87 protein-coding genes are annotated in these 90,748 nt (G+C 44.0%); 55 read left to right on the top strand and 32 right to left on the bottom strand.

Annotated features, from left to right (window positions below):
• The 4 genes from ACO1R6_RS13475 to ACO1R6_RS13490 all read left to right on the top strand — a co-directional run.
• On the top strand, positions 1-1,545 hold a 1,545-nt coding region (locus ACO1R6_RS13475), incomplete at its 5' end, for a PVC-type heme-binding CxxCH protein (RefSeq protein WP_486265381.1).
• 747 nt (positions 1,546-2,292) lie between these two features.
• Positions 2,293-2,625, top strand: a complete 333-nt coding sequence (locus tag ACO1R6_RS13480) for a hypothetical protein (protein WP_486265382.1) — start codon at positions 2,293-2,295, stop codon at positions 2,623-2,625.
• A 113-nt stretch (positions 2,626-2,738) separates the two neighbouring features.
• Entirely contained in the window at positions 2,739-3,008 is a 270-nt protein-coding gene (locus ACO1R6_RS13485; RefSeq protein WP_486265383.1) for a hypothetical protein, read from the top strand.
• Between the two features lie 228 nt (positions 3,009-3,236).
• Positions 3,237-4,475: an FG-GAP-like repeat-containing protein gene (locus tag ACO1R6_RS13490; RefSeq protein WP_486265384.1), complete on the top strand. Its 1,239-nt coding sequence runs from the start codon at positions 3,237-3,239 to the stop codon at positions 4,473-4,475.
• 337 nt (positions 4,476-4,812) lie between these two features.
• Here ACO1R6_RS13490 and ACO1R6_RS13495 read toward each other — a convergent pair whose 3' ends face one another.
• From ACO1R6_RS13495 to ACO1R6_RS13510, 4 genes are all read right to left on the bottom strand, one after another.
• The gene (locus ACO1R6_RS13495) at positions 4,813-5,556 is read right to left on the bottom strand and encodes an SDR family NAD(P)-dependent oxidoreductase (RefSeq protein ID WP_486265385.1); all 744 of its coding nucleotides are present in this window, start codon (positions 5,554-5,556) and stop codon (positions 4,813-4,815) included.
• 15 nt (positions 5,557-5,571) lie between these two features.
• A complete protein-coding gene (locus ACO1R6_RS13500) occupies positions 5,572-6,660 on the bottom strand; it encodes a dipeptidase (protein WP_486265386.1) in 1,089 nt (362 codons plus the stop codon).
• A gap of 3 nt (positions 6,661-6,663) precedes the next feature.
• The gene (locus ACO1R6_RS13505) at positions 6,664-7,674 is read right to left on the bottom strand and encodes a 3-hydroxyacyl-CoA dehydrogenase family protein (RefSeq protein ID WP_486265387.1); all 1,011 of its coding nucleotides are present in this window, start codon (positions 7,672-7,674) and stop codon (positions 6,664-6,666) included.
• A 62-nt stretch (positions 7,675-7,736) separates the two neighbouring features.
• Positions 7,737-8,135 carry a RidA family protein gene (locus ACO1R6_RS13510; RefSeq protein WP_486265388.1) on the bottom strand — a complete coding sequence of 133 codons (399 nt, stop codon included), beginning with the start codon at positions 8,133-8,135 and terminating at the stop codon, positions 7,737-7,739.
• Positions 8,136-8,577: 442 nt separating this feature from the next.
• On the opposite strand from ACO1R6_RS13510, the gene ACO1R6_RS13515 reads away from it, so the two are divergent.
• The gene (locus tag ACO1R6_RS13515) at positions 8,578-10,002 is read left to right on the top strand and encodes an APC family permease (protein WP_486265389.1); all 1,425 of its coding nucleotides are present in this window, start codon (positions 8,578-8,580) and stop codon (positions 10,000-10,002) included.
• A gap of 414 nt (positions 10,003-10,416) precedes the next feature.
• Positions 10,417-11,667 (top strand): MFS transporter, encoded by a 1,251-nt coding sequence (locus ACO1R6_RS13520; RefSeq protein ID WP_486265390.1) that lies wholly within the window; start codon positions 10,417-10,419, stop codon positions 11,665-11,667.
• Between the two features lie 115 nt (positions 11,668-11,782).
• On the opposite strand, the gene ACO1R6_RS13525 is transcribed toward ACO1R6_RS13520, so the two are convergent.
• The 3 genes from ACO1R6_RS13525 to ACO1R6_RS13535 all read right to left on the bottom strand — a co-directional run bounded on the left by ACO1R6_RS13525 (position 11,783) and on the right by ACO1R6_RS13535 (position 15,858).
• A complete protein-coding gene (locus tag ACO1R6_RS13525) occupies positions 11,783-12,535 on the bottom strand; it encodes a glucosamine-6-phosphate deaminase (RefSeq protein ID WP_486265391.1) in 753 nt (250 codons plus the stop codon).
• Between the two features lie 73 nt (positions 12,536-12,608).
• The gene (locus ACO1R6_RS13530) at positions 12,609-14,024 is read right to left on the bottom strand and encodes a Gfo/Idh/MocA family protein (protein WP_486265392.1); all 1,416 of its coding nucleotides are present in this window, start codon (positions 14,022-14,024) and stop codon (positions 12,609-12,611) included.
• A 1,141-nt stretch (positions 14,025-15,165) separates the two neighbouring features.
• Positions 15,166-15,858 carry an XRE family transcriptional regulator gene (locus ACO1R6_RS13535; RefSeq protein ID WP_486265393.1) on the bottom strand — a complete coding sequence of 231 codons (693 nt, stop codon included), beginning with the start codon at positions 15,856-15,858 and terminating at the stop codon, positions 15,166-15,168.
• A gap of 86 nt (positions 15,859-15,944) precedes the next feature.
• Between ACO1R6_RS13535 and ACO1R6_RS13540 the strand changes: the two genes are divergently transcribed.
• The 20 genes from ACO1R6_RS13540 to ACO1R6_RS13635 all read left to right on the top strand — a co-directional run bounded on the left by ACO1R6_RS13540 (position 15,945) and on the right by ACO1R6_RS13635 (position 25,423).
• Positions 15,945-16,139: a helix-turn-helix domain-containing protein gene (locus ACO1R6_RS13540; protein WP_486265394.1), complete on the top strand. Its 195-nt coding sequence runs from the start codon at positions 15,945-15,947 to the stop codon at positions 16,137-16,139.
• Between the two features lie 31 nt (positions 16,140-16,170).
• Complete coding sequence (locus ACO1R6_RS13545) at positions 16,171-18,192, top strand: hypothetical protein (RefSeq protein WP_486265395.1); 2,022 nt, start codon at positions 16,171-16,173, stop codon at positions 18,190-18,192.
• An 18-nt stretch (positions 18,193-18,210) separates the two neighbouring features.
• A complete protein-coding gene (locus ACO1R6_RS13550; RefSeq protein WP_486265396.1) occupies positions 18,211-18,486 on the top strand; it encodes a hypothetical protein in 276 nt (91 codons plus the stop codon).
• Between the two features lie 5 nt (positions 18,487-18,491).
• Entirely contained in the window at positions 18,492-18,785 is a 294-nt protein-coding gene (locus ACO1R6_RS13555; RefSeq protein ID WP_486265397.1) for a hypothetical protein, read from the top strand.
• A 3-nt stretch (positions 18,786-18,788) separates the two neighbouring features.
• Positions 18,789-19,013, top strand: coding sequence for a hypothetical protein (locus ACO1R6_RS13560; protein WP_486265398.1), 225 nt, complete (start codon positions 18,789-18,791; stop codon positions 19,011-19,013).
• 56 nt (positions 19,014-19,069) lie between these two features.
• Positions 19,070-19,975, top strand: coding sequence for an AAA family ATPase (locus tag ACO1R6_RS13565; protein ID WP_486265399.1), 906 nt, complete (start codon positions 19,070-19,072; stop codon positions 19,973-19,975).
• A 4-nt stretch (positions 19,976-19,979) separates the two neighbouring features.
• Positions 19,980-20,243: a hypothetical protein gene (locus ACO1R6_RS13570; RefSeq protein ID WP_486265400.1), complete on the top strand. Its 264-nt coding sequence runs from the start codon at positions 19,980-19,982 to the stop codon at positions 20,241-20,243.
• Positions 20,236-20,856, top strand: a complete 621-nt coding sequence (locus ACO1R6_RS13575) for a hypothetical protein (protein WP_486265401.1) — start codon at positions 20,236-20,238, stop codon at positions 20,854-20,856. Before ACO1R6_RS13570 ends, ACO1R6_RS13575 begins: the two co-directional genes overlap by 8 nt.
• Positions 20,840-21,277, top strand: a complete 438-nt coding sequence (locus tag ACO1R6_RS13580; RefSeq protein WP_486265402.1) for a hypothetical protein — start codon at positions 20,840-20,842, stop codon at positions 21,275-21,277. The genes ACO1R6_RS13575 and ACO1R6_RS13580 overlap by 17 nt, the downstream gene beginning before the upstream one ends.
• Positions 21,252-21,557 carry a helix-turn-helix domain-containing protein gene (locus ACO1R6_RS13585; RefSeq protein WP_486265403.1) on the top strand — a complete coding sequence of 102 codons (306 nt, stop codon included), beginning with the start codon at positions 21,252-21,254 and terminating at the stop codon, positions 21,555-21,557. Before ACO1R6_RS13580 ends, ACO1R6_RS13585 begins: the two co-directional genes overlap by 26 nt.
• Positions 21,538-21,915 (top strand): hypothetical protein, encoded by a 378-nt coding sequence (locus ACO1R6_RS13590; protein ID WP_486265405.1) that lies wholly within the window; start codon positions 21,538-21,540, stop codon positions 21,913-21,915. Before ACO1R6_RS13585 ends, ACO1R6_RS13590 begins: the two co-directional genes overlap by 20 nt.
• A 34-nt stretch (positions 21,916-21,949) precedes the next feature.
• Positions 21,950-22,450, top strand: coding sequence for a host-nuclease inhibitor Gam family protein (locus tag ACO1R6_RS13595; protein WP_486265406.1), 501 nt, complete (start codon positions 21,950-21,952; stop codon positions 22,448-22,450).
• Positions 22,451-22,521: 71 nt separating this feature from the next.
• A complete protein-coding gene (locus ACO1R6_RS13600; RefSeq protein WP_486265407.1) occupies positions 22,522-22,671 on the top strand; it encodes a hypothetical protein in 150 nt (49 codons plus the stop codon).
• 2 nt (positions 22,672-22,673) lie between these two features.
• Entirely contained in the window at positions 22,674-22,874 is a 201-nt protein-coding gene (locus tag ACO1R6_RS13605) for a hypothetical protein (protein WP_486265408.1), read from the top strand.
• A gap of 5 nt (positions 22,875-22,879) precedes the next feature.
• Entirely contained in the window at positions 22,880-23,269 is a 390-nt protein-coding gene (locus ACO1R6_RS13610; RefSeq protein WP_486265409.1) for an ASCH domain-containing protein, read from the top strand.
• Between the two features lie 3 nt (positions 23,270-23,272).
• Positions 23,273-23,722 (top strand): hypothetical protein, encoded by a 450-nt coding sequence (locus tag ACO1R6_RS13615; RefSeq protein WP_486265411.1) that lies wholly within the window; start codon positions 23,273-23,275, stop codon positions 23,720-23,722.
• Positions 23,723-23,725: 3 nt separating this feature from the next.
• Positions 23,726-24,199: a hypothetical protein gene (locus tag ACO1R6_RS13620; protein WP_486265413.1), complete on the top strand. Its 474-nt coding sequence runs from the start codon at positions 23,726-23,728 to the stop codon at positions 24,197-24,199.
• Positions 24,200-24,201: 2 nt separating this feature from the next.
• Positions 24,202-24,609, top strand: coding sequence for a hypothetical protein (locus ACO1R6_RS13625; protein ID WP_486265414.1), 408 nt, complete (start codon positions 24,202-24,204; stop codon positions 24,607-24,609).
• 31 nt (positions 24,610-24,640) lie between these two features.
• A complete protein-coding gene (locus ACO1R6_RS13630) occupies positions 24,641-25,009 on the top strand; it encodes a hypothetical protein (RefSeq protein WP_486265416.1) in 369 nt (122 codons plus the stop codon).
• Positions 25,010-25,102: 93 nt separating this feature from the next.
• Complete coding sequence (locus tag ACO1R6_RS13635; RefSeq protein ID WP_486265417.1) at positions 25,103-25,423, top strand: hypothetical protein; 321 nt, start codon at positions 25,103-25,105, stop codon at positions 25,421-25,423.
• On the opposite strand, the gene ACO1R6_RS13640 is transcribed toward ACO1R6_RS13635, so the two are convergent.
• The 8 genes from ACO1R6_RS13640 to ACO1R6_RS13675 all read right to left on the bottom strand — a co-directional run bounded on the left by ACO1R6_RS13640 (position 25,416) and on the right by ACO1R6_RS13675 (position 31,800).
• Positions 25,416-25,934, bottom strand: coding sequence for a hypothetical protein (locus tag ACO1R6_RS13640; RefSeq protein ID WP_486265418.1), 519 nt, complete (start codon positions 25,932-25,934; stop codon positions 25,416-25,418). The two genes, ACO1R6_RS13635 and ACO1R6_RS13640, sit on opposite strands and share 8 nt — an antisense overlap.
• Complete coding sequence (locus ACO1R6_RS13645) at positions 25,934-26,158, bottom strand: hypothetical protein (RefSeq protein ID WP_486265419.1); 225 nt, start codon at positions 26,156-26,158, stop codon at positions 25,934-25,936. The genes ACO1R6_RS13640 and ACO1R6_RS13645 overlap by 1 nt, the downstream gene beginning before the upstream one ends.
• A gap of 5 nt (positions 26,159-26,163) precedes the next feature.
• Positions 26,164-26,724 (bottom strand): phage virion morphogenesis family protein, encoded by a 561-nt coding sequence (locus ACO1R6_RS13650; protein WP_486265420.1) that lies wholly within the window; start codon positions 26,722-26,724, stop codon positions 26,164-26,166.
• A gap of 93 nt (positions 26,725-26,817) precedes the next feature.
• The gene (locus ACO1R6_RS13655) at positions 26,818-28,068 is read right to left on the bottom strand and encodes a PBECR2 nuclease fold domain-containing protein (RefSeq protein ID WP_486265421.1); all 1,251 of its coding nucleotides are present in this window, start codon (positions 28,066-28,068) and stop codon (positions 26,818-26,820) included.
• An 11-nt stretch (positions 28,069-28,079) separates the two neighbouring features.
• A complete protein-coding gene (locus ACO1R6_RS13660) occupies positions 28,080-29,432 on the bottom strand; it encodes a phage portal protein family protein (protein ID WP_486265423.1) in 1,353 nt (450 codons plus the stop codon).
• Positions 29,433-29,438: 6 nt separating this feature from the next.
• Entirely contained in the window at positions 29,439-29,849 is a 411-nt protein-coding gene (locus ACO1R6_RS13665) for a phage protein Gp36 family protein (protein WP_486265425.1), read from the bottom strand.
• A 2-nt stretch (positions 29,850-29,851) separates the two neighbouring features.
• Positions 29,852-31,351 carry a hypothetical protein gene (locus ACO1R6_RS13670; protein ID WP_486265426.1) on the bottom strand — a complete coding sequence of 500 codons (1,500 nt, stop codon included), beginning with the start codon at positions 31,349-31,351 and terminating at the stop codon, positions 29,852-29,854.
• Positions 31,348-31,800, bottom strand: a complete 453-nt coding sequence (locus tag ACO1R6_RS13675; RefSeq protein WP_486265427.1) for a YfeC-like transcriptional regulator — start codon at positions 31,798-31,800, stop codon at positions 31,348-31,350. The genes ACO1R6_RS13670 and ACO1R6_RS13675 overlap by 4 nt, the downstream gene beginning before the upstream one ends.
• A 175-nt stretch (positions 31,801-31,975) precedes the next feature.
• On the opposite strand from ACO1R6_RS13675, the gene ACO1R6_RS13680 reads away from it, so the two are divergent.
• The 24 genes from ACO1R6_RS13680 (at position 31,976) to ACO1R6_RS13795 (ending at position 52,767) form a co-directional block, all read left to right on the top strand.
• On the top strand, positions 31,976-33,007 hold the full coding sequence (locus ACO1R6_RS13680) for a hypothetical protein (RefSeq protein ID WP_486265428.1): 1,032 nt from the start codon (positions 31,976-31,978) through the stop codon (positions 33,005-33,007).
• A gap of 69 nt (positions 33,008-33,076) precedes the next feature.
• Positions 33,077-34,174, top strand: a complete 1,098-nt coding sequence (locus tag ACO1R6_RS13685) for a major capsid protein (protein ID WP_486265430.1) — start codon at positions 33,077-33,079, stop codon at positions 34,172-34,174.
• Between the two features lie 2 nt (positions 34,175-34,176).
• On the top strand, positions 34,177-34,692 hold the full coding sequence (locus ACO1R6_RS13690; RefSeq protein WP_486265431.1) for a phage holin family protein: 516 nt from the start codon (positions 34,177-34,179) through the stop codon (positions 34,690-34,692).
• Entirely contained in the window at positions 34,689-35,618 is a 930-nt protein-coding gene (locus ACO1R6_RS13695; RefSeq protein ID WP_486265432.1) for an N-acetylmuramoyl-L-alanine amidase, read from the top strand. The genes ACO1R6_RS13690 and ACO1R6_RS13695 overlap by 4 nt, the downstream gene beginning before the upstream one ends.
• Positions 35,619-36,017 (top strand): hypothetical protein, encoded by a 399-nt coding sequence (locus ACO1R6_RS13700; RefSeq protein WP_486265433.1) that lies wholly within the window; start codon positions 35,619-35,621, stop codon positions 36,015-36,017. It begins immediately after the preceding gene.
• 5 nt (positions 36,018-36,022) lie between these two features.
• On the top strand, positions 36,023-37,192 hold the full coding sequence (locus tag ACO1R6_RS13705; protein WP_486265434.1) for a DUF2586 family protein: 1,170 nt from the start codon (positions 36,023-36,025) through the stop codon (positions 37,190-37,192).
• Positions 37,193-37,208: 16 nt separating this feature from the next.
• Complete coding sequence (locus ACO1R6_RS13710) at positions 37,209-37,637, top strand: hypothetical protein (protein WP_486265435.1); 429 nt, start codon at positions 37,209-37,211, stop codon at positions 37,635-37,637.
• A gap of 20 nt (positions 37,638-37,657) precedes the next feature.
• Positions 37,658-37,987 (top strand): hypothetical protein, encoded by a 330-nt coding sequence (locus tag ACO1R6_RS13715; protein WP_486265436.1) that lies wholly within the window; start codon positions 37,658-37,660, stop codon positions 37,985-37,987.
• Between the two features lie 156 nt (positions 37,988-38,143).
• Positions 38,144-39,874, top strand: coding sequence for a tape measure protein (locus ACO1R6_RS13720; RefSeq protein WP_486265437.1), 1,731 nt, complete (start codon positions 38,144-38,146; stop codon positions 39,872-39,874).
• A gap of 4 nt (positions 39,875-39,878) precedes the next feature.
• Positions 39,879-40,475: a DUF6046 domain-containing protein gene (locus tag ACO1R6_RS13725; protein WP_486265439.1), complete on the top strand. Its 597-nt coding sequence runs from the start codon at positions 39,879-39,881 to the stop codon at positions 40,473-40,475.
• Positions 40,475-41,458 (top strand): hypothetical protein, encoded by a 984-nt coding sequence (locus ACO1R6_RS13730; RefSeq protein WP_486265440.1) that lies wholly within the window; start codon positions 40,475-40,477, stop codon positions 41,456-41,458. Before ACO1R6_RS13725 ends, ACO1R6_RS13730 begins: the two co-directional genes overlap by 1 nt.
• Positions 41,451-41,915 (top strand): hypothetical protein, encoded by a 465-nt coding sequence (locus ACO1R6_RS13735; protein WP_486265441.1) that lies wholly within the window; start codon positions 41,451-41,453, stop codon positions 41,913-41,915. The genes ACO1R6_RS13730 and ACO1R6_RS13735 overlap by 8 nt, the downstream gene beginning before the upstream one ends.
• Positions 41,915-42,133 (top strand): hypothetical protein, encoded by a 219-nt coding sequence (locus ACO1R6_RS13740; protein WP_486265442.1) that lies wholly within the window; start codon positions 41,915-41,917, stop codon positions 42,131-42,133. Before ACO1R6_RS13735 ends, ACO1R6_RS13740 begins: the two co-directional genes overlap by 1 nt.
• On the top strand, positions 42,130-42,420 hold the full coding sequence (locus ACO1R6_RS13745) for a hypothetical protein (protein WP_486265443.1): 291 nt from the start codon (positions 42,130-42,132) through the stop codon (positions 42,418-42,420). Before ACO1R6_RS13740 ends, ACO1R6_RS13745 begins: the two co-directional genes overlap by 4 nt.
• Positions 42,407-42,910 (top strand): hypothetical protein, encoded by a 504-nt coding sequence (locus ACO1R6_RS13750; RefSeq protein WP_486265444.1) that lies wholly within the window; start codon positions 42,407-42,409, stop codon positions 42,908-42,910. The genes ACO1R6_RS13745 and ACO1R6_RS13750 overlap by 14 nt, the downstream gene beginning before the upstream one ends.
• 1 nt (position 42,911) lies before the next feature.
• On the top strand, positions 42,912-43,739 hold the full coding sequence (locus ACO1R6_RS13755) for a hypothetical protein (RefSeq protein ID WP_486265446.1): 828 nt from the start codon (positions 42,912-42,914) through the stop codon (positions 43,737-43,739).
• The gene (locus ACO1R6_RS13760; RefSeq protein ID WP_486265447.1) at positions 43,732-44,196 is read left to right on the top strand and encodes a hypothetical protein; all 465 of its coding nucleotides are present in this window, start codon (positions 43,732-43,734) and stop codon (positions 44,194-44,196) included. Before ACO1R6_RS13755 ends, ACO1R6_RS13760 begins: the two co-directional genes overlap by 8 nt.
• Positions 44,193-44,996 (top strand): hypothetical protein, encoded by an 804-nt coding sequence (locus ACO1R6_RS13765; protein WP_486265448.1) that lies wholly within the window; start codon positions 44,193-44,195, stop codon positions 44,994-44,996. Before ACO1R6_RS13760 ends, ACO1R6_RS13765 begins: the two co-directional genes overlap by 4 nt.
• A complete protein-coding gene (locus ACO1R6_RS13770) occupies positions 44,996-45,760 on the top strand; it encodes a hypothetical protein (RefSeq protein WP_486265449.1) in 765 nt (254 codons plus the stop codon). Before ACO1R6_RS13765 ends, ACO1R6_RS13770 begins: the two co-directional genes overlap by 1 nt.
• A gap of 4 nt (positions 45,761-45,764) precedes the next feature.
• Complete coding sequence (locus ACO1R6_RS13775) at positions 45,765-48,365, top strand: Ig-like domain-containing protein (RefSeq protein WP_486265450.1); 2,601 nt, start codon at positions 45,765-45,767, stop codon at positions 48,363-48,365.
• Positions 48,366-48,383: 18 nt separating this feature from the next.
• Complete coding sequence (locus ACO1R6_RS13780; protein WP_486265451.1) at positions 48,384-49,121, top strand: SGNH/GDSL hydrolase family protein; 738 nt, start codon at positions 48,384-48,386, stop codon at positions 49,119-49,121.
• Positions 49,122-49,178: 57 nt separating this feature from the next.
• The gene (locus ACO1R6_RS13785; RefSeq protein WP_486265452.1) at positions 49,179-51,998 is read left to right on the top strand and encodes a hypothetical protein; all 2,820 of its coding nucleotides are present in this window, start codon (positions 49,179-49,181) and stop codon (positions 51,996-51,998) included.
• A 132-nt stretch (positions 51,999-52,130) separates the two neighbouring features.
• Entirely contained in the window at positions 52,131-52,331 is a 201-nt protein-coding gene (locus ACO1R6_RS13790; RefSeq protein WP_486265453.1) for a hypothetical protein, read from the top strand.
• 25 nt (positions 52,332-52,356) lie between these two features.
• Entirely contained in the window at positions 52,357-52,767 is a 411-nt protein-coding gene (locus tag ACO1R6_RS13795) for a hypothetical protein (protein WP_486265454.1), read from the top strand.
• Between the two features lie 111 nt (positions 52,768-52,878).
• Here ACO1R6_RS13795 and ACO1R6_RS13800 read toward each other — a convergent pair whose 3' ends face one another.
• The 5 genes from ACO1R6_RS13800 to ACO1R6_RS13820 form a co-directional block, all read right to left on the bottom strand.
• Complete coding sequence (locus ACO1R6_RS13800) at positions 52,879-54,435, bottom strand: FG-GAP repeat domain-containing protein (protein ID WP_486265455.1); 1,557 nt, start codon at positions 54,433-54,435, stop codon at positions 52,879-52,881.
• 219 nt (positions 54,436-54,654) lie between these two features.
• Complete coding sequence (locus tag ACO1R6_RS13805; protein WP_486265456.1) at positions 54,655-55,947, bottom strand: dienelactone hydrolase family protein; 1,293 nt, start codon at positions 55,945-55,947, stop codon at positions 54,655-54,657.
• A 370-nt stretch (positions 55,948-56,317) separates the two neighbouring features.
• Positions 56,318-57,355 carry a Gfo/Idh/MocA family protein gene (locus ACO1R6_RS13810; protein ID WP_486265457.1) on the bottom strand — a complete coding sequence of 346 codons (1,038 nt, stop codon included), beginning with the start codon at positions 57,353-57,355 and terminating at the stop codon, positions 56,318-56,320.
• Between the two features lie 299 nt (positions 57,356-57,654).
• Complete coding sequence (locus ACO1R6_RS13815) at positions 57,655-59,019, bottom strand: dipeptidase (protein ID WP_486265458.1); 1,365 nt, start codon at positions 59,017-59,019, stop codon at positions 57,655-57,657.
• Positions 59,020-59,110: 91 nt separating this feature from the next.
• Positions 59,111-61,201 (bottom strand): alpha/beta hydrolase family protein, encoded by a 2,091-nt coding sequence (locus ACO1R6_RS13820; protein ID WP_486265459.1) that lies wholly within the window; start codon positions 61,199-61,201, stop codon positions 59,111-59,113.
• 905 nt (positions 61,202-62,106) lie between these two features.
• On the opposite strand from ACO1R6_RS13820, the gene ACO1R6_RS13825 reads away from it, so the two are divergent.
• Positions 62,107-63,174 (top strand): LacI family DNA-binding transcriptional regulator, encoded by a 1,068-nt coding sequence (locus tag ACO1R6_RS13825; protein WP_486265460.1) that lies wholly within the window; start codon positions 62,107-62,109, stop codon positions 63,172-63,174.
• A 333-nt stretch (positions 63,175-63,507) separates the two neighbouring features.
• On the opposite strand, the gene ACO1R6_RS13830 is transcribed toward ACO1R6_RS13825, so the two are convergent.
• The 10 genes from ACO1R6_RS13830 to ACO1R6_RS13875 form a co-directional block, all read right to left on the bottom strand.
• Positions 63,508-64,227: a DUF4397 domain-containing protein gene (locus tag ACO1R6_RS13830; RefSeq protein ID WP_486265461.1), complete on the bottom strand. Its 720-nt coding sequence runs from the start codon at positions 64,225-64,227 to the stop codon at positions 63,508-63,510.
• A 252-nt stretch (positions 64,228-64,479) separates the two neighbouring features.
• Complete coding sequence (locus ACO1R6_RS13835; protein WP_486265462.1) at positions 64,480-65,409, bottom strand: sugar phosphate isomerase family; 930 nt, start codon at positions 65,407-65,409, stop codon at positions 64,480-64,482.
• 89 nt (positions 65,410-65,498) lie between these two features.
• Positions 65,499-66,908 carry a neutral/alkaline non-lysosomal ceramidase N-terminal domain-containing protein gene (locus ACO1R6_RS13840; protein WP_486265463.1) on the bottom strand — a complete coding sequence of 470 codons (1,410 nt, stop codon included), beginning with the start codon at positions 66,906-66,908 and terminating at the stop codon, positions 65,499-65,501.
• Between the two features lie 257 nt (positions 66,909-67,165).
• Positions 67,166-68,671, bottom strand: coding sequence for a neutral/alkaline non-lysosomal ceramidase N-terminal domain-containing protein (locus tag ACO1R6_RS13845; protein WP_486265464.1), 1,506 nt, complete (start codon positions 68,669-68,671; stop codon positions 67,166-67,168).
• A 99-nt stretch (positions 68,672-68,770) separates the two neighbouring features.
• Complete coding sequence (locus tag ACO1R6_RS13850) at positions 68,771-71,800, bottom strand: PVC-type heme-binding CxxCH protein (protein WP_486265465.1); 3,030 nt, start codon at positions 71,798-71,800, stop codon at positions 68,771-68,773.
• 102 nt (positions 71,801-71,902) lie between these two features.
• Positions 71,903-72,748 carry a 3-keto-disaccharide hydrolase gene (locus ACO1R6_RS13855; protein ID WP_486265466.1) on the bottom strand — a complete coding sequence of 282 codons (846 nt, stop codon included), beginning with the start codon at positions 72,746-72,748 and terminating at the stop codon, positions 71,903-71,905.
• A 202-nt stretch (positions 72,749-72,950) separates the two neighbouring features.
• On the bottom strand, positions 72,951-73,580 hold the full coding sequence (locus ACO1R6_RS13860) for a 3-keto-disaccharide hydrolase (protein WP_486265467.1): 630 nt from the start codon (positions 73,578-73,580) through the stop codon (positions 72,951-72,953).
• Between the two features lie 77 nt (positions 73,581-73,657).
• Positions 73,658-74,455: a PIG-L deacetylase family protein gene (locus tag ACO1R6_RS13865; protein WP_486265468.1), complete on the bottom strand. Its 798-nt coding sequence runs from the start codon at positions 74,453-74,455 to the stop codon at positions 73,658-73,660.
• 5 nt (positions 74,456-74,460) lie between these two features.
• Positions 74,461-75,546 carry a Gfo/Idh/MocA family protein gene (locus tag ACO1R6_RS13870; RefSeq protein WP_486265469.1) on the bottom strand — a complete coding sequence of 362 codons (1,086 nt, stop codon included), beginning with the start codon at positions 75,544-75,546 and terminating at the stop codon, positions 74,461-74,463.
• A gap of 1,149 nt (positions 75,547-76,695) precedes the next feature.
• Positions 76,696-79,836, bottom strand: a complete 3,141-nt coding sequence (locus tag ACO1R6_RS13875) for a PVC-type heme-binding CxxCH protein (protein WP_486265470.1) — start codon at positions 79,834-79,836, stop codon at positions 76,696-76,698.
• A gap of 446 nt (positions 79,837-80,282) precedes the next feature.
• Between ACO1R6_RS13875 and ACO1R6_RS13880 the strand changes: the two genes are divergently transcribed.
• The gene (locus ACO1R6_RS13880) at positions 80,283-81,023 is read left to right on the top strand and encodes a 3-keto-disaccharide hydrolase (protein ID WP_486265471.1); all 741 of its coding nucleotides are present in this window, start codon (positions 80,283-80,285) and stop codon (positions 81,021-81,023) included.
• Between the two features lie 220 nt (positions 81,024-81,243).
• On the opposite strand, the gene ACO1R6_RS13885 is transcribed toward ACO1R6_RS13880, so the two are convergent.
• Positions 81,244-83,073: a PQQ-dependent sugar dehydrogenase gene (locus tag ACO1R6_RS13885; RefSeq protein ID WP_486265472.1), complete on the bottom strand. Its 1,830-nt coding sequence runs from the start codon at positions 83,071-83,073 to the stop codon at positions 81,244-81,246.
• An 861-nt stretch (positions 83,074-83,934) separates the two neighbouring features.
• Positions 83,935-84,708 (bottom strand): 3-keto-disaccharide hydrolase, encoded by a 774-nt coding sequence (locus ACO1R6_RS13890; protein ID WP_486265473.1) that lies wholly within the window; start codon positions 84,706-84,708, stop codon positions 83,935-83,937.
• Between the two features lie 698 nt (positions 84,709-85,406).
• Here ACO1R6_RS13890 and ACO1R6_RS13895 point away from each other — a divergent pair.
• From ACO1R6_RS13895 to ACO1R6_RS13905, 3 genes are all read left to right on the top strand, one after another.
• On the top strand, positions 85,407-88,496 hold the full coding sequence (locus tag ACO1R6_RS13895) for a SusC/RagA family TonB-linked outer membrane protein (RefSeq protein ID WP_486265474.1): 3,090 nt from the start codon (positions 85,407-85,409) through the stop codon (positions 88,494-88,496).
• Between the two features lie 51 nt (positions 88,497-88,547).
• Positions 88,548-90,062, top strand: a complete 1,515-nt coding sequence (locus tag ACO1R6_RS13900) for a RagB/SusD family nutrient uptake outer membrane protein (protein ID WP_486265475.1) — start codon at positions 88,548-88,550, stop codon at positions 90,060-90,062.
• Positions 90,063-90,306: 244 nt separating this feature from the next.
• Positions 90,307-90,748: DUF4432 family protein (locus ACO1R6_RS13905; RefSeq protein ID WP_486265476.1), on the top strand; the 442-nt coding region annotated here is incomplete at its 3' end.

The following is a 90,748-nucleotide window of genomic DNA, read 5'->3' on the forward strand; positions in this document are numbered from 1 at the left end:
CTTTTATTTATTCCAATAGATAAATCCGGCAATAAACCGGCCGGTCCGGCCCAGGTAGTGCTGGATGGCTGGGGCATTAACGATACCCACGAAATACTGAATAATTTCCGGTGGGGACCCGATGGCTGGCTCTACGGCACGCACGGCGTATTTACGCACTCCAACGTAGGCGCACCGGGCACTCCAGATAACCAACGCACTAAATTAAACGCCGGGGTATGGCGCTACCACCCCACCTCTAAAAAGTTTGAGTTATTCTCCGAAGGTACCAGTAACCCCTGGGGAATTGATTGGAACGACTATGGCCACGCCTTTGTAACGGTTTGCGTTATTCCGCACATGTTTCACATGATTCAGGGCGCGCGCTACCACCGGCAGGCCGGCCAGCATTTTAACCCCTACACCTACAACGATATTAAACAATCCGGCGACCACGTGCATTGGATCGGCGACCGGGGCCCGCACGCCGGCAACAACCGCTCCGATGCCAAAGGCGGCGGCCACGCCCACGCGGGAGCCATGATCTATTTAGGCAACGAAAACTGGCCTCAGGAATACCGCAACCGCATTTACATGAATAATATACACGGCGCGCGGGTAAACGTAGATAAACTCAACCGCAAAGGTTCGGGTTATTCGGTTAGCCACGACCCGGATTTTTTACTTACCAACGATAGCTGGTCGCAGTGGCTGAATTTCCGGTACGATGGCAGCGGCTCGGTGTACGCCATAGATTGGTACGATAAAAACCAGTGCCACAGCTCCAACCCCGATGTGCACCAGAAAACCATGGGCCGCATCTTTAAAATAGGCCACGAAACCGATAAATATACGAAAGTAGATTTATCCAAGGCATCGGATATGGATTTGGTGAAATACCAATTGCATAAAAACGAATGGTATGTACGCACGGCCCGGTTGATTTTACAGGAGCGCGGCCCGAACAAAAAAGTACACAAAGCCCTGAAAAAAATATTAGCCGAAAACCCGGATGTTACCCGCAAGCTGCGAGCTTTATGGGCCTTGCATGTTACTAAAGGACTGAACGAAAAAGAGCTGCTGAATTTATTAAACTATGAAAGCGATTATATCCGGAGTTGGGCTATTCAGTTACTGGCAGAAGACAAAAACCTGTCGGATGCTGCCCTGAAACGTTTTGCCGCGCTGGCGAAAACCGATAACGCGGCGGTGGTACGCTTGTACCTGGCCTCGGCTTTGCAGCGGACGGCCCCGGAAAAACGCTGGGAAACCCTGGAAGCCCTGATGCAGCACAGCGCAGACAAAGACGATCATAATTTGCCTTTAATGCTTTGGTACGCTTATGAGCCAGTCATCCCGACAGATATAAACCGGGCTACCGATTTGGCCCTGAACGCCAAAGTTGCCCCTATCTTAAATTATACCATTAAGCGGCTGGGAGAGATGAAAACGCCGGCAGCGGAGAAAGCTTTGCAAAGCCTGCAACAACGCCTACAAAAAACCGAACACAACCACCAGCATCACGAAGCATCAGCTTTAATTCAAAATTTGCTGGAATCTAAATAGAATATTTTCTGCAGCAGTTAGATTTATATTACCTCTAAATAAAGTTAGTTTGAAAGTATATTTGGCTAACTTTATTTTTGTAGGCTAGAAAGTAATTACGGTTATTAAGTAGTTGGCAGCAATAAGAATGAAAAAACATCTTTTCCTATTTTTAATTATTGCTAGTTTATTAGGTTGTGTTCGGAATAATGCAAGGCCAATATTCGATTCTATAGACCTGTCCTATAGTAATGGCTGGGAATATGGATTCAGCCTAAATATAGACTCGAATAATATTGTAAGGAAATGCGATTATAAAATCATCAACAAAATTGAATCTATAAAATGCTACTGCGATACATTAAGCCACGAATCCACTGATTCTCTAAATTATTTCATAAGTAAACTAAAGGATAACAAACCTGATTCATTATATACAGGAAATTGTCAGGATTGTAGCTGGTATCTGATTAGTGTTAACTTTGATAGCAATAATTTAAAGACGGAAATCGTAGGGAATAAGCATAAAAATGTGATAGCTAGTTTAGGGCAATTTATTTTGAAACGCTCCTACAGCATGAGGAACAAAGTGGATACAACATATTCTTTTAAATACACTGCAAATTTAATCCAGACTCCGCCACCAGATACTTTAAAATAGAACTTACAACTGCCAACACAAACTAAAGCACATTAAAACGTGCACTAGCAGCGGCCCGTTGGCAAAAAAAATCAAAACATAAACATAAGGATTATCTGTTTCGTCCTATGGCTATCAGAAAGAAAAACACCCGCCTTATTGAATGTGCTGGAAGAAAATTTAGATGGAAGATTTCCCCCTATTCCCATTTTATAAAATTTATTGCCGAAAGTGAGGAGAATAGCGGAAGAAAAATAGAAGTATGCGTTCAATCTGACATTAACCGTTTTTGGGTGGAATTTCCTTATGTTTCAGGATTGACTTTGAAAGTTGTCAAGCCAGAAGATGCAGCTTCATTTATTTCACAAGCATTAAGTAACGGTTGGAATCCAGAAGAGAAAGGAAGCACAATCAAATATAGATTAATCGGAGAAGTGCTTAAACGAGAAGAGAAGAATTAATAGTAAAATACTACTTCTGCCACTATTGTGTAGACGGCATCATTGGCCGACGACCTCGCCTCCTTTTATACAAGTACGTTGTACTGTATTGAAGAATAATTTGAAAATTGAAAATGGATAAGTCAATTGAATTTGTTAGTTGGAAGGAGGATGATTCAATTGAAATACAATTGGAACCTGAAGCTTTTGTTTTTATAGTTCAACCAGGAAGTGTTCTGAAATTTGAACCTGTAAATCCATCTGATGATTTTAAATGGGCTTTAAGAATTAATCATAACGAAAAAGGAGTTCAGCTCTTTCCTGACGGAAAAAGTTATGAAGGAATTAATATCTATGAGGATAACAAACTTAGAGAAGATTGGTCAAAATTATACTCATTATAGAAGACAAAAAAGTAAAAAACAATACACCCTACAACAGAACCTAAAAGGTAGCCGGGTATTCACGGATCGATGTTGTATCTTTCCTAAGCTTCTGTCAGGTTAATTTCTGGTGAAAGCACCCAGCAAGTTCAGTGGTTTTAGCCGTTTTATAAATTTCGAAATAGCATTAAAGCATTTGCTGTTTAAAATTCTAAAAGATTATACTTCTATTCACCTCTATCTGATAACATGCTCTACAAACTACCTGCGCTTTTAGATAATCTAGTAAAAAAGCAAGCCTGGCCGGTTCAGGTATTTTTATTCTTGAGTATTGCGGCTGCAGGTTGTGTTTCGTCGGGAAATAATAAGCCCGGTAAAAATGGCGTATCGGGCAGCGAAATAACTTTTACGAAAGAAATCTTAACTGATGTTTTTATAGCCGAAGGCGTAGCCGTGGGCGATGTAAACCGCGACGGCAAAACCGATGTGTTGGCTGGTGCTTATTGGTTTGAAGCGCCCACCTGGAATAAACACGAAATTACCCAACCCCAAACTTTTTACTACGACAAAGGCTACAGCAATGCATTTGTAAGCCACGCCATGGATGTAAACCTGGATGGTTGGGTAGATTTTGTCCGGATTGGTTTTCCGGGCAAAGAGGCCGTTTGGTACGAAAATCCGCAGAAAAAAGGCGGGCACTGGACTGAGCATAAAATACACGATGCAGTTGGCAACGAATCGGCGGGTTTTGCCGATGTAGACGGCGACGGCAAAATGGATTTATTAGGCGGTAATTCGGCGAACGGGCAAATGAACTGGTTTAAGGCCCCGGTATCGCGCGACAATTTAAACTGGCAAAAATTTACCATTAGCCAGGAAAAAAGCCCCGGCTCGGAGCCCTTCTCGCACGGCTTGGGCTTTGGTGATATTAACCGCGACGGTCGCGCCGATGTAATCATTAAAGAAGGTTGGTGGGAAGCCCCGGTTAACCGCTTACAATCCGACTGGACTTTTCATGCGGCAAACCTGGGAGAACCCTGCGCCCAAATGTATACCTACGATTTTGACCAGGACGGCGACCAGGATGTGGTTTCTTCGTCGGCGCACAAATTAGGCATTTGGTGGTACGAGCAAACTCGCAACGAGCAGGGCACGGTGCAGTGGAACCGGCATATTATTTCTGAACAATTTGCTCAAACCCACGGCCTGGAAATGCAGGACATGAACGATGATGGCTACCCCGATTTAATTACTGGTAAAAGATATTTTGGCCACATGGGTAAAGACCCCGGTGAGCTAGAACCGCCGGTGTTGTACTGGTTTGAGTTAAAGCCCGGTAAAAACCCTACCTGGGTGCCGCACGAAATAGACAACGCTTCTGGCGTAGGTGTGCACGTACTGGTACAGGATATTAACCAGGATAAATTAAAGGATATTATAATCGCGAATAAAAAAGGCGTTTTTGTTTTTAAACAACAGCGGAAATAATATTCTGGTAAATATTATAACTAAAAGTCCACTTCAGCTAAGCTAATTTCAATCTGGAAAACAATAATTCACCTACTAAGCGATAGGCAAATTGGTGAATTATTGACCTTTGATTACACCTATACATTAAACCTGTTTCGTAAATCAAGATTGGCAAATAATTTAACTCTGGCCGTAGTGGACTAGGAAAGAAAAAGGCAAAGGCTTATGGATTGGCGGTGATAACACCACCAATGGCAGTGGATTTTTCGCTTTTTCACTTATACTAAACAGCTTCATTATTTAATATATTGATTGCTAATATTGTATTGGCCTTAACTTAATGCTTTACCACAAATTAGTAAGTAGCCCGGCCACCCGATAAGTCGAAGGTAAAGGCGGTCGTAAAGCTGTTCTGCGGCGAAACAATATAGGCCACTAAATTAGCTACTTCTTCGAGGGTGCCGCAGCGTTTAGCCGGAATTTTATCGGTCATGTAGGTTACCTGCTGGTCGGGCATGGCGTCTACCAATGGCGTACGAATTACCGCGGGCGCTAAGGCATTTACCGTAATACCGGTTTCGGCGTACTCTTTGCCTTGTACTTTGGTCATGGCAATAACGGCCGCTTTAGAAGCCGAATAAGCTAACATGCCGGCATTGCCTTCTTTACCCGCAATAGAAGCAATGTGCAACACCCGGCCGTAGTTTTGCGCGAGCATAAAAGGCAAAACGTATTTAGAAGTAAAATAAGAGCCAAAGTAATTTATATCAAAAACCTGCCGGATATTATCAGTCTCGGTTTCGTGGCTTTTAATATTTGTAGCACCCGTAATGCCGGCGCTGTTAACTAAAATATCAATGGTGCCAAAATCAGCAGCAACTTGACTAATGATATTTTTAACCTCCTGCTCGTTGGTAATATTTACCGGGTAAATCTTAGTGGAAGCTGGTAACTGCTTGGCCTCGGCAGTAAGTTTTTCGGCATTCAAATCCAACAAGGCCAATTTAACCCCTTCTTGCGCCAGTTTTTGCGCAATGGCTTTTCCTAAACCAGAAGCGGCGCCGGTTATAACGGCTACTTGGTCTGTATATAATTTCATGAAGCAAATAATTATTTAATTCCAGGCTGTTTGTAAAAAGCGCAGCCAGTTTTTATGAAAAATATTTTCGATGTCTTCGGTGGTGTAACCGCGCCGGGCTAACAAACCAGCTAGGTTTTGCAAATCGGCAATCGTATCTAAATCGTACGGCGATTGTTCGGTGCCATAGCCGCCATCCAGATCGCTGCCAATGGCAATGTGCCGGCTATTACCTGCTAATTGGCAGATATGGTCGTAATGATCAATTAATTTTTCCAGGTTTACGCCTCTTTGTTGGGGCGTATCTACGCCTCTTACCCAATCGTTGGCCAGCATCCAGGTATCTAAAACACCGCCAATAACCGCTCCACGCTGTATTAGTATTTTTATTTGGTCGTCGGTAAGCTGGCGCTGGTTATTTACCAGGCTGCGGCAGTTATGGTGGCTGGCCCAAACGGGTCCTTTAAATAAATCGGTTGCTTCGGTAAAGCCTTCGTCGGTGAGGTGGGTTACATCCAGAATCATGTGGAGGTTGTCCATCTCTTGCAGCAATTCGCGGCCAAAGGGGGTTAAGCCACCGCTTAAACCGGTGCCGGGTGCATAACGGCCGGGACCATAATGGGCGGGGCCGCAGGCACGTAAGCCATAAGCATACGCTTGGTACAAGTAAGAGATATTTACCAGCGAATCGGCGCCTTCCAGGCTTAAAATATACCCAATGGGTTTAGATGTTGCCGGAGCCGCATTGTTCAGCCACAAATCTAAATGAGAATTTAACCCAGTCAGATCAGTTATTTGCACCAGTTCGCCTTGCTCTTCTAAAGCACGGTACCAGGCTAGTTGCGCCTGCGTAATGCCCCAGGCAATTTCCGGCGAATGCCAACCCGGTAAATTATTGGTTTTATCAACGTAGCGCGCAATTTGGGTAGCCACTACCAAACCAATATTGCCCTGGCGCAGCTCGGGTAAAGCTACGGTACCTTTGCCCCGGTCGGGCTTATCGGTTAAACCGGTTTCCCGCTCCCTGATTGCCATAACTGGTTTCCGTAAATCCCGGTTCCATTCAATGGCGTTCATGCTCAAATCCAGGTGGGCATCAAATATAAAAAGAGGCTTATCGGTCATGGGTTAATTTTCGTTTGAATTTTCTTTTTGGGCCGCTAGTTTTTTGTCAACAATATCAACCGGGTATTTTAAAGCCAACCGTCTGATTTCGTAACTAAATTCTTCAAAGGTTTCTTTCCACATTTGGGCTTGTTCGGGCGTATAATCGTAAAAACCCTGCGCATTTAATACCCCTTTGCCTCCGGCTTTTACCACATCGTCGATTAGTTTAGGACCCGTGGTTTGGTTATTTAGCGTTGGAAATAAATCCTGCATTACAGTGTGGTACGCCGGTACACCGGTCAAATCCATCCACCGGAAAACCCCCACCAAGGTCATCCAGTAACCCGGATTATTGCGGCAGGCCCGGTCAATGTCTTCGATGGTGGCATAGCCGTTTTCTACCAGGTAAAAGGCTTCGCGGTACATGGCGTAATTTAGCCGGTTGGTAATAAAACCCCGGATATCCTTCCGGACCAAAGTAGCCTCTTTTCCCCATTTGTGCGATAAAGCGTAGAGCCACTCAGCTAGTGTTAAGTCACTTAAATCGCCGCAAATAATTTCCAAGAACCGGGTAGTGTGCGAGGGTTCGGCCCAATGTAAACCCAAAAAGCGATTAGGTAACTGGGTTTGCTTTTGTAAAATACTAATGGGTATGGCCGAGGTATTGCTGGTAATTATGGTGCCGGCGGGTACCACTGCTTCTATTTTGCCATACACCGTCTTTTTTATTTCTAAATTTTCGATGGTGCATTCAATTACCAGTTGGCAATCTTTTAGTAAAGAATAATCTTGGGTAAGGGTAAGGTTTTTTAAATGATCTTCCGGCGACAAACGGGTTAAACCCTCTTCTTTTGATTTAGTAAGGTGTTCGAGAATGCGCGGTTGGGCCGTTTCTAAGTCTACCGGAATAGGTGCTACGGCAATTACCGGGTGGCCTGCCATTAACAAACAAGTGGTAATACTACAGCCCATCAGCCCCAACCCCACCAGGCCTACGGGCACAGCAGCGGGTTGGATATTTGTTAAATCCATAAGATAAATTTATTTATAACCCAGGTAACAGGCATTGCCTTACCCTTACCTAATAATATTATTTATTTAGCATCCGGAATCCGGACGATGGCATCTATTTCTACTTTAATATTATTACCTAAAACCGATTGTACGGTGGTACGGGCCGGTTTAATGTTCGGGAAATAAGAAGCGTACACCACATTATAGCGGCCAAAATCGTTAATGTCGCTTAAATGAACGGTACATTTCACAACATCATCTAAAGAACAGCCGGCGGCTTCGCAAATCCGTTTTATATTGTGCAGCGTTAAATGGGTTTCTTCTTCAATGGTGCCCAGTACAAATTGGCTGGTTTTAAAATCAACGGGCCCCTGACCACTTACAAATAATAAATTATCTACTACTACTCCGTCCGAAAAGGCACCTGTCGAAAAATTTTGGTCTGCTTTATCCGGATGTTTGATTTGTTTTTTTGCCATAATTATTTGTTTTAATTGGTTTAATCGCTTCTTTTTTTGCGCCTGAATGTATGAATCAGGAATATTCTGGCTCAAAAGTAAAAATATTGTTGAGTTCTTTTGCTTCTATTTTAAAAAAGGCTGGTTCTTCGTTCTTATCTTTTTAAGTTAAAAATTTAATTTAAAGAGTAGCCGACTTTGGCTTAGGGCTCATTGCATTTATAAATAATAACCAGAAAATATTTATAATGAACGGCTTGTAATGGCGGTAAAATAATTTTTTAAGGATATATTACTCGGCACAATCTTAACGCTTCTGTTTTAAATAATTTTCTGTTTTAAACACCTTTTATATTTATTTACTGCCCAAACAATATTTAAGCCTAAACCTTTACCTAAGCAGCCCTCTGTTCCGGCACGGGTTAAGATTGTGGCCGGCAATTAAAGTAGATATTAAAAATTTATGGATAAAAACTTTTACAAACCTACTCTGGGTCTGATAGATGCCACCATGGTAGTAGCCGGCAGCATGATTGGTTCCGGAATATTTATTGTGAGTGCCGATATTATGCGCAATGTGGGCAGTTCGGGGTGGTTGCTGGCAGTTTGGGTAATTACTGGTTTTATGACCTTAACTGCGGCTTTGAGTTACGGCGAATTAAGTGCCATGTTTCCGAAAGCCGGTGGCCAATATGTTTATTTAAAAGAAGCGTACAACCCATTAATAGGTTTTTTGTACGGCTGGAGTTTTTTTACGGTAATCCAAACGGCTACCATTGCCGCCGTAGCCGTAGCCTTTGCCAAATTTACCGCTTACCTATTACCCCAGTTTAGCGAAGATTTAATTTTGCTGGATCTGGGTTTTCTGCGCATTTCCTCGGCCCAATTGCTATCAATAGTGGTTATTGTATTGCTAACCTATATAAATACACGGGGCGTAAAAAGCGGCAAAATTATCCAGACTACTTTTACCATAACCAAGTTATTGAGCTTATTTGGCTTAATTGTTTTTGGTTTACTCGCTTTTAAAACAGCGGTATGGGAAGCTAACTGGCAAAACGCCTGGCAAATGCGGCCTTTGCTAAACCCCGGCAACTTTGGCGACAATTATTTACCGTTAGCTGCCCTGGGCGCCATTGCCGCGGCCATGGTGGGTTCTATCTTTAGCAGCGATGCCTGGAACAACGTTACTTTTATTGCCGGCGAAGTAAAAAACCCGCAGCGCAACATTGGGTTAAGTTTATTTTTAGGTACCCTGATTGTAACCGTTATTTACACCATTACCAATGTGATGTACCTGGCGGTTTTACCACTTTCGGATATTGCTTTTGCCGAGAAAGACCGGGTGGCCGTAGTTGCTTCACACATTATATTTGGCTCCGGTGGCACCATTATTATTGCGCTCATGATCATGATCTCGACGTTTGGCTGCGACAATGGCTTAATATTGGCAGGAGCCCGGGTTTACCATTCCATGGCCCAAGATAAGCTCTTCTTTAAACAAGTAGGTACTTTAAATAAAAATGCAGTTCCGGCGGTGGCTTTGTGGCTGCAGTGCTTGCTGGCGTGTGCCTGGAGTTTAAGTGGCCGGTACGGCGAATTGCTGGATATGATTTCTTTTGTGGTAGTTGGTTTTTACCTGCTAACCATTGTGGGTATTTTTATTCTGCGGTTTAAACGCCCCGATGCGCCTAGGCCATACAAAGCGTTTGGCTACCCGTTTTTACCTTTGGTTTATATATTGCTCGCGTTTGTATTTTGTGTGCTGCTAATTATGTATAAACCCAAGTTTACCTGGCCCGGATTAATTATTGTGCTGCTGGGTATTCCGGTTTATTACTTTACAGTAGCTAGAACCAAAACTACCCGCGACAAATCTTTAGAATAGGGTTGAATTTTAGCTGATATATTATTTATCCATATGAAAGATAATTATGAGTACTTACCGATAAAATTGGCAGGCAATTCAATCTAAAAACGTTGTTCGCTTAGAAAATAATTTGCCAATAATTTTTGAATAAATTAAGTCCTGATTTATTCAGGTTGAAATATTAATCATGCCTTTCAATTTTAATTTAAAGAAAATTTGAATTTATTTTTCAGTATAAATTTATCAGTTGTTTTTTTGCTAATAATACCAAGAAGTTTTACGTCCGATTTTACTCTTTTTATTAAGATAGATTAAGAAGTCTATCTGCTACAATGTTCTGTTAAGATTTAATGTAATTACCACCTGCTACTACCCAAATAGAATTTCAACTTTAACCATATAAATAGAATTACAGCATCTTAAACCTTACTTATGAGCAACCCGATCCTGACCAGTAAACCCACCTCCACCCTTGGTACTTTATTTAGCATACCCGTTATTGTAGCGGCCTTGGGGTATTTTGTAGATATTTATGATCTCTTGCTTTTTGGTATTGTGCGGTTGCCCAGTTTACAATCTTTAGGCCTTTCCGAAGCGCAGATTTCGGAAGTTGGTACCAGCATTCTGAACTGGCAAATGACCGGGTTATTATTGGGCGGCATTTTGTGGGGTGTTTTGGGTGATAAAAAAGGGCGTTTATCGGTGCTGTTTGGGTCTATCTTAACTTACTCGCTGGCCAATATTGCCTGCGGCTTTGTGCAAGACCCAACTATTTATAAGCTTTTACGCTTTATTGCGGGCGTGGGCCTGGCCGGCGAATTAGGTGCCGGTATTACTTTGGTTTCCGAAATATTACCCAAGCATTTGCGTGCCATTGGTACGTCTTTGGTTGCCGGTATTGGTTTACTGGGGGCGGTAGTTGCTTATTTTACCGTTGAGTTTTTTGATTGGCGCACCGCCTATTTTGTAGGTGGTGGTATGGGCATAACCTTGCTTTTACTCCGCATTGGCGTTTTCGAATCCGGCGTTTTTGAAAACGTTAAATCGCAAAAGCATGTGCAACGGGGTAATTTTTTCTCTTTGTTTACAAATAAAAGCCGTTTAGTTCGTTACCTGAAATGCGTAGGTATTGGTTTGCCAACCTGGTTTGTAATTGGTATTCTGGCTACTTTTAGTAATGAATTTGGCGCTGCTATGGGCATTGCTGAGCCCATTAAACCCGGCTTATCTATTATGTGGTGCTATGTTGGCCTATCTATCGGCGATTTAGCCAGCGGGTTTATTAGTCATGCTTTAAAATCCCGGAAAAAAGCAGTTTTGGTTTTAATGGTTTCTACCTTGCTGCTTACAGTAGTTTACTTTTTTGGCGGCGTAAAAACCTCTTTTATGTTCTATGCCTTAATGCTTTTTCTGGGCATAGGTATTGGTTACTGGGCCATGTTTGTTACTATTGGCGCCGAGCAGTTTGGTACCAATTTAAGAGCTACTGCGGCTACCACTATTCCGAACATGGTGCGGGGCACCGTAGTGGGCATGACAACTTTATACTTGTTTTTTAAAGGGTCTTTTTCGGTTATTGAAGCTGGCGCTATGGTGGGGGTTATTTGTTTTATTATTGGTTTATATTCTACGCTTACCATTCCGGAAACCCACAACCGCGATTTAGATTTCTTAGAAGAATAAATTTTAAATTTATGGCTCCTGGCGAGCGATAAAATCTAAAAGAAGAAGGCCACTACTAAAGTGGCCTTCTTCTTTTAGATGCAAAATTAATTTACAAAAATATTTAAGCGCTTGCCTATTTAGCTAAAACTTCTTCTGAAAGCAAAGAGGCCGAAGCTTCGTCTAAATAAAAACTACAATTAGGATGTAATTGTAAAATACTGGCTGGGTATAAGTTACTTACCGGTTGTTCCAAACTGTTTTTAACCGCTTCGGCTTTGCGTTGGTCGGGCACAGAGCAAATAATGTGTTTGGCTTTAAGTATTTGTTTAACCGACATGCTAATGGCTCTTTGGGGTACCTCCTCGATAGAATTGAACCAGCCTTCGTTAAATTGCTGCTGCCGGCATTGTTGGTCCAGGTCTACAATCAGATAAGGTCTTTCGGTGTCAAAATCGGCTGGCGGATCGTTAAAAGCCAAATGGCCGTTTTCGCCAACTCCTACCAGTGCCACATCTATTGGGTTTGAACTAATTAAATCTCCTAAACGCGCACATTCGGCCTCGGGGTCATTTTCGCCGTTTACCAAATAAGCCGCTTTTAAGGTCGGTACTTTATCTAAAAACCGTTCTTTTAAATATTTCCGGAAGCTGGCTTTGGCCGTATCCGGTAAACCAATGTATTCATCCAGGTGGAACATGGTTACTTTTCCCCAATCAATATCCTGCTCAGCTACAAGCTGGTTTAAGGTTTCGAACTGGCTCGTGCCGGTGGCCAATATTACATTGGCATAGCCTTGGTTAGCAATAAATTCCCGTATTAATTCGGCCGCAGCGCTTCCTGCTGATTTACCCAGTTCGCCCGGATTTTTCAGTACGTTTATTTCCATCTTATGAATTATTTTTATTAATGTTATTCTTTACTGTTTACTTGGTTTTACCGGACAGCCTTGCGCCCACCGGCTATATTTTAACTACTTTGGTGTTGCCACCTTTGGCCAATGTAACATCTACCGGCTGATTCGTTTTCCAGGAGCCCGAGGTAAAATCCGGAATATCTACGGAGTTTGACCGGTTTTTTACTGATTTTTCGCTCAAAGGGCCAATTACACTCCAGGAGGCAGCATCGTATACGTCCATATCCAAGGGCAGGCCATTCCGCAAACAATCTATCAGGCGCCAATCCATTAAGAAATCCATGCCACCGTGGCCACCTACCTGCTTCGCCATTTCGCCAATCTTTGCTACAATGGGTGGTTTAAACCGCTCTTCCAAGGCATTAAATTCGGCGTCGGAAAGCCAACCTTCGTGGCTGGTGGCAATCCGGCCCGGTAATGGATACTTTTGGGCAGCTCCTTTGGTACCGCTTAATAAATGAATACGCGAATACGGGCGCGGTGAGGTAACATCGTGCTGCAACATAATGGTGCGGCCTTTACTCGTCCGGATGGTGGTGGTATTCATATTGCCCCGGAAAGACTTATCTGCAAATTCCTGGTAAAATTTATCTTTAGCCGCCAGTTCTTTGGCCAGGGGAGCCATCATAAAATCGTTGCTAGCCACCGACACCAAGTAATCCATTTTATCGCCGCGGTTAATATTCATGGCCTGCGCCACGGGGCCTAACCCGTGCGTAGGATATAAATTGCCATTGCGCATGTTTTGCTTTAAACGCCACATATTAGAATATTTCGTTTTCGAGAAATTGCCTTCTAATAAATCGTGGATATAAGCACCTTCGCCGTGTATAATTTCGCCGAAGAAACCTTGCCGCGCCATGTTTAAGGTGAGGAGTTCAAAAAAATCGTAACAGCAATTTTCCAGAATCATGCAGTGCCGGCGGGTGCTTTCAGAAGTTTCTACCAACTGCCAGCATTCTTCTACGGTTACGGCAACCGGTACTTCTGAGGCGGCGTGCTTGCCGCTTTTCATGGCAAATACCGCCATGGGTGTATGCAGGTGCCAGGGTGTGGCAATATAAATTAAATCAACATCTTTTCGCTCGCATACTTTTTTCCACTCGTTTTCATCCCCGCTGTATAAAGTAGGTTTATGCGGGGTATTTTCCAGCCGTTTACGGGCAGCTTCTACTTTTTCCGGGCGCAAATCGCATAAAGCTACAATCTCCACGCCTTCAATTTTGCTCATGCGGGTAACAGCGGCCGGTCCGCGATTACCTAAACCAATAAAGCCTATCCGGACTTTATCTAAGCGGGGCGCGGCGTAGCCGCACATATTAAACCGTTGCCGGGCGGCTTGTAAATTTTGGGTAGTGGTGCCAGAATTTACGTTGGCTAAAGCCGGAGTAGCGCAGCCAGCTAATATACCCGCACCCGCCAAACCCGATAATTTTAGAAACTCTCTCCGATTATTCTTCATGATGCTTTGCCTTTATAGTTAAAGTAATTGAGCCGATAAAATATTTACTACCAGCACTTTGCTGTATCATTTTACAAAGCCAAGCACCCGTTATACCAAACCTACCGATAATAAGAGACAATTTAGAGTGTTTGGGCTATTAAAAGTGCGAGAACGTTTCCGAGAACGTTTCCGAGTTGCAACCGCTTTATCTTGCCGTTTTTTGCTCCAAAACTTTACCTGTTACTATTATTTTGTGGCTATTGACTTAATATTTAATTAAGCAGCCCGGCAAATTTTAATATCCTGCCGAATTAAATCCAAGCCATAGATAAAGCAAAGAGGTACAAGTTTTATAACTTTAACCGCCGAAAAGAATTACTTAAGAGATGTTTATAGATATAGAAATATCTGCTTCTTGGATAGGCATTGATAATTGGATAGGATTTTTTTTAAGTATAACTAATCAGGCTGGACTTTGATTATAGCGGTAATAGGTTGTAGAAAGGTTAACCCTGTAATTCTAAAATTTATTTTTTAATAAAATAAAAAGCGGTTTAGTAAGGGGGATAAAACGAACTGTCCAATAAACAAGAACAAAAAAAGTGCGAATTTTGTGCGTTTCTGATGCGTATGGTGCATTTTTTGTGTTTTTTGGCCTTGCGTCCTAATGAAAACGATTTGTCCAAAAGTTCGGTTTGCTTCCATTTTGCTTCCATCTTTTACGCCATTTGCTTCCATTGTGGCGCTTTTAATTCTATTGACCGGTACAATGTAACTAAATATTGCTAAAACCCTTGTAAATAGCCTTAATAAAGCTTTTACAAGTTGATTATTCTAATTTTCTATGCCCTGTTTAATGCCGCTAGTGCTGGTTTTAAACAGGGCTTTTTTATGCCTATAAATAGCGTTTAAAAAGTTGGGTATACAGTTGGGTATACAGTTGGGTATACAAATATATGTGAATTAAATACACATACAATAGGGTTTAGTGATTTAAAAACACAATAAAAGAGCAAATAAATTAGGATTGGGTACCCTTTAGGACAATAAGATATTAATTAACTTCTGGTATAAGGCGCTGATTTATATTAGATTAGTTCTAATTGTGAGATAATGCGCTTAAAAAAGTTATGTGTGCAGGAATATTCAGGCTTTTAATTTACTCCAGGCGAATAACGCCTACAACCAAAGCTATACTGGTAATTTCATTCCAGGGAATATCAAAAGGATCGTAATCTTTGTTATCGCTAACGGCAGTAACCAAGTCTTTATCAGGGCCTTTGCGCAGTCTTTTTATTAAAATACCCTGTTCTTTGGTGGCAATTACGTGTACTTTATTCCATTGAATAAATGTGCGCTCTTTTAATATACGGCAGGCTACTACATCGCCACTGTTATATTTAGGGTACATGCTGCTACCCTTTACACGGATCATAAAATCTATATTCTCGAAGTCAGGTACCACGTATCTTTCTTGTATGTCCTTTTCCTCTATACTGAATTTATGATTAGCTAAACCGGCAATTGCTTCTGCGCCTACCAAGGGTACACCATCCTTCTGGATGAATAAAAAAGGGGTAAAAGGCTCTTCTAAAGTAGGATTATCTAGTTTAGGCACTGGGTAATTAGCTGGTTTTGTATCTGTATTCAGTGGAAGTTCCTTATTAACTAAGTCGTCTATACTCACTTTAAAATGGGTAGCAATTCTAACAAGTATACCGATTTTGGGCTCTGCTCCCCGCTCATAAGAAGCAATATTATCCCGGTTTAAACCCAGAAGCTTACCAAGTTCTTCCTGACTAAGCCCGGCCTCGGTTCTCAGATATTTAATATTTGCGCTAATTGCTACCATTGTGTTTTTTATTCACAAATAAATTTTGAAATGTGAATCTAATTCACATTATTTGCGTAAGTATTTACAAATGTAATCAATTACAAATGACAGCACTAGAAACCAAAGTAAAATACGGGGAAAATCTCGTGTGGAGAGGTAGAGTAGCAATGTCCGGGCGATCTGTAACACAATTGGCTAAAGCCATTGGGGTTAGCCGGCAAACCCTAAGTGAAACCATTAACGGGCATTACAAAGGGGCTAATGTTATCCCGAAGCTCGAACAAGAGCTTAATAAGTAACCAAGTATCACTCCCAAATTTCCCAAATCCTATGCCGTACGAGTGGAATAACATACTGGTAGTTACAAAAGAAGAGTTGGTACCCATCTGGTACACCTGGAACAATTTAAAAACAACATTACAACGCTACCACGATAAGCCGTACGGTATGAAACGAGTGCAACTAGGTGGTAATGGCCGGCAGCTTCTTATTTCTTTTGATAGCCTGCCGGCCCACATTCAGAATGCTTTAGGCGATCCGCGCAAAGTGGGCCATATTCTGGAAAAATTTTACCACGTAGATGGGGAGGCTGTACGGTTTTACGCGGCTTACCAGTTTGCGGATGGCACCTACCTGGATGCCGAATACCAGGAACGCTATATAACCAATGCCAGCGTATTAAAAGCCATACTGGAGCTACGCGCTGCCCGCGAAACCGAGCGCCGAACCAAAGGCGGTAGCCTGGTGGGAATAACGGCCACGCTTTGCGCCGATGCTATTAGTTTTAACCGCACTTTAAAGGCAAAACACGGTGTTACCCATACGCTGCCCGAAAGTGATAAGCGGTTTAAAGAAGCTTTAAAAGCTTTTGAAAGCACCGGTTATAGCAGCCTGGTTTCGGCCAAACACAAAAACAGTAATTCGCGAAAAGTTACCGATAATACCCTGGCTTTGTTAAACAGCATGTTTGGCAAAGATAAAACCAAGCCTACCGCCACCGAAGTGCACCGCTCTTATGATGCGTTTTTGGGCGGCTACCTGGAAGTAATAAACAGCGCCACCGGTGAACTGTATAACCCCAAAGAATTTAAAAAGCTAAGTGCGGTTACGGTTACCAATTACATGGCCCAGTGGGGTAACAAAATTGGCACGTATGCGGCCCGCTCTGGCGACCGCCAAAAGCTGATGCAATTATTTAAGCCTTACCACAGCTTAGATAAACCCAAATACGCAGGTAGTATTATTTCGATTGATGATAGGCAGCCGCCTTTCCAAAGTACCGATGGGCGGCGCATTTGGTTTTATAACGGCATAGACCTGGGCAGCGAAGCTTTTACCTGCTGGGTTTATGGCCGCGACAAAGAAGGCTTAATTGTAGAGTTTTACCGCCAATTGGTCCGGAATTACGCGGCCTGGGGTATGAACCTGCCGGCTGAACTGGAGGCCGAAATGAGCTTAAACAGTTCTTTTGTTTCTTCTTTCCTGCGCGAAGGCGCTATGTTCCAGCATGTACGCATCGAGGCCAATAACGCCCGTGGTAAGCGCATAGAAGCTTATTTTAAGCCGCTCCGCTACGGCCTGGAGAAAAAGCGCGAAGGCTGGTTAGCCCGGCCGTTTGCCCGGTCGGAAAGTAACCAGGCCGGCTCCGAAAAAGTACCTACGTTGCCTTATTCCGAAATTGTAGAAGGTTGTTTGCAGGATATAGAAACCTGGAATAACATGCCGCATAGCCAGCACCCGCACCTGAGCCGGTGGGAGGTTTTTTGCGAAATGCAAAACCCCAATTTAAAGCCCACCAATTACCAAAGCTTTTTGCCTTACATCGGTTACAAAACCAGTACCAGTTGCAATGTGGGTATTATACGGTTGCAGCGCAGAGAGTTTTTGTTAGGCGATGCTGGCCAGGTTTGCACCGGCGATAAGCTGATAAACCTAATGAAGCAGGTAGAAGGCCAGGAAATTGATATTTACTGGCTCGACGACAACGAAGGCCAGGTGTTAAAAGCGCTGATTTTCCAGGGTACCCAATACATCTGCGAAGCCGTGGCCAAACCAACCTACAACCGGGCCCGCATTGAGCAAACCTCGCAAGATTTAGCTAACCGCGAAATAATGAGCAAGTACGTGGCCACCATAGAGGGTTATGCCCGCCGCCAAAAAGCCGCCCTGGAGCCGCTTACCCTTATCGAAAACAAACCAGCGGTAAAGAAAACTTTTGTTATGCCGGGGTTACGCCAGGCCGTGGAAGTGGCCAGTGTGCAGGAGCCCGAAATTTTAGAAGAAGCCCCGGAAATAGACAGCTTCGAGCTACCGGCACAAAGCTTTGTACGGTCCATTAAAGACAGATTTTAACCTGAAAAATAAAATACGATGGAAGATTACGACATAAACGATGGTGAATGCCCAAAATGCGGGCACAATGTTATCCATAGTCGCCCCTGTGCAAGTTTTTGCGATGAAGGTTGGTTCGATGAATATGATGATGATCCTATTAATTTTTATCAGGGTGAAGAGGAGGTTCCTTGTTCAGAATGCAAAGGTACAGGGGTAGAAACCTGGTGCCCCAAGTGTGGTGCAAACCTGTCGGGTAAAGATGTAATTTCTGATTGGGAAGATTATTCAAATAACGAACATCTGCAAAATTAAGCCCTATGCTAATAACAAAATACTTAGTCGTAAGCTCTACCGGTGGTACCAAGCTTACTACCAACCCGCCCAGTTTAGAAAGCAACGAGATTGTAATACATCTAAAATTAAATATTCCAAATACGCTTTTTAAACGCCCGCAATTATCGGCAACCATTAATATCGACGAAAACAGGGTACAACAGCAGGAAGTTACCGCCGAGCTTTTAAGCGAATTAGAAGCAATGGCCTCGCAACAATTAGGTATTAGCTTAACCATAGTACCCCCAACCCAACAAACAGAACAAACAAATCAATAGAAAATGGCAAAGCTTTATTTCAAGACAAAAAAGCCCTTACAAGGCTACGTGGATTACTCCGGAGAGGCTGGTTTTCAAACAAAAGTAGGTGAAAGAAATTTCTTAAGCCAAGATAAACAGAGTGAGGTGCTAGACATAATCAATACTGATTTTAGGGTTGTCTTGCTAAAACTTAATGAACTAGGCTTTGATATGACAACTGCTAGATTTTCAATAAACTCAAAATAATCAATAAAAAATGGCTGTAGTTCCCGCTACAGCCACCTAAAATAATCTATTATCCTATGCTACAGATAACAAACGAATTTAAGACAAAAGTGGTTGCCGCCCTAATTGAAGTGCGCAAAAATTTTGATGGCAGCGATAGCGCCTTTGCCAAACAATGGAGCATTAACAATGCTGTTTTTAGCCGGCTGAAAAGCGGCGAATTAGAAGGTTTGCTGCGCGATGCCCAATGGTTGAACCTGGGCCGCGAACTGGGTGTGAGCCTTGCTGAGCGCAAATGGAAAATGGCCCGAACCGATGTTTTTACCACCATCGAAGAAGATATAATTTTCTGCCAACAACATTCTAAAGGCAAAATTTGTGTAGATGATTGCGGCATCGGTAAAACTTACTCTGCCAAATACCTGGCCCGTACCCGAAGAAATTGCTTTTACGTTGATGCCAGCCAGGCCAAAACCAAGCAGCTCTTTATCCGCCTAATTGCTAAAACAATTGGGGTCGATCATAATGGAAAATACGCCGAAGTATTAGCCAACATAAAATACTACTTAGAATTTCTTCATTCGCTGGATAAACCCATTTTAATTATTGATGAAGCCGGCGATTTGGATTATCCCGCTTTTCTGGAACTAAAAGAGCTTTGGAATGCGACTGAAAATATTTGTGGCTGGTACCTGATGGGAGCCGAAGGCTTGCGCGAAAAAATTGATAAGGGCATCCGGAATAAAAAAGTTGGTTACCGCGAAATCTTTAGCCGCTATTCTGAGCGCTATACCACCACTGTTCCCACCGACCGGCAAGAGCGCATAAACTTTTACCGCAAGCTTATTAGCGATGTGCTTACGGTAAACATGCCCGATAAAAGCAAGCTAGATACCATTGTAAAACGCTGCCTTACCCAAGACAGCAGCGGCCAAATTGGGGGGTTACGCCGGGCCGAAAGTTTGTTAATCTTAAATAGCTAAAGCTATGCAGCAGCTAATTATAAATATTAACCAGTTGGCCAAATACCAAAGCCCCGACACTCCCAAAGGCTGGTTTTTTCCGGCTAATTACCGGAAGGCGCATTACTTCTTAGGCATCGAATCTGTTTGCGGCAAGGTGTTGCTTTTTAGGCCAGATTTAGATGATAACAACCACAATAGCACCGACAATTGCGCCAAATGCCGGGAAATACGGCAAAATATTGAAGCAGCCATAGCCTGGCTACAGAAAGGAAAGCAACATGAATAGAACACTGAGTATAAAAAACCTTTACGATAAAAAACATAAAACCTTCGCCTTTAATGGCGAGTGGTTGCCCATAATGGGCGAACCCGAAAAGCACGGGGCCTGGATTATTTGGGGAGCCGAAAAGAATGGTAAAACCTGGTTTGCTTTAAAACTGGCCGATTACTTAAGCAACTTTGAAAAAGTGCTGTATATCTCGGCCGAAGAAGGTACCGGCAAAGCTTTTGTAGATGCTTGTGCCCGTGCCCAAATACAGCCCAATAAAAGAGGCTTAAACTTTTTGGAGTACGAACCCCTGGAAGAATTAAGCGCCTACCTGAGCAAGCGCAAATCGGCTCGCATCGTGTTTGTAGATAACATTACCATTTATGCCGATGAACTTAAAAACGGTGCCTTCCGGGCATTGTTAAAAGCGCACCCCGATTGCCTTTTTATTTTTCTGGCCCACGAAGAACGGGGCGAACCCTATACCGCCACCGCTAAACTTTGCCGCAAACTGGCAAAAATAATTGTACACGTAGAGGGCCTGGCCTGCACCGTAAGTGGCCGCTGCCCCGGAGGTAAAATAATTATAAACGAAGAAAAAGCAGCTTTATACCATGGGCAAAACGAATAAAAAACAGAAGGTGCCGCACGTGCGCGAAGTATCGCTGATGATGCAAACCATGAAAGCGCTCATTTGCGACCGCATTCACTGGACCGAAGAACAGTTTAATTTATTTCAGTTCGAAACCGGGTGCGCTTTTTTAGAAGAAGCTACCCACTTGACGGAACGTGACCGCCAATTGCTTACCCACCACAGCGGTATGTATTGGGGCTGGTGGCGCAACCAGTGGTTTAGCCGCGATGTGCAGGCCTACGATGAAATATTATTAACCGAAGCCATTTACGAGAGGCTGAACGCTCCCGAAAACCTGCTGCAAAACGAGTTGCTGGTTAAAAGCTTCTGGAGCCGCCTGGAGGTAATGCTCATGGATGGCGAATCTGTATTACAAGCCAAAATAATAGAAAATGGAAACGAACCAGATAGAATTTGAGGCTATGCTACGCATTGTAGCCCAAGAATTTAAAATACGCACCTACGATATGTTAGGAGATAATCGCCGCCGCCCTTTTGTAGAGGCCCGCAGTATAGTTTATCAGCTCCTACGAAACCAGGATTATAATTATAGTCAAATAGCACAACTGTTTAACCGCGACCGCAGCACCATAATATACAACCTTAAACAACTGGATGCCTGGCTAAAATACGATAAACCCTTTAAAATAAAATATGAACTGTGTAAACAAAAAGTATATGAACTCGCAAAAATCTAAAGATAAAACTTTAAAGATTACCAAAGCGGGTAATCTCTGTTTAACCTTAACCCGGGTGCAGTTCGAAGATTTATTGCTACTGCTGGATAAAGTACACAAATACGTTGCCGGTTGCATTTACGAAAACCGGCAGCTTAACCTGGTTACCGCCGAGGCCCGCGCCGGCCTGGCCCTGCTCGATACCCTTTACACCAATTTACCCCACCTGGTAATAGATAACCAGTGGCGCTTACAATTTACCCTTACCGAAGCCTACGTTTTCTGGACCATTGTAAAACGTGCCGAGCACGAAGTTAATTTTTCGATGCCGCCCGGCTTAATAGAACCCCTTAACAAGCTTTACCAAAAATTAATTTAAAAACCATTTCTAAACCTTTTAAAACGCTTTTTTTATGACAATTGCAAAATCCAAAGTAGCCAAAGTTACCGCGCTTCAAAAAGCCCAGCAAGACATGTATAATTATGCTGCTTTAGCCGCCCGTAAGGTCGAAATTGAGCAGGATAAAAAAACCAGGATTGCGGCCATACACGAAGAACATGCCCAGGAGCTGGAGGCGCTGGAGCCACAGCTAACCAAGCTGGAGGCGGAGCTTAATATTTTCGCCGAAAATAACACCCACGAATTTAAAGGTAAGAAAACCCTTAAGCTGGAGGCCGGCACCATTGGCTGGCGCTTAGATATGGGTAAACTTATTTTTAAGCCCGAAACCGATTTAGATGCTTTTAAAAAGCTTATTAAAAAACAGCTACCCGATGCCATAGAGGAAAAAGTAGATTCTAAAAAAGTAATAAGTGGTTGCAAGCTTATTGGTAAGCTGCCGGTAGAATTAGAAAAGCTGGGTATTACCGTGGAGCAAAAAGATAATTTTTTTGTAACACCAGCTAAAGCCTAAAAAAAAGCCGGCAGTGGTTGGTACCCGCTGCCGGTTTAATAAATATAAAAAACAGTAAAACAATTACAAAGATGGAAAAATTACATCAAGAATTAATGCGAGTGTTTGATAATATGGTAGCGCCGCTTTCTCAACAAGACTATAAAGAATTTCTGGAAATTGTAATTTCAGATTTAGAAGGGCGGCTGGAGTGTGTGAACGAAGAATTAGAAGGGGAATAGACATGGAAAATATTCAGCAACAAAATAGTTCCCCATTAAGAGAATTAGCCCAAAAAGTGGCTGAAATGCGGGAGGCACAAAATCAATATTACAGTAGCCGGAGTAGTTCGGCTTTAACTATAGCAAATGCCCGCGAAGAAAAAGTAGATAAGCTGGTGGCCGAAGTTTTAGCCGGTTGTAAACAAGTAGAATTATTTCAATAGAAGCTATGGTATTAGGATTTAAACCGCGATTTAAAGAGCCTATTCTGGCCGGTACAAAGAAGTTTTCTATTCGCAGGGGTCAGCGTTGGCGGGCCGGTATGACCATCCACATGGCCACCGGTACCCGCACTAAAAATTACGACCAGTTTAACAAAGGTATGCCTCATTTAAGCAAGTGCATCCGCACTCAAAATATAAATCTACATTTTGAATTTAAAGGCGGTGTGAAAAAATTAGTTGTTTTTGTTGACGGTAAATTTCTTGATTACAATTTATTGGCGACCCTAGCAAAATTAGATGGTTTTAAAGATTTGGCTGATTTTAAAGCCTATTGGGAAGAAGAAGAACCTTTGGAAGGTGGGCAAATTATTCATTGGACAGATTTTTACTTTTAGCCTATGAAAAGATACGTGTTAACTGATGATAGATTTACTGGCAGCATAACTTTGGGGTATTCGGATGAAGGTAATCTAGTGCTTTACGATAACAACACCGACATACCGGAACACGCAGTCGCTTGGATGGTTGAACCAGTTACGCCCGAGCGTTTTCCACGGCATGAAAGCCAAATAGCTCTATTTGCTCAAAAAGCCAAGTGCAAAATAGAAGAACTACCCGAAGATTTAAGCTTTGATGTTTTCTGGAACAAATACAACAAAAAGATAAATAAAAAGCGCTGCGAACCCATGTGGGAGCGCCTGAGCGATGCCAAAAAGCTAAAGGTGCTCAATAGCATTGATGCTTATAAATCTTACCTCCAACGTACCGGTTTTCGTGCCCAGGCAGACCCGGAAAATTACCTGAAAAAAGATTTTTATGATAACGACTGGAGCCGCTTAAACAAGTAATAAATGTATTTCGCTGAGCAATTAACCCCACTAGATATTGTTTTTTCGCCGATTTATCAGAATGTTTTTAAGCATAAGCCTTTAGAATGGTATTTCACGAATGACCCGGATATTTTAGCCTACGATGTTATAGATGAGTTTATGGATTCAAAAGCTTATAATAGTCAGAAGGAAAATGCGGAAAGAATGATTAATGATTTAAGAAGACATTTGGTAAAGCTTATAATAGAAAAGAAGGAAAGAGAAAAGCAGTTAACCCTAATAACGACAGACACTAGTGAGCCATTTAGGGAAAAAGTTTTGCAAGAATTAAAAGATAAATTTCCTCTTGCTTTTAGAAGAAGGTTTAAAAAAACACGAAATAGGTATGGCTTTATTCAGGCAACACTGGACCTTACAAAGTTAAAACCGGTTCGCCCTTTAATAGAAACCATGGATTTCTCAGATTCAGTAAACAATCCTTTAATGTTTATTTAAAAATGAAATACATTTCTTCTAAGCAAGTTGGCCTGGTAAGCACCTTGCTGCACAAAGCCGGTTTAAAAGAAACCCGCCAGGACGTAGCCAAAGTTTATTCTGAGGGCCGCACCGAGCACATTAGCGAATTGTACCAGCCCGAAGCTTTTAAGTTAATTACCTGGTTACAAAAGCAAGCCGGCCAGGAGCCCACCCAAACCAAACGGGGCAACATGATTCGGTTAATCTACAGCAAATGCCGCGAAATGCACTGGGTAAAAGATGGTAATGTAGATATGGCGCATTTAAACAATTTTTGCCTTACGCGCACCAAGTTTAAAAAGCCATTTGCCGAATTTACGGATACCGAATTGCAGGGCCTGGTTACGGTAATTAAAAAAGTAAGTAATGATTTTTTAAAGGGTATTTAATTTATATTTAAAACAAAAACTAAAGATAAAGATGGGACTATTTGATTCATTAAAAACAACTGAGGCCAAAGCGCATAAAGCTTTTGAGGCATTGCTTTTACCAGGTGAAGAAATTCAAGAAATGGCCTGGGGTGCTTCTTCCATAGATTCTATGGTATTAACCAATAAAAGGTTAATAATTAAAGACAACGAATTTGATTGGGGCGATTCGAAAGCCGCCATTTTTAGTGTGGCACCCTCTAAAATTACTTCTATTAGTATAACCTCTGATACTGCCAGGGTAATAAATAAACACCGGGTTGGAATACACGTAGGCGGGCAAATGATTAAGCTTACATACTATAAAAAAGAAGAAGCCGAAGCCGCACACCGAACATTAAGTAACTTGTTATATTCATAAAAAAAGCCCCGCTAACAACGGGGCTTTTTTATTGTATAATTTTTTTGTAATATTTGGAACCTTTAATGTATATTTGGTTGCTATTAATCCTATATGCGCGGCCTGCAAACACTTTACACCAATTTATTACCACAGTCTGTAAAAATAGAATCTACCCGTAAAGGTCAAAGAAATGTACACCTTTCGCGGCGCGATGATGCTTTGGCTTATAGGTATTATTTTCACGCTCAAATATTGCGGCGGCGTTACGATGATTGCCTGGCCAGTTTGGAAGAAGAATTTTTTATTACTTCTTTGGTTATTGTACAACGCCTTAACGACCGCCAACCCTTATTAAAAGAACTGGTAGCTAAAAAAACAGATACCACTACCCTTAAAAAAGCCTTTCCGCAATTTTCCTGGCAATCTAATTAGGCACATCCGTTAATTTCAATTCCAGCTCCGGGCGGGCAACGTTGCTTACCGACACAGCTACGGCGGTAAAATCGGTGAAGCCGGCAGCATACCGCAAGGGCCTTACCCGGAGGGTATCTTCCCGGCGTTCGGTTACCGCTTTTTTCCGGCTCAGGGGCGTAAAGTACTGCGAATCGCACCAGCCGTGTAAAGCATTGTTAATGCGGTGCTCCAGGTTATAAAACTCCAAAGCCAATTCTTTATGGTGCTGCGAAAGCACATGCGAAGCCTGGGTATAAGCCGTTACGGCTAACCGCACTTCCAGTATAAACTCACATAGTTGGATATTTTCGCCGGTATCGCTGTAATCAGCATCGACAAAATCTAAGAGCACGCACGGGAATGATACGGGCGGCTTTCCCTGGTAAAATTCCAATTGGCCCCAATCCTGATCAATCCATCTAATTTCGGGTACCTTGGCGTGGATGCGCTCCTGTACAATTAAGAAAATGTTGGCTAAAATGCTATTCATTAGTGACGGACATTAGTAATGGTTTTTGCCCAGCTTGGTAAATTTTCGCGTTCGCGGTAGCTAAAAGTTTGGCTTTTCTCTTTTTCGCGCATTTCTAAGCAATACTCGCAGTAAAAATAATTAACAATCACGGCTTTGATACCATGGTAGGTAGCTTCTTCGGTATAACTTTCAGATTTATACATTACAAAGCGGTGTTTGCACACATCTGTTATTGAAGACATTAGCTTTAAGTGTTTAAGATTTTTAAAATGTCGCGTTCTAGTTCGCGGGTGATGGCGTTATTCATAACCGGGCTTTCGGAGCCCTCATAAGGGGCAAACTGCCGCTGCGGCATGGTTATATTTAAGCTGCGGGTGTGGGCTCTTACTTTGCTTATGCCGGTTTGGGTTTTAACCCATTTTTCTTTGCGGGCTCCGGGTGCCGATACTTCGTCGCGTATAAAGCGGCGGCGCTCGTGGGCTTTTACCTGTGCGTTGCCGGTAATGGTACCACCCCGGTTATGGATGCCAGCATATTTTAAGTTGCTATAAAACTTAACCGCTCCGGGCCCAGCGTTGGCGTGGTTCATGCTCCGGCGCAAAGCCCCGGTTTTTATTAAAATGGTACCATTACGGTTATTCTTTTTCCAGGCCACAAAGCTAGCACCTTGCCAACCCTGTGCCCGGAAATTCCCATCTATAAACCGGTACACTTTGGCGGTTACCATTACCGGGGCCTGGTTGGTAATGTAGTTGTTTATTTGGCTAACCTGCTTTTGGCTGAGCCGTATAAAATCTTGACTATTCAATTTATTTGAAGTAAATTTGTAAGGAACATAATAAGTAATAAACCGTTGAGCGCTGGGGGGCCTAATCATCCTACCTGGCACCGCTACAACGGTTTATTTTTTGTACTTCAGGATACCCCGCCGCATATTATTTAAAGCTTTTTCATTAAGCTTACCACCCTTTTGTACTTCGTAAAGCGTTACGGCTCTTGTTTCTTCTACTCCTAAAATAATCGGGTAATTCTGGTAATATTTAATGTAAGTAGTTTGTAGTTTGCCTCTTTCCCGATTTGCCCAAACCTCATCCGGATTTTTAACCACTTCCATTAACTGCGGTAAAAAGCGGTGCCGCTTATCCTGGTTTTCTTCCAGAACATGGTTCCGGAACTGATTAGAAAAGTTAATTTCTATACCATCTACACTTTTCAGGTTAAAAGCCGCCCGGTTTTCGCCGGCTATGTTTCGCCACCAGGTATAAGCCGCTTCTTTGTCGGGTAGCGGGGTGTAAACGGGTAAATCTTCCATGTCGTAAATGGTGGCCACCGATTTGAGATTATAGTTTTTAACAGCATCCAGCTCCTTGGGCACTGCCTTAAAATATGGGTGCCCATCGGCGAAAACTACTTTATCAAGGCCGGCATTATTTTTAAAGTAAGGCTTTATATTGGCTGCTTTTACTTTGGCCAGTAGTTGCGCTTGCTCGGTTGGTGCATCGGTGCTGGCACCTGGTACCACGTTGCAACGACAACCAAAATCGAAGGGAGGCCACAGGGTAGATAATATAGTATCGCCTTTTTTAATGATTAACCCATCTAAAGCGGCATGTTCCGGCCTTACGCGATGGTCGCCGGCTGTTCTTATTTCTAAAGTGCCAAAGTTTTTAAGGCTTTCCCATTTCTCCGCCATTTGGGCATTAGCTACCGCGTTCTTTTGCTCTGCCTCCAGGTGTGGTATGCTTTTAATTTCGTGCTTTTCGGCTACGGCTTTTTTAAATTGCTCGAAGCTGCGTAACTCATTTTTTTCGTCGGTCAGCAGGGCGCGGTATTCCTGGAGCGCGGCTAAAGATTTTGCTCCGGAGAAAGCATAAATATTCTGGTCGAGGTAAGCTTTTAAAGTATTGCGGTAGTCGTCGGCGCCAAAGGTGGTACCGTTTAAACCTTCGGCTACGCTTTGGCTTAACTTTTTAGCCACGTAGTTATAATAACCAGCATCAATCTGGCCGGCCACTAAAGCACCCTTGTAAATGGCCTCCAGCATTTGGGTTATTACGCTTTCGGCTTCCGGGTCGGTATTATCAGCCAGGGTTACCAGGTCGGCACAGCCACAGGCGTGATACAGGTTTTCAACTTGTTCCGTTAGCCCCACATTAAGTGGGGCTACCCGAAAAAACCCGTAATACGCTTAATAAAGCTGGCTGATGCTTCTTCTATTTTACTTGCTATTTCTTCGCCATCTGCACTTAGGTTAGCGGGCTTTGCTTTTTTAGGCGCTTTATTGTTGGGCACTGGCGGTGCCGGTTGTTGGGCGGCCAGTTCGGCGGCTTTTTGCTTTTCGGCTTTTTGCTTATCGTAATCGGCCGGTTTGGGCATGTCGTATTCCTTATAAAAGAAGTTATCATCATAAGGGAGGTTTAAATCTCTAACTAAAGAAACGTGCATTTTCAACCGGTTTTCCTTAGGTACTTTTTCTTCGCCTTCGCCTTTAATCTTAAATTTTCCTCCCTGGGTTTTAACACCGTTGGCTTCAAGTTTTTTCAGCCAGTATTTATTTAGAATACGGCGCACAAATTTGCGGTCGGATTTCTGAATATCAGCTTCGGTTTCGGCGTGGGTCTGGCTCTGGGCGTAGCCGGAGCTTTTGCTGCTCTCGGTGGTTTCGGTCTGGCCCAAAATAAGCTTACTTAATTCTTTGTTGCAGGCATCAATCAGGAAATTATATACCCGGCCGTCAGCGTTATTTTTATTTTCCAGAAATTCAATATCGGCCCCCTGCGGGATAACTACGTAACCGGCGCTACCCATATTTTCCAGGGCTTCTTCCAACTTAACGCGCTGGCTTTCGTCAAATCCATCGTATTTGCCTTTCCTAAAGGGCATCCCGAATATTTCGGCAAACTGGGACCAGTCGCCAAAGCCGCCCCGCTTGTAAATAACATATTGTGCAGCCGAAAGCAATAAACCTAAATCTTTTGGTTTTCCTACCTCCATTATGGTGCTCAAATAAAGACCTTCCCGAATGTTAATACCATTGTCGCCGGTTTGTTCAAAAGCCACTATGCCTAAGTGTGGCCGGTAGTGTTTGCGGGGTATTAAATGGCAATTAAACCCATCAGGAGTAAAGCTGGTAAACTCCAGAATTGAGTAACCCCATATTTTAGAATTTAATATTTCAGTTACTGTTTCTTCAAATTCAGGAGTATCTATTAAATCGTTTACCGAATCAATAATTTCACCATCTTTATTTACGAACTGCCATTCAGCATTTGTAACTGCCATTATCCGTTTGGCCACTACTGATTGCAAATGCCCATCCAGCATTAAATCTGTATATAAGTCGTACAACTCCACGAAGCGCGGCACAGTGGCTTCGGCGGCTTGCATGGCCCGCCGCCAGCTGCCAATATCCTGGGTTTTGCGGTTAGTGGGCCGCACGACAATGTTTTGCACCATTACGGTGGGTGCCGTATTGTTTTGATTAGCCGGTTTGGGGGTGGCTTTATGCTTTTTCATAAAATATTAATAATGGCTTTGGCGGCGGGGATTGCTGCCGTACTGGAAATAACTTCTTTTTTCTTCGGGGGCTAAAAGTGGCCACTCGCGGGGTACTGCTTTACCCATCTGGATTTTATTTAACCAGGCAATAGCGGCCTGGTACCGGTCCTTGCGGGATTCGTAATCTATGTTGGGGTTGGCTAAAACAATGAAGTGCCAAACCGCCATATCTTTAATGTACATTAGCAAAATGGCATCCCGGTCGGTTTCCTCTTTCGCAAATAGCACCTCGTAATCGTACCTGGTCAGGTAGCTTTTGGCTTCGGCAATGGCGGCATTTATGGCGGCTTCCACTACGGTATCATCGTTTTCGCTAATGGCATCCATAATAGCGCCGTAAATGTGGGTATTAAGTTCCTCGGGGGTTAAAAACATAATTAAAATCTTTTGGAATGAGGCCGCCGTTTGCCCAATAGCAGGTTAGCGGCGTGGTTTACGATTTTGCTGTTAATGACGAAAACGGCACCTTCCACGGCATCGGGTCCATCATCATGGGCGCGACTGGTGGGCGATAAAGCTTTAAACTGGGCTTCCATAGCTTTCATGTGGGCGCTGTCTTTCAGGGCTTCGTTAAACCATAATTTTTCGAGGCGGTTCAGTGGCTCCAGTGAACTTTCGATGCGGTGAAACTTTTCGGGCTTTACCCGTTCATCGGCTTTTAAAGGGAGCGTTACACCGTGCCGTTTGTTGGCGGCTTGCAGCTCCAGCTTAAACATATCATCAATACTGGGCCACTCTATGTAGCAGTAAAGTGGTACCCGGTTATCAACAAACTTACTTAGCTCATAAAACCAATCCAGCATGTTAGCGGTAGTGGTTTGGGCGCAACGCACCTGTAAGGCGTGGTATTCATCTTTATATTTGCCTATGAGTGGAATGGCTTTAAAGTCGTTCTTTTTACCGGCTTTATAGCTGGGGTCGCAGTAAGCCACCAGAAACTTATAATCTTTAATTGGCTGCATTTTTTTGTAATGCAGTGCCGGAAAAACCTTGCCTTGGGTAATTGGGTTGTTAAAATATTCGCCTTGCTGGGTGGCGTAGCTGATAACGCTTAAAACCCGGTCTATATCGGCTTCTGAGTTTTTAGTAGGCCAGGAAGACTTACCATTTTTATCCCGAATATTTACCACATCATTATGATCGGCCATTTCAATGGCTTTGGTAATGCAGCAATATTCGGCAATGATGTTACCGCAAAAGATAACCAGCAAAGGCTGCGAAATAGAGCGGGTACCAAAGGCAGCGCTTTCGAGCCACTTCCATTTTTTATCTACCGTATCGGGGTTGCGGCAATCTTCATCGGTATCAAAATCATCTACCAAAACCACATCGGGCCGCACTTCTTCTTTGCGGGTACCCCTGGGGCTGGTGCCGTAACCAATCGCCCGGAAAGCAAAGCCCTGGCGGGTGGTAAACTCCCCATCGGCCCAATCGCCGTATTTTTCCTGGGTGCCGTAATCGTTTATAATACGCTGGTTATTTTCCAGTACAATTTTATAGGGAGCCAATAACCGGGCGGCATTTTCCCAGCTATTGCTTATCATAAGCACGTAGCGCTTTTTACCGGTTAAGCCCAGGTACAGCACTTCCAGCATGGTGCGGGTACTTTTGGCTAGCTCCCGGCTCCAGGCCCGTACTTCGTACCACTCCGGGTTATTCAAAACCCGTTTGGTAGCTTTCTTATGAAAATCGGCCGGCTCGGCGTAAGCGTAATTCGGAAAGTAGTAAACAAACCATTCTTCGGGGTGGGCTTCCAGGCGCTTAATACGTTTTTCTTTGGCTACGGCATTTTCTGTAAAATCTACGATGGTAGCTTTTTTTATGGCTTCGGCAAATTCTTCCCATTCGCCTAGCGCTTTCCGGTCTGCTACTTTCACTTAAGCAAAGTTTTAATATAACCGTCTAGCAACTTGGTAATTTCCTGCGCTTTGGGCAGGTCGAGCGCGCGCAACCAGGAAATAAAGCCTTTACCAACCTGGATTACACCGGCCACATTAGTATCCGTTTCGAGCGTACGAATAGCAGCGGTAAGCTTAACTAGGGTATCGGCTTCTTTTGAATCGGCGTAGCGCTGGCCTTTGGGCTTATTCGTAATAGCGGCGTTTAATTCGGCCAGTTGGTCGTAGAGCCGGCCCAGTTCTTCGCCTTTGGTTAGGATTAAGGAAGTTTTGAGTTTTTCCCAGTCTTCTTCTTTAATCCACTTACCAATGGTTTTTTCTGACACGCCTACGCGGCTAGCCAACTCCTTTTGGGTGGTAATATTTTCTTTGGTAAAAAGCAGCTTGGCTAGCTCCTTTTTTTGCTGAATTGTAAGATTTTCTGCCATAACTAAGGCAAAAATGCACCTTTAATATATAGAGGTTTCAGGCACATTTTACAACCTAGCAGTTACTGTTATTATAACATACAAAAGGAGTTAGGTAAAAAAAAGTGCGTTTTCCGGGGCCGTTTGGGTGGGTTATGTTTGTACCGTTACAACCAGAAAAAGTTACAAAAACCAGATGCCCAAGAGCTCTAAACGCTTTATCCTTTCTACCAGCCAACTAAACTGCTACGGCTTCCGCCTCCTTACTGAGGGGGCGGACTTGGCGGACTTTAAGAATAACCCGGTTATGCTCTGGATGCACATGCGGGCTTGGAAAGGTACCAAGGATGAAGTATTACCGCTGGGTTATTGGGATGATCTGAAAATAGAAGGCGACGAAATTAGCGGTGTGCCTTTTTTTGATGATAATGATGCCTTTGCCATGAGCATCTACCATAAGGTAGAAAACGGCACCCTACGCACTTGCAGTTCTGGCGCGGTACCGCTGGCTTTTAGCGAAGAAGAAAAATACCTGGTACCTGGTCAAACTCGCGCCACGGTTACTAAATGGAAAATGAAAGAAGCCAGCATAACCGATATACCGGGTAATCCGGGTGCCTTGGCGGTGGCCCTTTACGACCAGGATAATAACTTAATCAAGCTTTCGGATAACTCCAGCCTTAACAACCTACTCCCTGAAATAAATTTAAATTCTAAAATGAAACAAATTCAATTAAGCGCACCGGCTTTAGCTGCTAAACTGAGCCTGACAGAGAATGCCACCGATGTTGAGTTTTTAACCGCTATTGATAACCTGGTTAAGCTTAATGGTGATTTAGTCACCGAAAAACAAAACCTGACCACCCTTAATGGTGAGTTGACAACTAAGGTAACTGACCTGGAAACGGCGGCTAAAACAAAGGATATTGAAATATATCTAAGCCAGGCAGAAACGGCCCGCAAGATTACCAAAGGGCAAATTCCGCATTATACCGCTTTGGCGCTGGTAAATTTTGAGCACGTTAAAAATTTAATTGATGCTATGCCGGCTACACCAACCGTAACCGCTACCCTGGCCGCCAATACCGGCAAATCCGGCGAAGACCTGGCCGATAAAACCTGGGATGAATTGCACCAGGGAGGTAAGCTGGAGAAACTAAAAGCCGATAACCCTGAAATGTTTAAGCTGAAGTACAAAGAGAAATTCGGCCGCGAACCCAAAAACTAATTTTTAATTTCCTTTTAAACATCTTTTAAAAACCCTGAAAAAGCCTCTTTAAAATTTAACAACCATTTAATGAAAACACTTTTAAAATTCTTTGCCGCCGTTGTCGGTTTGTTTTTAGCCATAGGCCCGGTAAGTACCGTGTTAGCCCAAACCTTAAATATTTCGGCGGGTAGCGCCACTGGCCTAGCGGTAGGTAGCCTGGTAGTATTGGCTTCGCCGGTTTTCCGGATGGCCGTATTGCCCAATGTTTTCCGGGCCGATGTTACCCCTGAAATATGGGTTAGCTACATAATGGAACGGTTCTGGAAAGATAATTTATTTATCAAACATGCCTTTTCGGATGATGATAAAGTAATCGGCGGTAAAATTGTGCATATCCCGCAGCCTGGTGCTTTGCCTACCGTGGTTAAAAACCGTACTTCTTTTCCGGCTGCTACCGTTCGCCGGTCAGATACCGATGTGGTTTACGTTTTAGATGAATATTCTACCGACCCGACCCACATTCAGGATGCCGAAAAAGTAGAATTAAGCTACGACAAAATTGATAGCGTGCTGGGTGACCACCTGGGCGTAATTACCGAAACTGCCGGCGATGATATGATCCTGAAATGGTTAAATAACATTCCGGCCGGTAATATTTTGCGCACCACAGGTGCCGGCGCTGCCGCTACCTTGGTAGGTGCTACCGGTAACCGGAAAGTATTTACCCACGATGATTTGCGCAAGGCCAAATTGGCCATGGATTTGCAAAAAGCCCCTAAAACGGACCGTTACGCTTTGTTAGATTCTAACATGGCCGACCAGCTTTTCCAAAGCTTAAGTAATACCCAGTATCGCGACTTCTCGCAGTATGCCGATGCTACTACCGGTGTAATTGGCAAGCTGTACGGCTTTAACATTATGGACCGTACCAATGTGGCGGCAGCTTCCAGCGCTTTAGCTATTAAGGCTTTGGGTTCGGCTAATGCCACTACTGACCATGCCGTATCTATGTGCTGGCAGAAAAATGCGGTAGCCCGTGCCCTGGGCGAAGTGAAGTTCTTTGAAAAAATTAACGACCCGCAATTCTACGGCGATGTTTATTCTAGCTTACTCCGTGCTGGTGGTCGCCGCCGCCGCGAAGATAACGCGGGCGTGGTAGCCATTGTCCAGGACACTGCTTCCTAGTAATGAAAGATAATTTCCTGAGGCTCCTAAAGAGCTTCGAATACCACAGTACCACCGACTGGCTTTGTAGCCTCGCCCCCAGTGCAAAATACAACTTAACGGTTGTAGGTGCGGGGCTCAGCATAGCCGCCACCATTGTGGACAAGGTATTCGGCCTAAGCGGCGCGGCTTTCTTGGGCTTCCTGGTTATTATGTTCTTTGAATTGTTTAGCGGTATTGCGGCCAGTGTACTGGTTAAAAAGGAAAATTTTACCAGCCGCCGTATTTCCCGCTTTTCATTTAAATGTACTTGTTACCTGGTACTTATTTCGGTGCCTTACGTGTTTTCGCAAAGTTTTAAAGCCCACGACAGCAATATAGCCGGGGCAGTTTGCGAATGGCTCCACATCTTTTTTACGATTCACATTCTGGTAGAAAACCTTACTTCTATCCTGGAAAATATGGCCGTGATTTCCGGCAAAGATAAAACCCACTGGATTAGCAAAATACAAACCAAGCTTAACAGCCTCTTTCCGTGAGAAACATCAAATACATTGTAGTGCATTGCACGGCTACACCGGCCAGTACTACCGTCGAAAGTATCCAAAATTACTGGCGCAACGAACTAGGCTGGAAAAATCCTGGCTACCACAAAATTATTAAGCCCAGCGGCGAAATAATTCAGTTAGCACCCGACGAAAAAGTGTGCAACGGCGTGGCCGGCTATAATTCTGAGGCTTTGCATGTTTCTTACATTGGCGGGGTAGATAAGCAAAAAAAGGCCCTGGATACCCGCACTCCTTTGCAGCATAAAGCTTTACGCCAGGTAGTAAAAAACTGGAAAGAAAAATACCCCGAGGCCCTTGTACTGGGGCACCGCGATTTCCCGAAGGTGAATAAAGATTGCCCTAGTTTTGATGCCCGTAAATGGTGGGCGCTGGTAGGCTTAATGTTGCTTTTTTTAATTACCAGTTGCGCCGCCAGCAAAAGCACTACTAAAACCGAAACCGAAGTAGAAGTAAAAGAAAAGGCAACGGTTAAAGTTAAAACGAAGGAAAACCGCCAAACCGAAACGGTTACTTACGGCGATACTTTAAAAAGCCAAAGTTTTATACCCGCTGCCGGCACCCATCCGGAGCCGGTAATTATGGAAAGTGGCGGCTTAAAAGTTCGAATGTACTTCCGGCCCATTTTCGACGATCGAAGTTTGCTACTGGGTTACCAGGTGCAAACCCAGGCCCTGGCCAAACCCACGGCTAAAACCACAGAAAAATTTAATACCACAACCGATACCAATACCCAGAAAAGCACCCAAACAGAGGCCACGTTGACCGAGAAAAAAAAAGAAACCAAGGGCTCGAAGAAAACCTGGCTTCTATTGGGTGCCGGCCTGGCCCTATTGCTACTCCTGCTTTTGGCGGTGCTTATCTGGTGGTTAAAGAGAAAAGCTAAAATTATATTTTAAATGAAATATTCTGATACCCTAAAAGACCTTTTTGCCACGCACCCCAAAGTAGATAAATTCTATTTTACCAGCGATGGCCAGGCGTTTATAGAAAAGCATCATGCCGATGCCCACGCACCAACGCTGGAAGAAAAGACAGTAACACCCGCCAGTCGGGCAGTTTTTGAGCAAGTAGAAGCCATGCGGGAAAAACTAGCAACTAATGCTGGTACCGGCGAGAACCAAACTACTGTAACCCCACCCGCGCCTAAAGCTGCGGTAAAAAAAGAAAAGGTTAAAAAAGCTAAAGCTGCTCCGGCACCTGCACCCGCTCCTAAGCCTGTAGCGCCGGTGGTACCAGCGGCCGAAGCGCCAGCTCTAACCCAGGAACCCGAAAATAATCCCGAAACGCAACAATAATTAAAGTGAATATACCTGGTGTAACTATTACCCTGGCCAACGGCCAGATTGGCGGCGCTCCTACTACCACCGACCGGGTAGTAGGTTTAATCGGTACCGGCTCCGGCTTAGCGGATGCGGTCGATTTATTAATGCCTTTCCGGATTGTATCGCTGGTCGATGCCATGGCCCAAGGCTTTACCGAAGCCGCGGAACCCTATTTGTACCGGCACTTGAAAGAATTTTACGACATAGCCCCTATAGGCAGTAAGATTTACGTGATGGCGGTGAGCAATGCTACCAGCCTGGCTGCTATCCTGGATAAAACCAATGTAAACGGTGCCGCCGTTAAGCTGCTCAATTTTGCAGCCGGCGAAATAAAAGTATTAGGCGTGGTACGGGAACCGGACGAAGAATACGTGCCAGCCACACCACAATTTATTGATAGTGATGCCATAGCTGCTTTGGTTAACGCCAAAACGCTGGTACAAGAATACTTTAATGGTTTTAAGCCTTTCCGGGTTTTAATCGGGGCGCGGGTACATGATGTAGCCAACAGCACTTTGTACAATCCGGGTGCCCAAAGTAACAACGCCGCCGCCCTTGTGGTGGGTGGTACCTTGCCCGATGGCTCCCCATCGGTGGGCCTGGTGCTGGGTAAAGTATCTTCTACGCCGGTACACCGCAACATTGGCCGGGTAAAAGATGGTGCCTTACCGGTTACCACCATGTACATCGGCAATAAGAAAATAGATGATTATGCGGGTATTGTATCGCTAATCGCTAACCGGTTCTTAACCTTTGTTACTTACCCGCAAAAAGCCGGCTACTTTATCAGTGATGATCCGATGGCCACGACCATGGCCGATGATTACCGCTTTTTGGTGAATTGCCGGGTTATTGATAAAGCTGCGGTTATAGCCTACCATACCTACCTCGAAGAGTTGAAAGATGATGTAGACCTGGACGAAAAAGGAGCCATTGCCGAGGTGAATATTAAGCACCTGGAAGCGGTGGTTATCAATAATCTGATGCTGGCCATGAGCGACAGCATAAGCGGAGAACCGAAAGTTTACATTAACCCGGCGCAAAATTTAGCAGCCGGTAGTAAACTCCAGGTGCAATTACGCCTGGTACCAAAAGGCTATTTGCGCGAAATAAATGTAGAACTAGGATTTTCCAATCCGGCAAACTAATAAGGAGAGCTAAATAATGCAGTTTAACTCACAAGAATGCGCCTGGGCCGATATGTCGGTAAAAGTTTTTGATAGTGTTGTCAGAGGCATCCGGGGTATCCGCTATAAAAAAGAAGTAGAAAAAGAAGCGGTATACGCAGCCGGTAGCGAGCCTATTAGCATTCAGCACGGCAATAAAAAATACGACGGTTCGATGAAGCTGCTTAAAAACCAGCTTGATTTAATGAATGCCGCCGCCAGAAAAGCCGGCTTCGAAGATATTACCGAAGTGCCCGCCCAACTGGTTATCATTACCGTGCACTACAAACCCGCTGTAGGCCGGCCTTCCCAAACCGACATTTTAAAAGGGGTAAGTTTTGGTGCCTTTGAAAAAGGTATGGACCAAAACGCCAAATTCATGGAAATAGATTTACCTATCCTGTTTTTGGGCTTGTCTCAATCCTAAAATCTAAAGCTAAAAATTAAGTGGCAGAAAACACGAAACCCAAAACAGCGGCAGAAATAACGCCCGAAATGATTGCCGCCTGGAAAGCAGCGCAGCCCAAAGGAGTGGTTTTTGAATTGGTGATAGAAGATAAAAAAGGCTATCTGCGCAAACCCAACCGCAACGATATGAAATACGCCTTAACCGCCATGGGTGCGGGGGGCGAACTGGCCATGGTAGAAGCGGTTCTGGAAGAAATCTGGCTGGGTGGCGACGAAGAAATTTTAAACGATGATGATTATTTCTTAGCGGCTACCATGCAAGTAAAGGACTTGCTAAATGTTAAAGACGGCCAATTAAAAAAGTTATAGACGAAGCATCGGGAAACGAAAATGACAACTGGATAGGCTACATCGATACCATGTTTGCCTATTATCTGCCCGGCGTTGATCCTTCGTCTTTGAGCGATGAGCGCTGGGCAGAAATGTATAAACAATTACTGGATATAAGAAAAAAAGAATCTAAGAGTGGCTAGTATAGTAGAGTTTTTGGTAAAAATAAAGGATATGGCTTCCGGCCCGTTCGGCAAAATTGCTGCGGCTGGTAAAAATTCCTTTAGCTCACTAGAACGCAATGTAAACAGCTTTTCGGCCAAATTTAACCGGCTGGGTATGTCTATTCAGGACATAGATAAAAAGCTGGACCAACTACGCCGCACCCGCGAAATAAGCGTGGATAGCCGCCAGGTACGCCGGGCTAACCAGGAAATTTCCGAACTGGAGCGCCGCAAAGCGCGGCTCGAAGGCAACGGCAGCGGTGGCGGTTTTGGCCGGTTAATTGGTACCAGCCTGGCCATGGCAGGTATTGCCGGAGGCTTAGGAATTGCCGGAGGGATAGCGGGAGCTGGCATGCAGCGCGAAGCTACCAACATGCGCTTCGAGGTAATGGCAGGTAAAGAGCAGGGCGGTGCCCTCTCCAAAAACCTGATAAACTTTGCCGAGAAAAGCATATATGGGAACGAAGTTTTCCAGGATGCCCAAACCATGATGGCTTTTGGCATTGGCGCTAAGGATGTAATGCCCAACCTTAAAATGCTGGGCGATGTGGCCATGGGCGATGTAAACCGGCTGAAAATGCTTACGCTGGCTTTTAGCCAGGTAAGAGCAGGCGGAAAACTGACCGGGCAAGATTTACTCCAGTTTGTAAATGCCGGTTTTAATCCGCTCCAGGAAATAGCCGCCAAAACCGGTAAATCATTAGCCACATTAAAGGATGAAGTTTCGGACGGTAAAATTTCTTTCCAAGCAGTAGCCGGCGCTTTTGCCCGCGCTACCGGTGCGGGTGGCCGCTTTTACCAAATGACCGAAAAATTAAATAAAACGGCGTTTGGCCAATGGCAGGCGCTTAAAGGTTCGGTAGAAGGTTTAGCCGCCTCTTTAGGTACCAAACTGCTGCCGGTTATTTCGGAGCTGGTAGGTTGGGGCCAATTCCTGGTTGATAATACCCACTGGGTTTACGGTATGGCTGCCGCCTGGGGAGCTTATGCCCTGAGTGTTAAACTGGCGGCTTTTGCTACATCTGGCCTAACGATAACGCAATGGCTCTTTAACATTGCTGCCGCTGCCAACCCCTGGGGGCTCTTAATTGCCGGCTTGGTTTTGTTGGCTACCTGGTTGCACCACGTCGTACAAAAATATGGCGGCTGGCTGGTGGTTTTAGATGCCTCCTGGCAAACGGTAAAATCATTTGCAGTAAACATTAAAACCGCCTTTTTAGATGCCTTCCAGGAAATAAGTTACTGGGTAGAAATGGGCATTCTGCGGGTTAAGCAGTTTAAGCAGTTTCTTGCTGGCGGTTCTAAAACGGCAACGGTACAAATTACTGCCCTAGAAATAAACCGCGAAAAACAACGCAAACAAAATATGGCCGAAATGGCCGAAGCTTCCCAAAATTCTAGTTACGCCTGGGACCGGGTAATGTGGAATAAAAAAACGGGCAAGTCAGCGGATAAAATTGCTGGTGCAAGCGCTGGAGCTGGGGCCAATGGCCTGGGTGGTGTACCGGCCTCGATGGAAGATACGAACAAAGGTATTACTGGGGGCGGTGTACGCAACCTAACCATTAACCTGGGCAAGTTCCTGGATAATATTACTATCCAAACCACTAACCTGGAGGCTGGCGTTGATGAAATAGAAGAAAAAATCACGGAAATGTTTTTAAGAATTACCAATTCCGGGCAATCCATGGCATCCAACTAATTAAATGAAAGAGGCAGTTATCTACGATTTAAAGGATATTTTTCAGCAGGTCTATGGTTACAAACCCATGGAAGTGCCGGGCTTTCCGAGTGATAGCGCCCCGGAAAATCCCCACCAGATACAAGCTAATACCCAGAAACGATCCACTTTCAACGGCACGGCTATTTACGGCATGGCCGATTTAATTGGCCGGGAAGTTTTTCTGCCGGTTACCATCCAAGCAGCCGGAGTAGATTATGATTTTCCGTTTAGTGTAATTGGTATCCGGGGTAAAAAGACCTTAGTAGAAACCCCTATGGTTGAGCGCCGGGGCTCAGTTAAAGAGCTTATTAGCGTAGATGACTGGCAAATTACCATTAAAGGTTTTTTGATAGATGAGTTTAACCAATTCCCAGATGTGCAGCTATTCCGGCTAAAGCAATTGTTTTTACACAATGAACCGGTGCGGCTAAAGTGCGCCCTGACTGATTTATTCCTGGAAGATAATGACTTTGTAGTAATTAAAGATTTAAATATTCCGGAGCAGGGCAAAGTAATTGGCGTGCGCGATTTTACCATGTCCCTGGTATCGGATAGCATTTTAACCCTTACAGTAGATTAATGTTTCGGCTCCGGAGCTATACGACCATTGGTAAATATTCTTTTCGGGGTGGGCTAAATGAGGTAGTAATCCGCAAAAATGTGCAAACCATAATGGATACCGCTACCCTTAAAATGCCTTCGCTGAGCCGGATATTAAACGATGATAGTACCGTGCCGCAAAGCAGTGTGGAAACGGGTATGTTGTTTCGGGAAGGCGACCCGGTAACGGTAATATTAGGCTATAACAAAAATCTGAATACCGAATTTGTCGGTTTTGTACGGCGGGTAAATTTTGGTACGCCCGTAACCATCGACTTGGAGGGCTACGCCTGGCTGCTCCGGAAAAAAAATGTAGTGGCTAGCTGGAAAAAAGTAAAGCTGCGCCAGGTGCTCGAAAAAGTTACCAACGGCACCGATATAAAGCTTAGCAACTTTATACCAGATGTGAACTTAACCAACCTAACCATTAATAACCAGAATGGTTTGCAAGTGCTGGAGTGGTTAAAGGAAAAGCTGCTTTTAACGGTTTATTTCAACGGTCCGGAATTATACGCTGGCTTAGAAGAAGGCTTACCCAAACCATCGGTTAAGTACCGCTTAGGCTGGAATGTAATTAAAGATGATAATTTAAGATACCGGCTCGCCGATGATAACCTGGTGCGGGTCCGGATTGTGAAAAAGCTTAAAAAAGGCGAGCAAATTTTATTTGAAAGTGGCGATAAAAACGGCGAAGTAATTAAACGCGAAGTGCCAAACTGGCAAGAAACCGATAAGCTGAAAAAAATAGCCGATAAGGTATTGCAAGAAAAAAAGTTTACGGGCTTTGAAGGTAAGATAACCGCTTTTCTGGAACCGTACTGCGAACCCAGCTATAAAGCCATGATAGAAGATACCCGGTACCCAGAGCGGAGCGGCTCTTATTTTGTGGCTAGTACCGAAGTGAAATTTGGCGTACGGGGTGCCCGGCGCTTGGTAGAATTAACCCGGCGTTTAGATGGATAAATTAAGCAAAGCGCGGGCGGCTCTCCTGGCACTGGCCGCTAAAGTGGGGCCGGCATCTTTGCTGGAAGGAACAGTAGTAGAAGTAAACGCCGCCGATTACCTGGCCGATGTGGAGCTGGAGCCTGAGGTAATTCTTTTTGAATGCCGGTTGCGGGCCGTGGTTAGTGGTAACCAAAGCATCGATTTATTACCCAAAGTAGGCAGCAAAGTTGTTTTAGCCCGGCTTGATGATGATGATTACCTGGTGCTGGCCTGCGACGAAATAGAGAATTATAAAATTACCACCGGCCAAACTACCATTGAGGCAGATACAGCCGGCATAAACATTAGCAAGGGTAACGAGAGCCTAAAAGGCATTTTAAGCACCCTGATTGACGAAATTTTAAAGATTTACGCGCCCATGAATGCGCCCGGCTTTGTGGCCATAAAAAACAGACTGGAAACCCTTTTTAAATAATGGCCTTAGCTACCACCGCCTTTAAAAACGATTTAAAAGAAGCTTTTAAAGCTGCTCGTAACCCGGATGATACCGAAGAAGAAGCGCTGGAAAGATTCTGCGATAAAATGGCCACGGCGCTGGAGAAATATATTAAAACGGCCAAAGTTGCTTACACTACCGGTTTGGTGGCGGGTAATGTGCCAGTGACGGGTACCCTAACGCATACTATCCAATGAGAGATATAAAACTAACCGCCGATTTAGACCTGGAGATTAAGGATGGTGATTTTGTAGTGGATGAAAGCACCGGCCAGCACCAGCAAAGTTTATTACTAGCCGAAAAGGGCAGTTTTAAACAATACCCCTTAGTAGGCGTGGGCATAGCTACTTATTTAAAAGATGAAAATACCGGCGACTTACTCCGGGAAATCCGGCTTCAGTTTAGCCGCGATGGTATGCAGGTTAACCAGTTGGGCTTTGTAAATGGAAAGTTAAAAGTTGATGCTGCTTATGCCGGAAATTAAAATACAACGGGGGCAAAACTTATTAGATGTGGCCCTGGCCAGTGCCGGCAGCCTGGAAGATTTATTTAACCTGGCTAACCTAAATAACCTGGTTATTACCGCTGAGCTAAACCCCGGCGAAATAATTTTAATTACCGGCCAGACCAATTACAAAGAAAGCAGCGCCGTGGTAATTCCGGTGCGGGTGAGCCGCCAAGTAACGGTAATGAACGGCCAAACGCTTTTAGATTTGGCTATTCAGGAAACCGGCAGCTTAATGGGCCTATTTGACTTAGCCCTGTTAAATAATTTGCCGGTTACCTACGACCTGACCGAAGGCAACCAACTGAAATACCCCAGCCTGGCAACCGATAGGATTATCCGGAAAGCTTACCAGGACAACGGCTGGAAACCGGCCAGCGCCAAAACCAAGCCAGGGCCAAAATTCCCGCCGCCAAAGTTGGAGGGTATCGATTACTGGATTTTGGAAGAAGATTTTGTAGTGCAATAAAATGGCAAGAACAATAGACGAAATATATCAGCAGATTATTACCGCTAAAAACAGCAAGCCGGAACTGGATAGCTTAAGCAGTACCAGTAAGGTGGCTATTTATAATACGTGGGCCTACATTACCGCCGTGGTAATCTGGACCCTGGAAAACCTGTTTGATTTGCACAAAAAAGAAATTGATGATGCGCTGGCTTTGCTAAAACCCCATAGTCCGCGCTGGTACCGCCAAAAAGCTTTAGCGTTTCAGTTTGGCCAGAACCTGGTACCCGAAACTGACCGCTACGATAATACTGGCCTAACCGAAGAACAAATAGAAGCCCGCAAAATTGTAAAGTATTCGGCGGTAACCGAGATAGAGGGCAAAGTAAGAATTAAAGTGGCTACCGAAGCAGATGGGGAGCCGGCCCCGCTGGAGCCCACGCAGGTAGCAGCCTTTCGGGATTATATTGCCCAACTAAAAGATGCCGGGGTGCGGGTTGTTACCGATAGTTTGCCGCCCGATTCTTTGTACCTGGTAATTGATGTTTGGTATAACCCGCTGGTGCTTTCGGCAGACGGTGCCCGCATAGATGGGGCCGATTTAAGCCCGGTTAAAACGGCTATTAAAAACTATTTAAAAAGCTTGCCTTTTAACGGCGAGTACGCCAATACCCGGTTAGTAGATGCTATCCAGGCTGTAGACGGTGTGGTTTACCCGAATATTAAAACCGCCCAAGCCAAATACGGTTTATTTCCTTTTTCGCAAATAGATGAAAAATACATTCCGGATGCCGGCTACCTGGAGGTTACCGATGCCAATTTAAAAATTACTTACCGGGAGTATGTATAACATCGATTTTGAAAAATTAATCTTGTGGCTTTTGCCCGACTTTTGGCGCAAGCCCCGGCATTATGCCTGGCTGCTGGCGCTGTGTAAGCCGGTTATCTGGTTGCATGAATGTTTTTTAAAGCAGCGTAAAGCCAATTTATATCGGGTAAACCACAGCGGGCAGGTGTTTAGCCTTCAAAAAGTATTAAACGACCGCTTCGACCAGGTAGAGCGCCGCATTTATATAGCCGATGGCTTTTCTTATAACCGGTTGTACATCTACACCCGGCAGGAAGATAAACCCAAATACCTAAAACTGTTTTTACGCAACCGGAGCGACTATGCCGATACCGGCGTGGATTTCCTAGTATGGGTGCCCACTGGGGTTTTTATCTCGCCTTCCGAAACTTACGAAATGCGGGCCTTAATTGATTTTTATAAGCTTGCTGGCAAGCGTTACCGAATTTATAGAATATGAATAGCATTGATTTTACCCAGCCCAATGGCTTCCCGCTCGACCAGGATATTTTAGCATTTATGCAAAACGCTATTTTCCTAAGCGCCGGCACCGCCGCGCTGGGTGGTACTAACTATATTTTGCGGGGTTGTGAGCAATCCGGCCAAAATATTGGCAACGGCCTGGTAGTTATTGCCGGCGAAATATTGCCATTTGTGGGTGGTGCCCTCCAAGAAAAAGTAATAATACTGGAAACCTTCGAGGCCATTACTTACGAAGATGGGCAGACCCTGCCGAGCCTCCGCAGCAAAGTGGCCACTTTTGGCGATGATGGGGTAACCGATTTGCTTTGGACTGCTTTTAAGCGCAATACCGCCGAGGGCGTACTGGCCCGACTAGAGCGACTGGAGCGGATTTCCGCGCCATTTATGCCCGTTACCGACACCCAAACCAATACCCAGCACCGGGGCGGCATGGTGCTCTGGAAAAAGCCGGCTAACCTTATCCCGCCTGGTTGGCAGGAGGTAGTAGACTGGCGCGGCCGGTTGCCGATGGGTTACGATCCTGTAGATTTTAAATTTAACGAAGTGGGTTATAATGGTGGGGCTAAGGAAAAAGTGATTAACCAATCGAATTTACCGACTGTGCTTAATGTAAAAGTTACTCAGTACAACGAAACTGGTAATGGCTTTATGGCCAGTGGTGGTAATGCTTCTGAAGGCGATGCCAACATACAAATTAAGAATGCGGGCGGTGGCCAGGCATTAGATGTTTTAAACCCTTACCGGGTGGTAATTTTTATTGAGTATATCGGCGAATAATGGCATCCCGCAGTCAGCTTAGGCAATGGTTTCAGACCGGCGATAAGCCCACCCAGCAACAGTTTTACGAGTTTTTTGAAAGCTTCTGGCATAAAACAGATGATGAGCTGCCTATTGCGGCCATTAAAAATTTATCTACTGTTTTAAGCCAGAAAGTTAGCAAAGAATATGTAGACCAGCTTTTTGTTGCCTTAGGTCAGCCATACATCAACTGGGATGCCGAAACCAACTTTCAGCCGGGTTTACCCGCTTTTATTAAAGTATACAATGCCCAATTAAAAAGCCATGTATTGTATTTGCGCACGGCGGTACCCTTGCCTGGCATTGCCCCTTATTTGGCTCCGGCTACCGATACGGATCATGTTTATTACGAGCCGGTGGGAGGCTCAGGCAATGGTGGCAGCTCCGGCACCACGCCTACCCAGGAAGAAAAAATAAGTTTTACACCGGCAGACCTTGTAGCCGGAGTACTGACTTTGCCGCACCTAGCAGTAAGTATACCGGTGGTAAATTTTACGTTACCGCTCCGGTCTGGTATTGATTATACCGTAGGCCCTTACCCGACAAATAAAATAACCTTCCATATTACCGATTGGGATTTAGAAGATTCCGGCGAAATAGTTTACTACCGCAACCTGAATGTTCAGGCTCCTGGAGGGGGCTCTATTTTTATACCAGCTAATTGGATGGGTGCTGGAAATCCGGAGTTTACCGATGCCGAAGCTGGTTTAAAATGGCTTTTAGAAAAAACTTTCACCATATAATTAAATGAGACTTTTTAATGCCCCGCTAGTTAACGACCTGTTAATTACAGACTACATTACCATTGGTAGACAAAATGAAAATTATCCAGATGGCAAAATCTTCATGGTTGGCGTACCTGATTTTATTAATGCGTTAGCTCAACTGATGGGAAATGCTAACCAATTCCCAACTGTAAGTTTAAGCCCAAATGATTCCCTGCTTAACACAAACGAAGCCTTAATTTTAACTGCTACTGCTGCCGATGCGGATGGAACAATAAGTAAGGTAGAAATTTATGAAGGGCCAACCTTGTTGTCTACCAAAAATAGCGCACCCTGGACGCATTCCATTGCAAATCCAATAGCTGGCAACCGTTCTTTTACCGCAAAAGCCTACGATAACAACAATGCTGTTACAACCTCCAATATTGTAACCGTTACAGTTACTCAACCTTTGCCGGATTTGGGTATTGCAGAGGTTGTTTTATGGGCTTTCCCCCAAAGCAATGGGTCCGGATTAAGTCCGCGTAATTCTCCTACAGTTTTAAACAATTTCCAATCTGCATATAATACCCTTAACCCACAAGTTAAGACCTATAATCGCTTGACCGGGAAAGTAGAAATATACGAACAGGGGGTAACCGCGAACAGCATAAACGACCGCTTGTGGAATGGTTCTTATATAGTACCTGGGCCAGCGGCCCCGAGTATAGGCAGCGATTATTCCTATGCTGAAAGCTACCTAGCAGACCCCACGAATAACGGAAAAACTCTTTTTATTTTGAAACCCTGGATTGGGTTAGCGCCAGGTGAAACAGCAAACACCAATTCAACCACAACTACGGATTGGATAAATATCTATTACCCAAAACTGAAAGAGGATTGGGATAATATGAAGGCTGAAATTTTAGCAATGGGCTTTTCAGAGGTGATAACCAAAAAAGCCTTTTGTGATTTGGGCGAGGGCAACCATGCCGCTGGAACACAAAATGTCTATAAGGCAGAGCTTCTTCAATTATTTAGCATGGCCGAAGCTGATGGCATGATTCAAGAGGGCACAGAACGATATTTGATGGCTAAACAGCCTGTGCAATACGCTCCTATTCTTGCATTGCAGCATGAAATAGTTACTGAAAACACAAACATTGGATTGTTAGAGGTAGCCAATCCATCGTTCTATGATGGGGTGCATTATGAACAAGCATCTATGCTTAATATTGGTATTCTGCAATACAACACAAACGGAGCGGCTCCACTTTTACAAACAGCTTTTACCCGTGCTGAAAATGAGTATAGTAGCGCGAATCAAATAGTGCTTTCTTTTGACAAATTTATGCGCTTACCACAAATATCAGCATCAGATATTGTTTTAAATCCTGCTAACACATATACAGGCGTAACGGTAAGTGGTAAAGAAATCACGCTTAGTTTTTCCAATCCATTCCCTGTTTCCGATTACCCAATAATTTTAACTATATTAAATAATAAGATTAAGGATTATTCCGGAACGCCCGCTGCTAACCTGGCAAATCTTCAAATTAACAATTGGATAGGCAACTTAATGCCAACCTGGACCATTGTACCCATGCTTCCCAAATGGGATTTGGTAAACCGAAATAATTTCTGGCGTACGGATATTCGGAATGATGTAAATGGGAATGGCGCCATGTTAGGATTTAAATTAGTGGCTGGCGCCGCTGGCGGTTTAGCACAGCATTACGCTAAACCGACCTATGCAGGGTTCGTTGGCTTTAAAACAGTAGATGCTTATCAAAACGGAATAAAATTGCCGGGTAGCAACTTGTGGCCATTTGGCTTTTTTATCGATGGTTTCGGCCGACTAACACAAGTACAACCAGTAGAACCGTACGCTTCTGTTTTGAAAAATGCGGTTCTAGGGAATTATTATCGTGCTTGGATAGATTCTAACGGTGTTTCAACAATTGGCGAATCTTCCGACATGGTTAACTGGGCATTAATTCATACTGGACCTGTTTTGTCTGGTGAAAAATACGGTATCTATGATATGGTTGGGGCTGATTTTGCAGTAATGCAATTTGTTCAGCAAAAAGGATTAACCGCGTACAATGTACCCGTTCAAACCGAGCCACCAGCGGGCAGTGGTGAAACCGCGCCCCTTATTTTTACAACAACGCTGAACCTTCAACAAAACCCGCCCAACACTTGGATAATTCAAAATAACGCTGGCCCTAATTTTAACGTTGCGAAAGGAGTAACCAGTAAAAAGCTAGCTGGCAGCAATGGCCGAATCTATTGTAATGGCACCTCCCGCGAGGTTGTATTAATGCTAAGTAATTCTGCTTTAAATTCCGGTTATACCGCTGCTGTTGGCGCTGGATTTTATTTAAATGGAGTAGGTACTCTAATTTGGTATGATAACCAAGGTTATGGAACAGTTACCGAAACTCATTATAACTACTATAGTTTGGTTTTAGATAATAGAGTTCCCGCTTTAGAGGTTAGCAATGACCTTAACACTTGGACAAGAATATTTGATAATTTTGATTTTATTCAAGAAGAAGGAGAAGAGTTATTTGCACTTTGTGATATTAAGGGCGATGAAACGGGCAAATTAGTTAATCCAATGGGCTTTAATTTTGTATAGGCTTTTTATATTTACCTTATGAAAATACTTAGATTAATCTTATTACTGGTGCTTTTTTCTTGCAACCAAAAGACCAACGAAACCGCAGACCCTAAAGGGAATTTAGCCGCTATGAATCGTGCTAAAATTGTCTCGTTCATTGATACAACTAATAATCTTACAGGTAAAGAATACAAGGTTTTAATTGTAGGGAATAGCCTTACATTGCACTCGATAGCACCAGGGATAGGATGGAACAAACTAAGCGGTATGGCGGCTAGTTCTATGAGTAAAGATTTTGCACATCTTCTATTTGTAAAAATAGAAAGCAAATTGAAGCGGAAGGTTAAATTAAGAATAACTAATTTATCTGAATGGGAGCGCAATTATGAAATGCAACCAAAGCTTGATTCGGCTTTAACTACTTTTGAAGCTGATGTGGCTATATTCCAATTAGGTGAGAATGTGTCGTTGAGCGACCCAGATGTATTTATAAATAAGTATACCGATTTAATTAATCAATTTAAAGGTTCTAAAATTATTTGTTTGCCTTTTTTCCCAGATTCAAAAAAAAATTTAGCTATAAAGCAGGTAGCAGAAAATACCGGGGCTAAGTTGGCAAACTTATCTAAATTCACTGAACCGATTAATCTAGCCAAAAACGATAATCCTGATCCTCTTTGGTCCAACCCTGGCATTGGCATTCATCCTGGTGATGTGGGAATGAGCAATATAGCTAGCGAAATTTTTACTGTCTTAAACCCCTTATTGAAATAGAAATAAGCCCAACCTGGGCTTGTTTTATATAGTTAAGCATACAGTTTTTTCTTAATAATGAGTAACCTTGCACCTCTTCCTACGCTAGCACGTGTTGGCAAAAAACACCTAAAACAAGAGGTCGTTTTTGAAATCGAAAACAACTCCGAAAACCCTAATGACCCTGTTATTCAGCAGGTGGCTACTAATGCCGCCAATGCTGCTACCTCGGCTCAGCAAGCTGCTACTAGCGCTCAAACCGCCCAAACTGCTGCTACTACCTCTGCCAATGCTGCCACCGCTGCTAATACTGCCGCACAGGAGGCCCAAACCGCAGCAACCACCGCAGCTAACCAAGTAACAGCCGCCAATACTGCTGCCCAAAATGCGCAAACCTCTGCCAGTAACAGTGCCGCCAGTGCTGCCACTGCCGCCGAGCAGGCCACTGCTGCCAACACCGCTGCCCAGCAAGCAGCCCAGCAAAGCAGTACCCCGCAGCCTGGCAGTATTACCGAAGACATGTTTGCACCGGATGTAATTCTTAAACTTAATACCGAAGGTCTAGCTGTTAGCACCAACGCAGCGAACACCCTGGGTTATACTTCTTATGCTCAGTTGGAGGCCATACCTAATGCAGAACGTATTGAAAACCGCAATTATCAAATAAATAACGGGCCTTCGGAGTTTCCTTCTTCTTACCGCAACATTAAGCGGCCAGCCTATGCCCGTAACCCGTCATCCGGAACCATACCAACCTATCTGTATAACGCGACCGATGGTAAAAAATATATTCTTACCCAAATTGCCGATGTTAATACGGCAAAGGCCCGGTTTTATGTGGCTACGGCTGACAGCCCTACTGTATATGCTGTAGACCCTACTTCACCGCTATTAAGTGCTGAGCAAATACCTGGGTTAAGTTTCAACAGCAATAATGCCGGCTATTATTTTAAAGCCCTGCCGGCTACATTAGGAAGCCCTACCGATAATTTTTTGTGCTGGAAGAAACTACCTGGGTTTGACCAGCAGCAAGAGCAAACTACCTATTTAAATGTACAGGAATATGGCGTAAAGGCAGGCGAAGGAATAGACAATGCCGAGGCTTTTAAACTTCTTAATGCCCGGATGTTCGGGTACAACAAAGGCAAATTTGTTTTAACCGATTGGCCGAAAGGCATAGTACAGACTTCCTGGAATAATTTAATAGTTGGAGTAGAGCACATAGAATTGATTGGTTATGGTACCTCGCTGCAAAACCTTTCTGGCGAACCGCTGTATCATCCTGGTTTTATTGATTCGGAAGTACAGTACAGCCAGATTCCTGATTACCTTATTAAAACAGTGGCAGCCGGCAGTAAAACAATTGAGTTTAAAAATATCGCTGAAGCTATAAATGTAAAAGCGGGTGATTATTTATTCTTGGAAGGATTCGACCAATTGTTCTATGGCTTCCCGACTACACCCCGGTACCACTCGTTTGCTACAATCGATAAAGTAGATTCAGCTACCAAAGTTGTTACACTTACAGCCCCGATTGAGTTTAGTTTAAACGATGCCTGGCGCGATACACCTGGCAGCTCCGGGAAAACACCATGTGGTAAACCTAGGCTCTACAACATCAGCAACCGGACCATACCAGCACTAAAAACCATAAGAATGGCAGGGTTTACCATGCTCCCGCGCCCGGATGGTACCCAGTCCCAGGGTTATGCAAATACCATATTCTCTTTACGCCCCACGGTATATGGCTTACTGGAAGATATTTACGCGCCTAAAATTACACTCCAGGTTACCATGAGCAATATAGTAGACATTCGACGGTCTACTTTTAAAGACAGTGAACCCGATAAAATGAGCAACCACCTAACCCTCGAAGATTCAGTAATTATCGATGGTATGGGAGGGGCTACCGGTTTTCATAAACTTACGCTTCGTCGTTTAAAAGTTGGCTCTTATGTTAATGTTAGCCCTAAGATTTTAGAAGTAGATGGCTGCCATTTTATTAATGGCACCGGCGATCATAACCTTTATGGTCAGGTAGAAGGTTGTAAAGTGGATTTGGTAACGATTAAAGACACCCAGTTCACCAATACCGCACCGGCCAATATACGCCCTATTGGCCACGTAAATTTTGGAGGTGGACCTAGCTTAACCGTGGGCGCTGTAGGGCCAGGTGGCTCTATACTTATTGCCGATAACACCAACGACGAAAACAGTGCCACGCTCCGTTTATTTAAATCTATTGGTAAGGGTACCCGGTTATTTAAGCGCGATGGTAGTAACGCCGGCGTGATAACGGACATTATCGGCTACACCGATGGAAGTAATGTAAAGTGGTGGCAGATACAGGGCACCTGGTCTACCCCGGCTGTAGGCGAGATATACTATTATTATGTAGCTCAGCAGGTAATTGATTTGGGTGGTAATACGAGCACCTCCGGATTGCCGGTTTTCAACCCCTTAACAGATTTACAATTTAACGCTGTAGATAAAAAGTCTAATGGCCTAAACCGCACGGTTATTACCCTTAAAGATTTGCGCTGGTTTTACCAGGATGGTAGCAGCTCCGGCATTATTAACGGCATGGTGCAGTCCATTACCGTAATGGTTCGCCGCCCTTACAAAGGCACCAGCGCCAACGCTAGACTGGTATTGGAAAAAGACACCAACGGTACCAAAACTACCTTTGCCGATATAAGCCTCAAGAATGCGGGTTACACCCGCTATACCCCCGATACCCACCCTAATATGCAGGGGTATTTCGAGAAAATGTTGGTAAGTGTACTTGGTACTATTCCGGGTAACACGGGGCAATGGATAGGCGCTTTCGGTACCACCGATGCTAATGTTATGCCGCACTTTACTGTAGTTGTTGAGTGGGTCGCAATTGTCGAATAAGATACTATACCAACAAGCAAACTAATATAGCCCAGCCAATCAGCGCCCAAGCAATTACTTTAGGATTAGGGTTTTCTTCCATATTTAAATTTAATCTTTACTCTAAAACTTTCAACCTTAATTAAAAAAATTATGCTAAACAAATTATTAAAAGGAGCGCTGGCAGGCGTTCCAAAATCTATCTGGTGGTTAATGCTAAGCTGGCTTATTGTGGCCTTAGTAGAAAACGGCGGTAATGATGGTCAATTCGAAATGTCCTCTATTGTTATATTTATTTTAGGCGTGCTGGTTGCTGGTTTCGCTATTTTCTGGAATAACCGCAATGCTGTTTAAATTATTCCAATTATGCTTTTCTTTGTTGCCAGTAATACTTTATCCTTTGTTAGCCGCTCGGAAAGATTATTTCCAAATAGAGGCAAACGGCGTATGGGATAGCTTAAAGAAAACATTTCACCAGGTTAATGTTTATATCCGCATTCTGATATTTGGGTGCTTAGGCTTACTCGCCTTTCAGAATGTATATGTTCTGGTGTCTTATTGGTTATTGGCCAGTGCAGCTTTTTGGGTATTATTTGATAGGCGGCTTAATAAATATCGCGGCTTACCTTTAAATTATGTTGGGCAAACCAGCGATTTAGATGTAATTATCAGGAACTTTGGAGCAAAGCATAATAAACAGCCCGAACGAATAGCGGCCAGCTTTAAGCTAATTTGTTTGTTGTTTTCGGTGCTCGTTTTTGTAGCCGCTAACTACTTAAAAGGTATTTAAAACCGTATTAAAAGGGCATAGATAACAATTAAAAATACAAAAAAATAGCTTCACATCAAAGCATTTAAATGGAAAATCTCAGCTAAAAAACTGAGATTTTTTTGATTTTTGTTAAAAAATGGACATTTTGATTTTTAAATCCGGACATCTGGATTTTTTGATATTATTAGGAACATTCATGGCCTTATTGCCCATAAATCCGTGGCCCAAGACAATATCAGGTTTGCCATCGGCATTTAAATCAGCTACATCTAAAGTGGTTGCCTTGGTAAAATTTAGTTTGGCTGGAAGGGCAAAAGGTTCAAAATCTAAGTGGCCATTATTCTCTAAATAAATAAAGCCTTCTTCTGGTTGTTGATTATCCGTAAAAAAGCCAATCGAGGCAATATCTAAATCTCCATCCTGGTCAAAATCGCAAGCCATGGCTTTCATACACCCATTTACCGGGAAAAAATATTTTTGGGTAAATTTATTCTGCCCGTTATTCAGGAAAATATATACTCCCTGATAAGGCTTTAACTGACCAATACCATCACCTCGGTCGCCACAGGTATACAGAATATCCGGGAAACCATCGTGGTTAAAATCTTGTAGTTCGAAGGAAGTAGAGCCGTAAGTGGGCGGGAATTGCAATACCTGCTGCTGGCTAAAGTGGCCGTTTCCGTGGTTAATAAATAAACAAATGGTTTCTTCGCCCTGGGCAAACTGCGCCCAAATATCTGGGCGACCATCGTGGTTAACATCCGTTATTATAGCCTTGGTTGCTCCGGGTATAGCCCGGATATTGTGCCGGATATATTTACCATTGCCTTGATTTTCCATCCAAAGCAAAGAGCCAAACATATTCCCGAATTCGCACACCAGGTAATCTTTTCTGTTATCGCCGTTAATATCTACGCTGGTAATTTGCAGAGGCCGCGCCAGACTGTCGAATAATATATCTGTAGCAGCTTGTAGTTTGCCGCGTTGGTTTATCTGTAGCTGAATGGGCTGGCCCAGTTTAGCATTATTTCCAAAGAGGTCGGTGCCTATTTTACAGGCTACTAAAGTATTCCCGGCGAAATGTATATTTACCAAGGGGCCGTTGGTTTGGAGGGAATCTAAAAGCTGTAATTTATTATTTAAAAGATAAAGCGTGTTGCTGCTGGACCGGTTTACAAACAACCGGTGGGGATTTACAGAAGTATCAATTTTTACGTAAGAAGCTGTGTTGCCTGGCCGGAAAAACATAGGTTGCGGCAACTCAACCGAAAAAAAAGGCAGTGTTCTTTTTATTTTTTTCGGTCTTTTTTGTAGAGGCAAAGCTGCCGGGGCACTTACCGTATAATAATCAATAATGTGCTGCCAATCGGCGTTGCTCATGGCTGGCTCTGCCGGGTAAACACTTTGGTCAACATCGGTAAAGATGGGATAGCCTTTGCCCTGGTAATAATAAATGCCTAAGCGTGGCGCCATCATAGCCAGAGCAGCCGGCCAGTTTTCTTTGTCTAATAAATTAGGATTGGGCAACAAATGACAAGATTGGCAATGTTGAGTGGCCAAAACCCGGCCCCGATCCACACTTAAAGCAAGCTCATTGGTGTAAAGGTTAGTTTTTTCTTCTTGGGCGGAGTGATGTACTTTATTTATAGCGGACGTTTTTAAACACAGGTAAATTATCGTGCACAATAGCAACAATGCTAATCCGCCGAAAATGAATAGTTTGCCTCTTACAAGCTTCGGGTTAGATTTCTTTTTCTGAACAAGAGTCATTAAAAATGTATATGCTATTCCTTTCCTGTGGGGCCCTGCAACCAGATTGTGCTAGCTGCAGATTGATTTTTCACTTACAGCTAAAAGCATGATTAAGCCTGTTAATTTAAGACAGTAAAAAGATTATCTTAAATATTAAGCTTTCAGCCATTTATCGAACCAGGCAAAAGCTTCGGTTTGCATTTTTTGGTCAAATTTATGCAAGCCGGGGTGGTACGAGCATTTAAAACGATCGGAAACGCCCGCTTTTTTGTATACCTCGGCTAATAATTTTTCGGCCTGTTGCATTTCCGGCAGGGTGTATAATTGATCTTCGCTATCGTTTAATACCAAAGTTGGCAGTGGCGCGCGTAAACTAAGTATATCCGGAAAATCCAGTTCATTCGGCAATAAAGGAATGTAGGTCATCCAGGTGTGGGTAAAAGATTTATTCAGCAAAAAGTCTTGCCAGGTGCTCATAAAACCTACATCTACCGCACATTTTATTCTTGGGTCGAGGCCCGCCATGATAACCGTGCGCAACCCGCCGCCCGAAAGACCGCCGCAACCTACCCGGTTGGCATCTACGTCGGGGCGGGCACATAAAATATCCAGGGCTTTCTGGTCTTCGGCGTAAAATACGCCCGGCCAGGTAGTACCGGCGCAAAACAACGATTTAGCCATTACGTGCTCGTGTTCTCCGGCCCATTTATTGTAATCGGCAATACCCGCATGGTTTTCCGGGGCTGCATCGGTTAAGCCATTCCTTTGCCGGGTGGGTACATCCTGCAACATAACCCGCCGGCTGGCAAATGCAAAAGCATCCGAAACCAAAACCACATACCCCTTTTTTGCAACTTCGTTGGCCCAGGCAAAACCGCTATAATAATGTTCCTGGTGATCTTTCATTAACGGGTGCTGTGCTGCCGATGTGCGGGTAATTTTGTGGCAGCCAAAATATTTATTTCCGCCGTGGTCATGAAAGGCCAATATGCCCGGTAGTTTACCCTTGGCGTTCTGCGGCTTTAATAAGATGGCTTCGGTAGGCCGGCCATAAGGCAGTTGCCAGCTAATTTCTTCAATGTGTAAACCATCGTAGGTGTATTGTTTCTTAACCGTAACTTTGGGTAAACCGCCAATGGCCGGAATGCCCAGGCGCTCACTCACCCGCGCTTTAGCCTCCTTTTTCCATTTTTCTAAATCTGTATATTTCGTATTCCGAAACGATAAGGACGGTATTTTATTTGCATTTAAAGCATTTGCCCAGGCACCATACAGCCCGATTATACTTTGTTCGCCGGCATTTACCTGATTATCCGGGATGTTAATTTCTGGAGGAGTATTCTTTCCCATATTTACAGCGGCAAAACTTTTCAAAATTCCGGTTCCGGCTACACTTAACCCGGCCAAGCTACTAAGTTTAAGAAAACTTCTACGATTATTTTTCATTTCTGAAACGGTTTCATTTAGATTTAAATATCAGATCAAACCTCAGTCAGATATTCTGCTTTACATAATTTATAAAATAGCAGAAATATTTCTGTTGGTAACCTGAACGGAATTTAAGATGCTGTATTTAGGAGTTGTATACAAGCGATTCAGGGAATAAAAATGCGAGAACGTTACCGAGACGACTTATATCGGGTAAACGGCTAAAAGATTAATTCCTGTTTGTGCATAAAGCTCCCGAGCTTATAGACAAACAGGAATTTCAGTAACTATTAAATTATATAGAATAAATTCTTCGTTATTAATCTACAGCAATTGACTTCATGAACATAAAGCGCTGAAAGCTTATATTTTATACTTTAATTAATAATTAGTTAAAGAAATATTCTTTTCCATTCTGGGCCGAGGTGTAAATGGCCCGAATTATTTCTACTGCTTTGCGGGCTTCCGCCCCGTTAATCTCAAAAGGCCGATTGGTTTCAATTGCTTCAATGAAAGCCGCAATATTTTTTTGATGGGGTTGATAGGTAATAGCTGCCGGATCCGAAACCCCACCTCCACCTTCAATGGCGCTAAACCGTTTTAAAATAGCAGCATCTTCTTCGGTTTGGTCGGCAAACTGCCAAACTTTAAAACTGTTTTCTTCCAGTATAGCGGTGCCGTTGGTGCCGGTAATTTCTATCCGCCGGAACTGCCCCGGGAAAGAGGCGGTAGTCCCGTAAATACCACCTAAGGCACCGTTTTTAAATTTTACAATAGCCGTGGCGGTATCTTCTACTTCTATGTCATGGCCACGGGTAGCGGTATACCCTTGCAGCGAATGGAATGGCCCCATCATGTACTGCAGCATATCTATCATGTGAATAGATTGGTTCATCAGCGCACCGCCTCCGTCTAGTTTCCAGGTACCCCGCCAACTGTTTTGGTAATATTCATCGGTGCGCCACCAGGGCACGTGCACCGAGGCATAACTAATAGTGCCAAAGCGGCCACTATCTACGGCTTGCTTTAAAGTAGCTACTGCTTCATTAAACCTAAAGTTAAAAATACCGCCCAGGTAAGTTCCGGCTTGGGCGTGGGCCTCGGTCATTTGATCAATACGATCCAGTGTTATTTCTAAAGGCTTTTCGCACAGTACATGCTTGCCGTTTTGGGCTGCTTCAATAGTAGGTTCCATGTGCCGGCCGCTAGGTGTAGCAATGGTAACTATATCAATATCAGGAGAACGCAGCATTTCGCTATAATTGGTAAAAGCCCGGCAATGATATTTTTCGGCGAGTACCTGGGCTTTGGCCGGGTCGGAACTGCAAATTCCTACTAAATTGGCATTCTCTAAATTTTTAATTGCTTTGGCATGAATATCGGCAATCATGCCGGCGCCAATAATTCCAAAATTCCAGTTTTTCATTTATCTTTTAATAAAATACTAAATGCTACGGTAGCCCAATATACTCCTTTAGAAGAATAAATCAGGCGTTTTTGCTCTAGTTTACCCAGTAGCAGGAGCCGTAAAGATATTTATTTTTAGGTATGAACCGGAATTTAAACTGATATGGGAGTGAATAGATTTATAAAATCTATTCAAATTAAAACCAGTTATAAATAAGTACCCATTAAATGAACGAGGCAAATACAAAGAAATAAATCTTAGCGGAGTTTTCCCTGGTAAATCAATTAGAGCTTAAACCGGATATTAAAAGTAAATATTTAATTTAAGGCGGCCCGGGTAACCCGCAGCACATTATCGCCCAGTATTTTCCGGATAACATCATCGGAATAGCCCATTTGTACCATGCCTACTGTAAAAAGCGGCCAATTGGTCCAGGCCAGACTTTGTATCATAGCGGGTGTTTCTTTAAAATCATCTGGCGGCCACAGCGCTTCCCAGCGGTCTCGGCCCCTACGGTAGGCTGGAATTTTTTTGTTTTCTTCGGCGGTAAACTGAGACGTATAAGCCACATCGGTGCCAATGGCCACGTGGTCGCTGCCAAATTTCTTTACCACGTAATCTATATGCTGCATCATGGCGGCAATATCGCCGGTGCTGCCTAAAAACCGCGGAATACAGCAAATACCAATATAACCACCGGTATCGGCAATGGCCCGGATTACATTATCGGGTTTGGCCCGGATGTGTTTATGCAGGGCGGCCACGGTGGTATGGCTGGCTACCATGGGCTTTTCCGAAGCCTGGGCAGCTTCCAGGCTGGTACGCCAGCCCGAATGCGCAATATCTACAATTACCCCTACCCGGTTCATTTCTTTTATAACGGCCCGGCCAAAATCGCTTAACCCTGCATCTGCTGGTTCGGCGCAGCCATCGCCAATGGGGTTGCGGCGGTTGTAAGTTAAGTGCATCATCCGGATACCTAGCTTAAAAAATATTTGAATGTAGCGTAACTCCTCCTCTACCGATACCCACTCCTGGGGCAAAGGCACGCCGTTTCCGGTAAAATACAAGGCGTGGCTATTATGCATTTTGGCGAGTAAAATATCAGCAGGGGTTACGGCTTTGCGCACAAAATTCCGCAGCATATCGGTGGTGTAGGTAAAATGCGACAGCCGCTTGAGCAAACGTTTAATTTCGTTTCCTTCTTCGCCGGCATTCTGAATAACACAGGTAACCCCGGCCGCTTTCCAGGCATTTTTAAACTCTGCTTGTTCCCGCTCATTTGTAACAATGCGGCTCATCCACATATCTTCTTGCAAATCCTGTATTTCCAGAGGCGAGGCTTGTTTATTTATAGCGGCGGTCAGGGCATCACCATCTACGGCAGCGCGGGGCATAAATCCATAACCATCTATCACTACCGACTCCTGGTGTAATTTTAAGCCGCGTTCTAATTGTTTTTTGGTGGGTTTTAAAATGTGTAAAGCCAGGTCATAATCGTTTTTTATTTGCTCGTTCATCCGGAAGGCAGGCTCCGGAGTTGTCGCTAAATTAGTAGATCCCATTCCATTGTCTGGTTTAGTTTCTTGTGCAGCAGCAAAACTTTTGTAAATATTGCCGCTTGCCAGGGTAAGGCCGGCTACACCCGTCAGCTTAAGAAATGCTCTACGCTTTTGTACCATATCATGAGGCTTACTATTAAGTTTAGAATAAAAGATAAGCTGGAGGGCGGCAGGATAATACTTTCTTTCTGTGCTTCACAATTAACTGCAACTAGCTGGTTTTGCCAGCCATGGCCGACCAGGGTTCTAGCTGGCGCAATTTTTTAGCGGCCAGGGCACGGTAGCAATCCGGTAAATCAAAAGTTTTAAGCACGCCCGGCACCAACGTCGACAAAGGCCAATTATATTCTTCATTTTCGGCAATATCGGCATAACTCGTCAGGGCATTTTTAAGGGTAACTTGGGTAATGGGATCGGATAGCAAAGCGGCAAAGGTGGCCGGAATGGCACCCCAACCCTTTGCCACCAGGTGAATATCGGTATGACAAAAAGAGGTAAGCCAGTCGATAACCCGGAGTATATCGAAAGTTTTTTGGCCTGCGTACGGGTAATTAAGCATGAGGCTGTGGGCCGCGTAAAAGTAATCATTGCCGTAAGGAGCCAGAAAATCATCGCCGCAGGTTACCGGCTTGGATTCGCCAATACCTCTCACATCGGCAGCAAATATGGGGGTATCGGGTTCTTCTTTAATCAGTTCGGTTAACAAAGGTTCCTGCCGCAACTCCTGGTCGGCAGAGTGATGCGACAGGTATAATATTGCCCGCTTAGCCCCGGCGGGCGGGCGCGAAAGCAAACTGGCATCGTGCAACCGGTATACCAAAGCAAATATTCCGGGCTCGGTTTGTACAGCGTAAATACCCGCAAATTTACGCGGATATTGCCGATTGGCTACCGGGCGTAAAATGCGGTAATCTGGCGTGCCGGTATGTGCCGGAATTTTAAGGGTTGCTTGTACTTCTTTCTTCAAGTCATCATTCGATAGAGCGGGCCTTTTCTTTTTAAAAGATTGGGAAAGCTGTTTGGTAAAAGAGAAAATATTTTTAGGATTTGTAGCGCCTACTTGTCCGCGCGGGGTACACCACAAATCTGCTTCTTTTTCTAACGTTAAGGCTGGTTCTGTTTGGGCATCAGATTGTTTTGTTACTTTATTAAACCAGCCGTACATGGCCTCCCGATTATGCTGGGAGTAGCCGTGGTATTCCGGACCTAAAAAAAGCTGTATGTTGTCTTCGGCCCCTAATAATTTATACAGCTTTTTTAGCCGGCTATACATTTCTTCAGCACCCCTGGCATCAAAAAAATCTTTCTCCTGCCCCAGCAATATTACTGGTTTGGGCGCCATTGCCGCAATAAAATCGGAATGATCTAAACCCAGGCTAAGTACTCCTGGTGGGCATTGCTCCAGATCAGCGGGAAGCTCGTTGGCCAAGTTACGGCCAAAACCTACTACAAAACAACTGGGGGCAGCCATGGTTAGGCGGGGCTCTACCCCGCAAAGCCAGGTGGCCTGGGTTCCGCCGCCCGAGTTACCCGTTACACCAATATGTTTCGGGTCTACTTCGCGCCGCGATATTAAATAATCAACTCCCCGGATACAGTCCCAGGTAAACCACGAACCTAAAGATTCGCCGGTTAAAAGCATTTGATTGCCGCCGTAATTATGTTCCGGCACCCCAATTCCGTGGCGTGGCTTTAAATCCGGTGAAAGAAACTGCACCCGTTCTCCCTGACCAATGGGATCAATAATTAAAACAACGTAGCCTTGCCGGGCCAGACCTTGCGCAAAAGATTGGTAAACGCCCATGGCTTTACCGGCATCGCCGTGGCCGCAAGTACCCAAAACTGCCGGCAAAGGCAATTTTCGATTTTGAGGTACGTAGAGGTTGGCCGTTACCGGAAATCCTGGTCGGCTTTCATAAATTAATTTTTCTATGTTATAGCCGTCGCGCTTTAAAATACCCGTAACGCGGGCCTTTAAAGGAGTTTTGGGGGGCCAGGGGCCAAAGCTGCGCTGTATTTTTTCTCTTACTTGCTGCACATAAGCTTCTGCATCTGCTTTGGTTTTTAGGGCAGCTCTTTGCTGGTTAGCTGTGTTTTCTATTGCCTGCACCTGGTTTACAAAATGTTCCTGAACCATTCGGGAAAACCGGTTTAAAGGTGCCAGCTCAGGTGCCGGGAAATTATTAACCAGGTTAGTAGAAACAGGATGTAAACCGGCCTGACCGGGTAAAATATTAACTCCGGCTAACCCCATACCGGTAACCCCGGCCAGTTTTAAAAATTCGCGGCGGTTATTTCTCATAATAATACGATGGATGCAGTGATAGGTAGTTAATAAAAGAAAAAGCCAGGTTTGTACCTGACCCTTTCTTAGCCTTAAACTAAATATTTATTATTTTTTATAAACCCGATTATAAAATAAGTTTTAAGATTAGAAGAATGTTTGATAGCTGCGGGACCATTTCCCAGCGGCGTACATTAAACTACCCTTGCGTTTCAAACCTGTTCTCCATCTGCCACAACCAGAATGCTATTATTGCCGTTGGTGCTTCCGCCCCTAATAAATATAGCATCATTATCTTTTTCCGGGCTTGCCCAAAAGGTTAACAGCAATTGGCCCGCAGTTATCCTGGCAAAGCATTGCTCAGGTTTAGCGTAGAAAACTTTTATTAATACCAGCAGCCGTGCTGCTGCTTCTTTTTAGTTTAGCTAAAATAAGAATAAATCGAGATTGAAATTTCTAAACTGCCTAATAAAAGAGCGAGAACGTTATCGAAATATTTCTTAAAGTTTCCATAAGATAGAGCTGATCAATGTTATAGTAATAGATAACACCGCGAAAAACATTACTATTTACCTGGGCCGGCCTCAGCAATATTTAGATGGATTATCCGGATAAGTTATTTTTTGGGATTATCTTAAATATTGAATAAATTCCTTTGGCAGAATCAGCATTAAGGCTTAATCTTGGTTAAATAATTACATGAAAGCTAAATACCCGATTTGTAGGTTGAAACTGAGTAGTTAAATGTTTTAAATAATTTGAACAGCCTTAAAATAAAGTTTATTCATATTCAGTAAATGCACGGTGTATTTACAGCCCAAACTTGAAGGTATACAGGCAACTGTTTAACTGATGTAGGTTAAAATTCTGACATACATTACATTACAAATAAACATTGGTACATATTATTAGCCCTGATTTTTATGAAACATCGTTTTACCACCATTAAAGATATTGCCCGCGAACTAAAAATATCGGTTTCTACGGTATCCAGAGGTTTGCGCGATACTTATGATGTGAGCCAGGAAACGCGGGAAAAAATATTGGCAATGGCAGCCCAGCTAAATTACAAGCCTAATTTAAACGCAATCGGGTTGGTTAATAATAAAACCCACAACATTGGTATTATTTTGCCGGCCATTGCTAATTATTATTTTGCCACCGTTATTACCGGAATTCAGGAAGTGGCTTATAGCAAAGGCTACAATATTGTGTTGTACGTTACCAACGATTGCCCCGAAACAGAACGGGCGGTGATACAAAATTTAACTAACAGCAACCTGGATGGTTTATTGGTTTGTATATCCTCGCAATCCGATTCCTGCGAGCATTTTCAGGAAGTAATAGATTGCGGCACACCCATTGTTTTCTTCGATCGGGTAGCGGGTAAAATTAATACTTCTAAAGTAGTACAAGACGATTACAATGGTGCCTTTGAAGCCGTAGAACACCTGATTCATCAAGGCTACCGGCAAATTGCCCATTTGGCTGGGGCACCGGGTTTATTGTTTACGCAAAACCGCTTGCAAGGCTATTTAGATGCGTTAGCAAAATATCAATTACCTGTGCGGGAAGAATGGATCATTCACGGTGGATTTTCGCAGGAATCGGGCGAAGCCGGGGTTTACCAGTTGCTAAAAGCCGAGCAAAGGCCGGATGCCATTTTTGCGGTAAACGATCGCAAAGCCATTGGTGCCATGCTGACCCTGAAACAATGTAACATTGCCATTGGTACAGAAATGGGAGTAGTTGGGTTTACAAACGATCCTATGGCCAGTATTATTTCGCCGGCTTTAACCACCGTGGCCGAACCAGCCTTAGACATCGGCCGGATTAGTTGCGATTTGCTTTTAAAACACATCAATAAAAAGCATTTTACTCCCAAAGAAGTGGTATTACCGGGTAAGTTAATCGTGCGCGAATCTACTTCAGGAATAAATATACCGCACAATATAGCCCCTTTAACAATTGAAGCCCCGGTATTTACTTAATTAAAAAATAAATATTTATCCTATACCCAATAGTAAAACCGGTAATAAACAGAACGCTGAATTTACCTGTTATGCTTTCCAGGCAGAAGATTCCCGCCGGGAATGACTGGTGGGATGGGAATAATTTGTATTTCCCTTTTGGAGGTATTTTATGCTAATTCGTATTATTGGTCTTCTATTTTAAATAATTTAAGCCAATGCATTTAAATAGGCTATTATTCTTAAAACTTAAAACCCCAAAGTCAGCGAGGTAATTACAAACCTGGCTAACTTTGGGGTTTTACGTGCTGGTTAAACAAAATAATGTTTTACAAGCTCTACAGTTTATGTAGCTTAGAAATTTCTAATAAACTGGGCGCTTAAAATATTGGTATTGCCGGTGGGCGGCGTTACAAAACCCCTCACCAACACCGTATAAGATTTTCCGGCTTCAAACGTCAGGTCGGGTAAAGAAAGTAACACATCGCTGGTGCCCGTCTTTTTTATTTGCAGGGATTGTTTGCCGGTAGTTACATCTGTAAATAAGGTATTTTCTTTAAATTTAAGATTGGAGGCTACCGATTTGCTACCGGTGCCGGTGGTTGCCACATCTATAGCGGGAGCATCCGGCGAAACGTGCACAATTCTTAAACCGGCCATACCCGTACCCAGGGTCATTACGCTGTCTTGAATCACTAATAATTCTATGTCCTGCAACTTGTTTACCACGTACAAAGAGTAAATTTTATTTTCTTTGAAATTTATGGTGGTATCAATAAAGGCATTTACCGCATTATGCGGGGTAAATTTTATTTTTTGGTTACCAACTAAAAATCTTAAATAATCTGAGTAAGAATTATATTTAAACGCCTGCGAATTAATGCTCTGGTTGTTTACGTAAATATTTAAATCAGGCGCATCCGGCGAGCCATGGTAAAAAGTTACGTAAGAGGTAGGGGTTGGCTCCGGAGCTTCTCCTTCGTCGTTATTACAAGAAGTAAAAGAAAACGCTAAAACCGAAAGTAAAAAAAGACTGATTTGCTTTAATGATTTGTTCTTAAAAAAGCTTTTCATTGATTGTTGGTTATTGGTGATACATTCATTTTGTACTTACTTAATTAAACTTTACAGCTTTGGCCGCAAAGTGCAACGCAGTACATACATTAAAACGACCCCCAATTTAAAATATTGGTTGCATGCCCTTTGGATAAAACCAACACATTTGTCTTATACTCTTTAAAGCCAGTAGCTTAATTGGTGATATTTTTTTTCTTCCTGGCACCTTTTTTTAGATAAACCGCTTTGTTCTGAGAATTGAAATGCAGATTAATGCATCTCTACCGCACAAGAACCAATTCCTGGCCGGTAAAAATTAAACTGCACATTGGGGTGATCGGCCAGCAACGACATGGGTACCGCCGTATCCGGGATATTCTGGGAAATCATAAAAGTAGTCAGGCGTTGCCCAAACGGATTATCGTGCTTACCGGCGTGCCAGATAGAAACTTTTTCGGCTTTCCAGGTTTCTACTGGTCCTACGGTTATGGCTTGGGTAGGCACCAGCGTAATATTACCACCGCCGGAAGTACGGGCATTTTGGGCAATAGTAATCGGGTGCAAATCTACTATGCGGGTACCTAGTTGCCGGTATTCTGCGGGTGTAGGCGGGTTGTCTTTATACTGCCCTTCGCGTTTAGGCGGGTCGTTAAAAGCCCAGTGTTTAATATCGCCCTGCCCACCCTGCATTACTGCGCAACGCACACCTTCCCAACTTTTCCGGAAAGTTTCCAGATCGGCTTTTGGAAAATGCAGGTTCTCGTCGGGCATTACCAGTTTTTTATCTATTAGGTTAAAACAAAGTTCCCGGTCGGCTTTCTCAAAGGAAAGCGGGTGATTTGCCGGGGCTTCTTTGCCGTTTATATACCATTCGTCCATACCCCAGAAATGAGCTGATTTTAACGATAATCCTAATTCGTTTACCAGGCGGGCTACCAAAGGCAATTGCTCCGTAGGGCCAATGGGGCCACAAATCCCTACCGGGTTATCCGGCGTAGATTGTTTCCAGGCGGTAATATATTCCAGCGCTTCGGCCAAATAAAATTCTTCTAAAGTATCATAAAATACCACTTTAAACCCAGGCCGCGAAAGTTGCAGCATGTTTTCGGGTGTAAGTTGGGCCACTTCTTTTATAAGAGCACTATCAAGGGTTGTGTAATCCCACCAATCGGGTGCAATAGAACTGATTTTACGGGCCATATTATCTATTTTAGATGAATGATTTTTTAAAGAGGATGTAACCAAAAAGGTTTAATATCTATTAAAAAGCTTGCATTAAACTATTGATATTATTTACCGGAAGCAGCTTGGGCAGCAGGTTGGTCGGCTTTCAGTTTATTTAGCAACTCAAATAAAGTAGTTGTAATTTTAGTTGAAGCATCTACTTCGAGGTAGCTGGAGCGGGCCCGCCAGGTTTCGTAGCCACCCAATTCGTGGTGTGCCGATGTGGGTAAATAACCGTTGTAGCCATTCGCCAACGAAATGGTAAAGGTGTTTTTAAAAGGGCTTTTTTCTTTTAATTCCAAGCCAATCTCCACAAAAACTTCGCAAGGGATAGCATTAATTGCCAAATCGCCTAACCGGAAGGTTTGCAATAATAGTGGCACTTGTTTAGGGTAATCGTTCATTAAAACAGTTTCGCGGGCATATACTTCATCGCGGGTATCCATTACCGGCCCTTTAGCTTTGGCTATAATTTCTTTCGCCCGTTTTACCTCTTCTTTGTTAGGCTTGCGTACGCCCAGGGTAATTTCTTTATGCGCTGCTCCCAACGATACCCAATTCTGATAAGTAATATTTTCCAGCGTTTTAAAAGTTTCGGCGGCTACTGTATTGGCCACCAAACGCATTTGGGTATAAGCGGGCACAGCCGGCCGCGGTGCGCCGCCAAAATTTATATTGTTAATATTGCCGCTGGTACCGTTCGACATAATAGCCACAAAGGGTGGTTCCTGGCGATCGGCCCGCATCATTTCCTGCATACGGTCGGCAAACATGCCGTAATAATCTGCCGAAATTTCGCCTTTACCCGTACCGCCCACGTAATGCAAAGAATAATTGGCGAGTAAAGCAATGGGTTTGCCGGTAAGCGATTTTAAGGCGATAACCGATATTTCCGGATCAGTTGGTCCGGCTGGTTCTACCAGATTAGGATTAGCAATACCGGGATTCATGAGTACTTTGTCTTCGCCGCCAAACGGATTGGTTAATTTGGTGCCGGGTTTCATTTTCCAGCGGCGGTTAAAAACCTGCGTGGGCTCCCGGCCTACTCCCCACCCAATCTGGGCCGGCGCCAGATTATTATTTGCCCGAATCACGGCATCGGCCATGCGCTCGCTCAGGAATTTTTCATACGCCGGGTCGGCTTCACTCTGAAAAATACTGCAGGCCGTACCCGCCGAATGCGTGTGAGTAGCCGACATCATTATATTTTCAATAGGAATATTGGTTTCCTGGTACGCCCGCCGTTTGGCTTCATCCAGAATTTCGCGTGAAACCATGCACAGATCAGCTACCACCATGGCTAAGCGGGTTTGCCCATCGTCCAGCACAATGCCCCGGGCATGCGTTTCGTCGTGAATATTGATCGCTTTGGCATCTTTAAAACTGCCATTGATAGACGAACCAATTTTAGGCGTAATATTGCTGGTAGCCGCCCCAGCCCGGAATAATTTTCCGGTGACGGTGGTTTGCGCCATCAAAAATTGGTTAGAGCAAAATATAAGTAATATAAAACAGCCCACCCGGCGAAAGTAAGTTTCCGGAGAGTTAAAATAACCGGATTGAATGCCCTCTTTTAACTGGCAGCGAAATATTGATATAATACGGGTAGTTTTTTCCATTTTTGACTTTTTTTATAATTCATAGAAGTAGGTTTCAGTACTCCTGATTTTCCGCCTTTTAATATTCTAATTATTACCTCTTGTTATTATTACCTCCTGTTAGGTTGTCGTAATTATTTTAGCTTACCTAATAAGTCTAGTAATGCGTTGGTGATTTTACGGGATGCTTCCACTTCGACGCGGTTGGTGCCCAGCCAGGTTTCGTAACCACCTAATTTGTGCTGTTCGGGCGTAGGCAAATACCCGTAATTGCCATTGGCCAGTTCAATGGTAAAAGTAGGTTTAAAGGGGCTTTTCGCTTTAATATCCAGGCCCGTTTGGGTAAACGCTTCAAAAGGAATGGTGGCAATGCCTACCTCGCCAATGCGGTAAGCCTGCAGAATAACTTTAATATTTTCGGGCCATTCGGCTTTTATTTGGAGTACCCGTTGGGCATAATCTTTTTCGTTTCGGTGCACCGGCTTTTCCGATTCAGGTTTAGCCAATACACTTTTGGCGTAAGCTAATATTTCGGGGCTGGGCTGGCGTACTTTTAAACTTAACTCGGTTTGTGCCGATTGCAAACGTACCCAATCGCGGTGCTGAATGGTTTTGTAAACCCGCATTACTTCCTGAGCCACGTCGTCGGCTACTATCTGCATTTTAGCATAGGGCGGCTGTTTCTCGGCGGGTCCCCGCACATTTACATTGTTTACATCGCCGGAAGTACCATTGGTCATCATGGCAACAAAGGGCGGATCCTGACGGTCGGCTTTTAACAGTTCCTGGATACGATCGGCAAATACAGCAAAATAATCCGCCGAAATATCGTTTTTAGGTACGCCGCCCACATAGTGCAAAGAATAATTGGCGAGCAAAGCCATGGGTTTTCCCTGCACCGATTGTATTGAAATAAACGAAACTTCGGAATCGGTTGGTCCGGCGGGTTCCAGTAAATTAGGATTACTTCCACCGGGGTTCATGAGTACTTTATCCTGGCCGCCAAAAGGATTAATATTAGGGGTGCCGGGTTTCATCAGCCACCGGCGGTTAAATAAATGTTGCGGCACTTTGCCTACTCCCCAGCCAATGCGGGCGGGTTGCAGATTATTTAAAGCGGTGCGTACACCATCGGCAATGCGTTGCGCCACAAACGTCTGGTACTCGTCTAAAGGTTTATCATAATTCCAGCCCCGGCGTTTGGTACCAATGCCGCTGGCACTGGTAGCCGAATGCGTGTGGGTAGACGACATCAGCATCCGTTCCGGCAGAATACCGGTTTTCTCCTGGATCAGCTTTTTGGCCGCATCAAACACTTCCCGGCTAATCCCCACATTATCGACCACCACAAAAACCAGCTTCGTTTCGCCATCGTCGAGCACCAGGCAACGGGCGTGCAATTGATCGTGAATGCGTTCGGCAGGCGGCGGATCGCCAAAATTACCTACAATACCGGCACCTAAGGGTGGGGTAACATTACTGACGGCTGCCCCAGCCTTAAAAATTCTACCGGCAGCTTGGGCGTATAAAGCGCCATTACCCCAGCCAAGCGCCAGTAGCCAACAAAGTACTAAGTACCCTAATGATTTAGCGGCTGATGCCAGATGGCTCCTCTGATTTCCACGAGACCTATTACGCACATTTTTATGTAATAATTTACCCACGTTAGCCACTTAATTATAATTTTTACTGTATTAAAACTGGTAATATTTAATCTTTTATTCCTGATTTATTTGCCTTTAGTCGCCTGATTTTAAAAAGGCAATTAACTGTGCCAGTTCATCTTTCGTCATGGTGCGTTCCAGTCCATCGGGCATTAAAGAGCGGCCCGAGTTTTTAATGGTGGTAATATTGGTGCGCAGAACCGATTCTTCGGTACCAAAGGCGGTGCGTAAAGTAAGGCTGTTTTCCGTTTCGGCCATTATCCAGCCGGAAAGAGACCGCCCGTCGTTGGTTTGTACCGATATGGCCTGGTAAGTAGGATAAACCTCGTAATTGGGCACCAACGTGTGCAATAAAAGCGCATCGGCCGGTTGATTTTTAACGCTGGTCAGGTCAGGGCCTACTTTACCGCCTGCGCCGGCATAAGTATGGCAAGCCGAACAGGTACGCATGAAAATGGCTTTGCCAGCAGCAGCATCGGCCGGTTTGTTTAATATCTGCCGGTAATCCTGGTATATCTGCATACGGCCGCCACCTTCTAACTCTTTAAATAATTTGTTAGACTGGGCGTTTACGGTTGGATTTTTATCTTTCATGAGGCGCTCGCGTTCTACCGATGATATTTCGGCGGCGGCAATAACACCTTTCTCAATGGCCGTAAACAGTACCGGAACAAAAGTTGGTTTAGAAACCAGGGCAGCAATTACGGCAGCCCTTACCCGGGGCGTATAGCCAGCCCAAGTAGTTTTTTGGGTAAGTAAAATGGCTCCGCGCGCATCACCGAGTTTAGCCAGGGCCGTTACGGCACTTAACTGCAATTCGGTTGGTTGCCGCGCATCCAATAGTTTATGCAGAATTGGCTGCGCCTGCTTCAAGTGGGTATAACCCAAGAGGGCGGTGGCAGTGGTTCGTAAACGTAAAGGCAAATTTTCTTGAGTAGCCTGGGCAGCCACCCGCACGATAAAATTATTTAATATTTTTTGGTTGGTAGCAGAACCAGTATTCCCCTGCAATTGGTAAAGTACTCCCTGGTCAGTTCCCTGCATTTCTTTCCGGCTGCTTATGCCCTCGGCTAAGCCCAAAACGGTAGCTATTTGCCATTCGGCGGTGCCTTTAACCGATATAACATCCTGAAGTAACATTTGGCAACTGGTAAGAGAAGCCCCATTACCAAACAATCGGCCCAGATCCTGCATTACGGCAGCAAAAGCAAGGGGGTTTGCGGCACTTTGCGCCCGAAAAGCATTTAAGAATTCGGGCATACGATTTCCTATTCCACTTAATACAGCGGCTCTTACCCAGCGGTCGGCACCATCTTGGGCAGCTACCTGGGCCAGCGCATTTACTACTTCCGGCCCTTCTAAAGAACCTAATACCAGGGCGCTGTTAAAACGTACCCGGTCAGCCGGATCTTGGGCTGCAGCAATTACAACTTTAATTAATGCCGGGTGTTTTTTAATTAAAGTTTCGGCTAATAATATACCCTGCTCCCGCACCGTGGCCGCTTTGTCTTGCAAGGCTATTCCAATATGAGTTGGATCCAAAGCACCTAAACTATGCAGGAGCCACAAGGCTTTGGTACGGCTTTCGGGTAAAGTGGCACCTGCGGCTACTTGTTGTAAAGGCAAAACTGATTTAACATCTTTCCGTTCCAGTAACAAACGGTGGGCAGTCGCCCGTACCCATTCTTCCGGCGATTCCAAGGCATTAACTAACTGATTAGCAGTAGCAGTACTACTTACTTTTGAAGCATTTGCCATCGGGGTGGGTTTAAGATTTTCCCGCACAATCCGATACAAACGGCCATCACTTTTACCACTTTCAAAATCCAGGTTGGCTCTGGCTTCTTCGGGTACGTAAGACGGATGATCAATTACTTTGCGGTGCATATCGGCAATGTAAAGAGCACCTTCGGGACCGGTTTGCACAAAAACCGGCCGGAACCATTCGTCGGTAGAAGCCAGGAAATCGCGGCCTTCGTAAGGCAACTCCGAACGGAAGGTTACCCCGGCGGGTTGCATTACCTGGCGTTGCACTAAGTTCTGGGCCGATTCGCAAATAAATACATTCCCCTGGTGGGCTGGCGTAAGGCCGGTGCCGTTAAACACCATTACCCCCGATGCCGACGTGAATGTACCCGTATGCGAACGACCAATTAGTTTGGGAATAAAATCAGCCGACGTAATGGCTCCGCTAATGGGGTACACCGTAGCTTCGGCCTCTACTTTAGATACATGCTGCACGGTTTCGGTAAAAAGTAAATGCGGGTTGCGCCGAAGGTGCCAGGGCTCCAATACCATCTGTAGCACCGGGTGCCGGTTAGAACAGCCAAAGCGCCGACCAAAAGCATCAAAAGTAAGACCAAACTGACTCTTACCACCCGTCGTTTGGAATTCAAAAGTATCCGGGTGAAACCGGCCATCGGCAGCGGTAAAAACTACCGGCGGCCTTTCGGGATGTTCCGGCGAAGTAACTTTACCCCCGTTCAGGCCGCTGGTTACGTAAATCCAGCCATCGTTCCCCAAGGTAGGCGTACTTACCCGAATCTGGGTAGTTTTGGTGTCGTTAAAGCCGGTTAAAATTACTTTTTTAATATCAGCTACGCCATCGCCGTTGGTATCTTTCAGGTATAAAATATCCGGGGCAACGGTTACAAAAATTCCGCCTTTCCAGGGTAAAACGCCGTTGGGGTAAGTCAGGCCGGTAGCAAATTCAGTGCGGTGGTCGTATCGTCCATCCTGATCGGTATCTTTTAAGAGCGCAATGCGGCCAAGTTGGGTAGGGTTGCCGCCTTCGGCGGGGTCGGGATAACCGCGGTCTTCTACTACGTACAGTTGCTGGTCTTCATCAAAGGCAAACGCTACCGGATCTACGACCAAAGGTTCGGCGGCCACTAATTCAATCCGTAAGCCCGGCTCTAACTTAAAACTGGCTAATGCCTTTTTAAAACGGCTGGAATCTACTTTTACCTCTACTATCGGTTTGGTTTCGGCTGTTGCTGTATTTACCGGTTTTTTACTGCAACCTGCACTTATTACACCTAATATTCCGGTAATCCACAGAAATATATTCCGGTAACTTAAGCAGATAAATTTAATATTTTGCATGGCGGATACATATTGGACAGATTAACTGCTAAACAGATTGAAGCATTTGCTGTCGGACAAGAATGGGAAAGCGATAATCCGAAATGGGCCGGAATTTTAACGCTACATATTAGCCAAAGGCGTTAATTCTACTTTCCGAACAAACATTTCTGCTCCTTCCGATTGTATCTGAATTCTTCCTTTTGCGGGTTTCACCTGCAAGGCCCGGTTTACTAAAACACCGTTTAAATAAGTTGTAATATTATCGCCGGCCGCAATACATTCAATTGTATTCCACTCGCCCACCGGCTTTTCAACATCCTGCGCACCTCTAAAACCCAGCACATCTTTCCAGTTCGGATCGCGGCCGTACCAGTTAATGCGGCCCCCATGAATGGTTACCGGTTGTCCATCTGGTTGAAAAACATACGCGCCACCTTGCTTTTCGGGAGCCACCGGGCTGGTCAGGGCAAATTTATCGCTGCCATCACCTACCACCAGAAAGTCGCCGGTACCCCCTTCTATGATCTGGCACTCAATGGAGTGCATCCAGGTTCCCGAATAGCCGCCATCGGCACCGGTAGAATGCAGCAATATACCGTTGTCGCGGGCTTTGGTGGCCCGGTCGCCGTGGGTAGCGGTACCCCATTTAAACTCTACTACTAATTTATAGTTTTCGTACTCCTGGTTGGTGGTAATACAACCCCACTCCTCCCCAGTTATGCGAATCAGGCCTTTATCAACGGTAAATACTTTTTTAGGATCGTTGTTGCGACCCCGGCCTTTCAGAAATACATACCAACCATCTAAATTGCGGCCATTAAATATTTTTGTGGCTTTAGACTTGGTTTCGGTAACGCTGGAATGAGTAGTTGTTTGGGAGCCTTTGCATTGCAGAAACAGGAAAAAGACGGCTAGCGAAAATGCCTTGAGGCAAACAGTCTTAAAAGAGGTGGGTACAAATTTCATTCTTAGATATTTTACGCTGAAACCTGATAATTAATAACGTATATCACCCAAGCAAAAGAATTATTTTACTTAGTAATCTTACCTGCCACCACCGTCATCTGCAAGCATTTTAATGGCTAACCAATAAGATGCTTGCAGATGGACAGGAGTCCTGCATTTTTTTGCGGACCGGGGTTTTCTCCTGTTTGGAGGATAACCAAACTTAAATATTTACCTCGCGCACTTTCAGGTTTTTCCAACGCACTTTAATGCCGCCGCCACTATGTATTTGCAGGGCAATAGAACCATTGGCCTGACCAATTTTAGCGTCATTAAAATCGACCATTTGTTGGTTATTCAGCCAGGTAGTTACCTGGTCGCCTACTACCCGTATTTTCATGTGGTTCCATTCGCCTTGCTTTAAAATATTTTCTTTTTCGTCGGGAATTTTTACCAACCAGCCCCGGCCATACGATTCGTAAATACCACCGGTATCCATGTTCTTAGGTGCAATTTCTACCTGCCAACCCGATATTTTGGTGCCATCCAGCGAAGACCGGAAAAACACGCCGCTGTTGCCATCGGCTTCTTGTTTAAAATCTAAATCCAATTCAAAGTTTTTGTATGATTTTTCGGTAGCCAAATACCCATACTCTTTATCGGGACCACTTTCACAAATTAATTCGCCACCTTCTACATACCATTTTTCGGTACCGTGTACGCGCCAGCCAGTAAGATCTTTGCCATTAAACAACGATTCGCCTTTTTTAGCGGTTAAACCTTTTTGCGCACAACCGGTGGTCAGCACAAAACCGGTTAATAAGGTGGCTATAAATATTTTAGTTCTTTTCATATCGATTTAAGTTTTACAGATTTAAGAATGCGTACCGGTCAGTTACATTAAATAAACCGGTTGTATATTTTTAATTTTTAAAGGCCATGTAATAAGTTTTGTTCATAAGCTTCATTGATTAAATAATCCTCGCCCAGTTCACCTAAAGGGTCGGCGTCTGGCTGGCAAAAACCATGATGCAAATGGCGGCGCCACCCTTCGGCGTGTATAAACCGGCCCGACATGCGCCCTACTTCCCGGGAATTATCTTCCATGGTTTGCAAATAGGAATTGAGCTTTTGCGTGGCATCGAGCCAACTTTGTTGGCTCTGGTGGGCCTTTAAGGCTTCCATTTTAGTTGCATGCACCGCTGTGGTATTTACATAAGCACCCGGAATAATGCGCCGGCGTAAACCATCGGTCAGGCTATGGGGCAAACTGTGGTAAACCGTACAATCGTAATTTTCAGTTAACTGCGGCGGTGAAGATTCAAAATTGGGTATGGCCCGGGTAAATGCCGCCGATATCGCCAAACGGCAGGTGTTGGTATGGTCTTCCATGTAATCGGTGGGCGAATGCGTTAAAACAATATTGGGTTTTACCGCCCGAATAACCGCCGCTACCTGGCGTAGCGTGGCCAAATCGTACATGATTTCTAAATCGTTGCATAAGGGCGCGTGAAATACCGCGCCCAGAATAGCCGCCGCTTTTTGGGCTTCGGCCAACCGAACGTTGCCCGTTGTAATAGAATCGTATTCAAAACTTCCGCAATTACCCCGCGATAAGTTTAAGTAATGGATTTCGTAGCCGGCTTGTTTTAACAAAAGCAGGGTGCCAGCCATCATTAATTCAATATCATCGGGGTGCGCAGCAATAGCAATAGCAGTTTTAGCCACAATATTTATATGCTTACAGGTTTACCGGTTGCCGCCGACTGATTAGCAGCTTTTACAATTTCGCGGGCTTTTAACTTTACCGGCTGGTTCGTAGCCGCAGATTCATCGGCCGCAAAAATGATGCGGTGGGTTTCCAGGGCATCGCTTAAACTGGTTAAAGGCATTTCGGTACCGGCTTCCAGGGAGGCAAAAAAGCTATCAAATTGCGATTGGTACGGATGATCCGACACATCGCCGGAATCGGCCATTTTCATAGATAAAGTACTCCAGGCATTCTTGTTTGTCCCCAGTTTCATCGAATGAAATTTATTATCGAGCAAACTACCTTCGCTGCCGCACAAATGGGTATGGAAATAATACGGCTGCAAACAGTCTACAATAGCCGAGCATTTGCCAATGCTGCCGTTCTGGAATTTTAATATAGTTACGCTGCTGGTGGTATACTCGTAAGGCTGAAATAATTCGCTTTTAGATTTTGTATCGTAACTGGTAACTTCTGCCACATCGGTACCCATGTATAGCAACAAAGCGTCGAGGGCGTGGCAACCGGCCGTTAACAGCGAACTGCCGCCGGCATCTTTCCGGATATTCCAGCGGTACTGGCCGTACCACGGACCAATACCGTGGAAATAATCTACTTCGCCGTAGTGAATATCGCCAATTAGCCCCTGGTCGATAATAGATTTAGTTACTGTTACTTGGTTGGCGTAACGCAGTTCAAAGCAAACGCAAGTTTTAATACCGGCAGCTTTAACGGCAGCATCCACCTCCAGGCAATCAGACCAGGAAAGCGATACCGGCTTTTCAAGGATTAAATGTTTACCGGCCTTAGCCACGGCAATGGCTTGCTCTTTGTGCTGGTACGGATAACTGCAAATAGAAACAACCTGCAAGTCTCGGTCGGCCAGCATGGCGTCTAAGTTTGTGTAGGTTTTAATGGGTGTTCCCCATTGGGCACTTAACTCTGCCGCGTTTAACTCGCGCGACGAATAAATGGCCGTGACCTGGGCGTGGCCCGTAGCATTAATAGCTGCAATATGCGCCCCCGCTACCCAACTGTAACCAATAATGCCAACGTTGTATTTTTTCATAATTTTATTAGGTTAAGTAGTTCTATTGTTTAAAAATCTGCCGCAATATAAAAAGTGTTCGGGCAAGATTCTCACTTTCCGGCAAGCGCATTCAGGCAATCTTCATTAAGAAAACTAAGCAAATTCTAATGCCGCATCAGCCACAAGTACTTCTCTGCTTATGAGATTTCTTTGGGTAAAAGGCTTTTAAATATTTATAAAACCGGCTTAATATTTCTTGCTGCGCTCAGAAAAATAAAGGTTCTGCGCCTAAATAATTTTAATTACTGCTTCGGCTTACAGGTCTTAAAAGCTAAGTAAATCTTTCGGGCAGATAAAGAGCCGCATTATATCTCCCAAAATGCAGGCATAAACGTGCTGCATCTAAGCCTTCAGAATGAGTGCTCCGGCAAAAAATATTTATGTTCACCAGCAATAAAAATGGCTGTAGGCGCTTTTTAGGGGTTAAAGCGTGCTGCCGGAGCCAAGTTTCATTTATTGGTAAATTGCTAAACAATTGTATATATTTTTATTTTAAAATCAAAGTAAGCACTTAAAAAAACTTATTTAAATGTTATCGTTTACGTAACCGAAAATTAAAGCAATATTTTACCTTTAAATACAGAATCCAATTTTCATGATTAAAAAGAGTAATATTTTTTAGATAAATGCGGCTTTTACAAAGAACCTGTTTAGTATATCAAGATTGATAAATATTTAGCATTTAGTTGTAGTAGCCCAGGAAATAAAAAGCAAAGGCGAATAGATTGGCGGTGATAACACCACTATTGGCGGCTATTTATTCGCTATTTTAATATATACTAGACAGCATATTACAGAATAATAATCAGGTAAGATGGTTTAAAGCAACGTATTTAAAATGGGGTGCTGCGCTTAGATAATGGCGTTCACGTTTAGTTTATCGAAACATATTCTGGTGCTATAAACCTGTAATAGAACCTTTGCTAAGATTAGACTGAAAAATATTCTTTTTAAAGTGCGCTTATTATTTTGTGGTATATAATATCAGATAGTAAAAAGAACTCACCATAAGGTTAAACCCGGCAGGTTTAGTTAACCAAACAGCAGAAGAAAATTTTGATTAAATTTTTGCAAGCTGATTTAATAATCATACCGAAAAGCCACATTTATAGTATATTAAGCACTAACCTATAATTTCTTAATCTGACCTAAGCCATCCGGCAATGATTTTAGATAGGCAATTAAGTCGGCCATTTGGTTTGTGCTTAGTTGTTGGTTAAGGCCGGGAGGCATTAAAGAAACCGTATGAGGCTCAATGGTTTTAATCTCGTTGCGGGTAATCCGCACCCGTACGCCGGGTCCTGTTTCCAGCATAATATATTCGGGCAGTTGTTCTTTAATAATGCCGGTGTAACTAGCGGCCTGGGTCGTAATTTTGGAGGTTTCGTATTCCCGCGCAAAGCTCGCGCTCGGGTAAACAATGGCTTCTAAAATATCGTGTTTAGATCTAATTTCGCCAATATTGGTTAAATCGGGGCCAAATTCGCCGCCCTGGCCTACCACTGCATGGCACGAAGAACAAACGGCTTTGCCGTAGAACAGTTTACGGCCTTCGCCCACGTCGCCGCCCTTTAACGATGCTTCAAGCTTTTGCAAATGGGCCAACCGGGCGGCTTGTTGGGCTTCTAAAGTTTTCAGGAGCGGCTCCGCCGCTGCTTTTACCGGGGCAGGATAATTAGCCAACAAATTTTGAATTACCGGCAACGAAAGATTATCTAAATTTTTGTTATTCTTTTGCAAAGAACCGATGAGCGCCAAACCTACTTTTTCTGATTTATCTCCTTCAAAAATATTTACCAGGCTGGGCAACAGCATTACATCGGCCTGGGGCACTTCTTCCTGCGCAACCTGTTCTAATTGGGTTTCGGTTAGTTCGGCTTGGGCCTGCAGGCGTACACTTGCTTGCCGGATGGCATAAGAATTAGCGGGTTTGGCTAAATCGAGTAGCAACTGAAATTCGGCGCCGGATAGCTTTGGGCGGGATATAATTCTGGCACTTAACGCTTTTAACTTTAGTTCAGCTGGTTTATTCGGGTCCTGGATAATCTGGTCTAATTTAGGGGTTAGTGCCGGTATATTGCGGGTGCTAATTAAATCCAGTACCTCGTTGCGCATTTCAGCTTTATCGTCGGCTAACATGGCTCCGAGCACCTGTACCCAAACGGTTGGATATTCTTTTAAACTAGATTGCCGGATTACATTTAAAAGCAAGCGTTTTTTAGCTACCGGAGTCTGGTTATTGCTTAATTGGGCAGCTATAAATTTTTGTAAACCAACATCGCCGCTAAAGTTTAGCATGAGCGCTGTAAGATTTTTACTGCCTGCTTCGCTAATTTCTTTTTGGGTAATTTGACTTGCTATATACTCGGTTACAACCCCAGACCACTTTGGATGGTGCGCCGCTACCCACACAGCCGTTTTTTGTAATTGCTCATCGGTACTGGTTAAAAACGGTACCAAATCTGCTGAACTGAGCGGTGAATTATCTATTTGATCCAAAGCCACCAAAGCCGCTTGCCGCACTTTAACCGCTGAATTATTTAGTGCCGCCATTAATGGCTGCGGTTGGTTTAAAGTAATCAGGGAATAAATAATGGCGTGCTCCACAAAACGATCGTTGGCCGTGCCGGCTGCTTTTAACAAGGCTGGTATTGCTGCTTTATCACCGATTTGGCCCAAAGCGGTAGCCGCTTGCCGCCGTACCGGGGCTTTATCTTGCTGCACCAAAGTCATTAGGGTAGGCAAGGCTTTTTTCTCTTTGGCTAAGCCTAAGGCCCGGGCGGCGGCCGTTCTTACCAGCGGGTTTTTATCGTTCAGGGCGCTTAGTACACCTGCGGTTGCCTCCGGCCTTTGTAACCGATAAAGCATAAAAACTGCTGCCGTTCTTAACTCCTCGCTTTCCGAAGAATTTAATACTTGTAGTAATGGCTTAACTGCGGGAGCTCCGGCCGCCACTAAATATTCAATGGCATTGTCGCGAACTGCCGGGCGGGCATCTTTTAAATAAGTAATAAGTTGGGCCGGGGAAGCGGCTGCCAGATTTAATTTTATTCCCCACGGGTCGGCAACTTTGGGGGCATTTGCTTTCCGGATGCGGATAATACTTCCTTTAATATCGGTTTTAGCTACTACCGAAAGCGGGCAACCGGCAATAAACCAACCACCGGTATTTACCACCAGTAAACTGCCATTGGCATCTTCCAGCACGTCGGTGGGGTGGCTATCCAAGCTATCGGCCTGCATAAAAACTTCTTCGGTGGTACGGTAAGTGGCACCGTTGGGTGTTACCGTGTGGCGCATAATGCGGCCGGTATTAAACTGGGCACTAAATAAATTTCCTTTATAAGCCTCACCAAAAATATTAGACCGGTAACGCATTAAACCCGAGTGTGAAACCCGGGGCAGTTTGGTCATAACCGGCATCAGCTCGCCGGTTAACTTTAAGCTATCTTGCTGAATAACCGGATAAGGTTTGGGGTACACCCCGCCTTCTACCCAGTGCATCAACGCATCGCGGTAGCCATCGCGCGGGTCGGTGAAGTAGGTCATGGTGCCAATGGTTTCGCCGGAAGGCATAAAAATCATTTCTATGGTATTATCAAAGCCTCCGCCTGCTAAAGATTCCAAACCGGTACCATCGGGCCGGCAGCGCCAGATGCGCGCACCTTTGCCCTGCAAAACGGTGCCTTCCTTAGTTTTAATGTTAAAACCCCGGCGGGCGTCGCACAAATACAACCAGCCATCGGGTCCCACAAAAGGACCACTTAAAGTAGCCGCATTGTGGTTTAAAACCCACCCGCTGAGTATTTCTTCTTTTTTATCGGCCTTACCATCGGCGTTGGTATCGGTAAAGCGTAATAATTGCGGTGGTGCCGCCACATAAAAACTGCCCTGGTAATAAGCTCCGCCCATCGGGTAAGGAATATTATCGGCATACACCTGCTTTTTTTCAAATATGCCATCGGCATCTGCATCGGTTAAAAGCAATATTTTAAAGGTGGGATTTTTCAGGACATCTTCGGTAGAAGTAGTTTTGCCGCTGGATTCTATTACAAAAAGTTGCCCCTGGTTATCGAACGTAGCAAACATGGGGTAATTAACCAACCCTGGAGCTACGGCCGACTCTACTACAAACCCTGGCGGGACTTTAAAGTTAGATAATACCGGCACTGCTGGAGTTGGCTTTTTAAAACCGCCTATAAATAACATGGCTGTTATTACAAGCAAGATTAAGCCGGCGCCGCTCAAACGGAAAGAAAGGTATTTCATGGATATTATTTAAGATAAAAAATCACTTGAAAGCCCCTGGCTGGTGCGGCCCGCTCCAGCTATTGCTATTTGTTTAGCCAACCAGGTTTATGTTCTCCTCAACCAACCCAAATCAATATTTAAACTTTGCGCGCCGTAATATTAATCTAAACAGCCTTTAAGTCAAAACCCATTATTAGTGCTTAAGCTTTAAATTTAAATATTAAGGCTAAAATATTACCTGTATTTATAAAAAATTATGTTTTTACCGGATAATTAGCTTTAAAGCTGCAAACAGGTAAGTTCTTCTTTAAATAACCTAGGTTTGGGGGCTGCTTTTCTGAAAGAACGGATCTTAAATTTTAATTTAATTTTTTACTTTTTGGTATTTATGCGAAAGTTCTACTTTATTTGGCTACCGAAAATTAAAAACCGGTTAAAATCTTAATCTAAACCTACTAAAAAAGATGCAATCAGAATTAAAAAAACTTAGCCTGGTTCTGCTTACGGCCAGTATGTTCGCTTGTAATAACACAGCTAATAAAGAAGCCACCACCAACCAGGAAACAGCCGCAACTGAGGCCAAGCAGAGCGAATGGATTTACTTGTTTGATGGCAAAACCCTGAACGGCTGGCACGGCTTTAATAAACCCGGCGAAGTAAAAAACTGGATAGTAGAAGATAGCGCATTGGTTTGCCTGGGTGCAGCCAAAGGCGATACTGGTGGCGATATTATTCATGAAAAATCTTTTACAAACTTTGAATTAGAATGGGAATGGAAAGTAGATAAAGGTAGCAACAGCGGTGTGATGTACCATGTGGTAGAAGATGCCAAGTACAAAGCCCCTTACGAAACCGGTCCGGAATACCAGATTATTGATGACGTTACTTTCCCGGAAAAGTTAGAAGATTGGCAGCAGGCCGGTGCCGATTACGCCATGAATCCGGCTAATGACAAAAAGAAGTTAAAACCAGTGGGTGAGTGGAATTCGAGCAGAATAATCTTTAACAACGGCCACGTAGAACATTGGCTCAACGGCGAGAAGATTGTAGAATTCCAGGCCTGGACCGATGAATGGAACAAAGAAAAAGCAGAAGGTAAATGGAAGGACTTTCCGGATTATGGTTCGACTAAGACTGGCGGCATTGCTTTACAAGACCACGGCAACAAAGCTTACTTTAAAAATATCAGAATTAAAGAATTATAATTATCCTGCTACCTAATCTGTAGTTATTTATAATTAACTAAAAAGCTTTAAATGCTAAACAAGTATTTAAAGCTTTTTTTATGCCATATACTTATAAATCTCATCACGCCATTGAAGGGCTAATGCAAAATGCGGGACCGGTTTTATTTAAATAAAAATGCCAAAGAACTTTAAATTCTTTGGCATTTTGGCCGGCATAAAGTTTAATATTAATAATATATCATACTTTCTTGTTTAGGGTGCAGCCAACTACCTTATAAACTTTACCGTCGGTTTTGGTAAAGATATAAAGTATTTGTTTGGGCCCTAAGCCAAACCGGAGGTCGGTTTTTTTATGGCCGGTTGTTTCTCTTAAAGTGGTTTCTTTACCGGCAATTTGTAAATCCATTTCCTGAATAGGCGTTTGTTGGCCTAATTTTAACTGACTGTTGGGTACAAAAAACACGCGTCCGCTTACAATATCCCCAAAAATATACTTGTCTTTTAGTTCCGGAATATTGGAGTTGGTATAAACAAAGCCACCCGAAATAGCATTGCCTTCGTCGTGGTCAAACTGCGCTACCGGGTAGGTAAATTTATATTGGGCATCGTCGGTGGGTAAGGCGTAAACCCGGTCCATTTTACCTTTGTAATTTAAAAGAAACGTGCCTTCGCGGGCTGGCCAGCCATAATCTAAGCCAGGTTGGCCAATATTTAGCTCCTCAATATTTGTAAGGCCAATATCCGAAATAAGCATTTTGCCGTCCGGTGACCAGGTAATGCGATTCGGATTGCGGAAACCGCGCACGTAAACTTCTCCTAACGATTTGGCGTCATTATCTTGTGCAAACGGGTTACTTGCCGGAATACCGTATTTACCATTTTTGCTGTTCCGGCCTTTGGGGTCGAGCCGCAGCACCGAACTCCAGGGCGTTTGGGTACTATTGCAAACAAAATAAGCGCCCTGTTCGGCGGCCCCGCCATCGCCAATGCCAATATATAATAATCCGTAATCGGCAGACCCGGGTTTGGCTAAAGGATTAAATATAATCTCTTGCATGCCATGAATGGGCGTCATCATGTTTATACGGAACATTTCGCGACCGGTGCCGGCAAAAGTAGCTGCCGTCGGGTCTTTCATTTTCCATTCGGTTACCACCCATTGTAGCGCTACTTTTAAAGTATCGGCATAAGCAAAATCGGCCGGGGCGCTATCCGCTTTTTCGGTATGGGTGGTATACAATAAACCGTTTTTATAAAACTCCGGGTGAAAAGCAAAACTACCAAAACCGGTAGCCAGACCAGGTTGCGGAATAAAGCCCGGGCGTTCTTTGGTAATATCCATAAACACCTTTACTTTATTATCTTCTATTTCGTAAATCTGGCCGCGGAGTTCCTGGATAAAATGCCGGTCTTTTTTGCCTCCTGTTAAAACCCGCATTTTATTTATCCGGGCCACCGGTATTTTTTCAGAAGTTACCGGGGCCGTCATAACTTCTTCCAGCACCAGTTTGTAGCCCGATTTAGGAATTTTAGTGGGTATGGGATCTTTTAACGCCTCGCCAAAGCCAGCCGTGGCGGCAGCTTCGGCCGTATTCCCTTTTTGGGTATTAATATATGAAACCAACGCCTGAATATCGGCATCGCTCAGATTAGGGAACGGCGGCATGTATTGGTTATATTCTTCGTAAAGCCGGCGGGCCCGGTCGTCGCCGCTGGTAATTACCGCGGGCGCATTCCGGATAAATTTGGTAATCCAGGCATGGGAAACATCGTTGGTAACCCCCGCGAGATTAGGGCCAATACCTTTTTGTTTGAAACTGTGGCAAGCCGTACAGGTATTCTGAAACAAAGCCTCGCCGCGGGCAATTACTTGCGGGTCGGAAGAATAAAGATTCTGGTTGGGGTTTTGAGCAGGAGTAGCATCTGTTTTGCCGGCAGTTTGTGCGGCGGCTGGTTTATCGGTTTGGCTTACCTGGTTATCAGAAGTTTGCATTTGTTTTGGCGCGCAACCCAGCAAGTACACCAGCGGCAAACCAAACTTTAACGTAGTAAACAAATTTTTATGCATTGTCTAAAGTGTGTATTAAGCAATAATAGTATTACAGTTCAAAAGCTCAAATTCCTTAAGCCAGATTTTGCCCTTATCTTTAAAGTTAATAAATTAAGCGAGGTTTAGCTAGTATAAAGATCTGAATATCTGGTCGGCATGAATTACTAAGAAAAATGCAGGTCGGCACAGTTAAATAAATCAGGGTTTTAAACGGCGGGGTAATATACTATTTTATAGAAAAGAAGAAAATTGCCGGGCGGATTTTCTTCCGGATTTAAAACAAGTTTAAACTTTAAATAAAATATTTTTGCTTAAGAAATATCAACCAACCAAGTGCCCTACCCTCCACTTCGGTCCTTCCGGAGAAATATAATCAATTTTTTATGGGCAAGAATATTCTTAAAATAACAATAACAATTCGTAAAATGTGAAAGGGCTTGTAGTTATTGGCAATTACTTAAGAATATAGATAAAGAACCTGTTTCGTGTTTTATAATATTTAGTAGTAACTGCTGCCATAGGTGGTGTAATTACCATAGCTGTGAGGCTAATTTACCTCAGCTGGCGCAAGTTTAGCGAAGCGTAACGTGTGCCTACTAATAATAGTCAGTTTTAAACTGGCCGGATGTTGGAAACTTCCTTTTGTAAGCTACCACTAATTAAAAGCCGGCACAAGCAGCCCTAAATTCTTCTAAATTATTTCTTAGCCCTACTACTTGCCGGTGAAAATACGCGGCCAGGGCAAACGTTAATGCCATTTCCAAAACACTAAACAGCTGCAATTAAAAAACCGGAACACTGCTCCTTCTGTAAAGCAATATTCCGGTAAATATTTAATTAACTTATAACAGGCTTCATCCAGAAAAGCCGGTATATAGTTTATTTAAGTTGTTTCATTCGCATGTTGCGGTATTCTACTTTCATTGGTGGGCCAACGTGTACTTGCACGCCCAGTAAACCCGACATTTTCCGGTTTGCCGTATCATTATCGGTTACATCGCTCATTAAAACCCCATTTACATAATGTTGCAATCGGTTGCCTTTTACAATCAGGTGTATTTCATTCCAGTCTTCATCTTTAATTTCCCCTTTTAGCTCTTCTGCAGTACCCAAAGAACTAGTCAGTTCGGTTTTGGTCCAGGCGTTGCTTTTAATGCTGGCCTGCAGTGGCCCGGGTGTATCAGTTCCGTTTACCACCACTTTTTGCCCGCGATAGGCTAACGTGGTACGGCCGCGTTCTTCGTAGTTTTGGCCGGTGTACCGGTTTTTGCCATCTATATCGGCCTGATAACCCCTTAAGGCATACGGAATATCGGGTAAGCGCTCGCTCCGGTAGTTTATGCCGCTGTTGCCGCTTGCGGTAATACGACATTCTACTTTCAATTCAAAATCGGCGGGTTGCCCGCCTTGCCATGTAATAAAGGAGTTGGTTTTTAACAAGGTGGCAGGCGTTATTTCGCCCACTAGATTTCCATCTTCTATTCGCCAGTAGGTGGGGTCGCCTTCCCAGCCTTTTAAGGTTTTACCATCAAATAATTTTACAAAGCCTTCTTTGTCGCGCTTATTCTGCCCCAAAACGGTGCAACTGCTGGTAAGAAATATTACCAGAACCAGGGCGGCTTGCATAATTTTAAAATTGATTTTTCCTGACATACTTATTTATGGGAGTTTAAAAGGTAGTTAACGGTAAAACTAATCTTATTTTAAATTATTAAAGATATAAAAATAATTAACCCGAATAATCAGATTCATATTGTTAACACTAATATATATAGGTATAAATCTCCTTCTATCCTGTTGTGTCCTGTTCCGTCCGCCTCATAGAGTATAATATATTCCTGCAATCTTACTTTAACCAGTTCTGTATCCTATTTCTAAAATTAAAAAAAGACAAGTAATCTGCCGGTTACCTAAATGTATATGCAGGCAATTATATTATTGTAAATATTCCGGGGCAAAAGTTGTACAAATCCCAAAGTAAGGCCAAGCCTATTTCTTTGCATAATAGAGGTAGGTGCTAAACTTTTATATCTGTTAGGGAGAAAGTGCAGAGAAAATAATATTTCGAAAAGTTAAGCTATAATGTATAATTTATTATTAAACAGCTTTCATTTTGTTTAAAATTCTTTAACTAATTTACTATTTATTAATAAAAAGAGAAATCTACAGGATAGTACAGGATGCGGCCGCTTCTGAAGATGATTATTTTAGATAAGATTTAAAAAATATTATAATCTCTAAACAAATATAAACCATTGAAAACAACCTAAGTAGCCAATCAAATTCTCTTAAATGCCTAATGTTAACCCATTAACAAGCTTTAAATTTTAACTTAAATTCAAGCAAGCATTATGAAAAACAAAGTACTTAAAAAAGCGAGACATACTATTATATTTTCGCTGTTATGGCTTATTACCACTACAACCTGGGCACAGGGCATTTCCCTGAAAGGTAAAGTAACCGATGAGCAAGGGTCGGGTTTGCCAGGAGTAACAGTTTTATTAAAAGGTACTACCAATGGTACTTCTACAGATGCTAATGGAGCATTTAGTTTAAATGTTCCGACGGGTTCGGGGAGTTTAGTTGTTTCGTTTGTGGGGTACCAGACAAAAGAGGTCGCCATAAATAACCAAACTACTTTAAATATTACCATAGCCCCTGATGCCAAAGCTTTGGAAGAAGTGGTGGTAGTGGGCTACGGCAGCCAGCTTAAAAAAGAAGTTACCGGGGCCGTGCAAACCATTAGTATTAAGGAAATTAAAGATTTGCCGGTATCGCAGATTACCCAAAAACTGCAGGGCCGGGTAGCCGGCGTACAAATTAACCAGGCTACCGGTAAACCGGGCCAGGGCATGTCGGTGCGTATCCGGGGCCAGTTATCGGTTAGCGGCGGCAGCGACCCGTTGTACGTGGTAGATGGTTTCCCCATTACCGGCGGCATAAATACCCTAAATCCCGACGAAATTGAAGATATCTCTATTTTAAAAGATGCGGCTTCTACGGCTTTGTACGGTTCCCGGGCGGCCAACGGGGTTGTGCTTATTACCACCAAACGCGGTAAAATAGGCCAAACCAATGTAAGTGTAAATGTTTATGGCGGTATACAGCAAGTACCCGAAAGAGGCCGGATAGACATGATGGATGCTGTGGAATTTGCCACGTTTAAAAAAGAATATTACGAGGCCGAAGGCAAACCTGTACCCGAAGTTTTCCAGAACCCGGCGCAGTACGAAGGAAAAAACAACGACTGGTACGATGCTTTATTAAGAACGGCTCCCATCCAGAGTTATAACTTAACCATTACTTCTAACAAAGATAAAATTAGCACGGCTTTGGTTTTGGGGGTTTTCGATCAGCAAGGTGTAGTGCTAAACAATAAATATCAGCGTTACTCCGGCCGTTTAAACACCGATTACACCATTTCTGATAAGGTAAAAGTAGGTTTAAATATTGCGCCTAATTACATTTTTGATAATACGCCCCGGACCGACGGCGACCGGGGTACCGGTATTTTGTTTAATGCGCTGCATACCTGGCCTATTATGCCTATTTACGACGCAAATGGCGAATTAACCAAGTCTAACACCTTGCCGGCTAATACCGGTAATATTTATACCTACCCTAACTGGGTAAGGGCCGCCGAAGAACTGGTAAACGAAAATAAAATCATTAACCTGCTTTCCAATGCCTACCTAGAGTACCGGCCCATTAAAGATCTGGTGTTAAAATCCACCATGAACATTGAAATTAACAACAATAAGTTTTTCTTCTTTAATCCATCTACGGCTACCAGCAGCATTAACGTTACCATTCCTACTACGGCTGTTTCTATCCGGGAAAATTATACCAATACTACCTGGCTAAACGAAAACCTGGCCACCTACTCCAAAAGTTTTGAGAACCATAATTTTGAGCTATTGGGTGGTTTTACCAATCAGCGATTCCGCCACGATCGTACGCGTATTCAGGCCGACACTTACGCCGACGACCGCTTACCAACTGTACAAGGCGGCCTCAATATTAACCGGGGCGGCACCAACAGTGGCGTAGAAGAATGGGCCTTAACATCTTTCTTATCCAGGCTTACTTATAACTACAAAGGCAAATATTTATTTACGGCCTCTATCCGGAGCGATGGCTCTTCCCGGTTTGGTTCCGAAAATCGCTGGGGTACTTTTCCTTCTGCTTCGGTGGGTTGGGTAGTTTCGGACGAAAGCTTTATGCATAATTATGAAAAAGTAAACTTTGCCAAAATACGGGCCAGCTACGGCGTAACCGGTAACAACAACATTGGTAATTATACCCAATATGCATTGGTAAACAACACCATTAACGCTGCTTTTGGCAATAATGTGGTGCCGGGTGCCGCCGTAACTTCTTTAGCCAACAGCAACTTAGGCTGGGAAACCACGAAGCAGTTCGACATAGGTCTGGACTTAGGCTTATTCGACGACCGAATCCAGTTTATGTACGATTATTATAATAAAACCACTACCAACCTGCTGTACTCAGTACAGGTTCCACAAGAAGCCGGCTTTGGTAACTTTAACGATAATATTGGTGAAATCAATTTCTGGGGCCACGAATTTGCCCTTACTACCCGCAATACCGAAGGCAAGTTAAAGTGGACCACCAATGCCAATATTTCATTTAACCGGAACAAAGTAGTGGCCTTAGCTGAAGGAATCAACCGGGTTTATGGCACCTACCATATAACCAAAGTAGGCGAGCCGTTTGGCCAATTTTATGGCCTGATTAAAGAAGGTCTTTACATGAACGAAGAAGACCTTAGAACTTCCCCGCAAGTACCGGGCCGGTCTACGGTAGGTAGTATTAAATTACGCGATGTAAACGGCGATGGCATTATTACCAACGGCGGCGACCAGGACGACCGGACCATTATTGGCAACCCATTCCCGGATTTTACTTATGGCATTACCAACAACCTGAGCTATGGCAAGTTCGATTTCAGCATTGTGGGTTCTGGTTCTTATGGCAATGATCTCCTGGTTCGGCATTTATACAGCACCGCTAATTTAGATGGGGTTTTTAACATGGTAGATGCCGTAAAATACCGCTTCCGTTCTCCCGAAAATCCAGGTAAAGGTATGTTTGGTACCACTGTAGGCGGCGGTAATGTTACCGGTATTGAGCGCGATTGGATGAGCAGTCATTTTTTAGAAGATGCCTCTTATTTTTCCATAAAAAATATTACCCTGGGCTACACGTTTGGTGCTCTTAACAAATTCTTTAAATCGGCCCGGATTTACGGTTCCGTGCAACAAGCCTATGTATTTACCAAATATTCCGGCGGTCCTAACCCCGAAACCAGTGGTAATACTGCCGGCAATGGCGATGGCGGTAACTTAAGCCAAGGTATTGACCTTTCTAACTACCCCGTTCCGCGCACCTATACATTGGGTGTAAATGTGAATTTTTAATCAGATAGAAGGTAATTTAAATATATCATTAAATTATTGTTGAGATATAAAATGAAAAAATCATATATAATAACCCTGCTTATAAGCTGTGGGCTAATATCAAGCTGCAAGGAAGACTTTCTATCCATTGTGCCGGAAACGCAGTTGAGTTCGGCCACCTTTTTCACCAAAGAAGCCGATTTTCAGCAAGCTGTTAATGCCGCATATGTACCCTTGCGCAGAATTTTTAACAACCCGGATACCGGCGGTGGTGCCTGGATTTTAGGTGAACAGCATTCCGATAATACGTACTATGTCCGTAATCCGCTTTTTGGCGCCACTGAGCAGGAAGAAGACGTGGCCGATTTTGCCTTACCGGAAGCCAATGGTGTTACCTCTAATGAGCACGTGCGGGAGCAATACCGGCAAGATTATTTAATTATTGCCCGTACCAACCAGATTTTATCTTTAATAGACAAGGTAGAATTTGGCGCCGACTCCAAGAACAATATAAAAGGACAAGCTTTGTTTTTGCGGGCCTTTGCCTATTTTGAGTTGGTGCGTTATTTTGGCAAAGTACCCTTGCATTTAACCCCGGTAACCAATCGGTCCGAAGCCGCATTGCCTTTATCTTCCGAAGAAGAAATATATGCCCAGATTGTAAAAGATGTATCAGAAGCTATTCCGATGTTGCCACCTAAATCTAAACAGGAAGCGGGCCGCGTTACGTCCGGTGCGGCCAGAACTTTACTGGCCAATGTGTATATTGTACAGAAAAAATGGGCCGAAGCCGAAAAACTGCTGAAAGAAGTAGTAGCTAGTAACGAATATTCCTTAATTCAGGAATACGAAAATGTTTACTCCACTTCTACCGGCAACAAAAATAACCAGGAGTCGGTTTTTGAAGTGCAATACCTGGAAGGTTCGGCGGGCTTAAGTGGTAATTTCCTGTATCATTTTATTCCCCGCGACATTACAGCGGCCGAGATTGTAGCCATTACCGGTACCACTAATCCGCAGCCCCTTAGCGGCGAAGGTTATAATATTCCCACGCCAGACATTATTGCGGCCTACGAACCCAATGATAAACGCAAAGATGCTTCTATTGCTTACATTACCTTAAGCAACAGCTCCCGTCTAAATAAAACGTATCCGTACATTAAGAAATACGCGAAACCACACGCCCTGCATAACAACCACGGCATGAACTGGCCGGTTTACCGCTATTCTGAAGTATTGTTATTCCTGGCCGAAGCCCTGAACGAACAAGGAAAATCCGGCGAAGCTGCCCCCTATTTAACCCAAGTGCGTAAACGGGCTGGTTTAGGCGAAGCCTCCGGCGACCTGCGGGAAGCTATTTACAGAGAAAGACGCGTAGAACTGGCTTTTGAAAACAAACGTTGGTTTGATTTAGTACGCACCGGCCGCGCCATAGAAACAATTACCGCTTACGGTAATCGGATTAAAGCTAATCCGCAGGCTTATTATTACCCCGAAGGCCGAGAGCCACGGCCACACGCCTTTAGTAATATTAAAGTGTTTTATCCGCTACCCGCCGATGAAGCTGCTTTAAGTCCGCATTTTTAAAATTAAGCCTGCTTCTCTACAAGTCTAAGACCAAGCACCAATGTAAAAGCAACAAAGCTTTAAGTTGGTGTTTGGTTTTAAGCTTAAAAGTCTCAAAAAAGAAAAAAATTAGGGTTTTTACCCAAATATTCCGAATCGATTAGCAAAAGCAGGTTTAATTTATTTATTTACCCAACAATATTTGTGCAGAACGGCAGGCGGCGAAATATTTCTTCTTAACCATTAGTAAAATTTTATAGCAGATTTGACACCACCAAACTGGCAATATAAAATATCTAATCCTGCCCAACTCGGCGGCATAGAAACATCGGTACTCGATAACGGCACTGGCCGGGGCACCCGCATTGCCTGGATAAACACCGGCACCGGCTTACGCTACAAAATAGTGCTGGACAGGGCCATGGATATTGCCGATGCCTTTTATAATCAACACAGCCTGGCCTGGCTCAGCCACGGGGGCATTACGCCGCCGCAACCCTTTTCAGATAAAGGCATTGCCTGGCTCCGCACCTTTGGCGGCGGTTTGGTTACCACCTGCGGGCTATCGCACGTGGGTGGCCCTGAAGCCGATGAATTTGGCGAACGTGGTTTGCACGGGCAAATCAGTAATATTCCCCCCGAAATAGAATCAATCCTGCAACCTGACCCGCTCACGGGCAACCTGCAAATGAGCATTACCGGGCGCA

Source organism: Adhaeribacter sp. (assembly GCF_057359045.1).

What these genes read in the sequence shown, in the direction of transcription:
- ACO1R6_RS13810 (WP_486265457.1), bottom strand. Translation starts at nt 57,355, where the DNA reads ATGAAAAACTGGAATTTTGGAATTATTGGCGCCGGCATGATTGCCGAT.
- ACO1R6_RS13625 (WP_486265414.1), top strand. Translation starts at nt 24,202, where the DNA reads ATGAAATACATTTCTTCTAAGCAAGTTGGCCTGGTAAGCACCTTGCTG.
- ACO1R6_RS13505 (WP_486265387.1), bottom strand. Translation starts at nt 7,674, where the DNA reads ATGGATTTAACAAATATCCAACCCGCTGCTGTGCCCGTAGGCCTGGTG.
- ACO1R6_RS13900 (WP_486265475.1), top strand. Translation starts at nt 88,548, where the DNA reads ATGAAAAAATCATATATAATAACCCTGCTTATAAGCTGTGGGCTAATA.
- ACO1R6_RS13640 (WP_486265418.1), bottom strand. Translation starts at nt 25,934, where the DNA reads ATGAATAGCATTTTAGCCAACATTTTCTTAATTGTACAGGAGCGCATC.
- ACO1R6_RS13775 (WP_486265450.1), top strand. Translation starts at nt 45,765, where the DNA reads ATGAGACTTTTTAATGCCCCGCTAGTTAACGACCTGTTAATTACAGAC.
- ACO1R6_RS13515 (WP_486265389.1), top strand. Translation starts at nt 8,578, where the DNA reads ATGGATAAAAACTTTTACAAACCTACTCTGGGTCTGATAGATGCCACC.
- ACO1R6_RS13645 (WP_486265419.1), bottom strand. Translation starts at nt 26,158, where the DNA reads ATGTCTTCAATAACAGATGTGTGCAAACACCGCTTTGTAATGTATAAA.
- ACO1R6_RS13500 (WP_486265386.1), bottom strand. Translation starts at nt 6,660, where the DNA reads ATGACCGATAAGCCTCTTTTTATATTTGATGCCCACCTGGATTTGAGC.
- ACO1R6_RS13685 (WP_486265430.1), top strand. Translation starts at nt 33,077, where the DNA reads ATGAAAACACTTTTAAAATTCTTTGCCGCCGTTGTCGGTTTGTTTTTA.
- ACO1R6_RS13765 (WP_486265448.1), top strand. Translation starts at nt 44,193, where the DNA reads ATGAATAGCATTGATTTTACCCAGCCCAATGGCTTCCCGCTCGACCAG.
- ACO1R6_RS13875 (WP_486265470.1), bottom strand. Translation starts at nt 79,836, where the DNA reads ATGAAATACCTTTCTTTCCGTTTGAGCGGCGCCGGCTTAATCTTGCTT.
- ACO1R6_RS13485 (WP_486265383.1), top strand. Translation starts at nt 2,739, where the DNA reads ATGGATAAGTCAATTGAATTTGTTAGTTGGAAGGAGGATGATTCAATT.
- ACO1R6_RS13605 (WP_486265408.1), top strand. Translation starts at nt 22,674, where the DNA reads ATGGAAAATATTCAGCAACAAAATAGTTCCCCATTAAGAGAATTAGCC.
- ACO1R6_RS13590 (WP_486265405.1), top strand. Translation starts at nt 21,538, where the DNA reads ATGAACTCGCAAAAATCTAAAGATAAAACTTTAAAGATTACCAAAGCG.
- ACO1R6_RS13575 (WP_486265401.1), top strand. Translation starts at nt 20,236, where the DNA reads ATGAATAGAACACTGAGTATAAAAAACCTTTACGATAAAAAACATAAA.
- ACO1R6_RS13735 (WP_486265441.1), top strand. Translation starts at nt 41,451, where the DNA reads ATGGATAAATTAAGCAAAGCGCGGGCGGCTCTCCTGGCACTGGCCGCT.
- ACO1R6_RS13545 (WP_486265395.1), top strand. Translation starts at nt 16,171, where the DNA reads ATGCCGTACGAGTGGAATAACATACTGGTAGTTACAAAAGAAGAGTTG.
- ACO1R6_RS13745 (WP_486265443.1), top strand. Translation starts at nt 42,130, where the DNA reads ATGAGAGATATAAAACTAACCGCCGATTTAGACCTGGAGATTAAGGAT.
- ACO1R6_RS13610 (WP_486265409.1), top strand. Translation starts at nt 22,880, where the DNA reads ATGGTATTAGGATTTAAACCGCGATTTAAAGAGCCTATTCTGGCCGGT.
- ACO1R6_RS13760 (WP_486265447.1), top strand. Translation starts at nt 43,732, where the DNA reads ATGTATAACATCGATTTTGAAAAATTAATCTTGTGGCTTTTGCCCGAC.
- ACO1R6_RS13725 (WP_486265439.1), top strand. Translation starts at nt 39,879, where the DNA reads ATGAAAGAGGCAGTTATCTACGATTTAAAGGATATTTTTCAGCAGGTC.
- ACO1R6_RS13700 (WP_486265433.1), top strand. Translation starts at nt 35,619, where the DNA reads ATGAAATATTCTGATACCCTAAAAGACCTTTTTGCCACGCACCCCAAA.
- ACO1R6_RS13830 (WP_486265461.1), bottom strand. Translation starts at nt 64,227, where the DNA reads ATGAAAAGCTTTTTTAAGAACAAATCATTAAAGCAAATCAGTCTTTTT.
- ACO1R6_RS13570 (WP_486265400.1), top strand. Translation starts at nt 19,980, where the DNA reads ATGCAGCAGCTAATTATAAATATTAACCAGTTGGCCAAATACCAAAGC.
- ACO1R6_RS13540 (WP_486265394.1), top strand. Translation starts at nt 15,945, where the DNA reads ATGACAGCACTAGAAACCAAAGTAAAATACGGGGAAAATCTCGTGTGG.
- ACO1R6_RS13675 (WP_486265427.1), bottom strand. Translation starts at nt 31,800, where the DNA reads ATGGCAGAAAATCTTACAATTCAGCAAAAAAAGGAGCTAGCCAAGCTG.
- ACO1R6_RS13480 (WP_486265382.1), top strand. Translation starts at nt 2,293, where the DNA reads ATGGCTATCAGAAAGAAAAACACCCGCCTTATTGAATGTGCTGGAAGA.
- ACO1R6_RS13510 (WP_486265388.1), bottom strand. Translation starts at nt 8,135, where the DNA reads ATGGCAAAAAAACAAATCAAACATCCGGATAAAGCAGACCAAAATTTT.
- ACO1R6_RS13895 (WP_486265474.1), top strand. Translation starts at nt 85,407, where the DNA reads ATGAAAAACAAAGTACTTAAAAAAGCGAGACATACTATTATATTTTCG.
- ACO1R6_RS13595 (WP_486265406.1), top strand. Translation starts at nt 21,950, where the DNA reads ATGACAATTGCAAAATCCAAAGTAGCCAAAGTTACCGCGCTTCAAAAA.
- ACO1R6_RS13740 (WP_486265442.1), top strand. Translation starts at nt 41,915, where the DNA reads ATGGCCTTAGCTACCACCGCCTTTAAAAACGATTTAAAAGAAGCTTTT.
- ACO1R6_RS13785 (WP_486265452.1), top strand. Translation starts at nt 49,179, where the DNA reads ATGAGTAACCTTGCACCTCTTCCTACGCTAGCACGTGTTGGCAAAAAA.
- ACO1R6_RS13535 (WP_486265393.1), bottom strand. Translation starts at nt 15,858, where the DNA reads ATGGTAGCAATTAGCGCAAATATTAAATATCTGAGAACCGAGGCCGGG.
- ACO1R6_RS13790 (WP_486265453.1), top strand. Translation starts at nt 52,131, where the DNA reads ATGCTAAACAAATTATTAAAAGGAGCGCTGGCAGGCGTTCCAAAATCT.
- ACO1R6_RS13780 (WP_486265451.1), top strand. Translation starts at nt 48,384, where the DNA reads ATGAAAATACTTAGATTAATCTTATTACTGGTGCTTTTTTCTTGCAAC.
- ACO1R6_RS13635 (WP_486265417.1), top strand. Translation starts at nt 25,103, where the DNA reads ATGCGCGGCCTGCAAACACTTTACACCAATTTATTACCACAGTCTGTA.
- ACO1R6_RS13855 (WP_486265466.1), bottom strand. Translation starts at nt 72,748, where the DNA reads ATGAAATTTGTACCCACCTCTTTTAAGACTGTTTGCCTCAAGGCATTT.
- ACO1R6_RS13660 (WP_486265423.1), bottom strand. Translation starts at nt 29,432, where the DNA reads ATGAAAAAGCATAAAGCCACCCCCAAACCGGCTAATCAAAACAATACG.
- ACO1R6_RS13880 (WP_486265471.1), top strand. Translation starts at nt 80,283, where the DNA reads ATGCAATCAGAATTAAAAAAACTTAGCCTGGTTCTGCTTACGGCCAGT.
- ACO1R6_RS13730 (WP_486265440.1), top strand. Translation starts at nt 40,475, where the DNA reads ATGTTTCGGCTCCGGAGCTATACGACCATTGGTAAATATTCTTTTCGG.
- ACO1R6_RS13690 (WP_486265431.1), top strand. Translation starts at nt 34,177, where the DNA reads ATGAAAGATAATTTCCTGAGGCTCCTAAAGAGCTTCGAATACCACAGT.
- ACO1R6_RS13555 (WP_486265397.1), top strand. Translation starts at nt 18,492, where the DNA reads ATGCTAATAACAAAATACTTAGTCGTAAGCTCTACCGGTGGTACCAAG.
- ACO1R6_RS13835 (WP_486265462.1), bottom strand. Translation starts at nt 65,409, where the DNA reads ATGGCCCGTAAAATCAGTTCTATTGCACCCGATTGGTGGGATTACACA.
- ACO1R6_RS13520 (WP_486265390.1), top strand. Translation starts at nt 10,417, where the DNA reads ATGAGCAACCCGATCCTGACCAGTAAACCCACCTCCACCCTTGGTACT.
- ACO1R6_RS13825 (WP_486265460.1), top strand. Translation starts at nt 62,107, where the DNA reads ATGAAACATCGTTTTACCACCATTAAAGATATTGCCCGCGAACTAAAA.
- ACO1R6_RS13860 (WP_486265467.1), bottom strand. Translation starts at nt 73,580, where the DNA reads ATGAAAAGAACTAAAATATTTATAGCCACCTTATTAACCGGTTTTGTG.
- ACO1R6_RS13710 (WP_486265435.1), top strand. Translation starts at nt 37,209, where the DNA reads ATGCAGTTTAACTCACAAGAATGCGCCTGGGCCGATATGTCGGTAAAA.
- ACO1R6_RS13680 (WP_486265428.1), top strand. Translation starts at nt 31,976, where the DNA reads ATGCCCAAGAGCTCTAAACGCTTTATCCTTTCTACCAGCCAACTAAAC.
- ACO1R6_RS13805 (WP_486265456.1), bottom strand. Translation starts at nt 55,947, where the DNA reads ATGAAAAATAATCGTAGAAGTTTTCTTAAACTTAGTAGCTTGGCCGGG.
- ACO1R6_RS13820 (WP_486265459.1), bottom strand. Translation starts at nt 61,201, where the DNA reads ATGAGAAATAACCGCCGCGAATTTTTAAAACTGGCCGGGGTTACCGGT.
- ACO1R6_RS13600 (WP_486265407.1), top strand. Translation starts at nt 22,522, where the DNA reads ATGGAAAAATTACATCAAGAATTAATGCGAGTGTTTGATAATATGGTA.
- ACO1R6_RS13560 (WP_486265398.1), top strand. Translation starts at nt 18,789, where the DNA reads ATGGCAAAGCTTTATTTCAAGACAAAAAAGCCCTTACAAGGCTACGTG.
- ACO1R6_RS13665 (WP_486265425.1), bottom strand. Translation starts at nt 29,849, where the DNA reads ATGTTTTTAACCCCCGAGGAACTTAATACCCACATTTACGGCGCTATT.
- ACO1R6_RS13755 (WP_486265446.1), top strand. Translation starts at nt 42,912, where the DNA reads ATGGCAAGAACAATAGACGAAATATATCAGCAGATTATTACCGCTAAA.
- ACO1R6_RS13530 (WP_486265392.1), bottom strand. Translation starts at nt 14,024, where the DNA reads ATGAAGAATAATCGGAGAGAGTTTCTAAAATTATCGGGTTTGGCGGGT.
- ACO1R6_RS13495 (WP_486265385.1), bottom strand. Translation starts at nt 5,556, where the DNA reads ATGAAATTATATACAGACCAAGTAGCCGTTATAACCGGCGCCGCTTCT.
- ACO1R6_RS13850 (WP_486265465.1), bottom strand. Translation starts at nt 71,800, where the DNA reads ATGCAAAATATTAAATTTATCTGCTTAAGTTACCGGAATATATTTCTG.
- ACO1R6_RS13620 (WP_486265413.1), top strand. Translation starts at nt 23,726, where the DNA reads ATGTATTTCGCTGAGCAATTAACCCCACTAGATATTGTTTTTTCGCCG.
- ACO1R6_RS13885 (WP_486265472.1), bottom strand. Translation starts at nt 83,073, where the DNA reads ATGCATAAAAATTTGTTTACTACGTTAAAGTTTGGTTTGCCGCTGGTG.
- ACO1R6_RS13890 (WP_486265473.1), bottom strand. Translation starts at nt 84,708, where the DNA reads ATGTCAGGAAAAATCAATTTTAAAATTATGCAAGCCGCCCTGGTTCTG.
- ACO1R6_RS13770 (WP_486265449.1), top strand. Translation starts at nt 44,996, where the DNA reads ATGGCATCCCGCAGTCAGCTTAGGCAATGGTTTCAGACCGGCGATAAG.
- ACO1R6_RS13750 (WP_486265444.1), top strand. Translation starts at nt 42,407, where the DNA reads ATGCCGGAAATTAAAATACAACGGGGGCAAAACTTATTAGATGTGGCC.
- ACO1R6_RS13580 (WP_486265402.1), top strand. Translation starts at nt 20,840, where the DNA reads ATGGGCAAAACGAATAAAAAACAGAAGGTGCCGCACGTGCGCGAAGTA.
- ACO1R6_RS13815 (WP_486265458.1), bottom strand. Translation starts at nt 59,019, where the DNA reads ATGGTACAAAAGCGTAGAGCATTTCTTAAGCTGACGGGTGTAGCCGGC.
- ACO1R6_RS13565 (WP_486265399.1), top strand. Translation starts at nt 19,070, where the DNA reads ATGCTACAGATAACAAACGAATTTAAGACAAAAGTGGTTGCCGCCCTA.
- ACO1R6_RS13525 (WP_486265391.1), bottom strand. Translation starts at nt 12,535, where the DNA reads ATGGAAATAAACGTACTGAAAAATCCGGGCGAACTGGGTAAATCAGCA.
- ACO1R6_RS13840 (WP_486265463.1), bottom strand. Translation starts at nt 66,908, where the DNA reads ATGGCGCAAACCACCGTCACCGGAAAATTATTCCGGGCTGGGGCGGCT.
- ACO1R6_RS13630 (WP_486265416.1), top strand. Translation starts at nt 24,641, where the DNA reads ATGGGACTATTTGATTCATTAAAAACAACTGAGGCCAAAGCGCATAAA.
- ACO1R6_RS13585 (WP_486265403.1), top strand. Translation starts at nt 21,252, where the DNA reads ATGGAAACGAACCAGATAGAATTTGAGGCTATGCTACGCATTGTAGCC.
- ACO1R6_RS13870 (WP_486265469.1), bottom strand. Translation starts at nt 75,546, where the DNA reads ATGAAAAAATACAACGTTGGCATTATTGGTTACAGTTGGGTAGCGGGG.
- ACO1R6_RS13615 (WP_486265411.1), top strand. Translation starts at nt 23,273, where the DNA reads ATGAAAAGATACGTGTTAACTGATGATAGATTTACTGGCAGCATAACT.
- ACO1R6_RS13550 (WP_486265396.1), top strand. Translation starts at nt 18,211, where the DNA reads ATGGAAGATTACGACATAAACGATGGTGAATGCCCAAAATGCGGGCAC.
- ACO1R6_RS13490 (WP_486265384.1), top strand. Translation starts at nt 3,237, where the DNA reads ATGCTCTACAAACTACCTGCGCTTTTAGATAATCTAGTAAAAAAGCAA.